A 115,343-nucleotide genomic window follows, 5' to 3' on the forward strand; every position below is an offset into this window, starting at 1 on the left:
GGGCAAAGCACGGCGCGCAGTCCAGCGGGGGCTGGTAGGCAGGGTCGTTCTTGAGCCAGAGCACGGTAGCCCGATCACTCAGCGGCGGCGTGTGCAGCGGGCTGGACGAGCCAAATACCGCCACCTGGGGCACGCCAAACGCTGCGGCCACGTGCATGAGGCCGGAGTCATTGCTGACCATGGCTTTGGCCGAGGCGATCAGTGCAATCGCTTGGTCGAGCGTGGTTTTGCCCGCCAGGTCGCGGCACTGGCCGGGCTGCTTAGCGTTCACCGCGGCGGCAATCTCGGCGCACACCTCGGCGTCTTTGCCCGAACCCAACAGCAGCACGGGCAGCGCCAGTTGGCTCGCCAGCGCGGCAAAATGGGCCGCGGGCCAGCGCTTGGCCGGGCCGTATTCGGCGCCGGGCGCCAGCACATAAAAGCCCTGCGCCTGCAAGCTCTGCGCGGCCAGTGCGGCTGCCGCGGCGCCGGGGGGCAGTTGCAAATGGGGTTGGTCCGCGTCCAGACCGGCATCGCCGCTGAGGGCAGAGTAAAACGCCACCATGGGCGGGCGTTCGCCCTCAGGCGGATTCGGCAGGCGTTGGTTCAGCAAGCCCCAACGGGCCTCACCGGAATAGCCAACGCGTCTAGAGATGCCAGCCCACCAGGGAATCAGGGCGCTTTTGAGGGAATTGGGGCAGACATAGGCTGCATCAAAGCGGCCTCGCAGCGTCTTGGCCATCGCCCGCCGCGCGGCCCATTGCAGACCGCCGTGGGCAAACGGAAATTCAATGACCTCGACCACGTGGGGCATGGCGCGGTACACCGGCGCCACCCAGGGCAAGGCCCCCACGGTGAGCCGCTCACCGCGCGCCGCCAGGCGGCGCATGAGCGGCTCGGTCATCACCGCGTCCCCAATCCATTGGGGCGCGATGACCAGGGACTTAATGTCCACCCGCGAAGTGCTCGCCGTCTTTCAGTTTGTAGACGGTGCCACAGTAGGGGCACTTGGCTTCACCGGTGTGCGCCACGTCCAGGTACACCTTGGGGTGGGTGTTCCAGGTCTTCATGTCGGCCAGGGGGCTGGGGCAAAACACGCCGCCCTGGTGGTTCAGGTCTTTTGCCAGGATTTCGATTGTCATGATGGTTTCCTATTCAGTTGGGGTCAGAGCACATCGCTTACGCGAGTGGTCTGACCCCAAAAATCTCACACCTTCGTGAGCCAGTGGGCGTATTTGGAGTTGCGGCCGTTGACGATGTCAAAGAACGCCGTCTGGATCTTCTCGGTAATGGGACCGCGGCTGCCCGCGCCCAGCTCGATGCGGTCCAACTCGCGGATGGGGGTCACTTCGGCGGCGGTGCCGGTGAAGAAGGCTTCGTCGGAAATGTAGACCTCGTCACGCGTAATGCGCTTTTGCACGATCTCCAGGCCCAGGTCCTTGGCGATGTGAAACACGGTGTTGCGTGTGATGCCGTTCAGGGCACCGGCCGACAGGTCAGGCGTGTAGATCACGCCGTTCTTGATCACAAAGATGTTTTCGCCCGCACCTTCGGACACAAAGCCCGAGCTGTCCAACAGCAGGGCTTCGTCGTAGCCGTCGTCGGTGGCTTCCATGTTGGCCAGGATGGAGTTGGTGTAGTTGCTCACCGCCTTGGCCTGGGTCATGGTGATGTTGACGTGGTGGCGGGTGTAGCTGCTGGTCTTGACGCGGATGCCGCGCTTCATGCCTTCTTCGCCCAGGTAGGCGCCCCAGGGCCATGCGGCCACCATCAGGTGGATGGTGTTGCCCTTGGGCGAGACGCCCAGCTTCTTGTCGCCGATCCAGGTCAGGGGGCGCAGGTAGCCAGATTCGAGCTTGTTCTCGCGAATCACGGCGCACTGGGCCTCGTTCACCTGCTCCTGGGTGAACGGGATCTTCATGCGTAGGATCTTGGCGCTGTTGAACAGGCGCTCGGTGTGCTCCTGCAGGCGGAAGATGGCCGGGCCGTTGACGGTGTTGTAGGCGCGCACGCCCTCAAAAGCGCCGCAGCCATAGTGCAGCGTGTGGCTCAGCACGTGGATCTTGGCGTCGCGCCAGTCCACCATCTGGCCATCCATCCAGATTTTTCCGTCGCGGTCAGACATGGAGGGAGGAAGTGCGCTCATCGTGGGTGTCCTTGTAATGGGGGTCGCAAGATTGCAAACCACCGATTTTACGGGGCCAGCGCGGCGCCTTCCGCCTGCGGCGCGGCATCCTCCACGGCCGGTCGGGTCAGTTCCCAGCTTTGCAGCTTGCCACCCAGAAACACGCACAGCACGCTGGCCTGCGAGCCATCGGTCCAGCGAAAGCGCTCGGGCTGGGTGTCCTGGGGCGACTCCAGTTGGCCCAGCGCGCGTGTCATGGCCACCACATGCAGCAGTGGCAGGCCAGGGCGCAGCTTCGAATGCAGCATGACCGCGCTGGCCACATAACCAATAGGACGGTTGGCCGCGCGCTTGAGCACCTGCAGCATGCGGGTGAAATGCAACAGCTGCCACATGACCAAGGCACCTACCGCCAGCGCCAGACCGGGCCAGCCCCAGGCACGGTAGCCCGCCACGGCCAACGCAATGCAGCCCAGGGGCAGCAAAATGGATTGAAAGTTCATGCGCGGATTTTCGCAGGCCGCGGGCTCAGCGCGGCCGTGACCGACAGACGCTGCAGATCAGAACGTTTCCCAGTCGTCATCGCCACCGGCGGGCGTCGTGGCCTTGGCGAGTTTGGGCGCAGCCACCTGCAAGGCGGGGCGCGGCTTGGGGGCCAGCGCCTTGGGCTTGGCCGCCAGTGCGGGGGCAGCCGTGCGGGGGGCCAAGGCGGGCACCGGGCGCTTCATGGCCGGGGCGATGCGCGGCGGCGCCTTGTGCGGCGCCCTGGAGATAGGCGGCGCCACACGGGGCGCCGCCAGTTGATGGTCCAGTTTGAAGGCGGCCACCACTTGGGCCAGGCGTTGGGCCTGGTCCTTCATGCTGCTGGCGGCTGCCGCAGATTGCTCCACCAGCGCGGCGTTTTGCTGCGTCATCTGGTCCAGCTGGCCCACGGCCACGTTCACTTCGGCAATGCCGTCGGACTGCTCAGACGCGGCAGCCGTGATCTCGCCCATGATGTCGGTCACACGCTGCACCGAGCTCACGATCTCGGTCATGGTCTGGCCGGCCTGGGCCACTAGCGCGGCGCCACCGTCCACCTTCTCGACACTGGTGTTGATCAAAGTCTTGATCTCCTTGGCCGCGTCCGCACTGCGGCCCGCCAGGCTGCGCACTTCGCTGGCCACCACCGCAAAGCCGCGGCCCTGCTCGCCGGCCCGCGCGGCTTCCACCGCCGCATTCAGCGCCAGGATGTTGGTCTGGAAGGCAATGCCATCGATCACGCTAATGATGTCGCTGATCTTGCGGGAGCTGGCGTTGATATCGTCCATGGTGGACACCACCTGGCTGACTACCGCACCACCGCGCTGAGCCACCTGGGCTGCCGACGCGGCCAGCTGGTTGGCCTGGCGCGCTGACTCGGCAGACTGCTTCACCGTGGTGGTGAGCTGCTGCATGCTGGAGGCGGTCTTCTCCAGGTTGGAAGCCGTCTGCTCGGTGCGGTTGGCCAAGTCCTGGTTGCCAGTGGCAATTTCTTCACTGGCAGTGGCAATGCTGTCGGTGCCGCGGCGCACATCGGCCACCAGGTGCACCAGTTGGTCCTGCATGTGGGCCAGGGCGCGCATCATTTCGCCGAACTCGTCGCCGCGATCGACCTGAACCTTCACACTCAAATCGCCAGAAGCAATTTTCTCTGCCACGGCGATCGCGTCTTTCAGGGGTTGGCGAATCTGGCGGATCAGCACCAGGGTGCCCACAACCAGTAGGACCAGCAAGGCTGCCACCAAGCCGCGTGAGATCCAGGCATTGACCACCCGCTCCTCCTGGAAGCCTTCGTTCAAGCTCGCGGTTTTACCTTTTTGCAGCTCACTGAATTCCTGCAAGGACTTCACATACTTGTCGACCGCAGGTTGCAGATTGGTTTTTACCTCCGCTGCCGCCCCGGGTTGGTCGCTGGCGGTTTTGAGATCACGCACCTTGGCCAACGACACCAGCGCCACTTTGCGCTCTTCGCCTATGCGGTCGAACAGGGTCTTCTCAGCGGCATTCAGGCCACTGGCTTCCACCTGCTTCTGAATCTCGGTGATGCGTGCGCTGGCCGTGGGAATTTGGGTTTTGAACAGCTCGTCTACCGCAGGATCGGCGGTGGATGCGGTGGCGACGATGCGGGTGAGCTGGGTTTCCACCTGGCCTGACCACTGCAGGGCCAAATTGATTTTCTCGTTTTGGGCCGCAAAAGCAGCATCGGCACGCGCCTGCAAGGCGGTAGTGCGGCTTGTGGCAAACACCAGCGTGAACACCAGCAAGGCCATAACGAGTGCGACGAAAACCCAGAGCTTTGCGCCCAGGGTCAGGTTATTGGATTTCATGCGAAAGGCCTGGTTGTTGCAGCCTTGCATCTTATCCATGCAGCCGCCGCGTGTGCGAGTAAATCCGCGAACGGCGCCCTCAATGTCGGATCAGCCCAGACCGCGCACCACGTTCATGGCCTCTTCCACCCGGTCCACGGCGTGGATGGTCATGCCTTCGATGGGTTTTTTGGGCGCATTCGCCTTGGGCACCACGGCCACGCTGAAGCCGAGCTTGGCGGCTTCTTTCAGGCGCTCCTGCCCGCGCGGCGCGGGACGCACCTCACCGGCCAACCCTACCTCGCCAAACGCGATGAAGCCTTTGGGCAGCGGTTTGCCACGCAAAGACGAGGTGATGGACAGCATCACCGCCAAGTCAGCCGCAGGCTCGCCAATACGCACGCCGCCCACGGCGTTGATGAACACGTCCTGGTCCATACACGCCACACCCGCGTGGCGATGCAGCACGGCCAGCAGCATGGCCAGACGGTCTTTGTCCAGCCCCACACTGAGACGCCGCGGGCTGGGACCGCCGCTGTCCACCAGCGCCTGGATCTCCACCAACAGCGGGCGCGTGCCCTCCAGCGTCACCATCACGCAGCTGCCGGGCACGGGCTCGGCGTGCTGGCTCAGAAAGATGGCGCTGGGGTTGCTCACGCCCTTCAGGCCTTTCTCGGTCATGGCGAACACGCCAATCTCGTTGACCGCGCCAAAGCGGTTCTTGATGGCGCGCACCAGGCGGAACTGGCTGTGCGTATCTCCCTCAAAGTACAGCACCGTGTCCACCATGTGCTCCAGCACGCGGGGGCCGGCCAAGGCGCCTTCTTTAGTGACGTGGCCGACCAACACGATGGCCGTGCCACTGGCCTTGGCCGCGCGCGTCAGGTGGGCCGCGCATTCGCGCACCTGGGCCACCGAGCCCGGGGCGCTGGTGAGCTGCTCCGAGTAAACGGTCTGGATAGAGTCGATCACCGCCACGTCAGGACGGTGGGCTTCCAGCGTGGCGAGGATTTTTTCGAGCTGGATTTCGGCCAGCACCCGCACCTGACTGTGGTCCAGCCCCAGGCGGCGCGAACGCAATGCCACCTGCGCCCCACTCTCTTCGCCGGTGACATACAGGGTGTTTTTGCCCGAACGCTGCAGCGAATCCAGCGCCTGCAGCAAGAGCGTCGACTTGCCAATGCCGGGATCGCCGCCAATGAGCACCACACCGCCCTCCACCATGCCGCCGCCCAGCACGCGGTCCAGCTCCTCGTGGCCGGTGGGGGTGCGCTCCACGTCAGACGCCTCGATGTCGGACAGCACCGCCACCTCGGCCGTCTTGGCCAGCGAGGCGAAGCGGTTTTTGGCCGGCGCGTCACTCTGCGCCACGGATTCGATCAGCGTGTTCCAGGCATTGCAGTGCGGGCATTTGCCCAGCCATTTGGGGCTGGTGCCGCCGCATTCGTTGCAAGAGAAGACAGTTTTTTCTTTGGCCATGATGCGATATTACTGTATAAACATACAGACATCAATCTCCCGCCTCCCTATCAAATTACTATGCTTTCGATAGCGGCTTGCGCAATATCTACGCGGGCCAGGAGCTGTTTTCATGCCAAAACAGTGGGCTGGAGACTCTGACCGCTAGCGCGGGATGCGCTCTCGCGCCTGGCGCACTTTGTCACCATTGATGGTGAGCCGCACTTTCTCGAAGTTCACCGCGGTCGCAATGGCGTAGGCAGGCTCGGTGGCGGTGTTGTGGCCCACGTATTTGACGATTGGCATGCCGTCCTTGTCGAGAATGGGGATCACCCAGGGCGTATTGGCACGCTCGCCGCGCTGCACCGACACCGCTGTCTCGCCATTGGCCAACTGCATATAGCTGCCCGGCGGGTAAAACCCGACGGCCTGCGCGATGGCGGAGCCCACGCCCACAATTTCACCCTCGGCGCCCATCACCATGGACTTGACCGCCTTGACGGGTGCAAACGACATGCGTGTCTTGCGCGCTGCCATACGGGCCACAAAGCCGTCGGCCAGGTGCAGCAAACGGCGGCTGGCGAAGTTGCGCGCCATGGCCTTGGGCGACTCCGGGGCATGGTGCCAACGCACAATGTCCAGCACGTCGTCGTCATCCACCCCCAGGCTCACCAAAATATCCACGCTGCGCAAGGAATGGTCGGCAATCAGGGTGCGTTGCTCAGCGCTCAATGGTTCGCTCTGGCGTGACAGCGAATCTTGCTCGCGCGCCATGCCAATGTTCATGGTCAGCGCGGCGCGGCGCAACGTCTGGCGCTGCAAGGGGTCTAACCCCAGTTTCTGCCCTGCCAGTTCACAGACCACCGCACACAACAGCGCGTTGGTGGCGCAGTAGCCCAGGCTACCGTCGGCCAGCGCCTGGAACAGGCAAAACAGGCTGTCGTCGGTATCGGCCGTCAACAAAGCCTGGCATTTGCGCTCCAACCCCGCCAGGCGCGGCAGCGGGTTGATCGCCAGTCCGCCTTGGTACAACACGCCGCGCAGCACTTCCTGCAAATCCAGCCAGCCGCCGCTGAGCTGCTGCCCGACCACGTAGTCGCGCTCCAGAATGGTGCTGGGCATGGACGCGGTGGCAATGGTTTGGATGTCCACGCCATCGCGCAGCATCTGGTGCACCATGCGCTCATAGGCCTGCTGCCAGGCCAAGCCCTCGACCGCGGAAGAACAGGCTTCGTGGTCATGCAGCTTGTCGCGGTGCTGTGCAGACAAGATGGGCTGCCCCTTGCGCAGCAACAGCTGGCCGGTGGTGCCACTCCACACATCCACGGGCAGGGGCTTGCCCACCTCCAGCATGGAGATGGGAATAGGAATGGTGTTTTTGTTCAATCGGCCACCACCACCGGCACGCGCAGCGCCAGCCCGCACATCAGCTCGTAGCCCACCGTGCCAGCGCACACCGCCACCTCGTCAATCGGTAGCACCGCACCGTTGGCAGCGCGGCCCCACAGCGTGACCTCGCTGCCCATGTGTGCATCGGGCACGGGGTCCAGGTCCACGGTGACCATGTCCATGCTGACGCGGCCCACGGTACGGGTGCGCACGCCGTCCACCAGCACCGGCGTGCCCGTGGGGCACAGGCGCGGGTAGCCATCCGCATAGCCACAGGCGACCACACCGATGCGCATGGGCTTGTCGGCCACGAATGTAGAGCCATATCCGACGCTAGCCCCCGTATCTATTGCGCGGGTAGCTATTATTTTTGCAGCAAGCGTCATAGTCGGCTGCAGACCCCAATCGGCACTACTGTGCTCCGGATAGTCGGGCGCGCTGCCGTAAACGGCAATGCCGGGGCGCACCCAGTCGGACACCAGGCCGGGGCCGGAGTGGCGCAGCGTGGCTGCGCTGTTGCTGACCGTGCGCTCACCGGGCAGATCGTCCGTGGCGGCCTTGAAGATCGCCATTTGCGCGTCAATGCCCTTGGGGCCGTCGGCGTCGCTGAAGTGGGTCATCAGCGAAATTTCGTCCACCTGCGGCAACGCGTTCAACCGGGTCCACGCCGAGCGCACCTGCTCCGGCTGGAAGCCCAGGCGGTTCATGCCGGAGTTGACCTTGAGGAACACACGGTGCGGCTCGTTGGTCTTGTGGATGGCCAGCATATTGATCTGCTCTTCGCAGTGCACCGTGTGCCACAGGCCCAGGCGCGAGCACAGCTCCAGGTCGCGCTGGTCGAACACACCTTCCAATAAGAGGACGGGGCCGCGCCAGCCCAGGTTGCGCACGCGCTGCGCTTCGTCCAGGTCCAGCAGGGCAATGCCGTCGGCGCCACGCAGGCCGTCAAACGCACGCTCGATGCCGTGGCCGTAGGCATTGGCTTTGACCACTGCCCACACCCGCGCATCGGGCGCGGCGCGGCGCGCCACTTCCAGGTTGTGGCGCAGGGCCTGGGTGTGGATGGTGGCTTGTATGGGACGTGGCATGGCGATGGCGGAGAGAGGAACTGCGAAGATTTTGACATTGGCCGCCGTGCTATAACCGCAGCACGTTTGGAGACCTACAACAATACCTGACGCATTAGCCACGCTAATGTGCCCTATTCCCCACCCATGAAACGCGGTTTTTACACCATCATGTCAGCGCAGTTTTTTAGCTCGCTGGCCGACAATGCTTTGTTTGTGGGTGCCGTGCAGTTGCTACGCAGTGCAGGTGCGCCTGAGTGGCAACAAGCCGCGCTGGTGCCCATGTTTGCGCTGTTTTACGTGGTGTTGGCACCTTTTGTGGGCGCGTTTGCCGACTCCATGCCCAAGGGCAAGGTGATGCTGATCAGCAATGGCATCAAGGTTGTGGGCTGCCTGATGATGCTGTTTGGCACGCACCCGCTGATGTCCTACGCCATCGTGGGCCTGGGCGCCGCGGCCTACTCCCCCGCCAAATACGGAATCCTGACCGAGCTGCTACCGGCCTCCCAATTGGTCAAGGCCAACGGCTGGATCGAGGGGCTAACGATTTCCTCCATCATCCTGGGCGTGCTGCTGGGCGGCCAGCTGGTCAGTCCGGGCATCTCCCACGCTCTGCTGTCCATTGACTTCCCTCTCATTGACACCAGCATTGACACCCCACCCGAGGCGGCTATTGGCATCCTGATCTTTGTCTACCTCGCCGCGGCTTGGTTCAATACCCGCATCCCGCTGACCGGCGCCAGCATGCGCGCCATGCCCAAGAACCTGCTGACACTGCTGCCCGATTTCTGGAAGTGCAATGCCAAGCTGTGGAAAGACCGGCTGGGCCAAATCTCCTTGAGCACCACCACGCTATTCTGGGGTGTGAGCGGCAACCTGCGCTACATCGTGCTGGCCTGGGCCTCGGCCGCATTGGGCTATAGCGTGACGCAGGCCTCTGCCTTGGTGGGCGTGGTGGCCATAGGCACGGCTGCCGGGGCGGTAGCTGCCTCCATGCGCATGCGGCTGGAGCACGCCACCAATGTGATCCCACTGGGCATTGCCATGGGCCTGCTGATTTTGTTCCTGAACTTCATCACCAACGTCTGGGTGGCCGCACCCTTCCTGATTTTGTTGGGTGGGCTGGGTGGCTTTCTGGTGGTGCCCATGAATGCCTTGCTGCAGCACCGCGGCCACAACCTCATGGGCGCAGGCCGCTCCATTGCCGTGCAAAACTTCAACGAGCAGGCCTGCATTCTGGGTCTGGGCGCGTTCTACAGCCTGTCCACCGGCATGGGCCTGTCGGCCTTTGGCGCCATCACCGTGTTTGGCGTGGTGGTGGCGGGCTTCATGTGGTGGATCAAGCGCTGGCACGCGCGCAACTGCCGCGACCATGCAGCGGTGTTGGAGCACCTGCTGGCCATTGCCCGCAACGACAACCTGCACGGCTAGGCGCGCAAACCCTCTGCGGTGCCGCTGCTGAGCTCGGACGACTCGGGCTCGGCGTATTCCACCCGGTCACGCCCCAGTTGCTTGGCCACGTACAGCGCGCGGTCGGCGGCGGCGTAAATGCTGTCCACCGTGCCCTGCTGGTTGCGCAGCAGGCCGCTGACCCCAAAGCTGGCGGTTACCGGCACGCTCAAGTCCTCCATCACCAACGGTTCGGCGCGCACCAGCATGCGCAGCTTTTCGGCCACGGCCAGCGCACCCTCGCGCGAGGTGTCGGGCAAGAGCACGATGAACTCTTCCCCGCCCAGGCGGGCCACCGTGTCAGTGGTGCGAATACCGCTACGCAACAGCGCAGCCACCTGCTTGAGCACGGCATCACCCACCGGGTGGCCATACTGGTCGTTGACCTTCTTGAAAAAGTCCAGGTCCACCATGATGAGCTGCGTATCGCAGGGCGCTCGCGCCGCACGCGCCAACTCCATGTTCGCCATGCGCATGAACTCGCGGCGGTTGTACAGCCCGGTCAGCGTGTCGTGGTCGGCTAGGAAGGCCAATTCCTGCTGCTGCGCCATCAACGCAGTATTGCTGCGACTCAATTCGCGGCGCAACATCACGGCGCGTACGAATTGATTCCACACTATCACCGACGCCAACAACGCCAACATCGGCCCCACATAGGCAATGATGCCCGCGCTGGTGATGTGCGCGGGATCAATGGGTGCACGCAACAGCATGACGGCAAACAGCATGCAGGCGCAGGTATACAGCGGTACTGAGATGCCGGGCCGCATCAGCCCCAGTACCCCGAACATGATGCAAATCATCATGAAACTCGACGGCCCAGCCCCCGCATTGGCCACCAAGTCGGCAATAGAAATCACCGCACCGAAATAGAAATACCCTGCAGCAATGGCAATTTGCAAGACAATGGCGCCCGCCGTAGCGTGCTTGCCGCGCCGCACATAGGCATGGGACAGCAACCCGCTGAAGATAACGAACCCGCAAATGACAACATGAGCCCATTTCACGGTGCTGGCCCATTCCACCATTTCGGGATGCTCCGGCGGGGCGACGTACTGCTGCAGCCCAAACGCCAGGCTCATATGCAATGGAACCATGAGCACTGCCACCCAGCGGTAGTGCCGAAGCGACTCCATGGTTCCTTCCCCCTGCACCAAGTCGTATTTGCGCTTGGTGGCCACAAGCCACTCTACAAGCCGATGAAACCAGGAGGGGTATTTCCACATGTCTCTTCCTTGCGTGGAATCTTCCCAGCAAAGTTCGACACTTACAAGTGTTTTATCTCCTTCCAGAACCTGCTAAGGTGATTTCCTGCCACTTCCACGAAAGACTTTTATGGCCACTGCTTATGATTTTGAAGCTCTGCAAATTTCCGGCAAACCGGTCGCACTGCGCCAGTTTGAAGGCAAACCTTTGCTCATCGTGAACACCGCCAGCGCTTGTGGCTTCACGCCGCAGTTTGTCGGCCTGGAAGAGTTGCACAAAACCTATGGCGACAAGGGACTGGTGGTGCTGGGCTTTCCCTGCAATCAGTTCGGCGCGCAGGACAAGGGCAGCAACGACGAGATTTCCGAGTTCTGCCAGCTCAACTATGGCGTGAGTTTTCCCATGATGGCGAAGATCGACGTGAACGGCGGTGAGGCCCACCCGCTGTACCAATGGCTGGTGAAAGAGGCGCCGGGCTTTCTGGGCACCAAGGCCATCAAGTGGAACTTCACCAAGTTTCTGATCGGCAAGGACGGCCAGGTCCTCAAGCGCTACGCGCCTACGGACACGCCAGCTAGCTTGGCCAAGGATATTGAAGCCGCGCTAGCGGGCTGATCCCATGCGCTGGCTGCCCATCCTCTGGGCCCTGGTCTGCACCAGCGGGGCTGCGTTGGCACAAACCGCGTATCCCATGGTCGACCCCACAAAGGCCCTGCAAGGCACCGCCTTGGTTGCGCAATTGCGCCAGGGTGGCTATGTGCTCTATATGCGCCATGCCATCAGTGGCCCCCCCACCGAGCACTGCAAACCGCAAAGCGGCCTGACGCCTGAGGGAGAAGCACAAGCACGCGCCGTTGGCACAGCGTTGCGTGCGCTGAAAATTCCGGTAGGGGCAGTGTGGAGCTCCCAAACCTGTAGAACCGAGCACACCGCCCAGTTGCTTGAGTTGGGCCCGGTGGCAACCACCCTCGATCTAAACCCGGCTGGCGGAGACATCCAGGCCGAGCGTGACGCAGCACGCACCCGGCGCCTGCTGGCGCTGCCGGCGCCCGGCCAGAACACCGTGCTGGTGGCCCACGTGCAGTCGGCGCAGCAGCCACAGGACCAGATACAACTCGCGTTTGCCGAAATCATTGTGTTCCGTGCCGGCACACCGGGCCGCCCTGATCCTGTGGCCCGCATCACGCTGCTGGACTGGCAAGCCTTGGTTGCAGCGGCTGCGGACTGAGGGTTCATCGGGTTATTTCGCCCAAATACAACAGAAGCTCGCGCCGCGCCGGGCTTGGCCCTCAATTGCCCTTAAAAAGTAAAGGCAATTCGTTACACTGATCCGCTGTGATCTGTGCTAGCGGGCTGTCTCCTTTCGGGCCCCAGCGCAAATTACCTTGTCCCGGGGCCGCCGCACGCCCCACCGTATGGTCCTTGGAAATGTCCGACACAGAGACTCCACGCTCATCTTTCTTGTGGCAAGCCTACACCGTGCTTGCGCCACGGTGGACTGCCTGCAAGGCAGTGGCCACAGGCATGCTGCGCCAGATCTGGCAACTGGCAGCAGCAATGGCGTTGCTTTGCGGCTTGGCCTCAACCAGCGCCTGGGGCCAATCGGTGGCGACCGGCTCCGGTATCTACAACACCAGTGGAGCTGGCGGCTACGCAAGATGTGTGAACTGTCACTCTGGAGCGACCTCCTCGGCGGCGCACTTGCTAGCCTCCAATGCCTACACCTATCTGCACACCGAGCTGTCGCCAGGCGGCAATATGTACATCAACTACGGGGGTACACCGGCCCTGCCCTCACAGTCCGACATCATGTCCCTGGCGTTGTACATCGGCCAGTTCAAGGCCCCCGCGTTCACAGTGGCCAACGGCAATGGCTCTCTCGCCATTGCCGTGCGCTCGGGCGCTGCGGCCACCAAGGACATCTACCCGCTCCTGACTCAAGGGACTGCCGGCGCGGCGCAGGACAGCGGCGGCCTGAACATCACCTCGGCGGCCAGCCATGGCAGTGCATCCATGTCTGCCCCGGTGGGAGCCACCACCACCATGGTCTACAACGCCAACTACACCTCCACGGCAGGGTACACGGGCTCGGACGCCTTCAACGTCGAGGTGCTCAACCCTACGGGCAATGACACGCGAACCATCCAGGTCACGGTGCTGGGCATCACCAGCGCGGCCACGGCCACGGGTTTCAAGGGCCAGGTCTACACTGCGGGCTCGCCGCTCTACCAGATCACATCCAACGACGGCTCGGCTTCCAACTTCACGGCCACCGGCTTGCCCACGGGTCTGTCTGTAGACAGTACCAATGGCAAGATCACCGGCACCGCCACCGCCACGGGCTCCTTCTCGGTCACTATCGGTGCCCAAATCAACGGCTCCATCAACGACGGCACGGTAAGCAAGACGCTGACGATGGACATTGCGGGCATTACCAACAGTGCCACGGCCAACTACACGCAGAACTCCGCGATATCGACCTTCCAGATCACAACCTACCCTGCAAGCCCCAGCGCCTACGGGCTCACAGGCAGCCTGCCTAGCGGGCTGAGCTTCGCCAGCGGCTCGGGCCAGATTAGCGGCACCCCCACCATCGCGGGCAGCTACCCGGTGACGCTGCAGGCCACCACAACGGCTGGTGCCGTAAGTCAGGCGCTGACCATCAATGTGGCCTCGGCTGGAGTACCGGTTATCACGAGCACGCCCTCGCTGGCCACCGCCCCCACGGTGACGGTGGCGGGCACGGTTGGCACGGCCATTGCGGGTTACCAGATCAATGCCACCAACCCGCCCATTACGGCCAGCAGCTACGCCGCAAGCAATCTGCCGCCCGGCCTCGCGGTGAATACCAGCACAGGTGCCATCACAGGTACCCCCACCACCAGTGGCGACTACGCGGTTACGCTAAGTGCAGACAATGCCTCGGGCACCGGGTCACTCAATGTGGTCATGCGCATCCATGCCACCGCAGCACCTGTGATCAACAGTGGTGCTGCAGGCTCCGGCACCGTGGGATCCGCTGGCACGGCTTACACCATCACCACAACGGGCACGAATGGCCCCATCACCAGCTACTCCGTCGTATCCGGCAGCCTGCCGGCCGGCCTAACCCTCAATACCAGCACCGGGGTGGTATCGGGCACGCCCACGACCAGCGGGGTGTCCACGGTGACGCTGGGGGCCGTCAACTCAGGCGGTGTGACTGGCTCCCTGGCGGTTACCTTCACCATCACACCGAATGCCGTGCCCGTGATCAGCAGCCCCAGCAACGGCACCACCACCGCATTGGCGCTGGGCGCGGCGATGAGCCCCATCACGATCACCGCCAGCAACCCGCCGCTGACAGCGTTTGCACTGGCCAGCGGCACGCTGCCCACGGGCGTATCCCTGAACACCGGCACGGGCGTGATATCTGGCACACCCACCGTGCCATCGGCCAGCAGTGCTGTCACGCTGACCGCCACCAATGCGGTGGGTACCAGCGCCGCCGTCACGGTCAATTTCTCGGTAGGCGTACCCACCCCCGCGGCCTGCACGCTCACGACGGCAGCGAACACCGCCGCATCGCTGAACCTCAATGCCTGCATGTTCCCGGCGCTGAGCCCTACGGGGATGTCCGCCTCCATGCAGCCGGCCCATGGCACGCTGACTATCAGCGGCGTTACCGCCACCTATACGCCAGCGGCCAACTTCTTCGGCACTGACTCTTTCTCGGCCATCGCCCATTTCACTGGCGGCGCCACCTCCACCGCTGGCATCGTCACGGTCACCGTAACCGGGCGCCCTGACCCCACGCAAGATAAGGCCGTCGTAGGCACCCTGACTGCGCAGAACGAGGCAGCGCTGCGCTTCTCGCGCACGCAAATCAGTAACTATGGCCGACACATGGAAGGCCTGCGCGGCCGCGGCCCTGGCCTGGGTAGCGGCCAGCCCGCAGCGCGGTTTGGTGAAGCCACGGTGACAGCTCCCTCCGCCGCCAGAACCAGCGCCCAGCTCAACAGCCTGGGCACCAACTCGGCCACCCAGCTGCCGTTGGGCACGGCTCCGGCCTCCCTGCCTGTCGCATCCGCCGTCAATCTAGCGGCGAACGACATGGGCCTGAGCCAGAACCCGCTCTACGGGCTGGTTACGGGGCTGGTGCAAAACCAATCGGTTGATCTGGGTCGGCTGTCCAACAGTCTGGGCGGCAATACCAATACCGGCTCCACCGCCCTGCCCGGCCCCAAGGTCTGGGTAGAGGGGGTTGTTAGCTTTGGCGCGCGTGATGCCAGCGGCGGCCTGAGTGGCTCGGACTTCACCTCCAATGGCGTCAGCATGGGCGTGGACCTGGCCTGGGACGACAAGCTCACGGTGGGCATGGGCGTAGGTTATGCCCAGGACACCACCAACATCGGCACCGATGGCACGCGCAACGAATCACGCGGCTATTCGCTGGCGATCTATGCTAGCCGCCAGGTCGGAACTCGGGGCTTCCTGGAAGGCATGCTGGGCGTGGGCTCGGTGGACTTTGATTCGAAACGCTATGTCTCGGCAGCCAGCGCCTTTGCCAACGCCAACCGCAAGGGCTACCAGTTGTTCGGCTCGGTGGGCGGCGGGCTGGAGTTCCGCGACAAGGCCAACATGATCTCGCCCTACGGTCGGCTGGACTTCTCGATGGACCAGCTCAACGAGGCCACCGAAACCGGCGCAGGTACATTTGCCCTGAACTACTACACCCAGACCAACACCGCCCTGCAGGGCGTGCTGGGGCTGCGCGGCGAGAGTATCCATTCCACACCATTTGGCTGGGCCATCCCCCGCGCTCGCGTGGAGCTGCGTCAGGATCTGCAGAACAAGAGCGAGGCTGCCATTTCCTATGCGGACCAGATCGGTGGCACGCGCTACTCCATCGCCCCCTCCGGCAGCCTGCAAAGCGCCATGGTCTTCGGCATCGGCAGCGAGTTCCTGTTCCGCGATGGCTGGGCATTTGGGGTGGACTACCAGCTGACGCAGGTATCAGCGCAAGAATCTAGCTATGCGCTGCGGCTGAAGTTGGTCAAGGAACTGGGCGCCAAGGGCCTGCCGGACCTGCTCAAAGGTGTGGAGTTGGACTTCAACGACGACAACCAGATCCAAGTGGATGCGGGCTATACCTGGGATGACAACATTACCCGCTCCAAATTGGCCACCGATATCCGCGGGGACGGCATCTACGCCTTCAATGCAGGGCAAACCCGGGCTATTTCCCTCAGCGGCACCAGCCGGCTGCTGCTCACCGGCAGCGTGGGCGGCGAACGCTTCCAGACCTACAACGGCCTCAGCAACATCAGCCTGACCGGCGAGGCGGTGTACCAGTACCGGGCTTCTTCTGAGTTTGATGAGCCCACATTCGGGTTGTTTAGCCGTGTCACGGCGCTCAAACACCAATCCAGCCTGCGCGACGGCTACCGCTATTCGGTGGGCGCATCGGTGATGCAGCCGCTGACCGATCGCATCAACCTCTTTGGTGCGCTGGGCTACAACGGCCGCTATGCCAACAGCACCGTGTTCCAGACCGCGGATACCTCGCTGCGGGTGAACCTGGACTATGCGCTGCGCGGCAGCGCCACCCTGTACATGAGTGCGGAGTACCGGGACGGTGACATTGTGTCAACCGGCCGTTCGTCCCTGGAAAACGTGACCGTGGCCAAGGTTCTGGTCCAGGATGACGCCTATGCGGGAGGACAGTTCTTCAGCTACCGGTTTGGCGGCACCACCGTGCTGACTACGCTGGGCTACAACATCGGCTTGGGCGCACGCGACTCGATCGACATTGCCTGGCGCCGTGTCGAGTCCACCCCCGGCATGCGGCCGGCCTGGGCGACTTCACCGAACAGCTATGTCACCAACCAGGTGTCGGCCAGCTACCTGATGCGGTTCTAAGGAAGCGCCAATCATGAAACTTACGTCCTTCTTCAAATCCTGTGTGGCCCTGACAGTGCTGGCCTTGCTCTCTGCGTGCGGTGGCGGTGGAGGTGGAAGCAGTAGCTCCAGCACGGCGACCACCGAAGGCCCCGCAGGACCCAATAGTTTTCTGCTCTTCCCAAACCCACAAAAGCAGGATGACGCCAGCCTGGAAGTCAACGCTGCGGCCTACGCCAATGGCTACTACCAGGCCATCGACCCTGCCAACGAACGCACCACGCTGGCCGACTTCAAGAGCAAAAATCAGTTCGGCACGGGTGGCAATGAGGTGAGCATCATCATTGGTGACCAGCGCGATCTGGGTTATGGCCGCAAAATGACCGGCCGCCAAAACGCGGATGGCAGCATTGCTTTCGTTGTCGAAAACTACCTGGTGGGTGGCTACGGCGCCTACACGCCGCTGAACGTGGAAGCCGCCGTTCGCAGTGAGGCACGCTGGCACATTGGCACGAACGGGATTGAATTCAGCCCGGGCCCACTGGCAGGGACCAAGTTCGTCAAGTTCTACACCTTCGATCCCGTCACCCAACAGCGGCTGACCGTGGCCAATCTGGATGGCCGCGGAAGCAAGGCCATGCCGACCGTTTGCATCAGTTGCCATGGGGGCCGGGGTGACCCGCTCACGCCCACAGGCCTGTTCCCCAAATTGATGAACTCGGTGTCCGGTGAGCGCGGGGACATTGGCGCACAAACCCATCCGTTTGAGCCGGCCTCCTTTGATTTCTCCACCATCGGCGGCTATACCCGCTCCGTTCTGGAGGCGAATATCAAAGAGCTGAACAAGATGGTGCTGTGCACCTACCCCATCCCTGCCAGTGAAACCGCCGGAACGTTCGACGGATGCAGGCGCGCAGCGACCCAAAACGAGTATCAGGGCACAGCAGCTGCGCACATCAAGCACATGTATGGCGGCAACAACCTGCCCAATGCGTTGAGCGAGACCACCAACACGTACATGCCGGGCGATTGGCAAAGCCTGGGGCGTGGCACGCTGTATTCCACAACAGTTACCGAGTCGTGCCGCGTATGCCACAGCCTGCGGGGTACGGGCAACCAGTCAGACATCGACTTTGAATCGTTCACCAAATTTGATGGTTTTGCAGACCGCATCAAGGCCCATGTCATTGACCGCGGCAACATGCCCCTGGCCAAACTGGTCTACGACAAGTTCTGGACGACCAGTGCTATGAACTCGGAAATGGTGACCTACCTAGCAGGCACGGCGTACAGCGCCGATGCCAGCAAACAGCCCGGCCGCCCCGTGGCCGACCCTGGGCCCGACCGTGTGGTGCAGACGCTCACACCCACCTTGTCTGCGGCTATGAGCTTGTACTCCAGCACCTACGCATGGACCGTGACATCGGTACCGGGCGGACAAACCGCGTTGTTGTCGTCATCGACAGCGAGCAACCCCACACTGACGGTCAGTGCATCGGGGACGTACCAGGTGCAGCTGGTGACGGGCAATGGCAGTACGAGCAGTACGGCAAAGACGCTCACGGTGGTGGTGGATACGGCCCTCGCCTATGACCCGTCGCTGCTACGCTTCTCTGACATCAAAGCCATCCTTCAGACCGGTGGTCAGGTAGCGGGCCAATGCACGCAATGCCACAAGTCTGGCGGCAATGGCACGGTGACACCGCCCATTTGGTACTCGGATATTGATCGCAATGGCGTCAATGGAATTGAAGCGACCAACGACAAGTCCACCGACGACAACCACTGGTTCTACAAAGAACTGCGCGGACGCATCAACTTCACGGACATTGCGGCCAGCCCTTTGCTGCGCAAGCCGTCCGGCAACCACCACAACGGCGGGTTGATCGCCGGGTTCAATGCATCTCTCACGCCTGGCGCTGCAGGCCGGTCTGACTACGACAAGATCCTCGGCTGGATCTTGAACGGTGCACCCGAATAATCAGTAGCTGCGGCGGGGGCCGCTGTACGAATCCTTGGAGAACACAAACGGGGTTTTGCGCCCCACCAGAGTTTCGATCAGGGCTAGCTCCTGGTCGGTGTGGTTCACAAACGGGGCGTTGCGGATGTTCTTGCCAGTGCCGCCGTCCTTCACGATGTAGAGCGGGCGGTCGTGGTGCGAGGCGACTACCTGTTCGCGGCTTTCGGGGTCGTCGTTGGCCTGCACCTCGGTGGAGCCATAGCAGGTGCAGAAGTAGGTCTGCTCCGGGTCGGCCTCGACGTAGAAGCCGGTGCCGCGAATGCCGATGGTGGAGGTGGAGGTGGTGACATGCATGGGGGAATTGCGCGACACCGAGAGCAACTTGCCGGTGACCATGCGCAGGCCGCCGATGATGTAGCCCGCCACCGAGGTGTCTGCTGGCGGTTCGGCCGGAGCCTCAATCACCAGTTTGCTGTCGCCGCGCAAGATCATGGAGTGGGTATTCACCACAAAGATGACTTCGCTGTTCTTGGCAGTTTGCAGGGTATCGCCCGGTTTGATGGGGGTGCTCAGCGTGGCGGGCTTGTCATTCACCTTCACATCGCCCGAGATGCCGTAGATGGACTGGCTCGGGGGCAGCTTGCTGGGCTTGCTGCCAAAGATGCTGAAACCCTGGGCTTGCGCCTGGGTGAATGCGCTGCCGAACACGCCAGCGGCCAGCGCCTGGATCAGCCATTGGCGGCGCGGATCGTCAATCTCATTGGATGAATGCATGGGCTCCCCTCTACACCTGGTAACAACCCCAAGATTATGCGGTGAACAGGCACGTTTACGCCAGCAATGCAGCGTCCAGCACCTCCACCCAATGGCGCACCTTTGTTGCCGTGCCGCTTTGCAGGTGGGTGATGCAACCGATGTTGGCGCTGATGATGACCTCATCACCCTGCGTCTGCAGGTTGTGCAGCTTGCGGTCGCGCAGCGGGTAGGCCAGCTCTGGCTGCAGTACCGAGTAGGTACCGGCAGAACCACAGCACAGGTGGGCCTCGTTGGCGGCCACACGCACGGCAAAGCCCAGCGCGGCCAGGTGCGTCTCGACACCGCCCTTGAGTTGCTGGCCATGCTGCAGCGTGCAGGGCGGGTGGAATACCAGGGCAGGCTGGCGTGCAAGGTCTTTGGCAGCCAGCCGTTCGCGCAAGGCGGGTAGCAAGTCAGGCAGCAGCTCGCTCAGGTCACGCGTGAGTGCGCTGATGCGTGCGGCCTTGGCCGCGTACAGCGGGTCGTCGCGCAGGAGGTGGCCATATTCTTTGACGGTGACCCCGCAGCCCGAGGCGTTCATCACCAGCGCTTCCACCCCTTGCTCCACCAGCGGCCACCAGGCGTCGATGTTGGCGCGCATCTGGGCCATGCCGCCGTCTTGGTCGTTCAGGTGAAACTTCACGGCGCCGCAGCAGCCAGCCTCCGGCGCCAGCAGTACCTGCACACCGGCCGCGTCAAGCACACGCGCCGTGGCGCTGTTGATGTTGGGGGCCATGGCAGGTTGCACGCAGCCGGCCAGCATGAGCATCTGGCGCGCATGGTTGCGCGTGGGCCACGCGCCAGCGTTCTGCGGCGCGGGCACTTTGTTTTTCAGGCCCTGCGGCAGCAGGGGGCGCACCAACTGGCCCAGCTTCATGGCAGGTGCAAAGAGCGGAGAGGTCAGCCCCTCTTTCAGCACCCAGCGCAGTGCGCGTTCGCCCGCGGGGCGCGGCACCTTGGCGTCCACCAGCTTGCGGCCTATGTCCACCAGGTGACCGTAGTCCACGCCGCTGGGGCAGGTGGTCTCGCAGTTGCGGCAGGTCAGGCAACGGTCCAGGTGCAGCTGGGTGGCGCGCGTTGGCGTCTGACCTTCCAGCACCTGCTTCATCAGGTAGATGCGGCCGCGCGGACCATCCAGCTCGTCGCCCAGCAGCTGGTACGTGGGGCAGGTGGCGGTGCAGAAGCCGCAGTGCACACACTTGCGCAAAATGGCCTCAGCGGCCTGGCCGTCTGCAGTGTTTTGGTATTCGGGAGCGAGGTGGGTTTGCATATGCGCGCCGTGGGCCTAGAGGTCGGCGCAGAGGCGCCCCGGGTTGAACAGGCCCAGCGGGTCAAATGCAGCCTTGAGCCTGCGGGTGATGGCATCCTTGGCCGGATCTTTGGTGCCAAATTGGCATCCAGCCCCCGTGGAATCTGCGCGAGCAGCTACAAAAACAGTAGCATTCCCTGAGGCTTGGCGGGCTGCCGCCTGCAACTGGGCTCCCGCCTGCAACGGCGCCCAGAGCCAACGTAGGCCGCCCTGCCACTCCACTAGCTGCGGCCAGGGCAAGTCCAGCACCGGGGCCGTGGGCGCCACCGACAGGCGCCACAGCACCAGGTCGGGCGCAGGGGGCGTGAAGAACGGCAGGCGCTGGTCGCGGCACAGTGCCCAGTCGGCCGCAGCCTGCGCCGTGTCCATGCGCTGGCCTGGCACTTCGGCCAGCATCTTCTGGCTGGCGGCGTCCACCGCGGCCACAGCGCCACGCAGGCGTACAAACAGCAGGTCTTGCCCGCCGCCGGGCGCCGTGTCGTCATGTACCCAGCAACTGGCGTTCAGCGGCAGGGGCTCTCCGCCCCAGCGGTGCAACTGTTCCAGCGCGTTGGCCTGGTCCAGACCAAACACCAGCGTGGCCTCGGCCGGTGCGACCGGCAGCACCTTGAGCGAGACCTCGGTAATCACGCCCAACGTGCCCAGGGCGCCCACCATCAGGCGTGAAACGTCGTAGCCCGCCACATTCTTCATGACCTGGCCGCCGAAGGTGAGGTGCTCACCCTGGCCGTTGATGCATTGCAGGCCCAGCACATAGTCGCGCACGCTGCCCGCACTGGCGCGCGCCGGTCCGGCCAGACCACTGGCTACCAAGCCGCCCACGGTGGCAGGAGACGGCGTGTCGGCTCCGCTGGACCATGCGAAATGCGGGGGTTCAAACGGCAGGCATTGGCCCTTGTCAGCCAACACAGCTTCCAGCTCGGCCAGCGGTGTGCCCGCGGCCACGGTGACCACCAGTTCGCTGGGGGCGTAGTCCAGGATGCCGCGGTGCCCCCGCGTATCCAACAACTGCGCAGGCTGGATGCTGCCGACAAAGTCTTTGCTGCCCCCCCCGCGGATCTGCAGCGGTGTCCGCTCGGCCACGGCCGTGCGCACCTGGTCCAGCAAATGGGTAAGGGCAGGGGTATCGGGCATGGCGCCGATGGTAAAGCGCGGTCCTGCTCCTAGGCGTGAATTTTTTGACACCTGCGCCACCAAAAATTTGGTGGCGCAGAGCCTGGCGGTTAATCCACGAAGAAGTTGACCGGCAGACCGGGCACATCCACCCGCATGGAGAACACGGCACCGGACAACGGCATGGCCGCCAGCTCGGCCGCGCTGCGGCCATGGCGCGCAGTGGTCACATACAGGGTCTTGAGGTCTTCACCCCCAAAGCAGGGCATGGTGGGGCACTGCGCGGGCACGGGGTATTCGGTCAACAGCGTGCCGTCGGGTGCGAACTTGCAGATGCGCCGGCCTTCGAACATGGCCGCGTAGTAGTTGCCCTGCACGTCCACCGCCGCACCATCGGGGCGGCCCGCGTAGCTGGTGGTCTCAAAGGTCCAGTCCGCTGGCTTGGGCGCGCATTGCTGGAAGCTGCGCTGCCCGTCCAGGGTGTTGGTCTGCAGGTCGTAGTCCCAGGCGTGCACCACATGGTTGGGCGTGTCGGACCAGTAAATGGTCTGGTTGTCGGGGCTCCAGGCCAGGCCGTTGCCCGTGAGGGCCCCGGCTGCGTGCTGCACCACCTCGGGCGCGCCACGGCGGCAGTCGATGGAGAACAGCGCCGCCGCGCGGCGGGCCTTGGGCTCGTCAATCGTGCCCACCCAGAAGCGGCCCAGCGCATCGCACTTGCCATCGTTGGCGCGCACCACGGCGGTGTTGTAGGGCAGCGTGACGATGGGCTCCAACGCCCCGCCCCACTCGCGCGCACGGAACACGCCGTGGCGCAGCGCAATGACCAGCCCGCCCGAAGCGGCAGGCGCAATGCAGCCGGGTTCGGTGGGCATGTCCCAGGCCTGCACGGTGCCCATGTAGACATTGGCGCGCAGCAGTTTCTTGCCAGGAATGTCGACCCAGTACAGCTGTTGCTCGGTGGGGTGCCAGAACGGCGACTCGCCGAGTTCGAAAGTATCTTGGCTCAGGGGTTGCCAGCTCACAGGGCACGCTCCACGTCGATGCGCATTTCGCAAGAATACGTTTGGCCCGGCTGCAGCACCACCACGCCCAGATCGCCACCCGCAGTGCCCGTCTGGGCCATCAGGTTCAGCGCGTTGTTCACATGGCTGACCGGCTCCACGGCAATGTTGTCGCGCTGTGGGTTGGTGTAGACCACCAAGTGGCTCAGCGCCGACGACACGCGCACGCGCATCACGCTGTCGCGCAGGGTCAGCACACCGCCCCAGCCATCAAAGCAATGGTCCACCGTGAGCAACTCCAGCGTCTGGTGTAGGCCGGGGTGGGCCACACGGTGGGTGGGCAGTTTGTCAGAGCCCATTTCCCAACGGCCCGTGGCCGAGAACTGCACCTCGGTGCCCGAGCGCTTGGGGAAGTAAGGGTGCCAGCCCAGCCCCACGGGCGCGGCCACAGGCGACTGGTTGGTGATGGAGAGCGTCATTTCCAGCGCTCCCGCCTCCAGCTTGAAGGCCTGGGAACAGTCAAAGTCAAACGGCCAGGACGCGTCGGCCTTGTGTTCAAACGACAGCAAGGCGAACTGCTCCGTGGACTCGAGCACCGCCCAGGGCCGCTGCCAGCCCACACCGTGGATGGTGTGAGGCTCGGGCTCGAAGTTTTTGATCAGGGGGTGACTGGTACCGGCCCATTGCAGCTGGCCATGGCCAATGCGGTTGGAAAACGGCACCAGCGGGTAGCTGGCCGACTGGCGCACGGTCTGCATCTGGTCACCGGGCACCGAGCTCAGCACGGGGTCGGCACCCAGCCACAGCCCGGCAATGCTGCCGCCCAGTTCGGGTTTGATGTCGCACAGCAGGTCGCCGTTGCGCAAAGTGAGTGTGGAATTCATGGCGGCATTGTGCACCGGCAGGTGCAAAAAAAATGGCCCAGCAGGACCGAAATCCTGCTGGGCCGAAGTCTCAAGAAGAATTGAAACTGGCTCGTAACCGAATCCTGAGGATTAGCGGCTGTAAGCGGTCTCGCCGTGGGACGTGATGTCCAGGCCTTCGCGCTCGTCTTCTTCGCTGACACGCAGACCGATGGTCAGGTCAACCAGCTTGAAGGCGATCACAGACACCACACCGGACCACACGATGGTGATCAGCACAGCCTTGGTCTGGATCCACACTTGCGAAGCGATGGAGTAGTCAGCAGCAGTGATGCCAGTCGCTGTCACCCAGTCAGCCACGAAACCGGGGCCACCCAGGGAAGGCGAGTTGAACACGCCAGTCAGCAGCGCACCCAGGATACCGCCCACGCCGTGCACGCCAAACACGTCCAGCGTGTCGTCAGCGCCCAGCAGTTTCTTCAGACCCGTCACACCCCACAGGCAGACGAAGCCAGCCAGCAAACCAATGATCAAGGCACCGCCGATACCGACGTTGCCGGCAGCAGGTGTGATGGCAACCAAACCAGCCACGGCACCGGAGGCAGCGCCGAGCATGGAGGCCTTGCCTTTGTGCAGGGCTTCACCCAGGGACCAGGACAACACGGCAGCAGCGGTAGCGACGAAGGTGTTGATGAAGGCCAGGGCAGCGAAGCCGTTGGCTTCCAAGGCGGAGCCGGCGTTGAAACCGAACCAACCCACCCACAGCAGGGAAGCACCGACCATGGTCAATGTCAGGCTGTGAGGAGCCATGGCTTCCTTGCCGTAACCAATGCGCTTGCCCACCATGAACGCGCCGACCAAGCCAGCCACAGCAGCGTTGATGTGCACCACGGTACCGCCAGCGAAGTCCAGTGCGCCGGATTGCCAGATGTAACCAGCAGTGGCGTTGACCTTGTCCACCACGTCTTTGCTGGTGTAAGCATCAGGGCCAGCCCAGAACCACACCATGTGGGCAATGGGAGCGTAGGAGAAGGTGAACCACAGCACCATGAACAACAGCACAGCGGAGAACTTGATGCGTTCTGCGAAGGCGCCGACGATCAGGCAGCAGGTGATACCGGCGAACGTGGCCTGGAAGGCGGCAAACACGATCTCAGGAATGACCACGCCCTTGCTGAAGGTGGCGGCGTTGGCGAAGGTGCCAGCGGCGTTGTCCCAGATGCCCTTCATGAACAGGCGATCCAGGCCACCAAAGTAGGCGTTGCCTTCCGTGAAGGCCAGGCTGTAACCGTAGATGAACCACAGCACCACGATCAGCGAGAACGTGACCATGACCTGCATCAGCACGGACAGCATGTTCTTGCTGCGCACCAGGCCGCCATAGAACAGGGCCAGGCCAGGAACCGTCATCAAGATCACCAGCAGGGTGGAGACCATCATCCAGGAGGTGTCGCCCTTGTTGGGCACGGGAGCAGGCGCGGCCTCTGCTGCTGCAGGAGCAGCGGCTGCAGCGGCGGGGGCCGCAGCGGCGTCAGCAGGTTTGGCTTCTGCAGCGGGTGCAGCAGCAACGGGTGCGTCGGCGGGTTTGGCGTCTTCGGCCATGGCGAACGACCCAGCTGTCAGCAGGCTCAGGCCCAGGGCCAGGGAAGCAAGCAGTTTTTTCATGTTATTGGCTCTCTTTCGGGTTACAGCGCTTCTTTGCCGGTTTCGCCGGTACGAATGCGCACGACCTGTTCCAGGTTGTAGACAAAAATCTTGCCGTCGCCGATCTTGCCGGTGCGGGCAGCACCTTCGATGGCTTCGATCACACGGTCCACCAAAGCGTCGTCAATCGCCGCTTCAATCTTCACCTTGGGCAAAAAGTCCACGACGTATTCCGCACCGCGGTACAGCTCTGTGTGGCCTTTTTGACGTCCGAAGCCTTTGACTTCAGTGACGGTAATACCTTGCACACCAATGCCAGACAAGGCTTCTCGCACCTCATCGAGCTTGAACGGTTTAATGATGGCCGTTACGAGTTTCATGTGTTCACCTCAGCTTGATAACAGTTGAATACAGACACCGGGTCTGGCTGGTCTGCTTCTCCACGGGTCTGGAGATAACACCCCCAAAGCAGAAGCCATGCCAAGTTAAAAGGCCCTGTACTTCGCAAGGCCACGCCCCAAGCAGCGCGGACTAGAGTAACATTACTGTACATAAATACAGCATGCACTTTAGTGGTGCAATTCGTGTGCATGCACTGCCTTGCGGCGCACCGTTTTGGGAGCATAGGGCTATGAGCTTGTCTTTGGTGCAGAGTCGCGCTCTGCTTGGGCTGGAAGCAGCCAAGGTCACCGTCGAAGTGCATCTGGCCAATGGCCTGCCCAGCTTCAGTTTGGTCGGCCTGGCCGATGTAGAGGTGAAAGAGGCCCGCGAACGGGTGCGCTGCGCCATCCAGAATAGCGGGCTGGAATTCCCCCATAACAAGCGCATCACAGTGAATTTGGCCCCTGCCGACCTGCCGAAGGACTCTGGGCGGCTGGATTTGCCCATCGCGCTTGGCATCTTGGCGGCCAGCGGGCAGATTGATGGCGCGGCCCTGGCGCAGTACGAATTTGCCGGTGAGTTATCCCTGTCCGGAGCCTTGCGCCCCGTGCGTGGCGCCTTGGCCATGGCGCTGGCCCTGCGCACGGCCCAGGTCAGCACCCGTTTGGTGCTTCCGCCTGACAGTGCCGAAGAAGCGGCGCTGGTGCCAGACTCCCATGTGGTGCGGGCCCGGCATTTGCTGGACGTGGTGCGCCACTTTGCCCCACCCGCTGCGCCCGGCACAGCCGAGGTCGCACCCACCCCCGAAGACCCGGACGGCTGGGTACGCGTACTCGGCACCCCACCGGGTTTGCGTCTGCGCGGAGCCGATATGGCCGACGTCAAGGGCCAGGCGGGTGCCAAGCGCGCGCTGGAAATTGCGGCGGCGGGCGGACACTCGCTTTTGTTGGTAGGGCCACCGGGGTCGGGCAAGTCCATGCTGGCGCAGCGCTTTGCCGGCCTGCTGCCCGACATGAGTACCGACGAAGCGCTGCAAAGTGCCGCCATTGGAAGCCTCTGCGGTCGCTTCGATCTGCAGCGCTGGGGGCAACGCCCTACTTGCAGCCCTCACCATTCGGCCAGTGCAGTGGCGTTGGTGGGAGGTGGCTCACCGCCGCGCCCAGGAGAGATCTCTTTGGCCCACCATGGTGTTCTTTTTTTAGATGAATTTCCAGAGTTTGCAAGGGCCGCTTTGGAGGCCCTGCGCGAACCGCTGGAGACCGGCAGCATCACCATCGCCCGCGCCGCGCGCAGGGCAGAGTTCCCCGCCCGCTTTCAACTGGTGGCAGCCATGAACCCCTGCCCTTGCGGCTACCAAGGCTCGCCCACGCACAGCTGCCGCTGCACGCCAGACCAGGTGCACCGCTACCAATCCAAGCTCAGCGGCCCGCTGATGGACCGTATCGACCTCCATATAGAAGTCCCCGCCCTGCCCGCCCACGAACTGCTCAACAGCCCCAGTGGCGAAGCCACCGACAGCATCCGCACCCGCTGCAGCACCGCACGGGCGCTGGCCGTGGATCGCCAGGGTGTGCCCAACCAGGCATTGAGCGGAAAAGACATGGACACCCACACCCAGCTCGATGCCGCCGCCTCCAAATTTCTACAGGCCGCCGCGGCTCAGCTGGGTTGGTCGGCGCGCAGCACCCACCGCACACTGAAGATTGCCCGCACCATTGCCGATCTGGCCGGTGCCAGCCAAACCGGGCTAGCCCATGTGGCCGAGGCCATGCAGTACCGCCGGGTGCTGCGGACTGCTATATGAGTTCACAAAATTTGCTACGCTTTTAATAGCTGCTTGCGCAAATAGCATGCGGACTGGAGCCCTTATTGGCTATCGGTCTGCCAGGGGGACGCCCTGCTGGCGCAAATAGGTTTGCACCTCTTTGCTCACCGGGCCCACCGCGCGGGCCTTGTCGGCCATCTCCCCCGCCGCGGTGGTTTGGCCCAATGCAGCCAGGGACACGGCCGCCCCCAGCAACCAGCGCTGTTCGTTGGGCCGGGACTGCAGGGCCGTGGTGTAGGCCTGCACACTGTCTTGGTGGCGCCCCAGGCGCTGTGCCGCGTTGGCCCGCAGCGCCCACAGCTCGGGTTGGTTCGCCATCAAGGGTTCCAACCGGGTCAGCAAGTCCCACACGGCGCTCGCACGGCCTTCGGCCAGTTCCATACGGGCCAGCTCGCGCAGCATGGACACCAGGGTTTGGCTGTTCGCAGCACTGGCGTTGGTTTGCGCGGCGCGCTCGGCGGCGGCTACTGCGTCTTGCAAGAGCGCAATCGCATTGTCGCGGGCACCGCTGTTCCAGAGTGCCTGCGCCTGCGCCAAGGTTTCGCGCGCGGCCTGCTGCTGGCGCTGGGCCAGGCCCGCCGCATCTGCGGCGGGCGGCGCGGGCATCGGGGTGGCCACCGCAGGGCTGGGCGGCAGCGCGGCAGCGGCTGATTTCTTCGGTGCCTCCGCAACGACCACCGCAGGCGGCGCAGGTGATACCGTCTTGGCATGCGGTGCCGCTACGACCTTGTTCGGCATGGCCCCGCTGGTCACTTCCACAGGTGGAATCGGATTGCTTGACAACGCGGTTTCCATCCGCAAACCAGAGGGCGGCAAGACCATGGCCTGTGGCGATGGAGCTTCCACCACTTCCTCTTGCACCGGTGGCAACGGGGCAGCCACGACCACAGGCGCTGGCGCTACGGCTGGCGGAGCCACAACCACAGCAGGGGGCGAAGGCGGTGCGGGTGCCACCGTCTGCATTTGCTGCCACTGCCACCATCCGGCGCCGGTGGCCACCAGCACCAATAACAACACCCAGCCCCAGTGCACGCGTCGACGCGCGCCTGCCGTGTGCAGAGGCACACTGGCCACACCCTGCAGGCGCAAAGCGTCCACCGTTCCAGGTGCACCCGTCGCATCGGGCGGCGATTGGCGGTGGTCCAGATCCCGGAGCATTTTGTTGATCACACTCATGGGGCCTCCCCTTGTCCCTGGCGCCAGGGTGGCAACACAAGCGATAGCGCCCGGCGCCACCACGGCATACGTGCCACTACGCCGGGGGTGTCGCGTGTGGCCAGACGCACATGGGCGCGGGTGACGCGGTGGGTGTCCTCGCCATAGGCCAGCATCAGGCACTTGTGGGCCAGAATGTTCACCAACCGCGGCACGCCGCCGCTGGCGTGTGCAATGGCGCGCGCTGCCGCTGGCGTGAACAGCGCGGTATCGGTGTTCGCGTTCAAAGCGGCGTGGCGCAGGCGGTGCACCAGGTAGGCTGGCACGCGCTGCTTTTGCATGGGACCCAGGTATTCGCTGAAGGTGATGCGCTGCAGCAGTTGCCGGATTTCCGGGCGCGCCAGCTTGTCGTCCAGGTCCGGTTGGCCCAGTAGCACCAGTTGCAGCAGCTTGCGCTTCTCGGTCTCCAGGTTGGAGAGCAGGCGCAGGCTTTCGACCGTGCGCATGGGGATGGCCTGGGCCTCGTCAATGCACACCACCACGCGCCGCCCCTGCGCCGCGTGCTCCAGCAGGCACTGGTTGAGTGCTGCCATGATCTGGTGGCGTTGCGGCGGGGTGGCAATGGTGAGCCGCAGCTCGCCCACCAAGGCGAGCAACAAATCATCGGGCCCCATATTCGGGTTGGGGATGTAGGCGGTCACGCACTCGCCCTGCAAGGTCTTGAGCAGTTGGCGGCACAGCACGGTCTTGCCGCAACCCAGTTCGCCCACCACCTTCAGAAATCCCTCTCCACTGCGCAGGGCCACCAACAGCATGTTGAGCGAAGCCTGCGCGCCCTCGTGGGCAAAAAAGAAGTCCGTATCCGGCGTGATCGAAAACGGGGCCTCTCGCAGTGAAAAATGCCCCAGGTACATTTACTTAGCCGAACCGCCGTCGATCTGAATCACCCGGGCACGGGCGGCATCCATGTCATCCAAGGATGCGCGGGCGCGGCGGGCCTGGGCTTCCCAGTCAGCAGCGGTGCGAATGATGGTGGGCTTGATCAGCACAATCACTTCCTTCTTGCGACCTTGGCTGGCCCGGTTGCCAAATAGAGCGCCCAAGCCGGGCATGCTGGTGGTGCCGGGAAGGCCCGATGCATTGCGGCTGGACTCCAGCTGCATCAGTCCGCCGATGGCGACGATGGTGCCGTCTTGGATGCGCACCAGCGTGTCGGTTTCGTTGACGCTACTGGAAGCCAGGGGCAGGCGGTAGTTGCCCACACTGCCCAGGTCCACCTGCTTGGTCTTTTCCGTGACCGAGGTTAGCGAGGGATGTACATGCAGGGTGACATTCACGCCATCGTCAATCTGCGGCGTCACGTCCAAAGAGATGCCTGAGAAAAACGGAGTCAACGTGACCGTGGGCATGGTGGTGCTGTTGCTGGTGGTAGTAGAGCTACCGGTACTCGCAGTACCTCCAGTCACCCCGGTCACAAAGAACTCATCCGATCCGACCTTGAGCACCGCCTTTTGGTTGTTCAGCGTGGCCACGCGCGGACTGGAAAGGGTCTGCACATCACCCTGGGTTTCCAGGAAGCCCAGCACTGCGCCAAACTGGCTGGTGGCCAGGGCCAGGCCGAACAAGCCACCGCCTGTGGCCATGGCCGGGAAGGCCACAGCACCATTGATGGTGGTCGTGCCCTGCACAAAAGGGTTGGTGCTGGCGACTCCGCTGCCAATCACGCCCGCGGCGGCCTGGCCATTCACATCGGTACCAAATGCACCCCAGTTCACGCCGCTTTGGTAGCCGTCACGAAGCTCAACCTCCACGACCTTGGCCTCCAGCATGACCTGGCGCTCCACCGAGGCCTGGGTGGCCTTGAGAAACTTGTCAACCTGGCGCAATTCTTCAGGCATGGCACGGACCGCCAATATGCCGGCCTGCGGGCTGGACACCACGCTGCGGCCCTCGCCACTGCCCACCAGGCTTTTGATGGCGCCCGTCATTTCACCCCAAAAGTCGGAGCGCGATGTGGTGGACACCCGGCTGTTCTCTGGCTGAGAAGTAGTGCCCGCCGTGGAATTGGCCCCCGACGTGCTGGTGCCGGTATTGGTACTTTGTAGACCTGCACCCGACGACACACGCAGCTCGCTGCTGCCCGTGCGCTGTGAGGTGGGGTAGTTGATCGTGAACACCCGTGTCTGCAGGGTGGGGGCGTACACCGTGATGCGACGCCCCTCGATCTTGAAATCGTAGCCATACACATCACGAATGGCTTCCAGCGCCTCGGTGACTGTGACGCCACGCAGAGTGACCGACAAGGTGCCCGTCACATCGGGGTGCATCAGCATGCTGTAACGGGTATCGGCGACGATGGCGAGGAAAACCTCGCGCGCCTGCGCGTTGTTCACCAGCAAGTCCAGCCGCGGCTCCGGTGGCAGTGCCACGGCCGGCGGTGCAGGTTCTGCCAACGCATCGCTCACCTTTTGGGGCACGCCTGCAGCTGGCTTGGCCAGCTCGGGCGGCAGCTCCGCACGCACAACCGCACTGACATCGGGTGTGCGCAGGGGACGATCGTTGGCGCAGCCAGACAGCACGCCCACGCTCAACAGCAGGCTCATCCCCGCTGCAGACCCAGTACGGAACGGACGGGCGTTGTTCAGCGATACCTGGGGAAACACATCGGTCATACGGGTAGCTTGGGAGAACATAGGGTGAACCTCACGGTTGAGCGGTGGTGCACGGTGCGGCGACCGGCGAGGTTGAGGGAGCTGCTGACTGGGTTTGTGCGCGCCGGCGAGTTGCCAACTTTTTCTTTGTGGTCTTGCCACGGGGAGGCGTCGCCGCCCGTGCAGGCGCGGCGGGCTTGCAATCCGCCGCAGACACGGTGCGCTGAATGCCCGCAAACCGTGGGATCTTGCGAAGCCCCGTGCCCTCACGGAACCACACCTCCGTCTCGGTAATGCGTTCCAGGCGGGCCTTGCCTACCGTTTGTCCTGGTGCATATAAGCGGGTGCCAACGACCAAATAAGGGTTGCCGTTGCGCACAATCACAGCCATGCCGTCCATGCCCAAAGGGGATGCTGTGGCCGCAGCCACACCCGGAGTTTGCCCCGCCTCCGCGGGGGCGATGGTGGGATCCCGCACATCCTGCGCCGGCACAGGTAACCAGGCCATGCAAGTGCATGCCCCCGCAACCACCAGCCCACGACGCATCCAGCCCATCATGGTTGCACCCCCACTACGTACACCTGCAGGGTCAACTCCGGAGGTTGTTTTTCGCTGCGCAAGCGCAGCATTCCCCACCGGAGGGTGGGCAAAGCATTCTCCAGCGTCTTGACGTACCGCGTGAGCTCAGGGTAGGCGCCCGACACCCGCAACTCCAGCCCCCGTCGGGACACGCCTGCCGGGGTCGCTACAGCACTTGAGGCCGCCGCGCTGGGGGACGAGGCCGCGGCTGTCGGTGCTTCCTGCGCCAAGGTGCTGGTTCCCAACAAGGTAAGGCCTTCTTGGCGACGTAAAAATTGCACCAGCACTTGCTCCAGCGCAGAACCAGTTCCCTGGGCCGGCACCAGGCCAGCAATCTGCTGGTTCACGCCATCAATTTGCGCCAACACAACGCCCAGCTCATCGCGCGTGGCCTTGTTCGCATCTACAGGTTGTGGCGTGTTCTTCAGTTGTTCACGCAAACGAACCAGCTCGGTACCTTGGGCCGCATAACGCTGGGTAATCTGGGTGTGTGCCAACTGGGCTGGTTCCAGCCACAAGACGTAGGCCAGCGCCACACAACAAGCAAGGCAGGACAAAAACAGGAAGACGCGTTCTCGCAAACTCAGGGCATCGATTCGAGCGGCATGTTTGATCCACCACGGCTTCATGGTTGACCTCCCGCGGGCACGATCAGGTGTACCAGGGTAAAAGACCACAGCGCTTGCCCTACAGCGGCGGAGGCACCGGGTGCGACGGCCGACGTCGCAGTGGCGCGCTCCACCTTGACATCACCCAGCGACAAGCCCTGCATCAGGGGACTGCTGGCCAAGCGCACCACCCACTCATTGAGGGCTGAAGGCTCCAGAGTGAACCCCGCCACCTCCAGTCGCGCTGCATCGGCCTTTACATCGGTCACCCACACCACCGCAGGGATGCTGCGGGCCACCAGTTGCAAACGATCCGAGTGGGCCTTGCCTGGCTGCGAGACGCCTTGCTGCAAAGCCTGCAAGGTTTGCTGCTTTTGCAACAGCAACGCCTGTTGTTCTTTCAGCTTTTGAAGCAATGCGGGGTCCACAGGTGCCGCTGCGGTTTGCCCGCGCTGAATGGCCGCTTGCAGCGTCGCAATTTCACGGGCCTGCAAATCCATGGTCTGACTGAACCCTTGGCTGGCGCGCTGTAAGTTCCATACCCATACGCCACAGAGCAGTGCACCTGCCACCACAAACACCCCCAAAGAAATGGCCATGGTGTCGGCGGAGAAATAGCGCTTCTGCGTGAGCAGAATCGGCGTACAAAGATTGATTTGCTGGGGCATGGTTAGCGGCTCTAGAGCTTGCGCCCCTCAGTGCGCAAAAGCGCGCCCAATAACGGCAAACACATAGCCCGGTCTGCCGCATCCTTGGTGTCCAAACCACTGAAGTGGGTCCCCATATCAATGGCGGTCACCGTCTGCCCCATCTCGCGCCCCAGCCACTGGGCCAACTCGGTCGACCGCGCGCCCGCGCTGACCCGCAAACCGCTTAAGGGCAGGCTGGACCAGGAACGATCCCACAGATCCAGAGAGCGCTGTACCTCAACCAAAAACCGCTGTGCGAGCTCATTACCGTCGCCGGACGCCGAGGCACCGCCGCCGGTGTAGTCGCTGCCATGCGAAACGCCACCCACGTTGTACTCAGGGACATACTCACCAACCGGGATGAAGGTCTCGGACACGGCCATACCAGCCTCATCCTTGCTGCCCCAGTCCATCGCCATAAACCCTTCTGGCAACTCTAGCCGCCGGGCATAAAACAGCTCTTCATTGGCGCTGATCGTCAGCAAAGCGTGGTTGGCATCGGCCACCAGCAGAGCTGCATCAGCGCGCTCCAGGCGCCCCTCGTTGCGGGCCAGCAGACTCTGCAAGTTGCGCTGCACGGTTTCCTGGATGTCGATCACAGACACCGTCCAGTGCAGTGCATCACCCAAGTCCAGCACGTCCCGGACGATGGCGGTCTCTGCAGCCACCACAAACAAATGCGGCGTCCCTTTCTGTTGCCCATCACCCACGCGCATAACATCCAGCGTCAGGTCGTCGATATGCACATTCACCATATCGCGAATCTGGTAGCGGGCGGCTGCGCGCAACTCTTCTGGAGCCACCGCGGGAACGTCAATCTGTAGCAATTGGTATTGCGCAGGCCGCAGCATGATGTGCGCAGAGGCGCCTTTGAGCCCCAGCGCTTGCAGGCGGCGAACAAAGTCCTCCCGACTATCGGTACCCTGGCGCTCCACCCCCATCTGGCGAACGTCAAAACCACCATCTGACCGGGGCCGAGCCCGCACAAAGGCCACCTCTCCGTCGGCCCAGGACACGATGAGTTGATCGCCCGCGATGATGCGACGCCAAGGCCAGCGCATGGCTAGCGACGCTCCCGCGGCAACAATCGGGAAGAAATAGGCATTGTTTCAATCATGGATGCGGTGCAGCTCAGATCAATTTGCTCTCATTTTAATAGCTGAATGCGCAATCATGACAGCATTCTTTGGGCCTTGGCCTAGGGTTTGCAAAATTGACAGCAGAGTGTTCAGTAGTTCTCACGGCGGTAGATCAGGGGGCTTCTATAGACCCCAAACGTAGCGCGACCCACGGGGTTCCCCACTGCACCGGTCCAGTTGAACTGCAACCAGGCAGGGATGTTGGCTGTGACATCAATAGATCCCACATTGCCAGCACCCGGTGCGCGCAGCCAAAGATTGAAGTTACCGGCGAATCCGGCAACACCATTGCTATCAGTACCCACAACGCCTGTTTCAAGGTAGCGGCGATTGGCCACAGTGGGTGCCGCGGCACACCCCGCCCCACTGTTATTGCCGGGTTCGATCACACAGGTATTACCCACAATATTAGGGGCCCCCGCTACTGGCGCGAATGCGAGTGTTGCGTTGGTGCAGGAATCCTGGGAATTGAGCACCCAGCCACTCGCCGCACTCACCCAATATTCGGCACGGAACGTCATGGGTAAGTCCAGCCGATCAGAGCCCAGTGCATTCGACAATCGCGCCCGCCCGCTGCGGATCGTCGTTACGCCCTCCAAGGCCGTGGCCGCCGTGCCATCATTGCCGGTTGCGGAGGAGACGTTGTCGGCATCCAGCGCACGCAGTCGAATAGCACCTGGAGCAGTCGTCCTTGTTGCAAAGGTGAAGGCCGGGGCCGCCGCGCTTGCGCCCGCCACAAACGTATTTGCTGCTACTGCCGTAGGTGCCAGAGCTCCTCCCGGCAAGGCATTGGCATCTGAGAACGTCACCGCTTTGGAGAAATTGGGGTTGGTATTGGCGCTGCCGTCGTAGTTGGCCGTAGTAGCGCCTGCACGGTTGCGTGCCACCACCTGCACAGCAAATGGCTGCGCGGAGTACGAATATGCACCTGCGGCGCAGCCTTGGGTCACCACCGTATCAAAGTGGTCTGGCACAAAGCGCCCCACGTTTCCACCGGGGCCCGTAGTCCCTGTTGCGGTCAGCCCGGACGCCAAGTAGCTGCCACTGGTCAGCGCAGCGGTGATGTCTATGGTCCCGACCTCTGTCCAATTCAGGGCGTTCGAAGTTGAGCTGCCGGAATTGAACGCACCAACACTACCGGTGAAGGCTCCATTGACTGCACCAGTGCCCGTAGGCGACACTTTGGCGAAAGCCAGAACCACACTCTCCGCAGCCGTTTCCTTGCCGAAGTTGGGCGTGGTAGCACCCGCACTATTTTTGGCCGACACCGTGGCACTGAAATTGACGCCCGCCCTGATCGGCGCCGCCGTAATGGCACTGAAGGCAAAACTGGCAGGTGCTGCCACAAAGACGTCGGAGCCTGTCATCGTGATCCCCGCAGTCGTGTCCTGCGCTGCCAAAGTGACGCGCCCTACGTCAGCGTACTGCACGGTGGTAGTAGCCACACCACTGGCGTTGAAGGATAAATTGACTGCCTGACCAGTCGCATCGCAAGCCGTCACCGTGGAGTTGGACGTATTCAATGCCTTGCCTCCTACACGAACTGGCAGCGTCCCCGTCGTAGGATTCGTGTAGGCACAGGTAAAGGTCAGGTTGCGGCTAGTGTTCGCATACGCGGAAACGCAAGCCGCGCTGTTATCTGACTTTTTCACCGCCTTCACGGTGACCGACTGGCTCACTTCAGACACATGGTTGGGCACATCAAACAAATACCCCGCCTGCACAAAGTTCAAGTTGGCGTCACAGGTGGAACCCAAGGTGTAGTCCTGTGCCACGCAACTGCTGGCAGCCCCCGAGCTTTCGGTGACCCCCCCAGAATTGAGATTGATATTCAGGCTTTCCACCGTGGAATTGGACAAGCCCAGCACGATGGAAGACTCCCCGCTAAAGGTATAGCTGCCGTTCCCGCTGCCCGAGTTCACCACCGGATTGATGGTGCTCACCCCGGACCAGTTGCCGTGCCCGGTACTGGTGGACATCTGCATGGTGGTACCGGCCAAGCTGATCAATCCATGGCTGGCATCGTGCGCCTCCACCGTAATGTTGGCCACCGCGCCGCCACAGCTCACCTGTTCGCCGGTATGGACGATGTGAAAGTGATCCAGTGTCGTACACAACGGACGGGTCAAAGCCATGTCGGCCGCAGCCTGTGTTGCATTGATATCGATGGCGTAGATGTACACCTCGTCAATGGTTCCGTTGGCCCCGTTGGGGGTACCTGTGCTCGGTGTAATTCCAGACGTGCGGTTGTCACCAATATAGAGCGTGCTAGGCGTGGCAATGGCTCCAGTGGAGGTTGTGCGAAAGGGCGTAGTGCCGGACGTGTTGACCAAAACTCCGTCGAGAATGATTTGTTGCACCGTCTGGTTGGTGCCGGGAGTGAAACTCCAGCTCACGGCAATGTGGTGCCAAGTATTGGCCCCATAGGTATACCCTGTGGTTGTCTCTGCCGTACGCACCGTGCCGCCACTGTCAGTCACCGCAAAACGCAAGGCTCCGTTGGAGCGCTTCATGAGGAAGAAAGGACGGGCAGCTACGGTGGTTGCATCGAACAGCATCGCGTCTGCTGAGTTCCAGGCTGTCGTTGATTTGAACCAAAAACTCACTGACCCGCGATTGGCAGGGACGATCGGAGTGGCTACTGCATCCACGGTTAGATTCAGCGTATTGCCGGTGAAACTCCCCCCTCGGCAGAGTTTGCCCCCGGCAATATTGCTACTGAGCCCCACCTTCGTCGCATGCTGTGAGCTGCCAGAGGTGTCCTTGACCTCTCCGGCCGTACCCAGCCACAGGCCTTCGTCAAACCGGTATTCGGCGCTCTTAGCCGCCAATTGATTGGCAGGGTACCAAAGAATGGCGGTGCCCACTGCCGTGTCAATGAAGTTCTGGTTATAGGCAAACTGGGTGTAATCCGTGGTGCTGAGTTGCACCCCCACCGCAGCGCCCACCCCCGTGGTTGAGCCGGTGGTGTATTGGTAGCGGAAGTTGCCATTCACACCGCTCAGGCTGGCATATAGAGCAATTTGAAAGCTGTAGCGCGTGCTCGCATCGCCATACAAAGCCACGTTATCCCAAGTGATCACGAACCGTTTCTGGCCCAATCCGTCCGTCAGCAACTCCGACTTAACCGCAGCATTGGTGATGCCGCTGGCGCTGCCCGCAATGATGTCGACCCAGTACCCAATCATCAGCTTGGTTGGTACAGCATTCACGCAGCCCGCAAGCGCAGGTCCCGCAGCATTGATCGGCAAGGCCCGCGGCGTGTATTCGCGGTGGAAGCCAGATACGTCAGTACCAAACGCCAAGATGCCGTTGGAATACACCCGTACACTGGAATAGTTGACGCCCCCAAAAGTAAAAGTAAAACCTGAGGGAAAGGCAACGTCTGCCCAGTCATCGTCCCCATTGGGGTAGGAAGTGCACCCAGGTGCTGCGCCGCTGGCATGCCAGGTTAAGCTGGTGGCTGCGCCCGAAGGCGTGTCGTAGGCGAATGTGTCGGAGCGGTAGGCGTAGGTGGCTGCTTGGGCTTCACCGCTGGTCAGTAAAACCAACAGCACACCCAAAATCACTAGCCATCGCATGAAAATCGTGTCTGCTTGTATTCCTTTCTCTTTGGTGCGGACATGCATGTTCATACCTTTACAGCTCAAGACCGGCAGAAACGCTGCGCTCAATGAAACCCACAGCACCTGCGACGCCCCCTGCCGATGCGTTTGCCTTTAACTGGTAGATCGTCTTGCTGCCACCATCAACGTACAGTGCAGAAGTACAAAATATCACAACGTTGAAGCCTTCAATCACCAAATTTTTCGGCGAAACGGGGCATGCAGCATTTGCGACGACGCTACCAACGCCCCACTCTAGGCCCGCACGCGCGGCCCAATATGCCCGCGTCCCTTGCACGTCCTGTACTGAAGTGAGTTGTTGCGTATTGGAAGAACTCAACAAGTACCCTCCGAGTGCTGCCAAGACAACGACTAGGAAAATAGCTGCAATCGCAGCAAATCCGCGGTGAGAGTTGTGAAGCTCATTCATGGCGTGTTACTCACATGGACTTCATTTTGCAAGACTACCGCCTCATCCTTCTCGGTGAGACTCAAATTGATAGCAACCAATGAGTTCCGGTGAAGATCTACAGCACTTGCCGCGAAATTGCACACCGCATTGCGTGCGATAACAGGTCCATTCGAGGGGCAAGCACTCGTAAAATCCACAGCATTGACCGTGCGGTGTAAATTTCCGTCCACACCGCACACGTATGCAACCACTCGCTCTGTGGCGGGAATCACCTGAAAGCGATTGCTCGCGGAAGCAAGTGAGAATTGCTTGGAAGTGATTGGAATCTGAGTTTCAGGGGGGTTGCCTGCCTCTGTTGGCACCGCAGAAACAACGGATGTGTTGTCACTGTTGTATGCGGTCGCTCCGGCTATGCCAAGGTTGTAAACCGCGATGACGTCACCTTGGTTTATGCGCTGTTCCAAAGGCAAAGCCGCATTGCTACCCAACATATTGAAAGTGGTGTCCGCTGACGCGAAGTCCAGATTGTTGCCACCACCTGTGTCTTCAGTCCGGTAACGACCACCTGTTTTAGTGGGGATGAACTCCAAGCATTGATTGTTGGGCGTACGAATACTATTGGGCAATGCGGTACGGATATCTCTGGCCATGCGACGTACTGTCGTATCTGCGACATCTGTCAGCGCCGCACGACGGCCACTTGTAAAGTATGCATCAATGGGTCCGCGCATAAAAACCGCGACCATGCTGCCGATGACACCCATGATGACGATGACCATCACAAGCTCGATCAGCGTAAAGCCTTTATGGGTGCGCGTGAAGCTACGCATGATCAGTTATTTGTCCTGTAGCTCGCTAGAGCGAAGGACTCCGTGCCCTTGGAAACGGTCACAACGACTTTCTTCGCCATAATTCCCAAGGTCACGTTGTCGGCGGTGACCGATATTCGGATGGAATACCCTGCCAAAGCGGCAGGCAATCCAAAGATGGCCTCGGTTTTTCCGTCGTAATCGTCGACGTCGTCCATGGCGTCCCTGGTAGCTTCATTGCCTTGAACGCCATCGGGATCGGTGTAAGCCTTCTGCATAACCTCCTCCATCGTAGAGTCAGCCAGCGCAATGACCTGCTTACGCACGACCGGGTCTGCACTGGACTTCACTACAGTGTTCATCACTGACAAGATACCCGTCAACCCAACCCCAACCACCACGATGAATACGATCAGTTCGATCAACGTGAAGCCGCGAACAACACGCTTATTCATGCACATACCCTGTAACCGCCTCGATTTTGATGCTGTTGCTTGCCCCTACAACCTGGATCGATTGGGCTCCCATCATTACACCGAGTGTTGATATGGGCTGCCCCAAACCATCAAAATTGAATGCGTCCGGAATGCCATTGAAAGTCACACCAGACTTGCTTGCCAACTGCCCTTCCCTTGCCGCCCCGCCTGTACCACTGGGACCTGTCAGGGGCGTATTGCAAACGTTGGTACCTGCCGCAGATGCAATGGCAAGACCCACTGTAGACGCAGTAAAGGTTATACAAACCGTGCGGCGCTGTGCAATCGCTGTTTTTTGTGCGTACCGCAGGTAAGCCATCGTTTGATCATGAAACCCTCGGGAATAAAAATCACCCGTATTGAAGATGCGCGGCCCAGCAAATACGACTAAGACACCCACCAACACGATCACCATAACAAGTTCCACTAACGTGAATCCATGGAGTGGTCTCAGGCCCAGTGCATGCCGGTGCCTAACGGGTTGGTATGGAGCGATCTTCAACTGCATGATGTTGAATGGCCATATGAAAAAACGCGAGGATTCTATTGAATACCTCGCGCTTGACGACAAAAGTGAAAGACACGTGTGCGCCGCTATGCAGCGCGCTCGAACTCAGGCAATGTTCAATTGCCTGCCCCGATGATGTCAAAAGTCACCGCAGTCGCAGGTGCATAGCCTGTAAGCGTCAAGGTACAGTTCTTTGTAACCCCGTTGGAGGCAGCTGCGGCAGCTAATTCACCACCTGCAGTTGCCGCCGCTGCATAACCTGTAGGCCAAGCGCCTCCACTCATGGCCTGCTTGATGGAGTCGCAGGTGTTAACCACTTTGCACTTGGCAGGCGCACTGGCAGCTGTAGAAATTGAGCATCCACCGTAATTGATTGCCGATGCGGATGCTGCAGCACCTGCCACACCCTGCATGGACGCTTGCTGCGCATCACTCTTCAAATCCACAAACTTCGGTAGCGCCACAGCAGCCAACACACCCAAGATCACAATAACCATCACCAACTCAATCAGCGTAAAGCCGCGTTGTACGTGTTTCATGTTGTCCGCCTTTCGTTTGAAAAAACTTCTTGCTCCGTCCTGAAACGGGCTCCAACGTCATCTATAGACACATTCCAAATTAATTCTATTGCAATGAACTATTGTTGTGCATCAAGTTTGGGGGCTAAGTACGTGATCTGCATCACCATTTACCCTTATTTCGTGGTTTTGTTACATCTGCCTTAATCCACCACTTGGCCCATCCACACGTAAGACATTTGCGAAGTGATCTGCAAGGGTCCCGGGGGCTTGCTGACTTGGAACCAGAGGGCTTGTGCTCCCAGGGGTGATTCCAACCTATCTGTTTCCATCGGGTGGTAGCCCACGCATGTACAGTCAGGGTCAAACACCCAACTGCCGCCCGGCAATGCCGCCAGCGCTTCGGCGTCGGCCAACCCTGCGTAATTGGCAGGCAGTGTTGCCAACGCCAAAAACGGATTGCGCTGGGCCAGCGCTGCGGATGGTGCTGCATTGCTGCGATTTCCGGCCACCGCCGCCAAATGTTCGAGAACCAGAGCCGTGCGCAGGGCACCCAAGGTATTCTTTATTTGGGCTAGCTCCGCCTGGCCTCGCACTTCCCGCAGCTGCCACACAAAGACAGTGGCCATCACCAACACCAGCAAAACCAGCACGCCCCACTCTGCCAACCGCCCACCCCACACAGGTGACGGTTGCGCGATGGGCCGCTCCGCAGCCACGACCTACCCGCCGCCCTTGCCCATGGCAGCCTGGCCCATGTTCCACAACGGCAAGAACACACCCAGCGCCAACAGCAGCACCAGCACCCCAATCACCGCCAGCAAAATCGGCTCGATGGAGGCCGATAGGCCCTTGATGCTGTAGTCGGTGTCACGCTCGTACATGGCGGCGATTTCAAACAACAGGTTGTCCAGCTCGCCAGTTTCCTCGCCCACATTGATCATTTGCAACACCACGGGGGTGAACACCCCAGTAGCCGCCGCGCAGCGCGAGATGCTTTCGCCGCGCTCAATGCCATCGCGCATTTGCTCAATACGGCTGCCAATAAAGGCGTTGTCCACCGTTTGTGCCACCACGGTTAGCGCCTGCACCAGCGGCACCCCGCTTTGGCTGGACAGTGCAAAGCTGCGGGCGAAACGCGCCAGCGTGGCTTTCAGGATGATGTCGCCAATGATGGGGAGTTTGAGCTTGCGGGAATCCCAGCGGTAGCGCCCTTCAGGCGTGCGCACATAGGCCCGCACCGCCACAGTCCCCACAAACACCAGCGCCAGCAGCAGGGGCCACCAGGCAATCATCCAGCTCGAGAACGCCAGCAGGCCACGCGTGATCAATGGCAGCTGGGTATTGAACCCCGCAAACACCTTGGCAAAGACAGGAATGACAAAAACGTTCAGGATCACAACGGCGATCGCCATGGCAATCATCACAAAGGTGGGGTAGCGCGTGGCCTGCTTGATACGCTCCCGCACATCGCGTTCAAACTCCATGTGCTCGGTCAGCCGCATAAAGACTTCGGTCAACCGTCCGGTCATCTCCCCCACGCGGATCATGGAAATGTAGAACCCCCCAAACAGTGCGCCGTGCCGCGCCAGCGCCGCCGACAACTCGCGCCCCTGGTCCAAGCTGGCACGTATATCTTTCAGCATGTCCACCATGGCGGGTTTTGTGGCGGAGGCCTCCAGCCCCGCAAAAGCGCGCAAGATGGGCACACCCGCCTTGTTCAGCGTGTACATCTGGCGTGAAAAGATCAACAGGTCTTCAACCACAATGGGTTTGCGGTTCAGTCGCGCCAGAAGGCCCTCAGAGGACTTCTCCACCTTGGCCTCGGCCAAGGCAATGTGCACCGGTGCCACCCCAATCGACAGCAGTTGATCGGCCACACCGCCTTCGGTCAGCGCTTCCAACTGGCCGGTGACCGCCTCACCCCGGTTGTTACGACCGCGCCAGGTATAAACCGCCATCAGGCAGCCTCGGGATCGAGGTCGTCGTCAGCATCAAAGCCAATGCGCAGCGCCTCTGCCAGCGAGGTGCGTCCCTGGCGCACCATCTCCAGCGCATGGTGGGCCATGGTGTGGCCCTTCATGCGCTCACGCGCGGTGCGCATGAAATTCGCGGGATCTGAGTGGGATGCGGCATGGGTCAGCACCGCGTCCATCTCCAGCAGCTCGTACACACCCTGTCGGCCGGCATATCCAGTTCCATTGCAATGCGAGCAGCCCAGGCCCCGCTTGGGCGTCAGGGTAGTGCCAGGCGCCAGCATGGTGTCCAGCCATGACTGCTCTTGCGGTGTGGGGGCATGCGGTGCCGAACATTCGGGGCAGTTCATACGCACCAGACGCTGGGCAATCACCGCCTGCAAAGACGTGGCGACCATAAACGGCGGCACGCCCATGTCCAACAAGCGAAATGGCGTGCTGATGGCATCGCGCGTGTGCAGGGTGGAGAGCACCAAATGCCCGGTGATGGCAGCACGCAGACCAATTTCAGCAGTTTCTGCATCGCGCATTTCGCCCACCAGAATCACGTCCGGGTCCTGGCGCAGGCAAGCGCGCAGCACGCGGGCAAAGGTCAGCTCAATCTTGTCGTTGACCTGCACCTGAGTGATGGCCGGCAGGCGGTATTCCACCGGATCTTCCACGGTGATGACCTTGAGCTCGGCCGCATTGATTTCGGCCAGCGCGGCATACAGCGTGGTGGTCTTGCCGGACCCGGTGGGGCCAGTGACCAGCACCATGCCAGAGCTGCGGGATAGCACCTCGCGAAAGCGCTTGAGCATGTCCGGCGGCATGCCGATGGTGTCCAGCCGCCGCATGCCGGCACCCTGGTTCAATAACCGCATGACCGCGGACTCGCCATAGGTGGTGGGCAACGTGGAGAGCCGCACATCAATGGTGTTGTCTTTCAGGCGCACGCTGAAGCGGCCGTCCTGCGGCAGGCGTTTCTCAGAAATGTCCAACCCGGCCATGAGCTTCAGGCGCTGGGCCAGCGCACCGCCAATGCGTTTGTCGGCCTGCGTTTGGGTTTGCAGCACGCCGTCCACGCGCACGCGGATTTGCAGAAAACCCTCTTGCGGCTCAATGTGCACGTCGGACGCGCCCACCTGCGTGGCATCTTCAAACAGCGACTGCAACAGACGCACCACGGGGGCGCCTTCAATGCCCACGGTAGCGGTCAATTCCCCAAAGTCGACTGCGTCACCCAGGTCTTTTTCCAGGGCGCGGGCTAGGCCGCTGATTTCCTCGGTGCGGCGGTACAGCCGGTCAAAGGCCAGTGCCAGCTGGCTCTCAGGCACTGCGGCAATGCCGATATTGCGCTTGAGCAGGCGGGTCAGTTCGTCGTAGGCAAACAAATCCAGCGGATCGCCCAGCGCCACCAACAGGCTGTCGCCCTTGTCTTCCAGCACCAACGCCTTGAAACGCCGGGCTGCACTCTCCGGCAACAACTTGGTGACTTCGGCCCGAAACGGAAACGTCTTCAGGTTGACAAAGGGGATGCGTAATTGGCGGGCCAAGCCATTGGCCAGCAGCTCTTCGGTGATGACCCCGGTTTCGATCAGCAGGCGCCCCACCTTTTTACCGGTGGTGCGCTGCAGTTCCAGGGTTTGCTGCAGCTGCTCTTGGGAAATCAGGCGCTGCTGCACCAGCACGTCGCCCAGCCGCAGTTTTTCAGGGCGGCCTGGGGGCGGAGACGGGCGAGACCCGTCGGGCGCACCGGGCGCTGCCGTTGCCATGTTCATGCGCTATTCCTTTTGCGGTTTGCAAAAATAATAGCACGCAAGCCCGTTTCAAAGGGGGCAAACCACTCGTAAACCGCTCTTGGTCAGGCGGCGGGCGCGGGTTCATTGGCCGGGCTGATACTGTTGCCCTCCACCTTGACGCGTGCGCCAACCGTAGCGGGACTACTCTGCTCAATAGAGCGCACCGAACCGTCTTCCATGCGGATTTCCACTCGGTAGACCATGTCTTTCTTCATCTTCTTCTCTACGGTGTTGCCGGCCCAGCCGCCACCCAGGACACCGGCGATGGTGGCCAGCGCCTTGCCGTCACCGCCACCAAACTGGTTGCCGACCAACCCGCCCAGCACTGCGCCGGCCACGGCGCCCGCGCCGCTGGGCTTGGCCTCACGCTCCACCGGGGTGACAGACTCGACCGTACCGCACACCGCGCAAATGGCCTTGTGCGGGGTGCTGGAGGCCACGGGCACGCCCGCTCCGGGGGGGGCGGCGTCAATGACTTCCCACGGCTCGCTGGCCGGGGGCTTGGCCGCCACGGTGCTGTGCGCCTTGGCACTGGCGGACTGCGATTTCACTATCTTTTTAGGAGCTACTGGCGCAGGTTTTACGGGGGCCTCCGCCACTATTTCTTCATTTTTAGTCGCCAGCTCGGGCTCCAGCACCGAGGCGACGGTGGCCACAGGTGTCAGCGGAGTCGCCGCGGCTATTTCTTCACCACTTTGGCGATTCACCTGCACCAGCGCGGCCCCCAGGGCCAACGTGGTCGCGCCCAAGGCCGCAATGACAGCCCACAGCATCCGGTGGGCGCCGGGTTGGGGCACTCCGGGAATGGTGACGGTACTCATGGTTTTCCTCCAGCAAAAGGGGCTTGGTGCCCGTTAAGCCAAAGGTACACAGCGTAGACGGTGCCCGCGTGTCTGATTTGTAACGCTGGGTAAAGCCGACACCTGGGCCGGCACCAACTGCTTACAAATTGGGCGCCAGCAGGCGCTGCAGCTCAGCCTGGTTCAGGTTGCGGCGCTGGGCCAGGTCCTGCACCTGGTCGTCGCTGATCTTGCCGACGTTGAAATAGGTCGCGTCCGGGTGCCCGATGTAGAAGCCGCTGACGCTGGCCGCGGGGGTCATGGCCAGGCTTTCGGTCACCGCCATGCCGATTTCTTCGCACTGCAGCAGGTCAAACATGTCTTTCTTGACGCTGTGGTCCGGGCAGGCCGGGTAGCCGGGTGCGGGACGAATGCCCTTGTACTTCTCGGCAATCAAGTCCTCGTTGCTCAGCGCCTCATCGGCCGCGTAGCCCCACAGGTCGGTGCGCACGCGGTGGTGCAACGCCTCGGCAAAGGCTTCGGCCAATCGGTCGGCAATCGACTTGAGCATGATGGCCGAGTAGTCGTCCAGATCATCCAAGAAGTACTTTTCCTTCTTGTCCACCCCAATACCCGCGGTCACCGCGAACAGACCCGCGTAGTCTGCCTTCACACCCTTGGGTGCCACAAAGTCCGCCAAGCAGCGGCTGGGGCGCATCACGCCGTCAATCTCCTGCTTCTCGGTCTGCTGGCGCAGGCCGTACCAGGTCATGGCGACCTCCGACCTTGATTCATCCGTATAGAACTCAATGTCGTCGTCGTTCACCGTGTTGGCCGGGTACAGCGCCACCACCGCGTTGGCAGTGAGCCAGCGGCCTTCGATCAGGCGCTTGAGCATGCGCTGGCCGTCGGCGTAGACGCGCACGGCTTCGGTACCCACCACCTCGTCCTTGAGGATGGCGGGGAAGGGCCCCGCTAGGTCCCAGGTCTGGAAGAAGGGGCCCCAGTCGATGTACTTGGCCAGCTCACCCAGGTCAAAGTTCTTGAAGACGCGGCGGCCAATGAACTTCGGCACCGTGGGCTGGTGGGCGGCCCAGTCAACGGGCGTCTTGTTGGCACGCGCCTTGGCCAGGGGCCACAGCGGAATCTGTTTTTTGTTGGCGTGCTGGTGGCGCACCTTGTCGTAGTCAGAGTTGAGCTCGTCGATGTACTTGGTGGCGCTGTCGCTCAACAGGCTTTGCGCCACACTCACGCTGCGCGAGGCATCGGGCACGTAAACCACCGGCCCCTCATAGTGCGGCGAAATCTTCACCGCCGTGTGCACACGGCTGGTGGTGGCGCCGCCAATGAGCAGCGGTATTTTCTTGATGCGGAAGTAGTCGTCCTTCTGCATCTCGCCAGCCACGTACTGCATCTCTTCCAGGCTGGGCGTGATCAGGCCAGACAGGCCGATGATGTCGGCACCCTCGATCTTGGCGCGCGCCAGAATCTCGTGGCAGGGCACCATCACGCCCATGTTGACCACGTCGAAGTTGTTGCACTGCAAAACCACGGTGACGATGTTCTTGCCAATGTCGTGCACGTCGCCCTTCACGGTGGCGATGACGATCTTGCCCTTGGCCTTGGCTTCACCACCGGCTTCCACCATGGCCAGCTTCTCGGCCTCGATATAAGGCAGCAGGTGCGCCACGGCGCTCTTCATCACGCGTGCGCTCTTCACCACCTGGGGCAGGAACATCTTGCCCTGGCCGAACAGGTCACCCACCACGTTCATGCCGTCCATGAGCGGGCCTTCGATCACATGCAGCGGGCGGCCGCCCTTGGCCAGCACATTTTGGTAGGCCTCTTCGGTGTCCTGGGTGATGAAGTCGGTGATGCCATGCACCAGGGCATGACTCAGGCGCTGGCCCACCGACGCAGGCGCCTCGGGCGTGCCGCGCCACTCCAGCTTCTTGCTTTCGTCCTTGGCGCCGCTCTTGGCCGTCTCGGCAATTTCCACCAGACGCTCGCCCGCGTCGTCGCGTCGGTTCAGCACCACGTCTTCTACACGCTCGCGCAGCACGGGCTCCAGGTCGTCGTACACACCGACCATGCCGGCGTTCACAATGCCCATGTCCATACCCGCCTTGATGGCGTGGTACAGGAACACGGTGTGGATGGCCTCGCGCACCGGGTCGTTCCCGCGGAAGCTGAACGACACGTTGGACACGCCGCCCGAGACTTTGGCACCCGGCAGGTTGTCCTTGATCCAGCGCGTCGCGTTGATAAAGTCCACCGCGTAGTTGTTGTGCTCTTCAATGCCGGTGGCAATGGCGAAGATGTTGGGGTCGAAAATGATGTCTTCCGCCGGGAAGTCGATCTCGTCCACCAGGATGCGGTAGGCGCGTTCGCAAATCTCCACCTTGCGCTCGTAGGTGTCGGCCTGGCCTTTTTCGTCAAAGGCCATGACCACGGCGGCCGCACCATAGCGGCGCAGCAGCTTGGCCTGGTGCTTGAAGGCGTCCACGCCCTCCTTCATGCTGATGGAATTGACCACTGCCTTACCCTGCACGCAGCGCAGGCCGGCCTCGATCACGCTCCACTTGGAGCTGTCGATCATGATGGGTACCCGCGAAATATCGGGCTCAGACGCGATCAGGTTCAGGAAGCGCACCATGGCGGCCTGGCTGTCCAGCATGGCCTCGTCCATGTTGATGTCGATGATCTGCGCACCGTTTTCCACCTGCTGGCGCGCCACGGCCAGCGCTTCTTCGAACTGCCCGTTCAGGATCATGCGGGCAAAGGCCTTGGAGCCGGTGACGTTGGTGCGCTCACCCACGTTGACGAACAGGCTGCTGCTGTCGATCAGGACCGGCTCCAGACCGGAGAGCATCATGGGCGCTACATTTTTGGTAGCTACTGGCGCAGTATTGGCGGTGGCTTGGGGCATAAAAGGCCTCTAATAGTGTGTATGGCGGCCTAGACCGATTCCCAGCGGCCGCTGGCCTGCGAGGCAAACAGCGCGTCGATGATGCGCATGTTCTGAATGGCGTCTTCCACACCGTAGTGCAGCGGCTGCACGCCACGGATGGCCAGCGAAAAGGCATCACCCTCCAGGCTGTACTGGTCGCAGGCGGCGAAGGTTTCGGTGAGGGCGGAGGCACCACCCGGCACCTTGCCATCGTCCACAAAAATGCGTGTCTCTTGGCCCTGGGGCGCGTTGAAGGGGATTTCGATCTCCACCCGTTTCTCGGTGCCAATGGCGTGCACCCGTTGATAAGGCGTGGTTTGCATGGACACGGTGAAGTCCAGGCGACGGCCGTTGCCAAAATCCAATAGGGCACTGAACCCACGGTCCACACCGAAGTCTGGGTCCATATCGGCCAAGGCCATCACACGCACCGGCTCCGCTCCAAACAAAAACCGCCCCGCCACGATCGGGTAGCAGCCGATGTCCATCAAGGCACCACCGCCTTTGCTCGCGTCGTTACGGATGTTGCCCGCGTTGCGGTTGAAGTACGAGAACCACGCCTGCACCGTGCGCAGCTCGCCCAGCGCGCCACTCTGCACCAATTCGCGCGTGCGCAGCCACTGCGGGTGAAAACGCACCATGAAGGCTTCCATGATGTGCACCTTGCCCGCCACCTCACGCAGCTGCGCGGCTTCATTGGCATTCAGCGCAATCGGTTTCTCGCACAGCACATGCTTGCCCGCACGCGCGGCGGCCAGCGTCATGGGCACGTGCAGGTCGTTGGGCAGCGGGTTGTAGATGGCCTCAATGGCAGGGTCGGCCAGCAGCTCTTCGTACGATCCATAGGCTTTGGGAATACCCAATTTATCGGCTGCAGCCCGTGCGCTGGGCAGGTTGCGCGAGGCAATGGCCTGCACATCGCACCATTGGCTACGCATGAGCGCGGGGGTGACCTTCTCCATACCGATCTTGGCAGTGCTGAGCACGCCCCAGGTGACTTTTTTCATCTCAGGCTGCCTCTTTGTAGAAGAAATTGCGTTGCACGCTGCGCGCGGCAATGGGGTTCACCGCATGGGCAATGGCGCCAATGTGGTCGGGTGTGGTGCCGCAGCAGCCACCCACGATGTTGACCAGCCCCTCCTCCGCAAACTCGCGCACCAGGCGGCTGGTTACGTCCGGGGTTTCGTCAAAGCCGGTGTCGCTCATGGGGTTGGGCAGGCCGGCGTTGGGGTAGCAGCTGATGAAGGTATCGGGTGCCACCTTGTTCAGCTCTTGGATATACGGACGCATCAACGCCGCACCCAGCGCGCAGTTCAGGCCAATGGCCAGCGGCTGCGCATGGCGCACGCTGTGCCAGAAGGCGGTAACGGTCTGTCCACTCAAAATGCGGCCCGACGCATCGGTCACCGTGCCGCTGATGATGATGGGCAGGCGCTCGCCGCTGGCTTCGAAGTACTCGTCCACGGCAAACAGCGCGGCCTTGGCGTTGAGCGTGTCGAAGATGGTTTCCACCAAAATCACATCGCTGCCGCCTTCCACCAGCGCTTTGGTCTGGTCGTAGTAGGCGGCGCGCAGTTCTTCAAACGTCACATTGCGCGCGCCGGGATCGTTCACGTCGGGGCTGATGCTGGCCGTCTTGGGCGTGGGGCCCAGGGCGCCAGCGACAAAACGGGGCTTGTCGGGCGTGCTGTACTTGTCGCAGGCGGCGCGGGCCAGCTTGGCGGACACCAGGTTCATCTCGATAGCCAGGTCGGCCATGTCGTAGTCGGCCTGGGCCACGGTGGTGGCGCCAAAGGTGTTGGTTTCGATCAGGTCGGCACCGGCGGCCAGGTAGCGCTCGTGGATATCGCTGATCACATCAGGCCGGGTCAGGCTCAGCAATTCGTTGTTGCCTTTGACGTCTTTGTGGAAGTCCTTGAAACGGTCGCCCTGGCTGCCGGGGCCGGCATAGCCCTCGCCGCGGTACTGCGCCTCGCCCAGCTTGAAGCGCTGGATCATGGTGCCCATGGCGCCGTCCAGAATGGCAATGCGCTTCTCCAGAATGCCTGGCAGGGCTTGTGCGCGGGTGTAGGTGATGGGCTTCATGGATGCGGCTCACTGTGTGGTTTTAAACAAGTGAGCGCAGTTGGGAGTCCCAAGCCTGACCGGAAGCCTGCCTGTCTGTCATGAGGGCAGGCGCCAGCTGCAGCGCCCCTTGGGATTTGCCTATTTTAATTCACAACGCAGCGGCCGTGAAGGCTACATGGTCTTAGGCCTGGCCCAGGTGCTGCGCCAGCAATGCGTCCAGCGGCATGGGGTAGCCCACCGCATAGCCTTGGGCATAGTGCACGCCAAAGCTACGCAGCAGCGCCAGAATGGCCGGACTCTCGACAAACTCGGCCACGGTTTTCTTGTCCATGAGGCAGCCAATCTCGTGGATGGACTTCACCATGGCCAAGCTGATGGGGTCGGTGACAATGTCGCGCACAAACTGGCCGTCGATCTTGAGTTCGTCCACCGGCAGGTTGCGCAAATAGGCAAAAGACGACAGGCCACTGCCAAAGTCGTCCAGTGACAGCTTGCAGCCCAGCTGGCGCAGGGTGTCGATGAAATGCTTCGCCGTGTGCAAGTTGCTGATGGCGGCGGTCTCCGTGATCTCAAAGCACAGCTTGCGGCACGGCAAGGGCGTGTGGGCCAGCGTGTCCAGCACAAAGGCCATGAACACCTCGTCGCCCAGCGACTGACCCGACAGGTTGATCGAGCACTGGTCGATGTGGTCCTGGTGCGCCACCATCCACTGCAGCGCGTGCGTCACCACCCAGCGGTCCACGCGGGCGGCGAGGTGGTAGCGCTCCACCGCAGGCATGAACTGACCTGGCAGCACCAGCGCGCCCGCCTCGTCCCGCAGGCGCAGCAAAAATTCGCAGTGCAGCCCCACCGCGGGGCCGGGGTTGATCGGCACGATGGGCTGGCCGTAGAGCACGAAGCGGTCTTCTTGCAGCGCACGCTCGATGCGGCTGACCCACTCCATCACGCCATAACGCTGCGCCAGCGCCGGGTCATCACTCGCATAGACGTGGATGCGGCCACGGCCTGAATCCTTGGCCACGTAGCAGGCGCTGTCGGCGGCCTGCAAGAGTGCGCCCACGCTTTCGCTCTGCGCATCCAGCACCACCATGCCCACACTCACGCCCACGCCAAAACTCTGGTCGCGCCAGGTAAAGCGGTAGGCCGCCAGGCTCAGCTGCAGGCGCTCTGCCACGCGCAGGGCCTGGGCCACGGTCTGGTGGGTCAGGATGATGCCGAACTCGTCCCCACCTATGCGGCACAGGTGGTCTTCCTCGCGCAGCACCTCCGAGAACAGCTGTGCGGTCTGGCGCAGCAGCTCGTCGCCCGCCGTGTGGCCGCAGGTGTCGTTCACCACCTTGAATTCGTCCAGGTCCAGGTAGCAGACCACGTGGCGCTGGTCCTGGTCGCGTGTGCGGTCAAAGCACTCGGCCAGCGCCTGTTCAAAGGCGCGCCGGTTGCCCAGTCCCGTCAATTCATCGTGTGTGGCCTGAAAGGCCATTTCCTGGCTCAGGCGGCGCTGCTCGGTTACATCGCGGAACACCAGCACCGCGCCCTGCACCTCGCCATCGGCGTCGCGGATGGGCGAGACCGCGGCCTCGACCAGCAAAGTGCCCTCCAGGCGGTGCGCCAGGCTGAGCTGGGGATAGCGGTGGGTTTCCGCCGCCGCGATGGCATCGGCCACCAGATCCGCGCGAGGCGCCGCCGCTTCGGCGGTGCTCAAGTTGAACACCGTCCGGTAAGGGCGCCCCACAGCGCCCGCCAGCGTCCAGCCCGTCAGCGCCTCGGCCACGGGGTTGATGTAGAGCAACTCGCCTTCGGCATTGGTGGTGATCACCGCGTCGCTGATGGAGTGCAGGGTGACCTGCAGGCGTTCTTTCTCTTGGTACAGCGCGTCTTCGGCAAACTTGCGCGCCTGCATGAAGCGCACCCGGTCCAGCGCCACAGCCACGTGGCCGGCCAGCGCTTGCATGAAATCGATCTGCCAATCGGCCGGGGGTCGCACGCCCTCCCCATCGCCAAAGGTACCAATACCCACAGCGCCCAGACGCTCATCTGCCAGCAGCAGCGGCACATTGATGATGGTGCGGTTGTGCAGCTGCGCCACTACCTCTTTGTTGGTGCGCGGGTCAGTCCGTGCGTCGTTGACCACCACCACGTGGTCGGCCGCCAGGATTTCCTCCAGCATGCGGTCGCCCGCAATGGGAATGTCCATGGTCTGTGCCTTGGCATGCAGTTGCCGGTAGTCCGCATCGGACGTGGCCTGGCTGATGACAGACACAAACCCGGGGCGGTCGCCTATCAAAGCCAGCCAGGCGTGGGCGTAGCCCAAAACGTCTTCCACCACAGGCGCCACGGCGGCCAGAATGTCGGGCAGGGTCCAAGCGCGTTCCAGCCGCTTGCACAGCTGCAACAAGGCCTTGGTTTGCAACTGGGTGTCGAGCACGATGGGCTGGTCGATCATGGGTTCAAGTGTAGCGACAGGCTTGCCCGACAATAGGAGAATCACCCTTCCTCCGGCGCCGCGCACCGGCGAAGCCTGGGTTTTGAATGTTTTAGTGCTCTAGCCCCCGTAACCACTGCGCCAATAGCTCCCATTTTGATAGCAGACACATCCTCTTCCAGCACCACCCTGGACGCCTGCAGCGACATTCTGCGCACCGTGTTCGGCTACGACGCCTTCCGCGGCCCGCAGCAGGCCATCGTGGAGCATGTGGCGGATGGCGGCGACGCCTTGGTACTCATGCCCACGGGCGGCGGCAAGAGCCTGTGCTACCAGGTGCCAGCCATTGTCCGCCAGCAGGCCGGACAAGGCGCCACGCTGGTCATCTCGCCGCTGATCGCGCTGATGCACGACCAAGTGGGCGCGCTGCACGAAGCGGGTGTGAGCGCCGCCTTCCTGAACTCCACCCTCAGCAGCGACGAGGCCTACCAGATCGAGCAGCAACTGCTGCGCGGCGAGATCACCCTGCTCTACGCCGCACCGGAGCGGGTCAACAACGCCCGCTTTCTGGCGCTGCTGGATTCATTGTTCGAGCGCGGCAAGCTCAGCCTATTCGCCATTGATGAGGCACATTGCGTAAGCCAGTGGGGCCACGACTTCCGGCCCGACTACCGCAACCTGACGGTGCTGCACGAGCGCTACCCGGGCATTCCCCGCATCGCACTGACTGCCACGGCCGACGACCTGACGCGCGCCGACATCCTGGAACGGCTGCAACTGGAAGACGCGCGCGCGTTTGTGAGCAGCTTTGACCGGCCCAACATTCGCTACACCATCGTCGAAAAGAAAGACTCCACGCTGCAGCTGCTGCGCTTTATCGAGCGTGAGCACGAGGGCGAAGCTGGCATCGTCTACTGCCAGAGCCGCAAAAAAGTGGAAGACATGGCGCAGACACTGGTGGACGCAGGCATCAAGGCCCTGCCCTACCACGCGGGCCTGGACGCCAAAGTGCGCCAAACCCACCAGGACCGGTTTCTGCGCGAAGAAGGCATCGTGATGGTGGCCACCATCGCCTTTGGCATGGGTATCGACAAGCCCGACGTGCGCTTTGTGGCCCACCGCGACATGCCCAAGAACATCGAAGGCTATTACCAGGAAACCGGCCGCGCTGGCCGCGACGGCCTGGCCGCCGACGCCTGGATGGCCTACGGCCTGCAGGACGTGGTGAACCAGCGGCGCATGATTGATGAGAGCCCGGCTGGCGAAGAATTCAAGCAGGTGATGCGCGGCAAGCTCGACGCCCTGCTGGGCCTGGCCGAGGCCACGGACTGCCGCCGGGTGCGGCTGCTGGGCTACTTTGGCGAGGCAAGCCAGCCCTGTGGCAATTGCGACAACTGCCTGAACCCGCCCGCCGTGTGGGACGGCACGGACGCCGCACGCAAGCTGCTGTCCACCATCTACCGTATCCAGCAGATGAGTGGCGTGAGCTTTGGTGCCGGGCACCTGATGGACATCGTGCGCGGCAAAACGACGGAGAAAGTCACGCAGTACGGCCACGCCAGCCTAAGCACCTTTGGCGTGGGGACAGATTTTTCGGAGCTGCAGCTGCGTGGCGTGCTGCGCCAGCTGATTGCCATGGGCGCGGTGGCGGTGCAGGGCGAGTTCAACACCATGCAGCTCACGGCCGAATCGCGGGCGGTGCTCAAAGGCGAGGTGCCCGTGAGTTTGCGGGAATCTGTGTCGGCGCCTGCCGACCGCAAGAGCCGGCGCAATCCGCGCCTGGGTGCCGTGGTCAAGGCGCCGATCAATCTGGACAGCGAAGGCCTGCTGCGCTATTCGGCCCTGAAGGCCTGGCGCGCCGAGGTAGCCAAGGAACACAACCTGCCCGCCTATGTGATTTTTCATGACGCCACGCTGGCGGCGATTGCGCAGCGGGCACCCCAGAGCCTGGAAGACCTGCAGGGCATCAGCGGCATAGGCGCGAAAAAACTGGAAGCCTATGCCAGCGATGTGCTGAGGGTGGTGGCGCTGGAATAAAAAGGCCGGCGCTGGGGCATGCGCCCAAGGCCGGCCCAGCGCAGGGGCTTAGTGGCGGCGGAAGCCGCTTTCGTACGCCATGGCGGCGCCGGACATGGTGTTTTGCAGGCGTTCGATAGCGCGCATGTGGCGGGCCGAGCAGGTTGCGTCGGCGGCCTTGGCGCGGTGGTGCTGCATCAGAGCCTGGAACTTGGTGCGGCAGGCTTCGAGCGCGCCGGCAAAGTTCAGGGCAATGTACGCCGAGTGGTCCGCATGGGTTTGGCGGAATTCGCCAGACCAGTAGTCAAACAGCTGCCACTTGTAAGTACCTTTTTCAGGTACTTGAATCGTATCTCTGTGCATATATACAGTGCAAAAGAAGAGAAATAGATACCGACCACCAGTCAACGTTCCAACGAACTGGGGAAATTCAGTACCCGCCTGTGCCTATTACGCACGAGCGTATGGGGCGGTTGACAGGCGGGACAAAAAATTACGGGGGAGTTACGGCAGAAAGCCCATGCCCCGGTTCTCCCGCACCTCGGGCTTGATGCGGTGCTCAGCCTCCAGCTGCTCCAAGAACTCCTCGGGGCTCAGGCTCGCGTCCAGAATCATGGCCTGGCGCTTGACAGCTGCAAAATCTCCCAGGCACAGCTGGTCCAGCCCGGCCAGGCGGCTGACCATGGCCGGTGTCAGGCGCTGGGCGCCATCAGTGCAGGCTTCCGTCACAAACACGGTCGTCCGCTGTACCGCAGACAAGGGCTTGAACTGGATCTTGAAGGTGAAGCGCCGCAGCGCGGCTTGGTCAATCCGGTCCATGAGGTTGGTGGTGCAGACAAAAATGCCCCGGAACCGCTCCATGCCCTGCAGCATCTCGTTGACCTCCGTCACCTCGTAGCTGCGTTGGGCGCCGCGCCGGTCCTGCAGAAAACTATCTGCTTCGTCCAGCAGCAAGATCGCCCCTTCGGACTCCGCCTCACGAAACATGGCAGCCATGTTGTGCTCGGTTTCTCCGATGTACTTGCTCATCAAGTCGCTGGCCTGGCGCATCATCAGTGGCTTGTTGAGCGCCTGCGCCAAGTGCTCGGCCAGGGCGGTCTTGCCCGTGCCCGGAGGGCCATAGAAACACAGCGTGCCGTGGCCACGGGTGTGCAGCGCCTGCACGATGCGCGGCACCTCAAAGCGCGACTCCACATTCAGGTGGCTGAGCTGGTACTGGCTCAGTGCCGTGGGCACGGCGGCGACGGCGGCAGGGTTGCCTAGCGCCAGGTCGGCATTTTTGAGCTGCCGCTCAATCAGGGCCTCCAGCCCCGCCGAGTCCGCCTCAGCCATTGGTTGCACAGCCCCCGGGCTGCGGGCCAGGCCAGCAAAGCGCACTGCGGTGCGAATTTGCGCTGGGGTCAGTCCCTTGCGGCTGGTGAGCCGGGCCACAAAAGCGTCCGACACCTGCACGCCCTCGAGCGTCTTGCGTACCAAGCCTTCGCGCGCACCGGGCGGCGGCGATTTGAGCTCCAGGTGGTAGGCAAAGCGGCGGCGGAAGGCTGGGTCAATCTGCTCAATGCGGTTGGTCACCCACAGCGTGGGCACCACGTTGGACTCCAATATCTGGTTCACCCAAGCCTTGCCGCTCACGCTGCCACTGGCCGGGGCGGCCGAGGCATCGGCCCGGGCAATCAGGTGGGCAGCCTCGTTGGACAAAGGAGGAAACACATCCTCCACCTCGTCAAACAGCAGCGCCGCCTGGGCGCTGCCTTTGAGGAATACCTGCGCGATCTGGAGCGAGCGGTAACGGTCGCGCCCACTCAGGGAATTGCCATCGCGGTCGGCATATTCCACCTCAAACAGCTCCAGCCCCGCGTGCTGCGCCACCACCTTGGCGAGCTCGGTCTTGCCGGTACCCGGGGGGCCGTAGAGCAACACATTGATGCCCACCTCCCTGCGCGCTACCGCATTGGCCAGCAGGTTGCACATGACCGAGGCGTCTTCGCTGACAAAATCGAAATCCTGCAGGCACAGCGCGCTTTTGGTAGAGAGCCGAGTGAACACCGCCATCAGCTCAGCCTGATCGCGGTAGTGGCGCATCAGTACCGGAGGCAGCTTCTCGCTGACCTTCATCAAGTCCGCCAGGTCGGTGATGTTGTGCTCGGAGATCAGGTTCTCCACCAAGCCGATGCGCTCCAGCCGCGAGCCGACCCGCAGAGCCTCACCCAACTCCTGCGCGCTCACGCCCGCTACTTCAGCAATGGCGGCGTAGGCCTCGGGCGCGTTGTTCACCTTGAATTCGACCAGGATGCTGCGCATGTCCCGCTGGTAGCGCGCCAGCGTGCCGTACAGCAGCAGCGCGCGCTCCGCCTTGTTGAGCTGCAACAGGCCGGCCAGCGCATTGATATTCTTTTCTACCAGCGTGGACTGCTTCTTGAGCGCGTGGCTCAGCCATTCGCCAGTGACAGACAGCAGGCTGATCAGGTCCTTGGGCTGGTCTTTGGCGTATTCGTCCAGAAAGAAAAACACCGTGGCTTCGTCGTAGGGGCCGCACCAGACACCGTAACGGGCCAGGAACTCGCTGGCGTCCAGTGCTTCGTGGCCGCGCCAGAGCTCGTTGCCCTGGCAGCGACGTGCCAGAAACTCACGCAGGCGCCCCAGCACCGACACCGGCCAGACCAGATGGCGCCCGGCCAGACCCACCACGCCATTGAAATCGCGCCGAACATTGAAACTGGCGCCCTGTCGTGCGGCAAGGGTGAGCACAAAGTGTGAGCACATCAAATCCAACACCGGCGCTTCTTGCAGGCCCGGCGAGGGAATGAGATGCCCACCTAGGGGCTGGAACAGCGAACGCTTGGCCATCAACCGCCTCCAGCACAGCGACGTGCTGAAATGACGATAGCGCAGTCCGGGCCAAGATGGAAGCCTTGGGCAGAAATTTCCACACAGCGGCGCTAGGGTCGTCTGCGCCGCGCCTTGTGGGTAAAATTCAGCCTCCCCTAACGAAGAACACAAGGATTGCCCATGTCTGCACCAGACAACCACTCTGACAACCACGCTGCGGATCCCGTGGACGCCGTCGTCCCCATGATGCCCATCGTGCTCCCCCTGGTGGGCGGCGTGCTGATGTTCTTGCTGGCCTTCATCGCCGTGTCCATGGCCTGATAGGTCTTCCGCCCGGTCTGCGCCACGCATTCCGGGCTTGTCGGCCGACAACCTCACCGGTGCGGCCTGTCTTTCGCTAGCCCCTGCCACGCTGCAGGCCTGCTAGGCCTCCTTCCTCTTCGCTGTTGCACTGACTACCTCGCCTGTGAACGGTCGGGCCGACACCATCTTTCACGGTCGGAATAGAGCCCACCACTGCGCGCATACTTTAATGTTATTTATGCATAGTTATTTCAGGTAATCGCTATGTAACTTCGGTACGCGTTCATAGAATTCGGCGTGAGCGCTTCAGATCTCTGGTCTGAAGCACCCTTGTCAGCCGTCTTCTCAAAGTTTGTGGCGCCCTGTTCTCTGCCCTTGGTTTTGAAAAGACGATTTTCAAACTTAGGAGCTTTTCATGAACGCACCCGTGATGCAGGGCCCAGCCCTCAACACCCCCAGCTACGTCAAGAACGCCAAACTCATCGCCTGGGTTGCCGATATGGTGGTCCTGTGCAAACCCAAAGATGTTTACTGGTGCGATGGCTCCGAAGAGGAATACCAGCGCCTGTGCCAGCAGCTGGTGAACGCTGGCACTTTCAAAAAACTCAACCCCATCAAGCGCCCCAACAGCTTTCTGGCTTGCTCTGACCCCAGCGACGTGGCCCGCGTGGAAGACCGCACCTACATCTGCTCAGAGAAGAAAGAAAACGCCGGCCCCACCAACAACTGGATGGCGCCGGCCGAGATGCGCGCTCTGCTGCAAACTGGCAAGGATGGCAACCAAGCCCTGTTCGACGGCTGCATGAAGGGTCGCACCATGTACGTGGTGCCGTTCTCCATGGGCCCGTTGGGCTCGCACATTGCGCACATCGGTATTGAGCTGTCTGACAGCGCCTATGTGGCGGTCAACCAGCGCATCATGACCCGCATGGGCAAGGCCGTGTATGACGTATTGGGTGTGGAGGGTGCATTTGTGCCCTGCGTGCACACCGTGGGCGCGCCGTTGGAAGCGGGCCAGGCCGATGTGAAGTGGCCCTGCAACAAGACCAAGTACATCGTGCATTACCCCGAGACGCGCGAAATTTGGAGCTACGGCTCTGGCTACGGCGGCAACGCGCTCTTGGGCAAGAAGTGTTTTGCGCTGCGCATTGCCTCGAACATGGGCCGCGACCAAGGCTGGCTGGCCGAGCACATGCTCATCTTGGGCGTGACGAATCCCGAAGGCAAGAAATACCACGTGGCAGCGGCTTTCCCCAGCGCCTGCGGCAAGACCAACTTCTCCATGCTGGTGCCTCCCACCGGTTTTGAAGGCTGGAAGGTCACCACCATTGGTGACGACATCGCCTGGATCAAGCCCGGTACTGACGGCAAGCTGTACGCCATCAACCCCGAGGCGGGTTACTTTGGCGTGGCCCCCGGCACCAACTTCCACACCAACCCCAACTGCATGGCCAGCCTGGACAAGAACGTGATCTTCACGAACGTGGCACTGACCGATGACGGCGACGTGTGGTGGGAAGGCATGGAAAAGGACACCGGCGGCCTGCCCGCGCACCTGATCGACTGGCAAGGCAAGGACTGGACGCCTGCCATTGCCAAGGAAACCGGCGCCAAGGCCGCCCACCCCAACGCCCGCTTCACTGTGGCCGCGGGTAACAACCCCGCGCTGGACAGCCAGTGGGACGATGCCAATGGCGTGCCCATCGACGCCTTCATCTTCGGTGGCCGCCGTTCCACCACCGTGCCGCTGGTGACCGAGGCCCGCAGCTGGACCGAAGGCGTGTACATGGCCGCGACCATGGGCTCCGAGACCACCGCTGCGGCCACAGGCCAGGCCGGCATCGTGCGCCGCGACCCGTTTGCCATGCTGCCCTTCATGGGCTACAACATGAGCGACTACTTCCAACACTGGCTCAACATCGGCGCCAAGCTGGCCACGTCAGGTGCCAAGCAACCCAAGATCTTCACGACCAACTGGTTCCGCAAGGGTGAGGATGGCAAGTTCGTCTGGCCCGGTTACGGCGAAAACATGCGCGTGCTGAAGTGGATGATCGACCGCCTGGAAGGCAAGGCCACCGGCACAGAAACGGGCTTTGGTGTGGCGCCGCAGTATTCTGAAATCAACTGGACCGGCCTGGACTTCAGCCAAGCCCAGTTTGACTCTGTGACCAGCCTGAACAAGGCCGACTGGAAAGCTGAATTTGCCTTGCACACCGAGCTGTTCACCCAGCTGGCCTACCATTTGCCGAAGGAACTCGAAGAGACCCAAGCCCAGCTAGAGCAGCGTTTGGCTGCCTGAAGGGCAATACAAGAAAGACGGGCCAGTCGGTACCCCGACCAGGCCCCGAAACGCAAAAAGCCACCGAACCGGTGGCTTTTTTTGTGGGGCGCGGAAGCTTAGGCTTCGTTGCGGCTGCGCATCACAGCGTGTTGCAGCTCGGCCATGATGCGAGGGTCGCGGTGGGCGTATTCCCACATTTTTTCTTCCATGCGGCGTTCTTGTGCTGCACGGACCCAGCCCATGATCACAGCCGAGGCAACAGAAGACATCTTGCGCAGAGGGGGGGCCAGCAAGGCCAAGGCAGCAAAGGCTACGGTCCACAGAGCCACCCAGCCAACCAACAGGTGGCCATCGGCCCAGGTGTCAATCACCTGATCAGCCACCACCAACAGGGCGGACAGCACGGCAGCCAGCAGCATGCCAGCCAGGGTGCGAGAGCCTTCCGTCTTGCCGGAAGCAGACAGCACGGCAGGTGCGGATGCGAAATGGGCAGAAGAGAGTACGGTTGTCATGGTCAGCTCCTTAAAAAGGTTGATGCTCACTGGGCTAAATCTTTAAGATGGTTGAATCATAGGGTTTTCCCTTATGCGACTCAACTTTATGTTGGTGATGTTTAGTATTCACCAAAGTTATGATCAACCATGGCTATCCCACCGCTCAACCTGCGCACCTTTGACCTGAACCTGCTCAAGGTGTTTGACACGGTCATGGCAGAGCGCAGCCTGACCAAGGCCGCGGAGCAGCTGGCGCTGACCCAGCCCGCGGTGAGCAACGCGCTGCGCCGCCTGCGCGATGCACTGGGCGACGAGCTTCTGGTACGCAAGGGCCGCACGCTGGAGCCCACGCCGCGCGGCCAGGAATTGTGGCCTGCCGTGCGCGAAATCCTGCAGCGGCTGCAAACCTCGCTGGCGCCCAGCGTGTTTGAGCCGGCTACGGCTACCACCACCTTTGTGCTGACCATGGCCGACGCCACCGCCGCCGAACTCCTGCCCGACCTGGTGGAGGTGCTGGCGCGCGAGGCGCCCGGCGTGTCGCTGCGGGTGGTGCCGCTGACCACGCGCGACCCGCGCCGTGTGCTCGACGAGGGCGCGGCCGATCTGGCCATTGGTCACTTCCCGGCCGTGCTGACGGACCTGACCGCACGGGCGCAGGCCGGTGCGGCCGAATCGTTCCGCCACCATCGGCTGTTTGTGGGTGACTACGTATGCGTGATGCGCAAGGACCACCCGCTCACCAAGGGCAAGCTCACACTGGACCGGTTTTGCGAAGCCAGCCACATGCTGGTGAGCTTTTCGGGCCGGGCCTTTGGCTTCATTGACGAATCGCTGGGCAGCCTCAAGCGCACGCGCCGCGTGGTGCTGACGGTGAACCAGTTTTTTACCGCCGGGCGCGTGGTGGTGCACTCGGACCTGCTGACCGTGCTGCCGCGCCACTTTGTCAACGTGACGGGCTATGCGGACCAGTTGGTGATCCGTGAATTGCCTTTTACCGTGCCCCCCATCCAGGTGGACGCCCTGTGGCACCAGCGCCTGGACACTGCCGCCCCCCACGCCTGGCTGCGTCAGCAAATCACCCAACTGGGCGATCGCCTGTTTTCCGCATGAAGATCCAACTGCTGTCTGACCTGCACCTGGAGGTGCATCCCCACTGGGTGCCCACCCCCACGCCCGGCGCGGACCTGCTGGTACTGGCGGGCGACGTGGGCTCGTACCAAACCGGCTCGCAGTTAACGGACAACGACTTCGGCCTGACGCGCTTTTCCCCATTGCAGGGCTGGCCCACGCCCGTGGTGTTTGTGCCCGGCAACCATGAATACGACAGCTTTGACTTTGACGCCGCCCACGCCCGCCTGCGCGCCACCTGCGAGCGGCTGGGCATTCTTTGGCTGGAGCGCGAGACCCTGGTGCTGGATGGCGTGCGCCTGGTAGGCACCACGCTGTGGACCGACTTTGACGCGCTGGCCGTGAACGCCCCCGAGGCCCAGCAGCTCAAGGCGCGCGACAAAGCCTTTCGCGCCGCCAACTACTACCTGAAGAAAACCCTGAGCACGCGCAACGGCGAGCCCTGGCTGGCCGAAGGCGTGCGCGCCCAGGCGCTGGTGTGCCAAGCCTGGCTGCGTACCGCGTTGGCTATGCCGTTTGACGGGCCCACCGTGGTTATCACCCACTTTGCGCCCAGCCTGCTGAGCGCCGACCCGCGCTACGGCCTGGTGCCCGGCACCGCTGGCTTTTGCAACGCGCTGGACGAACTGCTGCCCCAGGCCCAGCTCTGGCTGCATGGCCACCTGCATGCGCCCAGCGATTACCGCGTAGGTGGCTGCCGGGTGATGGCCAACCCGCTGGGCTATGCGCGCAAGAACGAACAGGTGGGCTACCAGCCCGAGCTTTTGATTGAAATTGGCCGCCAGCCCTCGTAAGTAGTCCGCTAGCAGCTATCAAATCAGGAGCGCCGAATCTACTGCCACGCGGAGAAAGCTGGCAAAGCGCGGCACGCCCTTGTCCGTCACACCGCGGTAGCGGTAGGTGACCCAGCTGCCCACGGGCGGTGGATCCTGGCGCTGGGCATCGCTAAAGCCTGTGCCCAACTTGAAACGTTGCGCCGGTTGCGCGTCACGGGCGGGTTGCTCCAGCCACAAGGCCCCCAAACGCCCCGCGTGCTTGCCAGTGCCCGCCACATGGCCGACGACGCGCGCCTCCGCGTCGTCAAACGGTTTGAACTTGCGCAGGTCGTCACTGCGCTGGGCGGTGTAGAGGGCGCTGCCACGGTGCAGCACCAGCCCCTCGCCACCCGCACGCACGGTCTCCGCCAGGCGGGTTTGTAGGGACTGCACGGTGGCGGCGGGTGTCTGCTCCACGGCCTGCACCCAGGCCTGGCCCAGTTGCGCCACGCGGGCCCGCAACACCGGCAGGCGCTCGTTGAACGTGCCGGCTTCTGCCGGCAGGTCAAACACCATGAAGCGCAGTGCGCGCCAAGCCGCATCGTCCGGCGTTTGCTGGCGCACTGTGGACACGGCCTGGCTGAACTGGCCGCGCCCGGCCCATAGCTCGCCCTCCATGGCGCTTGCAGGCCAACCGGCGATAAACCAAGCCGGCGCGGCTATCGGATTGCCCGCACGCGTCAGCAAGCGCTGACCGTCCCAGTAGCCGCGCACGCCGTCGTATTTCTCGCTGACCCAAAAGCCCGTCGGATCGCTGCGGCCGTCGTAGGACTTAGCCAGCATCAGCGGCGGAGCCGTCGCAGATGACGCGGGGGCTGCCCACGGCAGGGCCAAGGCGCCCAGGGTGCACACGAAATGGCGACGTGTTGGATTGACCGGTTGCGGCATGCCTGCTCCTTCCTCTATTTTTGTACTGTTTGATGTAGCACAGACCCCTGGCAGAAGGCCGCACTACAGTGGCATTTTTACACTGGGGAGCGGACACATGAAAATCTTATTGGCCGTGGACGGCAGCACGTATAGCAAAAAAATGCTCGCCTACCTCAGCACCCATGAGGCCCTGCTATCGGCGGACCACGACTACACCGTGTTCACCGCGGCGGCGGCCCTTCCCGCACGGGCCCGCGCCATGGTGGACAAGGCCGTAGTGGAGAGCTACTACGCGGAGGAAAGCGAGAAGGTGCTGGCACCGATTGCCAAATTCCTGCTGCGCCACGGCATCGACGCCAAGACCAGCTGGAAGGTGGGCCCTGCGGGCAGCCTGATTGCAAAGACCGCCGACAGCGGCAAGTTTGACCTGCTGGTCATGGGCACCCACGGCCACAGCGCATTGGCCAACCTGGTGATGGGCTCCGTCACCACCCAGGTGTTGGCCCACTGCAAGGTGCCGGTGCTGCTGGTGCGCTAAACGCGCACTGAAGACCTACCAGCGCTGGTGCACCAGCGGTTTGGCGTAGCGCCCGTACACATCGGCCAGCGCCTGCATGGTGGCGTCGCTGATTGGCGGCAGGTCGGCAGCAGCCACGTTGTCAGCCACCTGCGTGGGGTTCTTGCCGCCGGGGATGGTGCAGGTCACGGCCGGGTGCATCTGGATCCAGCGCAGCGCCATTTGCGCCATGCTCTGGCCCGCGGGCACCAGAGGGCGCATGGCTTCCACGGCTTGCAGGCCGACGTTGTAGTCCAGCCCCGAGAAGGTCTCGCCCTTGTCGAAGGCCGCGCCCTCGCGGTTGAAACCACGGTGGTCGTCGGCGCCAAAGGTACTTTGCGCCGTCATCTTGCCACTGAGCAGCCCGCTGGACAGCGGCAGGCGCGCCAGGATGCCCACGCCGCGCTTTTGCGTCTGCTCAAACAGCAGCTCGGCTGGGCGCTGGCGGAACAGGTTGTAAATGATCTGCACGCTTTGCACCCCGGGGTATTCAATGGCCTTGAGCGCCTCTTCCACCTTCTCCACGCTCACGCCGTAGTGGCGCAGCTTGCCAGCTTGCACCAGGTCGTCCAGCACACCGAATACCTCGGGCATGTAGAACACCTCGGTCGGCGGGCAGTGCAGTTGCAGCAGGTCAATGGCTTCGGTGTTCAGGTTTTGCAGGCTGCGTTCGACAAACGCAGTCAGGTTGGCACGCGTGAAGCCTGCCGCCACATGCGGATCGAGCCTGCGGCCAGCCTTGGTGGCCACGTAAAACGGTTCGCTGCGCTCCTTGCGCAGGCGGGCCAGCAGGCGCTCGCTGCGGCCGTCTCCATACACGTCGGCGGTGTCAAAGAAGTTCACGCCCAGGTCCAGCGCGCGGTGCAGCGCGGCCATGGAGTCGCTGTCGTCTACCGCGCCCCAAGTGCCGCCAATGGCCCAGGCGCCGAAGCTCACGGTCGAAATGTTCCAGCCGGTACGGCCAAGGGGTCTGTATTGCATGTGAGATCTCGATCTAAATTGCTATAGTTTCAGGAGCTATCTGCGCAATTACTACGCGGGCTATAGGCCTATTGTGCATGCAAGGTCAACCCAGCTTGAACACCGCCACGATCTGCACCAAGCCGGTGGCCTGGCTTTTCAGAGCGCTGGCAGCGGCAGCCATTTGCTCCACCAGCGCGGCGTTTTGCTGCGTGGTGCGGTCCATCTCGGTCACGGCTTCGCCCACCTGCCGCACGCCGTCGTTCTGTTCTGCGCTGGCGGCACTGATCTCGCCCATGATTTCCGTGGCGCGGCGGATGGCGCTGACCACCTCGGTCATCGTGGCACCGGCCTGGTCCACCAGCGCCGAGCCGGCGTCCACCCGCTCCACACTCGCGTGGATCAGTTGCTTGATTTCCTTAGCCGCCTCGGCACTGCGGCCGGCCAGGGACCGCACCTCGGACGCCACCACCGCAAAACCACGGCCCTGTTCGCCGGCACGCGCGGCTTCCACCGCCGCATTCAGCGCCAGAATATTGGTCTGAAAGGCAATGCCATCGATCACGCTGATGATGTCCGCGATCTTGCGGCTGGACGCATTGATGCCCTTCATGGTCTCCACCACCTGGTGCACCACCTCGCCGCCGCGGGTGGCGACGGCCGATGCCGTCATCGCCAATTGGTTGGCCTGCTGCACATTCCCCGCATTGCGGGTCACCGTGGCGCTTAGGTCCTCCATGGAGGCGGCCGTTTCCTCGAGAATGCTGGCCTGTTGTTCGGTGCGGTGGGACAGGTCGTGGTTGCCGGCCTCAATCTCCCGCGACGCCAACTCCACCTGCGTGGCCGCATCGCGCACCTCGGTCACCAAACGGCTCAGGTTGGTGGACACATCGGACAGTGCGCGCACCGTGCGGCCTGCCACATCATGGGGCTCCACATCGGCACGCAGCGTCAAATTGCCACGTTCCAGCGCGGCCGCAATGGCACCGCCCTGGCGCAGCAGCTGCGTCAGGTAGCGGCTGCAAAGCCAGCTGATGAGTGTGGACAACAACACTGACAGCGACACACAACCCACGATCAACCGCACGTTCAGCGTGGCCAAGGCGTCGCCTTTGTCCAGGGACTGCTGGGCCGCACTTGCCTCACGGCTCAACAGGATCGCGACCTTGTCCGCCGCAACACGGTGCGCATCGTTGAGCATGGACAGCGCATTGCCCGCCGCAGTGGCGTCCCCCGCGGGCACAGCAAACACCTTGTCATAGCTGGCGCGGTAGGTCGCCACGGACTCGGTGATGGCTTGCAGGTCATCCGCCAGCTCGCTCTCCGCAGAATCCGGCGCGGGGGTGCCCACAGCCTGGGTGGCCGAGACGATGGTTTTCTCAAACTCCGCCAACTTGCCGCCCAACCGGGCCTTCATGGAATCCAGGATGGGGGCATCACGTTGCAAGGCTAACGCAGCCACCACCTGGGTGGCGCCCAGCTGCAACTCTTGCAGGGCCGATTCGTAGCGATGCGCCTGGTCGATGTTGACCATGCCCTGGTCGGCCACCTGGTGCAGCTCGCGCGACAGGCCGCTGTTGGCAAACCAGGCAATGCCCGAGATCACCAGCAAACAGATGGTCGCGAACGCAGGCGGCAACCCAATCTTGGCACCCAGCGGCAAACGCAGAAACCAGAGAATGGGCAAACGCATGGTTATTTTTTTCTTGCTTCAAACACGCGCTGCAACACGCAGAACACAAACAGCAGTGCACCAATCACGATGCGCGTCCACCAGGAACTGAGTGACCCATCAAACATGATGAGGGTTTGGATGATCCCCAATGTCAACACACCAAACAGGGTGCCCAACATGTACCCCACACCGCCACTCAGCAAAGTGCCGCCGATGACCACGGCCGCAATCGCATCAAGCTCCAGGCCCACGGCATGCAAGCCATAGCCCGACAGCATGTAGAAGGTGAAAACGACGCCCCCCAAGGCGGCGCAGAACCCGCTCAACGCATACACCGCCACATTGGTTCGTGCCACGGGAAGCCCCATCAGCACCGCCGAGTGCTCTGAACCACCAATGGCATACACGGTGCGGCCAAACTGGGTGCAGTGCGCCAGGAACACAGCCACCGCCAACACCACCAGCGCCAGGATGGCACTGATGGACAGCATGGGGCCGTCCGCCCACAAGTGGATCCGCGTTTGCGCCAGCACCGTATAGGCTGCGTCGGTGATGCTGATCGAATCAATGCTGATCAGGTAGCACAACCCACGCGCCAAGAACATACCCGCCAAAGTGACGATGAAGGGCTGCAGGCGAAAGCGTTGAATGAGCCAGCCCATGAAGGCGCCAAACAGTGCTCCCATGCACAGCACCAGCGGTATGGCCACCGCAAGATGCCAGTGCCAATGCTCCACCAGTTTCGCCAGCACGATAGTGCTGAGTGCCACCACCGAACCCACCGAGAGGTCGATGCCCCCGGACAGAATGACAAAGGTCATGCCCACCGCGACGACCACCAAAAATGCGTTGTCGACCAGCAGGTTCAAAAACACCTGTGCCGAGAAAAATCCGTTGTAGGACAACGAACCAAACGCTGACATCACAGCGAACAGCGACACGGTCGCCGCCAAGGGAATGTATTTAGTCGCCAACTTCATGCTTTGCTCCCTGCGCTTGGGCGCATCACCCATCCGCGCACAGCGCGGCGAAATTCCGCCGACTGCATCAACATGACGACAAACACAACAGCGGCCTTCACCACGAGGTTGATCTCAGGCGGTACGCCGATGGAATAAATCGTGGAGGTCAGTGTCTGAATAATGAGCGCACCAATCAGGCTCCCTGCCAGACTGAAGCGTCCGCCGGTCAACAAGGTGCCGCCCAGCGTGACCGCCAGAATGGCGTCCAATTCCAGCAAGTTGCCCGCGTTATTGCCGTCGGCACTCTTCACGTTGGAGCTGATGATCAGGCCTGCGGCACCGGCCGTAAGTCCGCAAAACGCATACACGCAGATACTGATCAATCGCTCACGCACACCGGCCAGCCGCGCCGCCGCAGGATTGATACCGATGGCCTGGATGAAAAGTCCTAGCGCTGTGCGGGTAACCGCCAAATGCATCACCAGGTACACAAACCCTGCGATGAACAATGCAAACGGCAGACCCCACAGGTAACCGCTGCCAATGAAAAAATAGGGTGCGTAGTACACCGTGACGATTTGTCCGTCCGTCAGGAGCTGGGCCACACCGCGCCCTGCAACCATCAAGATCAGCGTCGCGATGATGGGCTGCAGGCCAATCTTGGCGACCAGCACGCCGTTCCACAGCCCGCAGGCCAGCGCCGTGAGCAGCGCACACCCAATCGCCAACCACATCGGAAAGCGGCTGACATGCTGGGCCACCCCATCGGTGATCACCAGTTTTCCGCCCACCATCAATGCCGCTACCGCAGCACTGATAGCCACCGTGGCGCCCACCGAAATGTCGATGCCGCGCGTGGCGATGACCAAGGTCATGCCCAACGCGACCAGCATCAACGGCGAGGCACGGTTCAAGATGTCGATGACGCTGCCATAGAGGTGCCCGTCACGCCATTGCAACATCCAGAAACCGGGATTGAGGCTGGCATTCACCATCAAAATCAGGGTCAAGGTGACCAGCGGCCACAGCAGGTGGTGCGTCTGCACCCGTTGCACCCAAGAGGACTGATCGACTGTGCTCATGCTTGCCCCGCAATCATGGCGTAGACCGCATGGTCATCGGTTCCACCGGGCAGCTCGCCCACTTTCGCGCGGTCGCGCATCACCACGATGCGATCCGACAGACGCACCACTTCTTCCATTTCCGAAGAGATAAACAACACGGCCATTCCCTCTTTTGCCAACACCAATATTTCGTTCATGATTTCCTGCTTGGCCGCAATGTCGATGCCGCGGGTAGGCTCGTCCAGAATCAACAAGCTGGGCTTGGTCGCCAACCAGCGGCCCAACACTGCCTTTTGCTGGTTGCCCCCCGAAAGTTGTCCAATAGGGGCTTCGATATTGCTGGTCTTGATACCCAAGGTCTTGACGTAGTACTCTGCCATTTCGACTTGCTTGGCCCGCGAAATACAAGGCCACAGCCCTTGTCGTGCCTGCAGCGCGAGCGCAATGTTTTCGCGCACCGAAAGTTCACCAATGATGCCCTCGGCCTTGCGGTCCTCGGGGCACAAACCCAAGCCCAATCGAATCGCCTCCGCTGGCGAATCCATCTTTACCGGGCTATCGTTGATGATCAGCTCCCCGGCGTCGCTTTGGTCCAAACCAAACAACACGCGCGCCAGTTCCGTTCGGCCCGAGCCCAACAAACCGCCCAAACCGACGACCTCCCCGCGATGCAGCGTCAGGTCCAGAGGCTTGACACTGCCCGCACGGGCAAGACCACGTGCTTGCAGCAGCACGGCTTGCTCTTTTTTAACGTCAGCACTTGCACCCGCCACTTGCGCGGGATTGGCAACCATCTCCCGTCCGACCATCGCAGCGATCAGTGCGTTGTGGCCCAGCTCGGCGGCGGGGTACTCGCCCACCAGCTCGCCATTGCGCAGCACGGTAATGCGGTCGCACAAGGCGTAGACCTGGTCCAAAAAGTGGGTGACGAACAAAATCGCCATGCCCTGGTCGCGCAGCTGGCGCAGCACGCCATACAGACGCTCCACCTCTTCGTCGTCCAGGCTCGATGTGGGTTCGTCCAATATCAGTACTTGGGCCGAGATACTCAGGCCACGCGCAATCGCCACCATCTGCTGCACCGCTACGGAGTAGCTGGCGAGCGTCTGCGTGACATCAATGTCCAGGTTCAGGCGCGCCAACAGCGCACGCGCTTCGCGTTGCATGCGTGCCCAGTCGATGGCCCATGCGCCAGCCAGCCCCTTGCGCGGGTAGCGGCCGGCAAAAATATTCTCGGCCACTGACAGATTGGGGCAGAGGTTGACCTCTTGGTACACGGTGCTGATACCCAGGCGCTGGGCGTCCAGCGTGGAGGTGGCGCGGATGGACTTGCCACCCAGGCGCATGTCACCCTGGTCGGCCTGGTACACGCCAGTCAGCACTTTGATCAGGGTGGACTTGCCAGCCCCGTTTTGCCCCATCAGGGCATGCACTTCACCCGCGAAGAGGCGCAGGTTCACGCCGGAGAGCGCGCGCACGGTGCCGAACTGCTTGGCCACGCCAGAGAGCTCCAACACCGGGGTGGCCGCACCTGGGGCCTGTTGTGTGTATGTCATGGTGTCTTGTAAAAAAGGCCCGCAGCCATGGGCCGCGGGCCAAACCTTAGTGACCTAAAAGCGAAACAGGGATCAGTATTGGCGACTTGGGAACTCTTTGGCCGCAGTTTCCATCGGGTACACACCATCTTTGCCAATCAGGCTGCGAGGCACGGTCTTGCCAGCTGCGAGATCTTTGGCGGTCGACATGACCAGAGGTCCGAGCAAGGGGCTGCATTCCACGGTGACATTCAGCTTGCCGGCGATCATGGCTTCGAAAGCGCCCTTCACACCGTCCACCGAGATCACCAGGATGTCTTTGGCAGGCTTGAGACCGGCTTCCTCAATGGCCTGGATCGCACCAATGCCCATATCGTCGTTGTGTGCGTACAGAACATTGATCTTCTTGCCTTCGGCCTTCAGGAAGGCTTCCATGACTTCCTTGCCCTTGGCACGGGTGAAGTCACCGGTTTGCGAGCGGATGATCTTGATACGTGGCTCGGCCTTGATCGCGGCTTCAAAGCCTTTCTTGCGGTCAATCGCTGGCGCAGAGCCCACGGTGCCTTGCAATTCGACGACGTTGATGTCGCCCTTCATGGTCTTGGCTTTCTCTACCAGCCACTGACCGGCCATTTCACCTTCTTTGACAAAGTCAAAGCCAATGTGCGTTGCGTACAAAGAGGTGTCTTTGGAATCCACCGAGCGGTCCATCAAGATCAAAGGAATCTTGGCATCCTTGATTTCCTTCAGCACAGTGTCCCAGCCGGATTCGACCACGGGAGTCAGCGCAATCACATCCACCTTTTGGGCGATGAACGAGCGCAGAGCCTTGATTTGGTTTTCTTGCTTTTGCTGAGCATCGGAGAATTTCAACTCGATGCCAGCAGCAGCGGCAGCAGTTTTCATGGAGTTGGTATTGGCAGTACGCCATTCACTCTCGGCACCAATCTGGCTGAAGCCGACCACAATTTTCTTTTGTGCGAATGCGCTCATGGGGGCGGCCACGGCGAAGGATGCGGCCAGCAGAGTGGCCAGCAGAGTACGGCGATTGTTTGTCATGGGTGTCTCCTCTTTATCTTTCAATGAAACGGGTATCGGGCGTTAGTGAGGCCGCCCGCGTTCAGCCTCTCGCTCCCTCTTCGGTTCAGACAACGATTTCACGTTACCAGTTACGTCAAGAAGTGAGGCGGATGATACGTATCAAAAACACACAGAACTAATAGAGTTTTAGGTATTACTCATACTGATATTCAAATTCAGGAAAACCCTAGGTGCCGCAAAAATCCCTCGTAAATTCGGATTTTTGATTAAATCGGCAGTCATATTTTTTTGTCACGATACATACTCATTTGAATATGTCAGATGCCCATTATTTGATTTTTGTTAATGACCGAAGCGCCTTAGCATCCGACAGTTTTGGAACCCGCGAACAGTCCCGTTCATGCCCTTGAAAGTGCCCATGTCTTCTGCCTCCCACACCATCCACTGGCTGCACCACGCCGGCCAACGCTTGGGCCTGTTGCCCGCCCTGGGTGGCAGCGTGGCCGCCTGGCAGCGCACGGCGGCGCAGGGCGTGGTGAACCTGTGGCGCCCTTGGGATGGCGAGAGCAATGACCTCTACACCACGGCCTCTTTCCCCCTGGTGCCCTGGTCCAACCGCATTGGCCACGGCGGTTTTGCGCACAACGGCATCACCTACCCCATGGCCCCCAACCGCGTGGGCGAGCCCTACCCCATCCACGGTGACGGCTGGCTACAGCCCTGGGAGATTCGCCAGCCCACGGCCAATGCGCTGGAGATGGTGCTGGAGTCCGCCCACTTTGGCGGTGGCCCTTACCACTACCGTGCGCTGCAGCGCTTTGTGCTGCGCGAGGACGGCATGGACCAGCTGCTGGAAGTGACCCACCTAGGCCCGGGTAGCCTGCCCTATGGCTTGGGCCAGCACCCGGCGTTTTTGCGCACGCCAAGTGCACGCCTGCACGCGGCGGTGCAAGGGGTATGGCTCAGCGGGAACGATCCCATGCCCACGGCCCACACCGCCGACTTTCCACCCAGTTGGGACCCGCGCACCGGCATGGCCGTGAGTGGCAGCCTGATCGACAACGCCTACACGGGCTGGAGCGGCCAGGCCCACATCGACTGGCCCGAACACGGCCTGCGCCTGCACATGCGCGAGCCCGCAGTCTTGGCCCGCGGTGTGAACGACGGGTTTTGCCTGCTGTACCGCCCGCCGCATGGATCGCACTTCTGCTTTGAGCCAGTGACCCACCCGATCGACGCTTTCCATGTGGACGGCCAGCCGGGTCTGCAGGTGCTCAGCACCGGGCAAACACTGAGCCAGCGTGTGGAGTGGCGGTTTGAATCGCTGAACTAAACCGTCGAGCTAGATTGCTATGGTTTCAGGAGCTGCCAGCGCATATTACACGCGGGCTAGCGGGCATTTAGACCATCAAAACAGGTGGACAGCACGAGCTCGATGATCTCTTCGTCGGTGTGCAACTCGCTCATCTTGAGGAACTCCAGCACCGGGTCGCAGGCGCGTGCATACAACGTGTAGAGCACGGCAATGGCCGGCAATCTCGGGTTGATCGCGCCCTGTGCCTGCGCCGCTTCGATCCAGCCGCCCAAGCGGTCGCTCACGTCCACCAGGCCATCCATGTACGCGCGATTGCCCATCAGCGTGGCGCGTAATGTGGAGTTTTGGCTAGGCAGCGAAGGCATTTCACCCCCCAGCTTCAGCCCCATGGTCCAGCGCACCACGGTGCGCAGCTTGTCCAGCGGGCTCAGTGCCAGGGGCACCGTGTCCAGAAACGCCTGGGCTTGGCCCATCAGGTGGGCCATGGCCGCCGCGGCCAAATCTTCTTTGCTGGGAAAGTGCTTGTACAGACTGGCCTTGGCAATGCCCACCTGGGCCGCCACCTCGTCCACCGTCATCGCCTCAAAGCCTTTTTCGGCCAGCAGCTGGTTCACCGCGCGGATGATGGCGTCTTCCCGCGCCTGCAGCATCTGCTGTTTGAAAGAAATTTTGACGGGGGCGACGGTGTTCATGGCCCTATTCTATTCACGGCCGTCAAACCGTGGAGAGGTCGGCCAATTTGTGACTGACTAGTTTTTACTGTCCAGCAGGCGGGCTGCGGCCTGCGACAGCGCGCTGGTCAGCCGGTCTATCACCTCGGAATTGAGGTTCCAGCAATGCCAATACAGGTTGACGGGCAGTGTCACCGTGGGCACCAGGTTCACCAGCTGCCCGCTGTCGATGAGGCCGCGCACCAGCAGCTCTGGCACCACGCTGGCGCCCCAGCCGGCCAGCACGGCGCGCACCATGCCCTCGGAGCTGGGCACAAAGCGCTGCCCCACCGACACGCGGCGCAGACTGAGCGCCCGGCCCACAAATTCGGATGGCAAATCGTCCTTGCGGTTGAAGGCCACGAACGGAATGCTGCGAAAGTTGTGCGGCGTCAAGCCCTGCGGGCAGTGGGCCTGCGCGTAGTCCTTGCTCACCACCGCCACGTAGTGCATGGCGCCCAGCGGCAGCACCTTGCAGCCGCGCAGCGCCTGCTTGAGCGTGGTCACGCAGCCCAGCACCTGGCCTTCGCGCAGCCATTCGTGGGTGAAATCCTGGTCATCGGTGATGATTTCGAGTGGCAACCCGGCGTGTACCAATGGGTCCAGCGCCGAGAGCGCCCAGGTGGCAATGCTGTCGGCATTCACCGCGATGGAGATGCGCTCGTCCTCCCCCACAGCGCCGGTGTTGGGCGCCAGCTCTTTCAGGTCGCCCTCCAGGTCGGCGCGCAGCAGGCGCATCTGCATGGCGTGCTTGATCAGCAGGCGCCCGGCGCTGGTGGCCTTGACCGGGCGACTGCGCACCAGCAGCACGGTGCCCACCTGAGCTTCCAGCGCGCGCAGGCGCTGGGAAACGGCGGACTGGGTGATGGACAGGCGTACGGCGGCGCGCTCGAAGCCGCCCTCCTCCACAATGGCGGCCAGGCATTCCAGGGCATCGGTGTCAAAAGTTCGCATGGGCGAGATTATTAGCGCACCTAATGTTTTCGCAAACACTTTCATTTCGCTTTTGCAGGCGCGCCCCTTGCATCACACTGGCACCATGAAAATTATTGTTCTCGGCGCCGGCACCATCGGCATTTGTACTGCCTGGCACTTGCTGGAGCTGGGCCACGAGGTGACCGTGGTGGAGCGCCAGCCCGACGCGGCCATGGAAACCAGCTTCGCCAACGGCGCGCAAATCTCCGTCAGCTATTGCGAACCGTGGGCCAACAAAGAAGCCCCTCTGAAAGCCCTGAAGTGGATGCTGAGCAAGGAAGCACCCCTGCTATTCCGCCCACAAAACCCCTTCGGCCCCGGACTGCACCAGTACACCTGGGGCTTGAAATTCCTGGCCAACTGCAACGATACGGCGTTTGAACGCAATGTGCAGCAACTCGTCGCCCTGGGCGCATACAGCCATGCGGCCCTCAAAGACGTGGTGGCCACCACCGGCATCGAATACAACCGCCTGGAACGCGGCATTGCCCACTACTACTGCGACCAAAAGTCTTTCGATACCGCAGGCGACGCCGCCGCGCTGATGCGCAAATACGGCGTGAACCGCCAGGTCATCAGCAAGGAAGAGCTGCTGAAGATCGAGCCAGCGTTCACTTCGTTTGCCCACAACATCGTGGGCGGCACCATCACCCCCAGCGACGAGTCGGGCGACTGCCGCGTGTTCACCCAGGAATTGGCCAGGTTGTGTGCCGCGCGCGGCGCCGAATTTTTGTACGAACACAGTGTGGAAGGGTTGAATGTCAGCCATGGAACTATCAAATCCATAGCAGTCCGCGCACTGTCCACGGGGGCTAGAGGCCAAAATATTGCCGGATCACTGCACACACTGCAGGCCGACCACATTGTGGTGGCCGCAGGCTCGTACACCGCGCCGCTGTTGCGTACCGTGGGTGTGAACCTGCCCATCTACCCCGGCAAGGGCTACAGCGCCACCTTCAAGATCAAGAAGCCCGAACTGGCACCCCTGGTCTCCACCATCGACGACGCCAAGAAAATCGCCATCAGCCGCCTGGGCGACCAACTGCGTGTGGCAGGCACCATCGAGGTGGGCGGTTTCGATCTGTCACTGGACACTCCAGTCGCCCAGGCCCGCTGCAATATGCTGGCCCGCCGCATCGAGGAAGTGCTGCCCGGCGTCTGCGACACGCGCAGCGAGGCCGAAGGCGGCCAGCCCAACTACTGGACCGGCCTGCGCCCCGCTACCCCCACCAACATTCCCTACATCGGCCAAAGCCCGGTGCGCGGGTTGTGGGTCAACGCTGGGCATGGCACGCTGGGCTGGACGCACGGCGCGGGGTCGGGCAAGGCGATTGCCGAACTGATCCACGGCAAAAAGCCGGAAATGAACTTCAAGTTCTACGGCGCGTAGACATTCGCAGTCGAGACCGTTTCGCGACTTACGCCAGTCCCAGCAGACGCACCGCATTGCCCTTCAGAATGCCGGGCATCACCTCGGGCTTGAAACCGGCTTCCTCGAAGTCTTTCATCCAGCGCTCGGGTGTGATGAGAGGGTAGTCAGAGCCAAACAGCACGCGGTCTTTTAGCAGCGTATTGGCGTACTGCACCAACTGCTTGGGAAAGTACTTGGGGCTCCAGCCTGACAAGTCAATCCAGACATTGGGCTTGTGCGTGGCCACGCTCAATGCTTCGTCCTGCCAGGGGAAGCTGGGGTGGGCCATGACGATCTGCATGTCGGGGAAGCTGATCGCTACATCGTCCAGGTGCATGGGGTTGCTGTATTCCAGGCGCAGGCCACCGCCGCAGCGCATGCCACTGCCAATGCCGCTGTGGCCAGTGTGGAAGATGGCGGGCAGCTTGTGGGCGTTGATCACCTCATAGATCGGCCAGGCCATCTTGTCATAGGGGTGGTAGCCCTGCACGGTCGGGTGGAACTTGAAGCCCTTGACGCCGTGCTCCTTGATCAGGCGCTCGGCCTCACGCGCGCCCATCTTGCCCTTGTGCGGGTCGATGCTGGCGAAGCACATCATCATGTCGCTGTTCTTCTGCGCGGCCTCGGCAATCTCCTCGTTCGGGATGCGGCGGCGCCCCAGCTGTGATTCGCTGTCCACCGTAAACATCACCAAGCCAATCTTGCGCTCGCGGTAGTAGTCGATCGTTTCTTGGATGGTCGGGCGGCGGCTGTTACGAAAGTACTTGTCGGCAGCGCGGTCGTACTCCTCGCCGTAGTTGTCAAAGGGGTTCCAGCAGCTCACTTCTGCGTGGGTGTGGATATCAATGGCGATGAGATTTTGATGGTCCATGACTGTCTCCAGATTGCGGATGCCGCTCCCGGCACCCTAGGGTAAACACCGACGCAAAGCCTGCTGCGTTCGCTTGAATTAGTTATAAATCATAACCATAATAGTTTCCAGAAAGAAACGCAATATGAACCATCCCGATCTCCATTTCGAACGCTACGGCGAGCAACAGGAAGTTGCCATCATCCGCCTGACGCGGCCCGCCAAGCGCAATGCGCTCAACGACGGCCTCATTCTGGCCATTCGCGATCTATTTGAAACCATGCCCGAAGGTGTGCGCGCCGCCGTCCTGGACGGTGGGGGCGAGCATTTTTGTGCCGGCCTGGATTTGAGCGAACTGAAAGAGCGCGACGCCGGCCAGGGCCTGCACCACTCCCGCATGTGGCATGCCGCACTGGAGCGCGTGCAATACGGCCCGGTGCCGGTCATTGCCGCGCTGCACGGTGCCGTGGTCGGAGGCGGCTTGGAATTGGCCAGCGCCTGCCACATCCGTGTGGCTGACGAATCCACGTTCTATGCCTTGCCCGAGGGTTCGCGGGGCATCTTCGTGGGCGGCGGCGGTGCGGTGCGCATTCCGCGCCTGATCGGTGCTGCACGCATGGCAGACATGATGTTTACGGGCCGTGTCTACAACGCGGTGGACGGCGAGAAAGTCGGCTTCGCCCAGTACCTGGTACCGCAAGGCCAAGCCTTTGAGAAAGCGCTGGAACTGGCCGTGCGGGTCGCGCAAAACGCCCCGCTGACCAACTACGCACTGATCCACGCCCTGCCGCGCATTGCCGAACAGCCGACCGACCAGGGCCTTCTTACCGAAGCCATGATGGCCGCCATCGCCCAGAGCGCACCCGAGGCCAAGCAGCGCGTGCGCGCCTTTCTGGACGGCAAGGCCGCCAAAGTTCGCAAGAGCTGACCACCATGCAACAGACACTCCCCTCCAGCCCGCGCTACCGTCCGGTGCGCTTCGGCGTCACCCGCGTCCAGGTGCGCACAGGCGAGCCCGGCACACGTTACCTACAGGCCGAACTGCCGCTGGGGGCTTATGCCCGGCGCCTCAGCGATTTTCTGGTGCATTGGGCCGAAGCAGACCCGCAGCGCAGCTTCATGGCGCGCCGGGCGCCTCTTGCAGACGGTCGCACAGGCGACTGGCAGCACATCAGCTACGCCCAGGCCCTAGCCAGCGCCCGCAGCATCGGCCAGGCCCTGCTGGACCGCAAGCTCACGGCCGAGCGCCCAGTCGTCATCCTGAGCGAAAACACGCTGGAGCACGCCCTGATGGCGCTGGGTTGTATCTACGCCGGCGTGCCCTACTGCCCGGTGTCTCCGGCCTATGCCACGGTCAGCCAGGACTACGACAAGCTGCGCCATGTGCTGGACACGCTGACACCCGGATTGGTGTTTGCCGCCGACGGTGCCCGTTATGGACGCGCCATCATGGCGACGGTGGGCACCGACGTGGAAGTGGTGCTGGCCCAAGGGACTGTGGAAGGGCGGTCCACCACAGCGTTTGATGCGCTGCGCAACAGCATGGCCACCGCTGCCGTAGACGCCGCCATGCATGCCGTGCGGCCCGACACCATTGCCAAGTTTCTGTTCACCTCGGGCTCCACCAAAATGCCCAAGCCAGTGATCAACACGCACCGCATGTGGTGTGCCAATCTGCAGCAAATCACGCTGTCGCTGCCTGTGTTGGCCGAAGCCCCGCCGATCTTCGTGGACTGGCTTCCCTGGAACCACACGTTCGGTGGCAACCACAACGTAGGCCTGACACTGATGCACGGCGGCACGCTCTACATCGACGACGGCAAACCCACCGCAAACCTGATTGGCGAGACCCTGCGCAACCTGCGCGAAATTGCTCCCACGCTGTACTTCAATGTGCCCACCGGGTTCGAGATGATTGCCCAGGCCATGCAAACCGACACGGCACTGCGCAGGAACCTGCTCTCGCGCATACGCATGTTTTTCTACTCCGGTGCTGGGCTGGCGCAACCCGTGTGGGACAGCCTGCACGCCTTGGCAGAAGCGGAGATCGGTGAGCGCATCGTCATGGCCACGGGTTTGGGCATGACCGAATCCGCGCCTTCGGCCATGTTCACCAACAGCCCCGATGTGAAGGCGGGTGACATCGGCGCGCCGGTGCCCGGCATGACGCTCAAGCTGGTGGACGTGGATGGCAAGACCGAGGTGCGCTACAAGGGCCCCAACGTAACGCCCGGCTACTGGCGCTCGGAGCAGGCCACGCACGATGCCTTTGACGAGGAAGGCTACCTCTGCACCGGGGACGCCGTGCGATGGATTGACCCCAACGACCTCCATCGCGGCTTGCATTTTGATGGCCGCATTGCCGAAGACTTCAAGCTCTCCACCGGCACCTTTGTCAGCGTCGGCCCCATGCGTGCCAAGGTCATCGTCACCGGCGCACCCTATGTGCAGGATGTGGTGCTCACGGGCCTGAACATGAAGGAAGTCGGCGCGCTGATCTTTCCCTCGCCGGCCTGCCGCGCGGTCAGCGGCCTGCCGGCGGACGCGCCCTGGGCCGACGTGCTGGCCACCGCACCTGTACGCGACCGTTTCCAGGCCATCCTCAATGAGTTGGCCCGCCAGTCCACCGGCAGTGCCAACCGCATCGCGCGTGCGCTGCTGCAGGCCGAGCCCCCCTCCGCCGACAGGGGCGAGATCACCGACAAAGGCTCGATCAACCAGCGCGCGGTACTCAAACACCGCGATGCACAGGTGCAGGCCCTGCATGACGGCAGCGCGCCAGGCATCCTCCAACCCCAAGACAGAGAAAGCAGCCCATGAAGATAGAAGGACAAGTCGCCTTGGTCACCGGTGGTGCCTCCGGCCTGGGCGAAGCCACGGCGCGTGAATTGGCGCGCCTGGGTGCCAAGGTGGCCGTACTTGACGTGAACGCCGCTTTGGCCGAGAAAGTGGCTGCCGAAATCGGAGGTGTGGCCTGTCCCTGCGACATCACCAATACCGACAGCGTACTGGCCGCACTGGCCCAGGCCGCGGCGGCCCATGGCCCGGCACGCATTCTGATGAACGTCGCGGGCATCGGTTCGGCCAAGCGCATCGTGGGCAGGGACGGCAATCCCGCGCCGCTGGAAGATTTCGTGCGCGTGGTCAACATCAACCTCATCGGCAGCTACAACATCAGTCGCATCTTCGCGGCACAGTGTGTCAAGCTGCCCCCGCTGGAAGACGGCGCGCGCGGCGTGATGATGTTCACGGCCTCCGTTGCGGCTTTCGACGGCCAGGTCGGCCAGCAGGCCTATAGCGCCTCCAAGGGTGGCCTGGTTGGCATGACCCTGCCCATGGCTCGCGACCTGGCCCAGCACGGCATTCGCGTCTGTACCGTGGCGCCAGGCCTCTTTGCCACGCCGCTCATGAAGGAACTGCCCGAGGCCGTGCAGCAGTCGCTGGCTGCCTCCATCCCCTTCCCGCCACGCTTGGGCGACCCCGCAGAGTTCGCCCAACTGGCCTGCCACATCGTCACCAACGGACATCTCAACGGAGAGGTCATCCGTCTCGATGGTGCGCTGCGCATGGCGCCGCGCTGATCCCTGTTCCCGCTCGCGATTAACTACAAGGAGACAAACCGCATGCAACGCCGTCAACTTATCCAAGCCGCCGCCAGTGCCACCGCCCTCGGTGCACTGAGCCCGTTAGCCGCCTTCGCCCAGGCGGTGGACCAGGTCAAGATCTTCTACGGCTTTCCTGCCGGCAGCGCGGGTGACAGCGTGGCGCGTCGCGTCGCCGAGAAGCTCGCCGGCACGCCGTACAGCAGACTAGCCGGTTTCGTGGAAAACAAGCCGGGCGCCGGGGGCCGCATCGCCATCGAGACGCTGAAGAACTCGCCCGCCGACGGCTCGGTCCTGGCCCTGGCGCCGGTATCGGCCCTGGCCGTCTACCCCTACATCTACCCCAACCTGGCCTACAAGCCGGAGGACGTGACCCAGGTGTCCATCGGCGCCATCATGTTCCACGGCCTGGCCGTCGGTCCGGCCGTGCCCGCTGACGTCAAGACGCTGAAGGATTTCATCGCCTGGGCCAAGGCCAACCCCACCCAGGCCAACTACGGCACGCCGGGCGCCGGCTCGATGCCCCACCTGCTGGGTGCGCTGCTGGGCCTGCGCACCGGCATGGAATTCAAGCAAGTGCCCTACCGCGGCACGGTGCCCAGCATCACCGACTTGGTGGGCGGCCAGATCGCCGCGGCGATGAACCCGAGCGGCGACTACCTGCAGCACATCAAGACCGGCAAGGTGCGCGTACTGGCCACCTCTGGCCGCAAGCGCTCACCCTACCTGCCCGATGTTCCCACCTTCACGGAACTGGGCTACCCAGACGTGACCTCGGAAGAATGGTTCGGCTTCTACGCACCCGCCAAGACGCCGGCCGCCACCATCGCTACCGCCAACGCCGCCATCACCGCGGCGCTGAAGGACAAGACGGTGATCGATGCACTCGCCATCGTCGGCCTGGTCGCCCGCGGCAGCACGCCGCAGGAAATGGCCGCAGACCAGAAGGCCGAGTACGAACGCTGGGGCCCCCTGGTCAAGCAAATCGGCTTCACCGCTGAATCCTGATGCAACCGAGGGCCGCAGATTTGCGGCCCTTTATGATCGACCATGGCCACCCGCAAGCCCCCTCCTGACCCCAGTGTCGAACAAGTAGACACCCGCTTCCTGGACAGCCTGGTGGGTTACAACGCCAGGCGCGCAACGCTGGTCATCGTCGACGCCTTTTTGCGCAACATGGCGGTCTATGGTCTGCGGCCCGTCGACTTTTCCGTGCTCTCGCTGATTGGGCACAACCCAGGCATCACGTCGCGCCAGCTGTGCACCACCCTGAACCTCCAGCCGCCCAACCTGGTCGGCATGATCAACCAGTTGCAGACCCGTGAATTGATCCTGCGCCGGCCACATCCGCATGACGGCCGCGCCATGGGCCTGCACCTGACACCCGAGGGGCGCAAGATGATGAAACAGGCCGAAGCCACCGCGTTCGAGCTGGAAGAAGCTGCCACGTCCCGCCTGAGTGCAGCAGAACGCAAGACCCTGATGCAGTTACTGCAAAAAATTTATCTTTGACCCTCAACCTGGTGAGCCCGCACCAAACACTCCTGAAACGCCCGCGTCGCCCGGCTCGGCTGGGGTGACTTGCGCGTGATTGCGAAGAACTGGCAGGCGTAGTGCATCAGATCCGGCCGCACAGCCTGCATGAGGCCGCGGCGCACAAAGCTCTCGGCATAGTGGTCGGGCAGAAAGCCCAGAAACTGGCCCGAGAGGATCAGCGTGGCAATCGACTCTTGGTCAAAACCCGTAGCACGGCGCGGCAGGCGCATGCGCTGGCCCAGTTCCATATTCGGCGAGTGGTAACCCAGCCCGGCAAACTCATATTGGGGCAGCGCCTCCCAACCCAACGCGCTGTGGTCCGCATTCCACAATGCATGCCGCATGCCGCAGTAGAGCAGCATGGCCTCGTCGAACAACAACGTGTAATCCAGCACATCGGAGCTGCGGTGGCCGGGAATGATGCCGACATGGAACTGCCCGTCCAGCACGCCGCGCTCAATCGCGGTGAGCGTGGCCACATGCAGATTCAGCCCCACATCGGGCGCCTCTTGGTGAAAGTGGGCAATGGCTTCGGCAATGTGGCTGGCCGGGTTGCTGGCGGTTTTGTCGAACACCGCCACCTGCAGTTGCCCGCCCATGCGCTGGTGGATTTCGTCCACGCTGCTGCGAAACGCGTCGGTGGCGGCCAGCAGCTGGCTGGTCTGGGCGTAGATCTTTTCACCCTCGGGCGTGAGTGCAAAGCCGGCCCGGCCGCGCCGGCACAGCGTCAAACCCAGTCGGGTTTCCAAATCTTTGATGTGGCGGCTGACCGTGGATGTGCCTATATTGAGTTCCAGCTCGGCCGCAGCCATGCCACCGCAGTCGACCACGGCCTTGAACACGCGCAGGAGGCGCAGGTCCATGTCGCTGATCTGGCCGAGGACGGCCTTGGCTTTCACTTTCATATATTGCGAAGTAAATAGTGATATTTGTGACTTTGTAAGAGTAACAGAGCTACCCACAATGCACCAACACCCCACCCGATTTATCCACCCCACCCACTGGAGTTCCCCATGAAGCTCAACGACACCAGCACCCCCGCCACCGGTGAAGCCGTCACCAGCGCATCCACCTTCCCCATGAGCCGCGAATGGATGGAATCGCACTGGATGGCCTTCACCGGCAACCGCGACTTCAAGGCCAATCCCCGCATGCTGGTCGGCGCCCAGGGCGCCTACTTCACCGACTCCAACGGCAAGAAGATTTTTGACGGCCTCTCGGGCCTGTGGTGCGCGGGCCTGGGCCATGGCCGCCGCGAAATCACCGAGGCGGTGAGCAAGCAGATGGCCACCATGGACTACTCGCCCGCCTTCCAGTTTGGCCATCCGCTGTCGTTTGAGCTGGCCAACAAGATTGTGGAACTGACCCCCGAAGGGCTGGACTATGTGTTCTACACCGGCTCGGGCTCCGAGTCGGCTGACACGGCGCTGAAGATGGCCCGCGCCTACTGGCGCGCCAAGGGCATGGGCAGCAAGACCCGCCTGATCGGCCGCGAGAAGGGTTACCACGGCGTGAACTTCGGCGGCATCTCGGTGGGTGGCCTGCCGGCCAACCGCAAGACCTTTGGCCAAGGCATTGAAGCCGACCACCTGGCCCACACCCAGCTCGCCAGCAACGCCTTCAGCAAAGGCTTGCCCGAAAAAGGCGGCGACATGGCCGACGAGCTGCTGCGCCTGATCGCGCTGCATGACGCGTCCAATATTGCCGCCGTAATCGTCGAGCCCATGTCCGGCTCGGCAGGCATTGTGGTACCGCCCGTGGGCTACCTGCAGCGCCTGCGGGAGATCTGCACGGCCAACAACATCCTGCTGATTTTTGATGAAGTGATCACCGGCTTTGGCCGCTTGGGTGCCTACACCGGTGCGGCCTACTTTGGCGTGGTGCCGGACATCCTGAATGCCGCCAAACAGATCACCAACGGCGCGCAGCCCCTGGGCGTGACCGTGGCCAAGAAAGAGATTTACGACACCTTCATGGCGCAGGGCGGCCCGGACTACATGCTGGAATTCCCCCATGGCTACACCTACTCCGCCCACCCCGTGGCCTGCGCGGCCGGCATTGCGGCGCTGGACCTGCTGGTGAAGGAAAACATGATTGAGCGGGTGAACGCTTTGGCACCCTACTTTGAGAAGGCGGTGCACAGCCTGCGCGGCGCCAAGCACATCACCGACATCCGCAACCTCGGTCTCTCCGCCGGCTTTACCCTGGCTGCCGTGCCCGGCGAGCCTGCCAAACGCCCCTACGAAGTGGCCATGCGCTGCCTGGACAAGGGCTTTTACGTGCGCTACGCCGGTGACTGCATTGCATTGGCTCCTCCGTTCATCACGACCGAGGCGGAGATCGACAGCCTGGTCAATGCGCTGGGCGAGGCCATCAACGAAACCGCCTAAGCACGTCTTTGGCGCCCTCATTTACTATCATTTCAATAGCTGCTAGCGCTTATTTCATAAGGGCTAGCGGCCCATTTTCCTTACAAAGCACCGTATGTCCTCACTCCCCACCGTCGGCCACCTGATCGGCGGCAAACTCATCACCCAGGGCGAACGCGCCCAGGACGTCTTCAACCCCGCCACCGGCCGCGCCGAGAAGCGTGTGCTGCTGGCCCCCAAAGCCACGGTAGAAGACGCCATTGCCAATGCGCAGGCCGCTTTCCCTGCCTGGCGCAACACGCCGCCGCTCAAGCGCGCCCGCGTCATGGGCAACTTGAAAGTGCTGCTGGAAAAGCACGCCGAAGAACTCTGCGCCATGATTACCGCCGAACACGGCAAAGTGCTGAGCGATGCGCTGGGCGAGTTGCAGCGTGGCATCGAGAACGTGGAGTACGCCAGCTACGCCCCCGAGTTGCTCAAGGGCGAGCACAGCAAGAACGTTGGACCGGCCATCGACAGCTGGAGCGAATTCCAAGCGCTGGGCGTGACCGCCGGCATCACCCCCTTCAACTTCCCCGCCATGGTGCCGCTGTGGATGTGGCCCATGGCCGTGGCTTGCGGCAACACCTTCATCCTGAAACCGTCAGAGCGCGACCCCAGCTCCACCCTGCGCATTGCCGAACTGGCACTGGAAGCCGGCCTGCCGCCCGGCGTGCTGAACGTGGTCAACGGGGACAAGGAAGCCGTGGACACGCTGCTGACCGACCCACGCGTGAAGGCCGTGAGCTTTGTGGGCTCCACCCCCATTGCCGAATACATCTACGCCACCGGCTGTGCACACGGCAAGCGCGTGCAGGCCCTGGGCGGTGCCAAGAACCACGCCGTGGTCATGCCCGATGCGGATGTGGCCAACGCAGTCAGCGCCCTTATGGGCGCGGCCTATGGCTCGTGCGGCGAACGCTGCATGGCGATTCCACTGGTCGTGGCTGTGGGCGACGCCACGGCCGACGCGGTGATTGCCGGCCTGAAGGCCGAAATCTCCAAAATGAAGGTCGGCCCCGGCACCGCCCCCGGCATGGACATGGGTCCGCTGGTAACCCGGCCGCACTTCGAGAAGGTAAAGGGCTATGTGGACCAGGGCGTGAAAGAAGGCGCCACGCTGGTGGTGGACGGCCGCGGCCTGACCGTGGCCGGCCACGAAGACGGTTACTACCTTGGCCCCTGCCTGTTTGACAACGTCAAACCTGGCATGGTGATCTACCAGGAAGAAATCTTTGGCCCAGTGCTGGGCGTGGTGCGCGTCAAGACGCTGCAAGAGGCCATGGACATGATCGATGCCCATGAGTATGGCAACGGCACCTGCATCTTCACGCGGGATGGCGAAGCCGCTCGCTACTTCACCGACAACATTTTGGTCGGCATGGTGGGCGTCAACGTACCGCTGCCCGTGCCCGTGGCCTACCACTCGTTTGGCGGCTGGAAGCGTAGCCTGTTTGGCGATCTGCATGCCTACGGCCCGGACGCCGTGCGCTTCTATACCAAGCGCAAGACGATTACGCAGCGCTGGCCTTCGGCTGGCGTGCGCGAAGGCGCGGTGTTCAGCTTCCCTAGCAGCCGCTGATCTTCAGCGCTCCAAACAAAAGGGGCTTGCCGGTTGGCAAGCCCCTTTTCATGTGCAGTACAGGCGAAGCCTCAGCCTTCAGACGCCTTCATGCGACGCCGTGCAATCGTGCCGAACAGGCCCAGCCCCGCCATCAGCATGGCGTACGACTCAGGCTCGGGGACCAGGGTCACGCTCTCCTCCCTGGAGCGGGTAGCAGAACTCAGGGCAAAACCCTTGAACGTCACCAACTCGGTCATGCTAGGTGTCGAATTCTGGGCGTTCAACGTGCCAAAGATGTCGTACACGCCCGCAGCCAAGCCGCTGAAGCTCAGGTTCTGCGTGAACGCACCCACCGCGAGCGGATCGTTGAACAAATGCGCTTGCTTATTGGAAAAAGCAGCAGTCGCGGCCGATGCGGACAGCATGGGCAACGCGAGCGTAGTGGCTAAAACCAGAGATTTGAATTTCATAGAGTCCTCATAAGAATGTGACTGCGATCTAAGTATTAACCCTGTGCTGCGCCGCAACAATAGTTCCATTGGACTAGTCGGGCAAGGTTTTTGGCTTCTGTTGACAATCACTTACATGAAAGCTCTGAAAAACACCCGTTTATCGCTCTTGGACCTGGTGGCCGTGCGCGAAGGCGGTACCGTCGCCGAGGCGCTCCAGATTGCCCTGCGCACCGCCCAACATGCCGAAAAACTAGGTTTCAGCCGCTACTGGCTGGCCGAACACCACAACATGCCGGGCATTGCAAGTTCGGCCACGGCGGTGCTGGTGGGCCACATTGCGGGCGGCACCGAGCGCATCCGCGTGGGGTCCGGCGGCATCATGTTGCCGAACCATGCGCCGCTGGTGGTGGCCGAGGCCTTTGGCACGCTGGCCGAGCTGTACCCGGGCCGCATTGACCTGGGCCTGGGCCGCGCGCCTGGCACCGACCAGGCCACCATGCGCGCCCTACGCCGCAGCAAGGTGGAGAACGAGGAAGACTTTCCCCGCGATGTGGTGGAGCTCCAAACCCTGCTGGGCCCGCTGCAACCCGGCCAAAAGCTGGTGGCCATGCCCGGTGCGGACACCCATGTGCCGATCTGGCTACTCGGCTCCAGCCTGTACTCCGCGCAGCTGGCCGCGCACATGGGCCTGCCCTACGCCTTTGCCTCGCACTTTGCGCCGCGCTTTCTGCACCAGGCGGTGGACCTGTACCGCAGCCTGTTCAAGCCCTCGGCCACATTGGCCAAGCCCTACGTGATGGTGGGGGTGCCGCTGGTGGCTGCGCCCACCGATGAAGAGGCTGAATTGCTGGCCAGCAGCATTTACCAGCGCGTGCTGGGTATCCTGACCGGGCAACGCAAGGCCTTGCCGGCCCCAGTGCCCAACTTTTTGGCCCAGTGCCCGGCCGATGCGCGTGCCGCGATTGCAGACTTTCTGGGCGAGGCCGTGATTGGCGGGCCCGACACAGTGCGCGCCGGGCTGGCCGCCATGGCTGAGGCCACGCAGGCCGACGAGCTGATGCTGGTCTGCGATGTGTATGACCCCGCGCTGCGCCTGCGCTCGCTGGACATCGCGGCGCAGGCCCTGCAAGACGCGCAGGCCACTGCCACATGAGGCGACGGGCCCTGCCTATGGGCGGCGTGCTGGCAGCGGAATAAATTCGGTCTCGCCGGGCACGGTGGGAAAGCGCTGCGCCTCCCAGTCGTCCTGCGCCTGCACGATGCGCTCCTTGCGGCTGGAGACAAAGTTCCACACCATATAGCGATGCCCCAGCGGCGCGCCACCGAGCAGCATCACGCGCGTGGTCTCGCGGGCACACAGCGTGGGCGTGCTGCCCGCCTCCAGCACCAGCATCTGGCCGGGCTCCAGCGGTTCGCCGTCCACCTCCAGCGGGCCGTCCACGCTGTAGATGCCGCGTTCCTGGGCCGCATCGGGAATGGTGATCAGGGCACCGGCTTCCAACTCCAACGCCAAATACAGCGTGGGCGACAAGGTGGCTACTGGCGAGGTGGCACCAAACGCGGTACCGATGAGCACACGCACCATGGCACCCGGCAGTTGCACTTCAGGGATCGCGCTGGCCGGTGTGTGGGCGAATGATGGCGCGTCTTCTTCATGCTCCGCCGGCAACGCCGACCAGAGCTGAAAGCCGTGGCTGCGGCGCGTCATGCTGCGCAGGTCGTCCGGCGTGCGCTCGGAGTGCACGATGCCGCGGCCCGCCGTCATCCAGTTGATGGCGCCGGGCTCGATGCGCTGCACCACACCGGTGGAGTCGCGGTGCATCATGGCGCCCTCCAGCAGATAAGTGACGGTGGCCAGGCCAATGTGGGGATGGGGGCGCACGTCGTGGTTGTCGGTGGGCTGCGCGGTCACCGGGCCGAAGTGGTCAAAGAACACAAAGGGACCAATGGCCTGGCGTTGCATGGCGGGCAGCACCCGTTTCACGGTGAATCCGCCGCCCAGATCGTGGGCGCGTGGAGTGATGCGTTCCGGCATGGTCATCCTTACTGTTGGTGGGATGCAGGCATCCTACCAACCCTGCGGAGCAGGACGCTGTTTTGTCACACTGTGGCTGCTAAAGTGTTTGGTTCAGCTATGGACCAAATCTTCCTACATTCCCTGCGAAAGACGACTGCGCGCTGGCGCGCTGAAGATGCACAGGTGGCAGACGACGCCACTGGCGTCAATCTGTTCCGGCTGCGCATGCTGTGGCCGGTGGCTGCCGCACTCAACGGACTGTTCCTGATCGGATTCCTGTGGCGCCTGCTGGGTGCAGCGCTCCCCCAGGCCGTGGCGGAGTGGAACCTGCGGCTCATCTGGGTGCACACCTTCATTGTGGGTGCCGCACTGGCGCTGGGTTGGGTGGTGCACCGTGCAAGACAAACCCGCCACGCACGCGCAGCCAACTGGCTTGCCACAGGCTGTGCCGTCCTCATCATGCTGGTCGGCATTGTCCTGGTGGCCGTGGACCAGCCCATCACGCCCAACATCACCTCCTACCTCATCGCCTGCCTCTTGGCGGGCGGCGCCGTCTACCTGCGACCTCGCGTGGCAGGGTTGGTGTATGTCCTGTCCTACGTAGTATTTTTCAAGGTCATGGGATGGACCCAGGTTCACCCCGAACTCGTGTTGTCCAATCGCATCAACGGCTTTGCGGCCTGTGTGCTGGGGTGCCTGTGTTCCTGCTTCCTGTGGCGCCAGTTCTGCACCATCACCCTGCAACAACGGCAGCTGGAAAAAGCCAACACCGAACTCAACCAAAAACAGCGCGACCTGGAGCGCCTGACCCGGCAGGACGGCCTGACGGGCCTGTTCAACCGCAACACCTTTGTGGAGCTGAGCCGACGCGAGCTGGACCGCGCCCAGCGCCAGGGCAGCTCCACCACCATCCTGCTGCTGGACCTGGACCACTTCAAACGCATCAACGACACCTGGGGCCACCCCGCGGGCGACGCCGTGCTGCGCCACGTGGCTACGCTGGCCAGCACCACGGTGCGCAGTACCGACCTGGTGGGCCGCCTGGGCGGCGAGGAATTCATCGTGTTGCTGCCCAACACCTCGGCCGAGGCCGGGCGCAAGCTGGCCGAAAAGCTGCGCTACCGCCTGGAAAGCACGCCCGTGCAGTGGGAAAAAACCACCATCGCCGTCACCGCCAGCTTTGGGCTGGCCAACACCACAGTGGAAGAGAAGCGCGACTTCGACACGCTCTACACCGAGGCGGACAAGGCCTTGTATCTGGCCAAGCAACGGGGCAGGAACAGAGTCGTTTAGCCAGGGCGGGGGATAATCGGGGGCTACACCGGATCCTTATGGCACTTATTACCCTTCTCGACGCCCAGCTGGCATTTGGGCACGTCCCGCTTCTCGACCACGCTGACTTTTCCCTCGAAACGCAGGAGCGCGTGGGCCTGATTGGCCGCAACGGCGCGGGCAAATCGTCCATGCTCAAAATCCTGGGCGGCATGGAAAAGCCCGACGACGGCACGCTGCAGGTACAGGGTGGTACCCGCATTTCCTACGTGGCCCAAGAACCCCAGCTGGATGGAGATGCTACGGTTTTCATAGCTGTTCGCGCAGGTTTGGAGCGGGTTATCGGCCTGATTGAAGAGTATTGTTTGGGCCATGGCGATCTGGACGCGATGCAGAGCGAGATCGAAACGCTGGACGGTTGGAACTGGGAGCAGCGCGTGGGCGAGACCCTGCAGCGCCTGCACCTGAACCCCGATGCGATTGTGAGCACGCTGTCCGGCGGCACCAAGAAGCGCGTGGCCCTGGCCCAGGCCCTGGTCGCCCAACCCGACGTGCTGCTGCTCGACGAACCCACCAACCATTTGGACCTGGACTCCATCGAATGGCTGGAAGGCCTGCTGGTGGACTTCAAGGGCTCCATCATCACCATCACCCACGACCGGTCCTTCCTCGACAACGTGGCGACCCGCATCGTCGAGCTGGACCGCGGCAAGCTGATGAGCTACCCCGGCAACTTTGCGGCCTACCTGGTGCAAAAGGAAGAACAGCTGGCGCAAGAGGCGGTGATCAACGCCAAGGCCGACAAACTGCTAGCGCAGGAAGAAGTCTGGATTCGTAAGGGCGTGGAAGCGCGGCGCACGCGCGCCACGGCACGCATCGTGCGCCTGGACGAGCTGCGCAGCAAGCGTGAAGCCCGCCGCGACGTGGTCGGCAGCGTGAACATGGATGTGAACACCGGCGACAAGAGCGGCAAGCTGGTGGCCGAACTCACGCATGTGAGCAAAACCTTCGGCGACCGCAAGATCGTCGACAACTTCACCGCCACCATCCTGCGCGGCGACAAGATCGGCCTGTTGGGCCCGAACGGCGCGGGCAAGACCACGCTGCTCAAACTCATTTTGGGCGACCACAAGGCCGACCCGGCACCCGCCAACTCCCCCAAGCCCGAACCCGGTCACAGCCCCTGGGGCACGGTGCGCCAGGGCGCGAACATCACCGTGGCCTACTTCGACCAGATGCGCAACGCGCTGGACCTGGACGCCACGCTGGAAGACTTCATCAGCCCCGGCAGTGAGTGGATCGAAATCGGCAACCAGAAGAAGCACCGCAAGAGCTACCTGGGCGACTTCCTGTTTTCGCCCGCCCGTGCGACCTCGCCCGTGCGCTCCTTGAGCGGTGGCGAGCGCAACCGCCTGTTGCTGGCGCGCCTGTTCGCCCGCCCCGCCAACGTGCTGGTGCTGGACGAGCCGACCAACGACCTGGACATCGACACGCTGGAACTGCTGGAAGACCTGCTGCAGAACTACGACGGCACGGTGTTCCTGGTCAGCCACGACCGAACCTTCCTGGACAACGTGGTCACCAGCACCATTGCGTATGAGGGTGATGCCAAATGGCGCGAGTACGAAGGCGGCGTGAGCGACTGGCTGATCCAGACCAAACGTGCCAACGCCATCAACGCGGCGCAAGGCAAAACCACGGCCAAGCCCTTTAACTACGAGCGCGAGCAGCTACAAAAACAGGAGCAAGCTAGCGCCCAGGTCAGTGCCCAGACGCCTGTGGCGCCCGCCCCCACCAAGGCCAAGAAGCTCAGCTTCAAGGAACAGCGCGAGCTGGATGCCCTGCCCGAACAAATTGCCGCGCTGGAAGCCGAGCAAAAGGACATCACCGAAGCCCTGGCCGACGGTAGCCTCTACGCCAGCGACAACGCGCGCGCCATCGCCCTGTCGGAGCGCAATGCGCAGATTGACGAAGAACTGATGAACGCGCTGGAGCGCTGGGAAGTACTGGGCAAGGCCTGACGCGCCGGGAAGCCAACTGCCCAGGGGGCAGTGGCTTGGTAACTGGGCGGAAACTTGCAGGGGCGCAATCGCATACGCCCATGCTATGGTTTCGCCATGCATTTGCCTCTGCTCCATGACCGCATCGCGCAGGCAGCTGGCCGCCTGCCTGCCGACCCCGCGTTGCGGGCGCAGTTCATCACCTGCGCACTCAACACCATTGAAACCACAACCGAGCGGCTAAACGACGGCAGCACCTTCGTGTTCACCGGCGACATCCCAGCGCTGTGGCTGCGCGACTCGTCGGCCCAGGTGCGGCACTACCTGCTGCTGGCGGCCGATGTGCCCGAGGTGCAGGTGCTGGTGGCCGGGCTGATTCGCCGGCAGATGGACTGCATCCTGCTCGACCCCTACGCCAATGCCTTCAACAAAGGTCCCACGGGCGGTGGCCACCCGGGTGACCTGACCGAGGCGCACCCCATGGTCTGGGAACGCAAGTACGAGGTCGACTCCCTGTGCTACCCGCTGGACCTGGCGTGGCAGCTCTGGAAGCGCAGTGGGGTGACCGCGGTGTTTGACGACACCTGGCGCAAAGCGGTGCGCACGGTGGCGGCGCTGTTCCGCACCGAGCAGCGGCACTTTGAGGATTCCCCCTACCGGTTTGAGCGCCCCCACGCGGTGCAAACCGACACCTTGCGCAACCGGGGCCGGGGCATGCCCGTGAACTACACCGGCATGACCTGGTCTGGCTTTCGGCCTAGCGACGATGCCTGCGAATTCGGCTACCTGATTCCGGCCAACATGTTTGCCGTGGTGGCGCTGCGGCACAGCGCAGAAATCTTGCGCACGGTGTGCCATGACGTGGCGCTGGCCACCGAACTGGAGGCCCTGGCCGAAGACATCGACCATGGCATCCAGGCCTACGGCACGGTGCTGCACCCGGTGCACGGCAAAATTTACGCATATGAGACCGATGGCTTTGGCAACCACCACCTGATGGACGACGCCAACGTGCCCAGCCTGCTGTCCATTCCCTACCTGGGGTATGCGTCGGCCGATGACCCGGTGGTGCAGGCCACGCGCCGCTTTGTGCTGAGCCGCTACAACCCTTACTTTCAACAGGGCAGCCGGGCCCAGGGCATTGGCAGCCCGCACACGCCACCGGGCTATGTCTGGCCGATTGGCCTGGCCATGCAGGGGCTGACCTCGTCCGACCATCAGGAGCGTCTGGCGCTGATCGCCATGCTGCGCGATTGCGATGCGGGCACAGGCCTGATGCACGAGAGCTTCCACCCCGACCGCCCCGAAGAATTCACGCGCCCCTGGTTCGCCTGGGCCAACACGCTGTTTGCAGAATTGCTGATTGAAACCTATGGGTTGAATGGGCGCAATAGCTAGTACGCAGGCGCCTACACCACCTTGGCCGCGCGCAATGCGGCAATCGCCGCGGCGTCCAGCCCCAGCCCCGCCAACACTTCTTCGGTGTGCTCGCCCAGCGCAGGCGGCGCATGGCGAAGCTGCACTGGCGCGTCACCCAGCCTGAGCGGGCTCGCCACGGTTGCTATGCTTTCAATAGCTGTTCGCGCAATGGATTCGGGGGCTAGAGGCTGTTTTTGCACCAAACCTCGGGCCTGCACCTGGGCGTCGGCAAAGGCTTGGTCCACGGTGTTGATGGGGCCGCAGGGCACGGCCTTGTCCTCCAGCAGCGCAATCCACTCGGCGGTGGTGCGCCAACGCGTGACCTCCCGCAAGATGGGAATCAGCGTGCTGCGGTGGGCTACGCGTTCGGTGTTGGTGCCAAAGCGGGGGTCTTGCGCCCACTCGGGGTGACCGGCCGCCGCGCTGAAGCGGGCGAACTGGCCGTCGTTGCCCACGGCCAGCAGCATGGCGCCGTCCGCCGTGGGAAAGTCCTGGTAGGGCACCAAGCTGGGGTGCGCGTTGCCCATCCGCTGCGGCACCTTGCCGGTGTTCAAAAAGCCCGCCGCCTGGTTGGCCAGGATAGCCATGCCCACATCCAAGAGCGCCATATCGATGTGCTGGCCCGTGCCCGTGCGGTGCCGCATTTCCACCGCGGCCAGAATGGCGCTGGTGGCGTAGATGCCGGTGAACACATCGGTGATGGCCACGCCCGCACGCTGCGGGCCGCCACCGGGCTCGCCATCGGCCCGGCCGGTGATGCTCATCATGCCGCTCATGGCCTGCACCATGAGGTCGTAGCCCGCGCGCTCGGCATACGGCCCGGTCTGGCCAAAACCGGTGATGGAGCAGTAAATGAGGCGCGGGTTCACTTCTTGGAGGCTCGCGTAGTCCAGCCCGTAGTGCGCGAGGCCACCCACCTTGAAGTTCTCCACCAGGATGTCGCTTTGCAGCGCCATCTGGCGGATCAGCGCCTGGCCCTCGGGCTTGGCGATGTCGATGGTGATGGAGCGCTTGTTGCGGTTGCAGGCCGTGAAGTACGTGGCGTGCGCCGTGTCGTGGCCGCGCGCGTCCTGCAAAAACGGGGGGCCCCAGTGGCGCGTGTCATCACCCACCTCGGGGCGTTCCACCTTCACCACGTCAGCACCCAAATCGGCCAGCATTTGCGTGCACCAGGGGCCGGCCAGCACGCGGGACAGGTCCAGCACCTTGAGGTGGCTCAGGGCGCCGGGGATGGGAGTAGGAGTGGATGCAGTGGTGGTCATGGCAGGGAATCCGGGTTGCGGTAGGACACAAAAGCAAAGGCACGGCTGTCGGGCGCCCAGCAAGGTACATTGAGGGTACCCTGCCCGCCGGGCGAGGGAAACCTGTCTGAACCCAAGGACTGCACCAGCTGCTGCGGGTTGGCCCGCATGCGCAACGCGCACACCGCTGCCTATACTGAATGACGCCCTCATTCTGCACCGTGCCCTGCATATTGCAGCAGCGGCACGGCCCCTAGGAGACACCCCTATGCAAGCGTGGATGCACAACGTACCCGAAGCCATCATCCAGTCCAAGGCTGCACTGCGGGCCCAGATTCCCGATCTGGCCGAACGCTTTGCCCGCATCGACCAGTATGTGCGGGCCGAGGTGAGCGCCATCCGCGCCGAGCAGGCAGCCGGCGGCGCGGTGCCCACCCTCCAGTTTGCCGATGTGCAGGCCGGTGCCATCACCAAGTCGCAGCAGGAACAGATCCGTCGGCGTGGCTGTGTGGTGGTGCGCGGGGTGTTTGACCCGCAGCAGATCGTGCAGTGGAACGACGAGATTGGCCGCTATATCGAGGCCGTGGACTACCTGGGGCAAGTGCAAAGCAAGGCCGGGCTGGACAAGTACTTCAGCGCACTGGCCTCGGGCGCACCGCAGATCTTCAGCCTGTACTGGTCCAAGCCGCAGATGCAGGCGCGCCAGCACCCCCATCTGGCCAGCACCCGCGCCTTCCTGAATCGGTTGTGGGACCTGGAAGGCCCACATGGCCCGGTGTTTGACCCCGACCGCGAATGCACCTATGCCGACCGCCTGCGCCGTCGTGCCCCCGGTGCCAGCAGCCTGGGACTGTCACCGCATGCCGATGCCGGCTCGGTGGAGCGCTGGTGTGAGCCGAGTTTTCACGCGGTGTACCGCGAGGTGTTTTTTGGCGACGTGATGGCCTACGACCCGTTCCGGGCCCTGGGACGCGACCAGACACGCGAGATTCCGTCGCCCGCCGTGGCCAGCGTGTTCCGTACCTTCCAGGGTTGGACCGCGCTGAGCCGCCAGGGCCCGGGCGACGGCACGCTCAAGCTGGTGCCGCTGGCGAAAAGCATGGCCTGGATGCTGCTGCGTGCGCTCTTGGACGATGTGCCGCCCGACGACCTGTGCGGCGCCCAACCGGGCCGCGCGTTAAGCGCCAGCGCACAGTGGCATGCCACGCTGCTGGCAGGGGAGGTCTCCATCCCCGTGGTGGAGCCGGGCGATACCGTGTGGTGGCACTCCGACACCATCCACTCGGTGGAAGACCAGCACCGGGGTAGCGGCTACAGCAATGTGATCTACATCGGTGCTGCGCCTTATTGCGCCAAGAACGCAGCCTTTCTGCCCAAGCAGGCCGAGGCATTTTTGCAAGGCCGCAGCAGCCCGGACTTTGCCGCCGAAAACTACGAACTGGGCTTTGCCGGCCGCGCCACCGAGGCCGATCTCAGCGAGCTTGGCAAGCAGCAGATGGGCCTGCTGCCCTGGTAGGGCCTTTAGGTGCTCAATCTCAAAACGCTACAAAATCAGGAGCTGCTTGCGCAGTATCCATGAGGGCTAGAGGCCCAAAGTATTAGTAACTCTGAGCCAGGTGTCGCACCCGCAGGGTCATGGGGTCCAGCGCCTGCGCACCCAACCAGCGCAGCTCGCGCACCTGGCCGGGCAGCAGCGTCAAGGCGTTGTCCTCGAAACGGCCCGCTGCCGGTGTTTCTATCCAGACAAAAAAGCAGGTCTGGGCGCTTTCCAGACGCACGGTGTGGCCGTCCACCAACGTGACCTGGATGGGCGCGGCGTCCATGGGCGTGTCCTTGTACGGGCGCACCAGATGGTCGCGGCAGCCGCTGTGCGTGCCGGCTTCGGTGGCCCAGCGGATCTGCACAAACTCGTCCGCCCCCACCTGCGCGTCCTCCTGCATGGTCAGTGTCTGCGCGGCTTCATGGGTCAGCGCCACGGCGCCACTCCACAGCGTGCGCTCCGTACCCGTGTGCACGTGCACGGCCACCACCTGCACCGGCAAGACCTGGGCCAACGGTTCGTCGCTCACGGCCACCACAGCAAAACGACCTTCGCCGTCTTGCGGCACGGCCACCACACTCACCGGCGCGTAGAAGTTACGGGCCAGGTACTGCAGCACCTTCCAGCGGCCGCCGTACTCGATGCTGGACCATGAGGCCACAGGCCAGGTGTCGTTGAGCTGCCAGTACAACGTGCCCATGCAGCGGGGTTTGATCGAGCGCCAGGAGTCAATGGCCGTCTGCATGGCCAACCCTTGCTGGATTTGCGAGACGTAGGTGAGCTGGTCAAAGTCGCGCGGGAAGCGAAAGTAGCGCGTCAGCGTCTCCACAATGCGCGCATTGCCGCCCTTGTTGCGCTGGTGCACCTCCATCACGCGGGAGGACACATTGCGGTCCACCGGCTCGGTGAAGCTCTCCACGGTATAGGTGGACGGAAAGGATTGAAAGCCGAACTCGCTGGCGAAGCGCGGCTTCACGCTGCGGTAGTGCTCGAACGGTTTGGCCGAGTGCCACACGTCCCAGAAGTGCAGGTCGCCGCGCGTGTCGCAGTGCCAGCCGTCGGCAAAGTCCAACTCGCCTAGCGAGGGCGATGAAGGCCAGAAGCGGCGCGCCGGGTCGTGTTCTTCCACGGCCTCGCCCAGCAGGCGGTTCAGGCGGTCGTAGTTCACCAGGTAGCGGTCGCGGTTGGCCTTGGCGGCCTCGTACCAGCCCAGTGCGCCAATGATTTCATTGTCGCCACACCACAGCGCCACGCTGGCACGGTGCTGCAGGCGGCGCACCTGATACACAGCCTCCTGCTTCACCTCGGCCAGGAAGTCGCGCGTGGACGGGTAGTGCATGCAGGAGAACATGAAGTCCTGCCAGACCAGGAGGCCCAGCTCGTCGCACAGGTCGTAGAAGAACTCGGTCTCGTAGTTGCCGCCGCCCCAGACGCGGACCATGTTCATGTGCGCGTCGCGCGCCGATTCCAGCAACGGGCGCACGGCCGCCTCGGTGATGCGGCCCGGCAGCGCGTCCGCCGGAATCCAATTGGCGCCCTTGGCAAACACGTCGCGGCCGTTGACGCGCAGCTTCATGGTGGTGCCCACGGCGTCGGGCTCGTTCACCAGTTCCACGGTGCGCAGGCCGATGCGGCGTGTGTGCACCACGCCATCCAGCACTACCTCCAGCGGGTACAGCGGCTGTTCGCCCTGGCCGGCGGGCCACCACAGGCGGGGCGCACTGACTACAAAGGTTTCACGGTGCTGTGTCTGGCCGGGCGCCAGCGTGACCTGGGTCACGCGTTCTTCACCGTTGAAGCGCATGGTCAGCTGTGCCACACCGGCCTGGGCCACTCGGGTGTCCACCTCGACCATCACCTCCACGCCCTGGGCGCCATGCGTCTGGTGCACGGCGATGTGGTCCACCTGCGCCACGGGCACGCACTGCAACTGCACCTCGCCATACAAGCCCAGCGGCATGAGGCACAGGTTCCAGTCCCAGCCCGCAGCGCACTGGGTCTTGCGCAGCAGGTTGATGGGCGCATGGCGGTCGCCCTGAAAGTCCCAGGGCAGCGGGAAGCGGTGTTCGTCGTGGCGCTTGTTGGCCTCGGCAAAGGCGTCGTGCAGCACGATCTGCAGCGCGTTGGTCCCACTTCGCAGGGAGGCCGTCACGTCCAGGCGGTGGCGGCGGAACTGGTTTTCCAGATCGGCCACTTTCTCGCCGTTGATCCAGACGCTGGCCAGACAGTCCACCTGGTCCAGTGTCAGCACCCAGCGGCCTGCTGCATCGGCGGGCAGCTCAAAGCTGCGGCGCAGCGTCCAGTCCCGATGGGCCACCCACTGCACCACATGCTCGTTGGCGCCAAAGTAGGGGTCGGGAATGGCGCCATGCGCCAGGAGTGCCGAGTGCACGTCACCGGGGATGGATATCTCGCAAGCATGGCCGCCTTCGGCGTCTTGCAGTTGCCAGGGGCCAGCCAGGTCCAGGATATGTACGGCGCAGGGCAGCGGGGGGCCCGCCGAGGGTGGGGCAGAGCGTGTCATGGTGTGTTTTCCTGAGGCTGGATAGTCCGAATGGCTATTAAACAATAACGTTTTCGTAATCCAGAACAAGATGGTTACGAGGGTAATCCAGCATTGGCATGCCTCGGAAATGCTCGGAATATGCAGATTAATATTCCATTCATGAATCCACGGATCACATTTTGATTCCACTTACACGATAACGTTTTCGGAACTTCCTTTTCTTTTTTTATATGGTTTCGCTCAAACGCCGCCCCACCCTCAAAAGCCTTGCACTGGGTTTGGGTCTCTCCGTCTCCACCGTGTCCAAAGCGCTGAAAGGCGCTCCCGATGTCGGCGCCCAGACCATAGAAGCCGTGCGCCAGGCCGCCAGCGCAGCCGGTTACGAGCCCGACTTGCGTGGCGTGAAACTGCGCACTGGCCGCACCTTTTTGCTGTACTACCAAAAGGCCGTGGCACCGATGCAGGATGTGCCCGACGCCATCGTGGCGGCACAGATTGAAACCATTGCCAGTTGCCTGGCAAGCACGCCCTACCAGTTGCAAATCGTCCCCTGGAACACCGCCACGGAAGACCCGTTGCCCGCCATCCGCCGCATCGTCGAAGGGCGGCTGGCCGATGGCATCGTGCTGGACACCACACAGCCGCAGGACCCGCGTGTGCGCTACCTGCTGGAGCACAACTTCCCGTTTGTCACCTTTGGCCGCACTGAGCTGGTGTCCGAACACCCCTATGTAGATGCCGACAACGAACAGGCCGCCTTTCTGGCCACGCAGTACCTGATAGGGCGTGGCCATCGGCGGATCGCGCTGATCAGCCCGCCGCTGGTCTATACCTACGCACTGCAACGCCGGCGCGGCTACTGGGCCGCGTTGCAACAGGCCGGGCTGCCGGCCGACCCCGCCCTGCTGTGCGAAGGCGGACAAGACGCCCGACTGGCGCGCACCACGGCCCGGCAACTAGCCAGCGCGCCAGACGCTCCCACCGGCTTTGTCTGCGCCAACGAGGTGGCCACGCTGGGGGTGATGGCCGGCCTGCGCGATGCGGGCCACACACCGGGCCGAGACGTGGAGCTGGTGTCCCGGGACGGTGCCTATATCAGTGACTACCTGTTCCCTCCACTGCCCACGCTGTTTCTGGACATCCGCACCGTCGCCAGCACGCTGTGCGACTTCTTGCTGCGCCGTATTCAAGGCGAAGCACCAGCCGCCTTGCAACGTGTTTTGCCCTGTGAACTGCGTTACGTGGAGTTACCAGGACTAGGGGTTAGTTCGGGTGAACAGCCCTATGGGAAGGTGCTTAAATTCAGCTCGACCGCGGAACCGGTTCCAAATTCTGCAGCCCCAGGGGGAAAACTCCCGCTCAGCAACGATTCCGCGCACTAACCGGAGCCCATTCCATGTCCACCCCCCAAACCAGCATCGCCCCCAACGCACCAGCGTTGGCCGCGCAAGTTGCCCCCCCCTCTGCATCCCTCATGTCCCGCCCCGAGTTCGTCTGGGGCGTTGCCACCGCGTCCTACCAGATCGAAGGCGCCATTGCCGAAGACGGCCGCCTGCCCAGCATCTGGGACACCTTCTCCGCCACTCCCGGCAAGGTGCTGCACGGCGACACTGGTGACGGCGCCTGCGACCATTACCACCGCTGGAGCGAGGATGTGGACCTGATCGAGTCCCTCGGTGTGGATGCCTACCGCCTGTCCATCGCGTGGCCCCGCGTCATGCATGCCGACGGCACACCCAACCGCAAGGGCCTGGACTTTTACAAGAAGCTGCTACAGCGCTTGGCCGATAAGGGCATCCAGAGTTTTGTGACGCTGTACCACTGGGACCTGCCGCAGCACCTGGAAGACCGCGGTGGCTGGTTGAACCGCGACACAGCCTACCGCTTTGCCGAGTACGCCGACCTGGTCAGCCGCGAACTCAAGGGATTGGTGACCGGCTGGGCCACGCTCAACGAACCCTGGTGCTCCGCCTACCTGGGCTACGGCAACGGCCACCACGCGCCCGGCCTGTCCAATGGCCGCTATGCCACCCAGGCCTTGCACCACTTGCTGCTGGCCCATGGTCTGGCCCTACCCCTCCTGCAAGCCAACGACCCCACCGCCAAGCGCGGCATCGTGGCCAATGTGGGCCGTGGCACCACCGACAGCAGCAAGGAAGCCGACATCACGGCCGCCCGCCGCTACGAAGTGCAGCACAACGACTGGATCTTGCAGCCGCTGCTCAAAGGCAGCTACCCCGAAGAGCTGTTCAAGTTGTGGCCCGGCACCGAGCCGCTGGTGCTGGACGGTGACATGGAGATCATCAGCCGCCCGCTGGACTTCCTGGGCATCAACTACTACTTCCGCTGCAACCTGCACAGCGACGGTGGAACCGGTTTTGTCGACGTTCCACTCGAAGGCGTGGAACGCACCCAGATGGGCTGGGAGGTCTACCCCCAAGGCCTGGAAGACCTGCTGCGCCGCTTCAAAGACCAATACGACCGCCTGCCCCCCATCTACATCACCGAAAACGGCATGGCATCAAGCGACGAAGTCATCAACGGCGAAGTGGTGGACGAGCAGCGCATGCGTTTCATGAAGTCGCACTTTGCTGCGGTGAGCCGTGCGATGGATGCGGGCGTGGACGTGCGCGGCTACTTTGCCTGGTCCCTGATGGACAACTTCGAGTGGGCCTTCGGCTATGAGCGCCGATTTGGCATCACCCATGTGGATTACCAGACCCAAGTCCGGACGCTCAAGCACAGCGGCCAGGCTTTCAAAGCGTTCCTGGCCCTCCGTCGAGGGTCTTGATCCGGACCAGCTGATCAATGGCGTTCATCTGACCGAGTTTTAACGGGCATCTTGCCCAACTACAGAGGAGACAAAAATGAGTATTTGGAAAACACGTGCCGTAGTCGCTTGCATTGCCACCATGGGTTTGATGGGTGCGGCCCACGCGCAAAAAGCGGAAGTAATTCATTGGTGGACTTCGGGCGGTGAAGCTGCCGCGATCAAGGAATTCGCGGCGGCCTACACCAAGGCAGGCGGCACTTGGGTGGATACCCCCATTGCCGGCGGCGGCGGTGCTGCGGCCCGTACCGTGATCATCAACCGCACCATCGGTGGCGATCCCCCCATGACAGCCCAGTTCAACTACGGCAAGCAATACGAAGAAATCATCAAGGAAGGTCTGCTGAACAACCTCGATGACGTCGCGGCCAAGGGCAACTGGGACAAGATCCTGCCCGAAAAAATCAAGAGCCAAGTGAAGGTGAACGGCCACTACTACGCAGTACCCGTGAACCTGCACAACGAAAACTGGATTTGGTACAACAAGGCCGTGCTGGCCAAAGCTGGCGTGACCAAAGACCCAGCCAATCTGGACGAACTCTTTGCGGCCTTGGACAAGGTCAAGGCCACGGGCGTGACGCCGCTGGCACTGGGCGGCCAAGGCTGGCAAGAAAACATCGCCTTCCGCTCCATCCTGATCGCCACCGGCGGCAAGGACCTGTACCTGAAGACACTTAAAGACAAGGACGTGTCCGGCCCTGGCTTCAAGAAGGCGGTGGAAAACTTCAAGAAACTCAAGTCTTACATCGATCCAGGTTCTCCTGGCCGCGACTGGAACCTGGCCACGGGCATGGTCATCGACGGCAAGGCCGGTTTTCAGCTCATGGGAGACTGGGCCAAGGGCGAGTTCATCAATGCCAACAAGACGGCCGGCAAGGAATTCGGTTGCTTCATGGCGGGTGGTGCCAACAGCCCCTACTCCATTGGTGGTGATGTGTTCGTGTTCCCCAAGAACAAGGACCCCAGTAGCGCAGCAACCCAGAAAAAGCTCGCTGAGATGATGATTTCTCCTGCGATTCAAGTGGCGTTCAACAACAAGAAGGGCTCCATCCCCATCCGTACCGACGTTGACCTGAGCGGTGTGGACATCTGCGCCGCAGGTGGTGTGAAGGCCGTGAAAGAAAACCGTCTGGTCGAAGGTATTGACGACTTGCTGTCGCCTGACGTCAAGGGTGCATTTGAAGATGCCATCAGCAAGTTCTGGAACTCCAACCAGTCGGCTGACGACGCAGTCAAGGCAGTTGCATCTGCTCTGAAGCTGTAAGGTGCCTGTGATCGGGGCGCTGCACCCTCGCGTGCAATGGCCCCGGTCTTTTCCTTTGATTGACTTGAGATCTACACCATGGCACGAAGTTCACGGCCACGCCGCTTCCATCTGGCACTCAATGCTGCCTTGCTGCCGCTGGCCATTACCACCCTGTTGGCCTACATAGGCTCAGTGCTGTGGAGTATCCGGATTTCGTTTTCCACCTCCCGCATGCTGCCCAAGGACGACTGGGCCGGCTTCGCGCAATTCGAACGGCTATTCAATACCGACCGCTGGATGGTGTCCCTGCAACACATGGGCATTCTTGCGGTGGTCTATATCGGCGGCGTCATCGTGCTGGGAACGCTGATGGCCATTTTCATTGACCAGCGCGTCAAGGCCGAAAGCTGGTTCCGCACCATTTTTCTATACCCCTTTGCCATGAGCTTTGTGGTCACCGGCTTGATCTGGCAATGGCTGTTCAACCCTGGCTTGGGCTTGCAGCATGCCTTTCGTGAGTTGGGATGGGAGTCTTTCACCTTTGACTGGACCACCCGGCAAGACCTGGTGATCTACGCGGTCGGCATCGCCATGGTCTGGCAAGGCTCTGGCACCACCATGGCCATCATCCTGGCCGCGCTGCGCGGCGTAGACGAAGAACAATGGAAAGCCGCCCAACTCGAAGGCGTGTCCAAGCCCCGCTATTACTTCAGCATCGTGCTGCCACAAATTGGCCCCGCCTTTGCTACCTCTTTTGTGCTGCTGGCCGTTGCACTGGTTCGAACCTTCGACATCGTGGCCATCATGACCCATGGCGGCCCGGGTGACGCCAGCGAGGTACCCGCCAAGTTCATCATCGACCACTTGTTTGAGCGCAACAACATCGCGCTGGCGTCGGCCGCCTCGGTCGTCATGCTGATCACGGTGTTCACCGTTCTGACACCAATGCTGTACTGGCGCTCCAAAGTCCAGGCCCGCCTGAACGCCGGCCACTGAAAGACACACGCCATGAATGCCCCAGTTTCCCTCCCCCCCAAAACGCCGCGACCCCGCCGCAGCGCCTTCACGCCTGCCCGCTTGGGGGTGTACGCCTTCCTCGTCAGCGTCTCCGCATTTTTTCTGCTGCCCCTGTATGTGATGGTCATCACGTCCCTCAAAACGGGACCCGAAGTCCGCGAGGCCATTCTGTTTGCATGGCCCCGCACCCCCCAGTTCGGCAACTGGTTAGAAGCCTGGTCCACCGCCTGTATTTCTGTGGCCTGCGAAGGTATCCAGGGCGGCTTCTGGAACTCGGTGCGCCTGGTGTTGCCAGCCACAGCCTTGTCCGTGTTTCTGGGTGCCCTCAATGGCTATGCCCTGAGCTTCTGGCGTTCCAAATGGGGGGACCTGCTGTTTGCCATCCTGATGCTGGGCGCGTTTGTGCCTTTCCAGGTCATGATCTATCCGCTGGTGTCCTGGTTCCGCATGGGCGGCTTCTACAACACCTACTGGGCCATCCTGCTGGTGCACTGCATCTTCGGCATGCCCGTGCTCACGCTGCTGTTCCGCAACTACTACGTCTCCGTTCCCCAAGAACTGTTCAAGGCCGCCCGCATTGATGGTGGTGGTTTCTGGCGCATCTTCCTGCAACTGATGCTGCCCATGGCCACACCCATGCTCATCGTCGCCACCATCCTGCAGGTCACCGGTATCTGGAACGACTACCTGTTCGGCCTGATCTTCGCGGGCAAGGACAACTACCCGATGACGGTGCAGCTCAACAACCTGGTGAACACGACGTTCGGCGAGCGCCGCTACCACATCGACATGGCCGCCACCATCCTGACTTCGCTGGTGCCCCTGGCCATCTACTTCTTCTCTGGCCGCTGGTTCGTCCGTGGCATTGCCGCCGGTGCCGTCAAGGGCTGACCTTCTCTTCCATCCCATCAAAATAAAGAACCCATCATGGCCAGCGTCCATATCAAAGATCTCGATATCGTCTTGGGGGGCAACAGCATCCTCAAATCCATGAACCTGGAAGTCAAGGAAGGTGAATTCCTCGTGCTACTCGGTCCCTCGGGCTGCGGCAAGTCCACGCTGCTGCACTCGATTGCCGGCTTCTACGACGTCAATGATGGCCAGATCATCATTGGCGGCAAGGACGTTACCTGGGCCGACCCCAAGGACCGCGGTATCGGCATGGTGTTTCAGTCGTATGCGCTTTACCCCACTATGAACGTGGAGCGCAATATGTCCTTTGGTCTGCGTGTGGCCGGTGTGCCCAAAGCCGAGATTGAAAAACGCGTGAACAAGGCGGCCGACATGCTACAGCTCAAGGAGTTGCTCAAGCGCCGACCCTCACAGCTCTCGGGCGGCCAGCGCCAGCGCGTGGCCATTGGCCGCGCACTGGTGCGCGATACCGAGGTGTTCCTGTTCGACGAACCGCTGTCGAACCTGGACGCCAAGTTGCGGGCCGAACTGCGCCGCGAACTCAAGGAGCTGCACCAGAACCTGAGCGCAACGATGATCTATGTGACCCACGACCAGGTCGAAGCCATGACACTGGCCGATCGCATTGCGGTCATGCGCAACGGGAAAATCCAGCAGATCGACACTCCGGCCATGGTCTATGGTCAACCCACCAACGTGTTTGTCGCGGGCTTCCTGGGTTCGCCCAGCATGAACTTCATCAAGGGCACGCTGGACACTTCGGGTGGACGCAGCACCGTGCGCGCCGGCGAATTTGCGCTCGATGTCACGACCTACCCTTTCCGGGCAGTCACGCAGAGCCAGGATGTGATCCTCGGCATACGCCCCGAGCACATTCAGATCGCAGCCAGCGAAAGCAGCGGCGCCATTGCGGGCAAAATCAAACTCATTGAACCCATGGGCGCCCACCAGATTCTCTGGGTGGATTGCCAGGGTCAGACCCTGAGCATCCACACCGAAAGCGCCACCCAGTACCAGCCCGGCACCACACTCGGCTTGTCCGTGGACTGCAGCCGCGCGTCCATCTTCCAGGGGGACGGCGAACAACGCATTTAAAGGAACACTTCGCGCACGATGGCCACGATCAAAGATGTTGCCCGACTGGCACAAGTCGGCGTAGGCACGGCGTCCCGGGCCATCTCGGGCCGCGGGGGCGTCTCACCAGATGCACTGGCCCGCGTGCAGCAGGCTATCCAGCAGCTGGATTTCCGCCCCTCCAACGTGGCGCGTGCGCTGTCGCTCAAGAGCCTGGGCATGCTGGGCGTCTATGTTCCGCTGTTCGAAGGTTCCTTTTACTCTCCCATCCTGCAGGCCATCGACCGCGAACTGCGCGCCGTGGACCGACACATGGTCGCGGCCAACGCCTGCGGCCACGGTAGCGAGCGGCAGAAGGCGCTGCAGGGCGTGGACTTCCTCATGCAACGCCAGTGCGACGGCGTCTTCATCCTCAGCAACGACCTGCTCGAGACCGACCTGGCCGACCTGTACCGCCGCTACCCGCGCCTGGTGCTGCTCAACCGCCACAGCCCGGTACTGGGAGAGCACGCTTTCAGCGCAGACCACGAGCACGCCGGACGCCTGGCCGCCATGGCCCTGCTCTCGCACGGTCACCGCGAGATTGCCGTCATTCAGGGCCACCGCGACGCTCCGGACAACCACGACCGCATGCGCGGCTTCCACGCCGAACTCGGCCGCCACGGCGTACAGGTCAAACCCCAGCACCATGTGGACGGTACCTTCAGCTTTGTCTCAGGCTACGCGGGTGCAGAACAGCTGCTCTCGCAACACGACCAGAGCTACACCGCCGTCTTCTGCGCCAACGACGTCATGGCCATGGCGGCCGTCACCCGCTTCATCCAGGCGGGTCGCCGCGTGCCGCAGGATGTCTCCATCGTCGGCTACGACGACACCGACATCGCGGCCTACACCGCACCGCCACTGACCACCGTACGCATTCCCATGGACAAGGTCACCACCAACGCCTGCCGCTACCTGCTCAATATGTGCTACGCGCTCAACCTGCCTGTGGAGCGTAACTTTGCCCCCCACATCGTCTGGCGCGGCTCGGTTGGCCAGGGCCCGCATCGCCCGCTGGATGCGGCCCTGTAATCCATCCCTTCCAACTCCCATGCCATTTCCTGCCCACTTCCACTTCGGCGCCTCCACCTCGGCCTACCAGATTGAAGGCGCCGTCAACGAAGACGGCCGCAAGCCCAGCATCTGGGACGAGTTCGCCCACAAGAGCGGACGCATCAAGGACAACAGCACGGGTGATGTGGCCTGCGACCATTACCACCGCTGGCGCGAAGACGTGGACCTGATCCGCTCGCTGGGCCACAACGCCTACCGCTTCTCCATTGCCTGGCCGCGCGTGATTCCCAACGGCCGTGGCGCGGTAAACGCCAAGGGCCTGGATTTTTACGACCAGCTGGTGGACCGCTTGCTGGAAAACGGCATTGCGCCCTATGCCACGCTGTACCACTGGGACCTGCCCATGGGCTTGCACACGCAGGGTGGGTGGCTGAACCGCGAAACCTGCCACGCCTTTGCCGACTACGCCGCCGTGGTGGCGCAGCGCTTGGGCGACCGCGTCTATGGGTACGCCACCTTCAACGAGCCCCGCTGCTCGGCCACCGTGGGCTACCTGGAAGGCCGCCACGCACCAGGCGAGATGGACCAGGCCAAGGCCCTACAAGTGGCTCACCACCTCATGCTCGCCCACGGGCTGGGCATGCAGGCACTGCGCGTCAACACCAGTAAAGCCCGTCTAGGTGTGGTGCTGGACGTGAAGCCCTACCACGCGGCTGACAACTCGGCCGCCTCGCGCCAGGCCGCGTACAACGCCTACGGCGTGTTCAACCGCTGGTTCATGGACCCCATGTTTCTGGGCCACTACCCGCAAGACATCTGGGAGGGTTACGGCGCGGCTGTGCCCACCGTCCAAGCGGGCGACCTGGCCACCATCTGCCAGCCCATCGACAGCCTGGGCATCAACTACTACTCGCGTGGCCATGTGGCGCACAGCGCCGCCAAAGCCTTCCCCCATGCGGCCGAGGTGCGCTGCGCGACGTCTTCGTTCTCAGACATGGGCTGGGAGATCTGGCCCGATGGCCTGCGTGAAATGCTGGTACGCATCCACCAGGACTACCGCGTGCCCGATATCTATATCGCCGAAAACGGCGCCGCCATGGACGATGTGCTGGAGGATGGCCAGGTGCACGACCCTGTGCGCCGCAACTACCTGGAATCCCACATTGCCGCCGTGGCGCAGGCCCGCGATAGCGGTGTGCCCGTCAGCGCCTACCTGGCGTGGTCACTGCTGGACAACTACGAGTGGGGCCACGGCTACACGCGCCGCTTCGGCATCTGCTATGTGGACTACCCCACCCAACAGCGCATTCCCAAAGACAGCGCGCTGTGGCTGCGCGACTTCATCGCCAGCCAGGGCGCCCAACCCTATACACGCTGAGCTGCCCTGACGCCCTCCCCATTAACCAATGGGAATGGCGTAGTGCATCAGCGAGGTGTCCAACGTAGGGTGGTAGCGTGAGTCATACACCTCCAGATCCACGCCACCTGCATGCCAGGTGCCAGAGTTCAGCAACCAACTGGAATAGATGTAGTTGACCGTGTTGTCTATTCCGTTTGCTGGCCCCTGGTGGCAGAACCTGGCGTAGCGTGCACCGGGCACGTCCAGAGCCAGCATGCCAACAGGCAGTTCGGCACGATGGCTAACTTCAATCGCCGCAAAATATTGCAACTGGTCCGACGATTCCCGCACCGGGCTGACGACGCCATAGCACACGCCGGGCACGGCATGCGGCACTTCAGCCAACCTGGCCAAAAAGCTTGCCCAGAGTGGCGGCAGCTTTTTGGCCAGGTTGTTCTTCTCGGAATCGAGGCCATAGAAAAGCGTGCGCACACCCACCAGCTGCATGGCGCGCTGTTCATAGACTTCTGGAACCAGGGACACATTGCGGTGGATGTGGCGCAGGTAGTCCACATCCAGCTCCACTTTCTTTACGAACAAGGACCGGTTTCCAAAAACACGGTACTGACCCGGCGTAAGGCGGAAACACAACTTGAAGGCGCGAGTAAAGCTCTCCTGTGTTTCATACCCAGCGGCCAAAGCGATATCCAGAATGGGCAGCTTGGTAGCCAATAATTGGTCTAGCGCCTTGGCAAAGCGACGTGACCGTATGTAGGTCTTCAGCGTCTCGTTGGTCAAGGCCCTGAAGACCCGCTGAAAGTGCCACTGGCTCAAGCCCGCAGCTTTGGCCACATCAGACAGCTCAATCTCCGTGTCCAGATGGGCTTCCACATAGTCAATGCCTTGCTGAACGCGTTTGAGGTAGTGCACGGTTGGGATGTCCTTCAAGTCGCGGCAAAGAAGCCTGTCATCGCCACCAGCTTCCCATCGCCGTTGTACTGGCCGTAGCTCGTGCCTTCGCCTATCACCTGGCCCTCGCCGTCCAGCATGTTCCACGTGGCCAGGCTTTGCTGATGGTGGGCATCAAAGGTCTTGGTCTGAAAGTGGCCGCCAGGCACTTGCTGATGAAACGCCTGCATGTACGAGGTCAATTCCTGCCAGCCGTGGGTGGCCGCATTGGGGTCGTTGTACACGCAGTGCGGATCCAGGCTTTGCGCAAACAATGCCTGCTTTTCTGCATCGGTTGCAGCTCTCCAGGAGGCCACATAGGTTTCCCAAGTCAAGTTCAAAGGGTGATTCATCGCAACTCCAAAGGGGTAAAGAGAACCCGATTGTTCGTTGCGAAAAAGCGTCCCTTTGATATTTTGTGCTTTTGATTACAGCCCCATTCAATTGGCAAAAGCCGCAATGCCTGTCTGCGCACGGCCCAGGATGAGCGCATGGATATCGTGCGTGCCCTCGTAGGTATTCACCACCTCCAGGTTCACCAGGTGGCGGGCCACGCCAAACTCGTCGCTGATGCCATTGCCGCCCATCATGTCGCGCGCCAGACGCGCAATGTCCAGGGCTTTGCCACAGCTGTTGCGCTTGAGGATGGAGGTGATCTCTACCGACGCTGTGCCCTCGTCTTTCATGCGGCCCAGGCGCAGGCAGCCTTGCAGGCCCAGCGCAATTTCGGTTTGCATATCGGCCAGCTTTTTCTGGATCAACTGGTTGGCCGCCAGCGGGCGGCCAAACTGCTTGCGGTCCAGCGTGTACTGGCGCGCGCGCAGCCAGCAGTCTTCGGCCGCGCCCAGCGCCCCCCAGGCGATGCCGTAACGCGCGCTGTTCAAGCAGGTGAACGGGCCTTTGAGACCCTGCACCTCAGGGAAAGCGTTTTCCTCAGGGCAAAACACGCCGTCCATCACGATCTCGCCGGTGATGCTGGCGCGCAGGCCAACCTTGCCGTGGATGGCGGGGGCGCTCAGCCCGGCCATGCCTTTTTCCAGCACAAAACCGCGGATGGGACCGACCTTGCCGCCTTCGCTCACCTCTTTGGCCCACACCACAAATACATCCGCAATCGGGCTGTTGCTGATCCACATCTTGCTGCCGCTCAGCTTGTAGCCACCGGCCACCTTGTGGGCACGCGTGGCCATGCTGCCGGGGTCCGAGCCATGGTCGGGCTCCGTCAGGCCGAAGCAGCCAATGAATTCGCCCGTGGCCAGCTTGGGCAGGTACTTTTGTTTTTGTGCCTCGGTGCCAAATTCAAAAATGGGCACCATCACCAGGCTGCTCTGCACGCTCATCATGCTGCGGTAGCCGCTGTCCACCCGCTCCACCTCCCGCGCAATCAAGCCATAGGCCACGTAGTTCAGACCGGGGCCGCCGTACTGCTCAGGAATCGTCGGACCCAGCAAACCGAGAGCGCCCATCTCGCGAAAGATGGCTGGGTCAGTGCTGCCATCGCGAAAGGCTTGCGTCACGCGCGGTAGCAGCTTGTCCTGGCAATAGGCTGCCGCCGCATCCCGCACCATGCGCTCGTCGTCGCTGAGCTGGCTGTCCAGCAAAAAGGGATCTTGCCAGTTAAAAGCGGCGTGCGGCATGAGGAAGCTCCAGGCAATGGTTGGGGTGACTATGGTAGCCCGTGGGCTCGGTTCACACAATCAAGGCTTTTGCACCAAGGTATGCGTTTTGCGCATTTTTAACTCCATGATCTTCGCTATGTTGGCCCACAGTTGCGGCAGGCTATCTTGCGATTCATGCATGCCTATGCCATAGTTGGTTTTTTTGTTTCGAGGCTTCATGCCATGGGCAACACCACAGCAACCACCGCTCCCGGCACACGGCCGCCGGTCACCATATTCGGGCCCGACTTCCCCTTCGCGTTTGACGACTGGATTGCCCATCCCGCGGGTCTGGGCCAGCTGCCCGCCGCGCGCATGGGTGAAGAGGTGGCCATTGTGGGTGCGGGCATGGCCGGCATGGTGGCGGCCTATGAGCTCATGAAGCTGGGGCTCAAGCCCGTCGTCTACGAAGCCTCGAAGATGGGCGGCCGCCTGCGCTCGCAAATCTTTGAAGGCACGCAAGCCACCGTTGCAGAACTCGGCGGCATGCGCTTCCCGGTGTCGGGCACGGCGTTCTACCACTACGTCAACCAACTGGGCCTGCAGACACGCCCCTTCCCCAACCCGCTGACAGCCGCCTCGGGCAGCACGGTGATTGACCTGGAAGGCGAGACCCATTACGCGCAATCACTGGCCGACCTGCCGGCCGTGTTCCGCGAAGTGGCTGAGGCCTGGGCCCAGGCACTGGAAGACGATGCCCGCTTTTCAGACATGCAGCACGCCATCCGCACGCGCGACGTGCCCACCCTCAAGCGCCTGTGGAACACGCTGGTGCCGCTGTGGGACGACCGCACGTTTTACGACTTCATTGCCAGCTCCAAGGCGTTTTCCAAGCTGTCGTTCCGGCACCGCGAGATCTTTGGCCAGGTGGGCTTTGGCACGGGGGGTTGGGACTCGGACTTTCCCAACTCCATGCTCGAAATCTTGCGTGTGGTGCTGACCAACTGTGACGATGAACAACGCCTTATCGTCGGCGGTGCCGACCAGGTGCCGCACGGCCTGTGGCGCCATGCACCCACGCAGATCACCCACTGGCCCGTCGGCACCACGCTGCAAAGCCTGCACGCTGGAGCCACGCGCGCGGGCGTGGCCGCCATTGCCCGCGCCACCGATGGCCGCCTGGCCGTAACCGACTGCTGGGGCGACACACGCCACTACAGCGCCGTGCTCACCACCTGCCAAAGCTGGCTATTGACCACACAAATTGCGGTGGAAGAGTCCCTGTTCTCACAAAAGATGTGGATGGCGCTAGACCGCACGCGCTACATGCAGTCCAGCAAAACCTTTGTGATGGTGGACCGCCCATTCTGGAAAGACAAAGACCCCGAGACCGGTCGCGATGTGATGAGCATGACGCTGACCGACCGGCTCACACGCGGCACCTATCTGTTTGACAACGGTCCAGGCCAGCCCGCCGTCATCTGCCTGTCGTACGCCTGGATGGGCGACGCGCTCAAGATGCTCCCGCAGTCGCCCGAGAAGCGCGTGAAGCTGGCGCTGCAGGCTCTCAAGAAGATCTACCCCAAGGTGGACATTGCGAGCCACATCATTGGCGACCCCATCTGCGTATCGTGGGAGGCGGACCCGTATTTTCTGGGGGCCTTCAAGGGCGCACTGCCCGGCCACTACCGTTACAACCAGCGCATGTATGCGCACTTCATGCAGGAGGCGTTTCCCTCCGAACAGAAAGGCCTGTTCATTGCCGGGGACGATGTGTCATGGACACCGGCCTGGGTAGAGGGTGCGGTACAGACCTCGCTGAATGCGGTGTGGGGCATCGTTCACCACCTGGGTGGCCAGACGCATGCGAGCAACCCCGGCCCCGGTGATGTGTTCGCCACGCTGGGCCCGATGGCCCTGCCAGATTGAACGCCATGCGCACGCCCCTGACCCTGGCCCTGCTGCAGTGCGCTCCCGCACCGCTGGACGTGGTGGGAAACCTGCAACGGCTAGAACACGCCGCACAACACGCCGCGGCAGCCGGGGCGCAAGTGCTGGTATGCCCCGAAATGTTTGTCAGCGGCTACGCCATTGGGGCTGCGGCCGTGCAGCAGCTGGCCCAGCCGGCCGATGGCGCCTGGGCCCAGGCCGTGGCTGCCATTGCGCAACGCCACGGTATTGCAGTGGTCTATGGCTACCCGGAGCGCGACGCCAGCGGCACAGTCTTCAACGCTGCGCAATGGATCAATGCGCAAGGCCAGCGCTGCCTGAACTACCGCAAGACCTATCTGTTTGGCGACCTGGACCGCCAACAGTTTGCGGCCGGTATGCCTAGCGCCGTTACTTTCAGGCTGCAGGGTTGGACGATTGGCTTGCTGATTTGCTACGACGTGGAGTTTCCCGAAGCCACGCGCCGCCTGGCGCTGGCGGGGGCCGACCTCATCGTGGTGCCTACGGCCAATATGCCGGCCTACGACTTTGTGGCCCAGACTCTGGTGCCCGTGCGCGCGTATGAGAACCAGCTGTATGTGGCCTACGCCAACTACGTGGGTGCCGAGGGCGATGTGCACTACGGCGGGCTAAGCCTGCTGGCGGCCCCGGATGGTCAGGCCGTGGCACAGGCCGACCGCAGTGCCACCCTGCTGCTCGCCACACTGGACGATGCACGCCTGACTGCGGCCCGCGCGGCAAACCGCCATGTGCGGGACGCCGCCACGGTGCCACCCCGCACACCCTGACACCCATCCATGCGCCGCAAAATCCCCGCCACCCAGGCCTTGCTGTGCTTTGATGCCGCGGCCCGCCACGAGAGCTTTACGCGCGCCGCGCAAGAGCTGGCGCTGACGCAAAGCGCTGTCTCGCGCCAGATCACGACCCTGGAAGAACTGGTGGGCACACCGCTGTTTCGTCGCACGCGCCACGGCGTTGCGCTGACCGCGGCCGGCGCCCGCTACGCCCAGCAGGTGGCGCTGCGCCTGCGCGGCCTGGAGCAGGACACGCTGGACCTGATGTCCACCCAAGGTCGCGGCGGCACAGTGCAGCTGGCCAGCGTGCCCACCTTTGCCGCGCGCTGGCTCATTCCGCGCCTGCAGGCCTTTCAGGCGCTGCACCCCGACACCACGGTGCATATTGAAACCCGCACCCGGCCTTTCCTGTTTGCCGACACGCCATTTGACGCCGCCATCTTCGCGGGTACCGAGGCCCAGGTGCAGCACTGGGCAGGCACGCGCGGCGTGCCACTGATGGCGGAAGAAGTGGTGGCCGTGTGCAGCCCTACGCTGCTGGCAGGTCGCAAAAGCCTGAGTGCCAAGACCCTTGCCACCCTGCCCCTGCTGCAGCAAAGCACCCGGCCCGACAGCTGGCAAGCCTGGTTTGCCGCGCAGGGCGTGGAGGCACCGCTGGCCTTGTCCGGTCCGCGCTACGAGCAGTTTTCCATGACGACGGCCGCCGCCGCCCAGGGCATGGGTGTGGCACTGGTGCCACGCCTGTTGATAGAAGCCGAGTTGGCCCGCGGCGAGCTGGTGCTGGCCCACCCAGCGCCACTGCCCGGCGCACGTCACTATTACCTGGTGCTGCCCGAAGGTGCCGACGACAAGCCCGCTGTGCAGAGCTTCAGCACCTGGCTGCAGCAAGCCAGCCAGGGCTAGCCAGGGCTCAGGGCTGGCGCACGATCACCGGCTGGATCTGGAACAGCTGCTCGGCATTCGCATCCACCGTCACCTTGACCCAATGCAGGCTGGGGCTGCCAAAGGTTTGCAAACGTGTCAGGTTGGGCAAGAGCTTGGTGGGGGAATACAGCGGCTTGTCCACCTTGTAGAAATGGGTGTCGCCATGCACCAGCAGCACCTGGCCCGCAAAGCCTTCGGTCTGCTTGACGATCTGGGCCATAAAGTTGCGGTAGCCGCTGTACTGGGGCAGCTGGCTTTCATCCACGTCTTCGGTCTCGGGCAGGTCAAACCCGGGGTCAGCCTGGATGACCAGCACCACGCCCAACGCGCCCTTGGCCTTGGCCTGCTCAAAGGTTTGTTGCAGCCACAGCACGTTGGCGTTGTCGCGCTCCAGGTACTCGGCATTGGCAGCATCACACTGGGCGGCGTTGCGCGCGCTCTTGCTCAGGCATTCTTTCTCGCTCAGGATCACGTTGTTGTTGCTGCCCGGCACGTTCAGGCCTGCAAACACCACAGGGCCCCGGCTGAAGCGGGTGTTTTCCACATACTTCTCACCCAACCTGCCCTGGTGTTCCAGTGGCATGGTGGTTTGGCCCAGGCTGGCGGCGCTGGGGAACAGGACCCGGCGCAAGTGGCCCAAGCGCTCCAGCGCGTCATAGCCCCCGTTGTTGCTGCGGTGGCAGTCGGTCCATTCGTTGTCACCGGGCACATAGACCACGGGCTTTTTCATGCTGCCAAACATGGCCAGTGCGTCGGTGTAGATGTCGTCGGTGCATTTGGAGCTGCCATCCTTGATGTCACCGTCGTAGATGGAGAACGCCACGTCGGATGCATTGATGCTGGCCAGCACAGCTGGCAACTTGGCATCGTCACCCGCCTTTTTGTAGGGCATGTCGCCCCACAAGCCAAAGGTGTAGCTGGAGCGGCCGGCACCCGGCGCGGTGGCGCAGGCCGTGAGGCTGAGGGCAATGGCCAGGGTGGTGAGCGAGCGGAGCAGCATGTGGACGTCCTAGTGGGTCAAAAGGACGCACTGTGGTCGCGCTGCATGACAAAGGTGTGACAACGGCATGTCAATGCCAAGTGCCCGGATGTTGGCATTTGGCAAATTTCGCACACCCGTGCTAATATTCGCCGCATGGACGCCAAGACCCATAAAAGTGAACTGACCCGTGCCGCCATCGTGGATGCGGCGCTGCACCTCGCTGCGGACGAAGGCCTGGAGGCCATCAACCTGCAAGTGGTGGCAGACCGCACGGGCCTGTCCAAGAGCGGCGTGTTCTCCCGCGTGGGTTCGCGCGAGGCACTGCAGAAGGCTGTTATCGAGGAGTACGGCCGTCGCTTCCTAGCCGATGTGTTTGTACCCGCCATGCAAGCCCCCAAGGGCCTGCCGCGGCTGGACGGCATTGTCCAGC

Annotated in this window: 96 protein-coding genes, 1 pseudogene and 1 riboswitch (2 of these 98 cut by a window edge); of the genes and pseudogenes, 38 read left to right on the forward strand and 59 right to left on the reverse strand. The window is 62.5% G+C overall.

Going from position 1 to position 115,343, the window contains the following annotated elements; translation table 11 throughout:
- The 8 genes from waaF to alr all read right to left on the reverse strand — a co-directional run.
- Nucleotides 1–934, reverse strand: partial view of a lipopolysaccharide heptosyltransferase II gene (waaF, locus tag J2X15_RS11035; protein WP_310342674.1) — the 5' portion only. Its footprint begins 71 nt before the window's first position; the window shows 934 of its 1,005 coding nt (coding positions 1–934); the start codon lies at nt 932–934; its stop codon lies beyond the left edge, outside the window.
- Complete coding sequence (locus J2X15_RS11040; protein WP_310342675.1) at nt 924–1,121, reverse strand: zinc-finger domain-containing protein; 198 nt, start codon at nt 1,119–1,121, stop codon at nt 924–926. The genes waaF and J2X15_RS11040 overlap by 11 nt, the downstream gene beginning before the upstream one ends.
- Nucleotides 1,122–1,186: 65 nt before the next feature.
- The gene (locus tag J2X15_RS11045; RefSeq protein WP_310342677.1) at nt 1,187–2,125 is read right to left on the reverse strand and encodes a branched-chain amino acid transaminase; all 939 of its coding nucleotides are present in this window, start codon (nt 2,123–2,125) and stop codon (nt 1,187–1,189) included.
- Between the two features lie 47 nt (nt 2,126–2,172).
- A complete protein-coding gene (locus J2X15_RS11050; protein WP_310342679.1) occupies nt 2,173–2,607 on the reverse strand; it encodes a glycerate kinase in 435 nt (144 codons plus the stop codon).
- A 57-nt stretch (nt 2,608–2,664) separates the two neighbouring features.
- Nucleotides 2,665–4,452, reverse strand: coding sequence for a methyl-accepting chemotaxis protein (locus tag J2X15_RS11055; RefSeq protein ID WP_310342683.1), 1,788 nt, complete (start codon nt 4,450–4,452; stop codon nt 2,665–2,667).
- Nucleotides 4,453–4,542: 90 nt separating this feature from the next.
- A complete protein-coding gene (gene radA, locus J2X15_RS11060; protein ID WP_310342686.1) occupies nt 4,543–5,910 on the reverse strand; it encodes a DNA repair protein RadA in 1,368 nt (455 codons plus the stop codon).
- A 144-nt stretch (nt 5,911–6,054) separates the two neighbouring features.
- On the reverse strand, nt 6,055–7,275 hold the full coding sequence (locus tag J2X15_RS11065; RefSeq protein WP_310342689.1) for an HD-GYP domain-containing protein: 1,221 nt from the start codon (nt 7,273–7,275) through the stop codon (nt 6,055–6,057).
- On the reverse strand, nt 7,272–8,366 hold the full coding sequence (gene alr / locus J2X15_RS11070; RefSeq protein ID WP_310342691.1) for an alanine racemase: 1,095 nt from the start codon (nt 8,364–8,366) through the stop codon (nt 7,272–7,274). Before alr ends, J2X15_RS11065 begins: the two co-directional genes overlap by 4 nt.
- A 126-nt stretch (nt 8,367–8,492) precedes the next feature.
- On the opposite strand from alr, the gene lplT reads away from it, so the two are divergent.
- Nucleotides 8,493–9,776 (forward strand): lysophospholipid transporter LplT, encoded by a 1,284-nt coding sequence (lplT, locus tag J2X15_RS11075; RefSeq protein ID WP_310342694.1) that lies wholly within the window; start codon nt 8,493–8,495, stop codon nt 9,774–9,776.
- Here lplT and J2X15_RS11080 read toward each other — a convergent pair.
- Complete coding sequence (locus tag J2X15_RS11080; RefSeq protein ID WP_310342696.1) at nt 9,773–10,975, reverse strand: GGDEF domain-containing protein; 1,203 nt, start codon at nt 10,973–10,975, stop codon at nt 9,773–9,775. The genes lplT and J2X15_RS11080 overlap by 4 nt on opposite strands.
- A 154-nt stretch (nt 10,976–11,129) precedes the next feature.
- Here J2X15_RS11080 and J2X15_RS11085 point away from each other — a divergent pair, with 154 nt between their 5' ends.
- The 4 genes from J2X15_RS11085 to J2X15_RS11100 all read left to right on the forward strand — a co-directional run bounded on the left by J2X15_RS11085 (nt 11,130) and on the right by J2X15_RS11100 (nt 18,861).
- Complete coding sequence (locus J2X15_RS11085; RefSeq protein ID WP_310342697.1) at nt 11,130–11,615, forward strand: glutathione peroxidase; 486 nt, start codon at nt 11,130–11,132, stop codon at nt 11,613–11,615.
- 4 nt (nt 11,616–11,619) lie between these two features.
- Nucleotides 11,620–12,228: a histidine phosphatase family protein gene (locus tag J2X15_RS11090; protein WP_310342698.1), complete on the forward strand. Its 609-nt coding sequence runs from the start codon at nt 11,620–11,622 to the stop codon at nt 12,226–12,228.
- Between the two features lie 296 nt (nt 12,229–12,524).
- On the forward strand, nt 12,525–16,901 hold the full coding sequence (locus J2X15_RS11095) for an autotransporter domain-containing protein (RefSeq protein WP_310342699.1): 4,377 nt from the start codon (nt 12,525–12,527) through the stop codon (nt 16,899–16,901).
- Nucleotides 16,902–16,914: 13 nt separating this feature from the next.
- The gene (locus J2X15_RS11100; protein WP_310342700.1) at nt 16,915–18,861 is read left to right on the forward strand and encodes a hypothetical protein; all 1,947 of its coding nucleotides are present in this window, start codon (nt 16,915–16,917) and stop codon (nt 18,859–18,861) included.
- Here J2X15_RS11100 and J2X15_RS11105 read toward each other — a convergent pair whose 3' ends face one another.
- The 7 genes from J2X15_RS11105 to glnK form a co-directional block, all read right to left on the reverse strand.
- Nucleotides 18,862–19,614 carry a FecR family protein gene (locus tag J2X15_RS11105; RefSeq protein WP_310342702.1) on the reverse strand — a complete coding sequence of 251 codons (753 nt, stop codon included), beginning with the start codon at nt 19,612–19,614 and terminating at the stop codon, nt 18,862–18,864. It lies immediately after the preceding gene.
- Between the two features lie 55 nt (nt 19,615–19,669).
- Nucleotides 19,670–20,905, reverse strand: coding sequence for a glycolate oxidase subunit GlcF (gene glcF / locus J2X15_RS11110; protein WP_310342705.1), 1,236 nt, complete (start codon nt 20,903–20,905; stop codon nt 19,670–19,672).
- 15 nt (nt 20,906–20,920) lie between these two features.
- Entirely contained in the window at nt 20,921–22,078 is a 1,158-nt protein-coding gene (glcE, locus tag J2X15_RS11115) for a glycolate oxidase subunit GlcE (RefSeq protein ID WP_310342707.1), read from the reverse strand.
- 89 nt (nt 22,079–22,167) lie between these two features.
- Entirely contained in the window at nt 22,168–23,079 is a 912-nt protein-coding gene (locus J2X15_RS11120; RefSeq protein ID WP_310342708.1) for an SMP-30/gluconolactonase/LRE family protein, read from the reverse strand.
- Nucleotides 23,076–23,942 (reverse strand): aldose 1-epimerase, encoded by an 867-nt coding sequence (locus J2X15_RS11125; RefSeq protein WP_310342710.1) that lies wholly within the window; start codon nt 23,940–23,942, stop codon nt 23,076–23,078. Before J2X15_RS11125 ends, J2X15_RS11120 begins: the two co-directional genes overlap by 4 nt.
- A gap of 111 nt (nt 23,943–24,053) precedes the next feature.
- On the reverse strand, nt 24,054–25,586 hold the full coding sequence (locus J2X15_RS11130) for an ammonium transporter (RefSeq protein ID WP_310342712.1): 1,533 nt from the start codon (nt 25,584–25,586) through the stop codon (nt 24,054–24,056).
- Between the two features lie 20 nt (nt 25,587–25,606).
- Nucleotides 25,607–25,945 carry a P-II family nitrogen regulator gene (gene glnK / locus J2X15_RS11135; protein WP_094476942.1) on the reverse strand — a complete coding sequence of 113 codons (339 nt, stop codon included), beginning with the start codon at nt 25,943–25,945 and terminating at the stop codon, nt 25,607–25,609.
- A gap of 251 nt (nt 25,946–26,196) precedes the next feature.
- Between glnK and J2X15_RS11140 the strand changes: the two genes are divergently transcribed.
- Nucleotides 26,197–27,750, forward strand: coding sequence for a YifB family Mg chelatase-like AAA ATPase (locus tag J2X15_RS11140; protein WP_310342718.1), 1,554 nt, complete (start codon nt 26,197–26,199; stop codon nt 27,748–27,750).
- Nucleotides 27,751–27,819: 69 nt separating this feature from the next.
- Here J2X15_RS11140 and J2X15_RS11145 read toward each other — a convergent pair whose 3' ends face one another.
- The 21 genes from J2X15_RS11145 to J2X15_RS11245 all read right to left on the reverse strand — a co-directional run bounded on the left by J2X15_RS11145 (nt 27,820) and on the right by J2X15_RS11245 (nt 52,917).
- The gene (locus J2X15_RS11145) at nt 27,820–28,947 is read right to left on the reverse strand and encodes a tetratricopeptide repeat protein (protein ID WP_310342719.1); all 1,128 of its coding nucleotides are present in this window, start codon (nt 28,945–28,947) and stop codon (nt 27,820–27,822) included.
- Nucleotides 28,944–29,840 (reverse strand): ExeA family protein, encoded by an 897-nt coding sequence (locus tag J2X15_RS11150; protein WP_310342721.1) that lies wholly within the window; start codon nt 29,838–29,840, stop codon nt 28,944–28,946. Before J2X15_RS11150 ends, J2X15_RS11145 begins: the two co-directional genes overlap by 4 nt.
- Nucleotides 29,841–31,619, reverse strand: coding sequence for a secretin N-terminal domain-containing protein (locus J2X15_RS11155; RefSeq protein WP_310342722.1), 1,779 nt, complete (start codon nt 31,617–31,619; stop codon nt 29,841–29,843).
- Nucleotides 31,620–31,629: 10 nt separating this feature from the next.
- Nucleotides 31,630–32,085, reverse strand: a complete 456-nt coding sequence (locus J2X15_RS11160) for a hypothetical protein (protein ID WP_310342724.1) — start codon at nt 32,083–32,085, stop codon at nt 31,630–31,632.
- Between the two features lie 47 nt (nt 32,086–32,132).
- Nucleotides 32,133–32,786 (reverse strand): hypothetical protein, encoded by a 654-nt coding sequence (locus J2X15_RS11165; protein WP_310342727.1) that lies wholly within the window; start codon nt 32,784–32,786, stop codon nt 32,133–32,135.
- Complete coding sequence (locus tag J2X15_RS11170; RefSeq protein ID WP_310342730.1) at nt 32,783–33,433, reverse strand: PilN domain-containing protein; 651 nt, start codon at nt 33,431–33,433, stop codon at nt 32,783–32,785. Before J2X15_RS11170 ends, J2X15_RS11165 begins: the two co-directional genes overlap by 4 nt.
- An 11-nt stretch (nt 33,434–33,444) precedes the next feature.
- Nucleotides 33,445–34,515, reverse strand: coding sequence for a hypothetical protein (locus J2X15_RS11175; protein WP_310342733.1), 1,071 nt, complete (start codon nt 34,513–34,515; stop codon nt 33,445–33,447).
- 167 nt (nt 34,516–34,682) lie between these two features.
- Entirely contained in the window at nt 34,683–38,267 is a 3,585-nt protein-coding gene (locus J2X15_RS11180; RefSeq protein ID WP_310342736.1) for a DUF6701 domain-containing protein, read from the reverse strand.
- Nucleotides 38,233–38,628: a hypothetical protein gene (locus tag J2X15_RS11185; protein WP_310342739.1), complete on the reverse strand. Its 396-nt coding sequence runs from the start codon at nt 38,626–38,628 to the stop codon at nt 38,233–38,235. The genes J2X15_RS11180 and J2X15_RS11185 overlap by 35 nt, the downstream gene beginning before the upstream one ends.
- A complete protein-coding gene (locus tag J2X15_RS11190) occupies nt 38,625–39,440 on the reverse strand; it encodes a prepilin-type N-terminal cleavage/methylation domain-containing protein (protein WP_310342741.1) in 816 nt (271 codons plus the stop codon). The genes J2X15_RS11185 and J2X15_RS11190 overlap by 4 nt, the downstream gene beginning before the upstream one ends.
- A gap of 2 nt (nt 39,441–39,442) precedes the next feature.
- On the reverse strand, nt 39,443–39,874 hold the full coding sequence (locus J2X15_RS11195) for a prepilin-type N-terminal cleavage/methylation domain-containing protein (RefSeq protein WP_310342744.1): 432 nt from the start codon (nt 39,872–39,874) through the stop codon (nt 39,443–39,445).
- A complete protein-coding gene (locus J2X15_RS11200) occupies nt 39,867–40,403 on the reverse strand; it encodes a prepilin-type N-terminal cleavage/methylation domain-containing protein (RefSeq protein WP_310342746.1) in 537 nt (178 codons plus the stop codon). Before J2X15_RS11200 ends, J2X15_RS11195 begins: the two co-directional genes overlap by 8 nt.
- A gap of 116 nt (nt 40,404–40,519) precedes the next feature.
- On the reverse strand, nt 40,520–40,942 hold the full coding sequence (locus J2X15_RS11205) for a type II secretion system protein (protein ID WP_310342749.1): 423 nt from the start codon (nt 40,940–40,942) through the stop codon (nt 40,520–40,522).
- 182 nt (nt 40,943–41,124) lie between these two features.
- A complete protein-coding gene (locus J2X15_RS11210) occupies nt 41,125–41,550 on the reverse strand; it encodes a hypothetical protein (protein WP_310342750.1) in 426 nt (141 codons plus the stop codon).
- A gap of 93 nt (nt 41,551–41,643) precedes the next feature.
- Nucleotides 41,644–42,882 carry a type II secretion system F family protein gene (locus J2X15_RS11215; RefSeq protein ID WP_310342752.1) on the reverse strand — a complete coding sequence of 413 codons (1,239 nt, stop codon included), beginning with the start codon at nt 42,880–42,882 and terminating at the stop codon, nt 41,644–41,646.
- Complete coding sequence (locus J2X15_RS11220; protein ID WP_310343055.1) at nt 42,882–44,651, reverse strand: GspE/PulE family protein; 1,770 nt, start codon at nt 44,649–44,651, stop codon at nt 42,882–42,884. The genes J2X15_RS11215 and J2X15_RS11220 overlap by 1 nt, the downstream gene beginning before the upstream one ends.
- Nucleotides 44,652–44,740: 89 nt before the next feature.
- Nucleotides 44,741–45,499, reverse strand: a complete 759-nt coding sequence (locus tag J2X15_RS11225) for an outer membrane lipoprotein (RefSeq protein WP_310342755.1) — start codon at nt 45,497–45,499, stop codon at nt 44,741–44,743.
- 121 nt (nt 45,500–45,620) lie between these two features.
- Entirely contained in the window at nt 45,621–48,386 is a 2,766-nt protein-coding gene (gene metH / locus J2X15_RS11230) for a methionine synthase (RefSeq protein ID WP_310342757.1), read from the reverse strand.
- A gap of 29 nt (nt 48,387–48,415) precedes the next feature.
- On the reverse strand, nt 48,416–49,414 hold the full coding sequence (locus tag J2X15_RS11235) for a Gfo/Idh/MocA family protein (RefSeq protein ID WP_310342759.1): 999 nt from the start codon (nt 49,412–49,414) through the stop codon (nt 48,416–48,418).
- A gap of 1 nt (nt 49,415) precedes the next feature.
- The gene (locus tag J2X15_RS11240; RefSeq protein ID WP_310342762.1) at nt 49,416–50,492 is read right to left on the reverse strand and encodes a homocysteine S-methyltransferase family protein; all 1,077 of its coding nucleotides are present in this window, start codon (nt 50,490–50,492) and stop codon (nt 49,416–49,418) included.
- A 25-nt stretch (nt 50,493–50,517) separates the two neighbouring features.
- Nucleotides 50,518–50,609, reverse strand: a riboswitch (S-adenosyl-L-homocysteine riboswitch).
- Between the two features lie 46 nt (nt 50,610–50,655).
- Nucleotides 50,656–52,917, reverse strand: coding sequence for an EAL domain-containing protein (locus J2X15_RS11245; RefSeq protein ID WP_310342763.1), 2,262 nt, complete (start codon nt 52,915–52,917; stop codon nt 50,656–50,658).
- 135 nt (nt 52,918–53,052) lie between these two features.
- Between J2X15_RS11245 and recQ the strand changes: the two genes are divergently transcribed.
- The gene (gene recQ / locus J2X15_RS11250; RefSeq protein WP_409034279.1) at nt 53,053–54,933 is read left to right on the forward strand and encodes a DNA helicase RecQ; all 1,881 of its coding nucleotides are present in this window, start codon (nt 53,053–53,055) and stop codon (nt 54,931–54,933) included.
- A 48-nt stretch (nt 54,934–54,981) separates the two neighbouring features.
- Here recQ and J2X15_RS11255 read toward each other — a convergent pair whose 3' ends face one another.
- Both J2X15_RS11255 and J2X15_RS11260 read right to left on the reverse strand, forming a co-directional pair.
- Nucleotides 54,982–55,275 carry a hypothetical protein gene (locus J2X15_RS11255; RefSeq protein WP_310342766.1) on the reverse strand — a complete coding sequence of 98 codons (294 nt, stop codon included), beginning with the start codon at nt 55,273–55,275 and terminating at the stop codon, nt 54,982–54,984.
- A 141-nt stretch (nt 55,276–55,416) separates the two neighbouring features.
- Nucleotides 55,417–57,759, reverse strand: coding sequence for an AAA family ATPase (locus J2X15_RS11260; protein WP_310342769.1), 2,343 nt, complete (start codon nt 57,757–57,759; stop codon nt 55,417–55,419).
- Nucleotides 57,760–57,921: 162 nt separating this feature from the next.
- Between J2X15_RS11260 and J2X15_RS11265 the strand changes: the two genes are divergently transcribed.
- The gene (locus tag J2X15_RS11265) at nt 57,922–58,062 is read left to right on the forward strand and encodes a hypothetical protein (protein WP_310342771.1); all 141 of its coding nucleotides are present in this window, start codon (nt 57,922–57,924) and stop codon (nt 58,060–58,062) included.
- Nucleotides 58,063–58,459: 397 nt separating this feature from the next.
- The gene (locus J2X15_RS11270) at nt 58,460–60,343 is read left to right on the forward strand and encodes a phosphoenolpyruvate carboxykinase (GTP) (protein WP_310342774.1); all 1,884 of its coding nucleotides are present in this window, start codon (nt 58,460–58,462) and stop codon (nt 60,341–60,343) included.
- A gap of 98 nt (nt 60,344–60,441) precedes the next feature.
- Here J2X15_RS11270 and J2X15_RS11275 read toward each other — a convergent pair whose 3' ends face one another.
- On the reverse strand, nt 60,442–60,837 hold the full coding sequence (locus J2X15_RS11275; RefSeq protein ID WP_310342777.1) for a hypothetical protein: 396 nt from the start codon (nt 60,835–60,837) through the stop codon (nt 60,442–60,444).
- Nucleotides 60,838–60,966: 129 nt separating this feature from the next.
- Between J2X15_RS11275 and J2X15_RS11280 the strand changes: the two genes are divergently transcribed.
- Nucleotides 60,967–61,929 (forward strand): LysR family transcriptional regulator, encoded by a 963-nt coding sequence (locus J2X15_RS11280; protein ID WP_409034280.1) that lies wholly within the window; start codon nt 60,967–60,969, stop codon nt 61,927–61,929.
- Complete coding sequence (locus J2X15_RS11285) at nt 61,926–62,741, forward strand: metallophosphoesterase (RefSeq protein WP_310342779.1); 816 nt, start codon at nt 61,926–61,928, stop codon at nt 62,739–62,741. Before J2X15_RS11280 ends, J2X15_RS11285 begins: the two co-directional genes overlap by 4 nt.
- 18 nt (nt 62,742–62,759) lie before the next feature.
- On the opposite strand, the gene J2X15_RS11290 is transcribed toward J2X15_RS11285, so the two are convergent.
- Nucleotides 62,760–63,650 (reverse strand): DNA ligase, encoded by an 891-nt coding sequence (locus J2X15_RS11290; protein WP_310342780.1) that lies wholly within the window; start codon nt 63,648–63,650, stop codon nt 62,760–62,762.
- A gap of 97 nt (nt 63,651–63,747) precedes the next feature.
- Between J2X15_RS11290 and J2X15_RS11295 the strand changes: the two genes are divergently transcribed.
- The gene (locus J2X15_RS11295) at nt 63,748–64,170 is read left to right on the forward strand and encodes a universal stress protein (RefSeq protein ID WP_310342783.1); all 423 of its coding nucleotides are present in this window, start codon (nt 63,748–63,750) and stop codon (nt 64,168–64,170) included.
- A gap of 15 nt (nt 64,171–64,185) precedes the next feature.
- On the opposite strand, the gene J2X15_RS11300 is transcribed toward J2X15_RS11295, so the two are convergent.
- From J2X15_RS11300 to J2X15_RS11325, 6 genes are all read right to left on the reverse strand, one after another.
- The gene (locus tag J2X15_RS11300; RefSeq protein WP_310342786.1) at nt 64,186–65,169 is read right to left on the reverse strand and encodes an aldo/keto reductase; all 984 of its coding nucleotides are present in this window, start codon (nt 65,167–65,169) and stop codon (nt 64,186–64,188) included.
- An 85-nt stretch (nt 65,170–65,254) separates the two neighbouring features.
- The gene (locus tag J2X15_RS11305) at nt 65,255–66,841 is read right to left on the reverse strand and encodes a methyl-accepting chemotaxis protein (protein ID WP_310342787.1); all 1,587 of its coding nucleotides are present in this window, start codon (nt 66,839–66,841) and stop codon (nt 65,255–65,257) included.
- A 2-nt stretch (nt 66,842–66,843) separates the two neighbouring features.
- The gene (gene yjfF, locus J2X15_RS11310) at nt 66,844–67,803 is read right to left on the reverse strand and encodes a galactofuranose ABC transporter, permease protein YjfF (protein WP_310342789.1); all 960 of its coding nucleotides are present in this window, start codon (nt 67,801–67,803) and stop codon (nt 66,844–66,846) included.
- Entirely contained in the window at nt 67,800–68,867 is a 1,068-nt protein-coding gene (locus J2X15_RS11315) for an ABC transporter permease (RefSeq protein WP_310342791.1), read from the reverse strand. Before J2X15_RS11315 ends, yjfF begins: the two co-directional genes overlap by 4 nt.
- On the reverse strand, nt 68,864–70,405 hold the full coding sequence (locus J2X15_RS11320; protein ID WP_310342793.1) for a sugar ABC transporter ATP-binding protein: 1,542 nt from the start codon (nt 70,403–70,405) through the stop codon (nt 68,864–68,866). The genes J2X15_RS11315 and J2X15_RS11320 overlap by 4 nt, the downstream gene beginning before the upstream one ends.
- Nucleotides 70,406–70,477: 72 nt before the next feature.
- Nucleotides 70,478–71,443 carry an ABC transporter substrate-binding protein gene (locus J2X15_RS11325; RefSeq protein ID WP_310342795.1) on the reverse strand — a complete coding sequence of 322 codons (966 nt, stop codon included), beginning with the start codon at nt 71,441–71,443 and terminating at the stop codon, nt 70,478–70,480.
- 400 nt (nt 71,444–71,843) lie between these two features.
- On the opposite strand from J2X15_RS11325, the gene J2X15_RS11330 reads away from it, so the two are divergent.
- The gene (locus J2X15_RS11330; protein ID WP_310342797.1) at nt 71,844–72,758 is read left to right on the forward strand and encodes an aldose 1-epimerase; all 915 of its coding nucleotides are present in this window, start codon (nt 71,844–71,846) and stop codon (nt 72,756–72,758) included.
- A gap of 56 nt (nt 72,759–72,814) precedes the next feature.
- On the opposite strand, the gene J2X15_RS11335 is transcribed toward J2X15_RS11330, so the two are convergent.
- Nucleotides 72,815–73,432: a TetR/AcrR family transcriptional regulator gene (locus tag J2X15_RS11335; protein WP_310342799.1), complete on the reverse strand. Its 618-nt coding sequence runs from the start codon at nt 73,430–73,432 to the stop codon at nt 72,815–72,817.
- A 57-nt stretch (nt 73,433–73,489) separates the two neighbouring features.
- Complete coding sequence (locus tag J2X15_RS11340; RefSeq protein ID WP_310342802.1) at nt 73,490–74,404, reverse strand: LysR family transcriptional regulator ArgP; 915 nt, start codon at nt 74,402–74,404, stop codon at nt 73,490–73,492.
- An 85-nt stretch (nt 74,405–74,489) separates the two neighbouring features.
- Between J2X15_RS11340 and J2X15_RS11345 the strand changes: the two genes are divergently transcribed.
- Nucleotides 74,490–75,815 carry a D-amino acid dehydrogenase gene (locus J2X15_RS11345; protein WP_310342805.1) on the forward strand — a complete coding sequence of 442 codons (1,326 nt, stop codon included), beginning with the start codon at nt 74,490–74,492 and terminating at the stop codon, nt 75,813–75,815.
- A 28-nt stretch (nt 75,816–75,843) separates the two neighbouring features.
- On the opposite strand, the gene J2X15_RS11350 is transcribed toward J2X15_RS11345, so the two are convergent.
- On the reverse strand, nt 75,844–76,707 hold the full coding sequence (locus tag J2X15_RS11350; RefSeq protein ID WP_310342807.1) for an amidohydrolase family protein: 864 nt from the start codon (nt 76,705–76,707) through the stop codon (nt 75,844–75,846).
- A gap of 124 nt (nt 76,708–76,831) precedes the next feature.
- Between J2X15_RS11350 and J2X15_RS11355 the strand changes: the two genes are divergently transcribed.
- The 5 genes from J2X15_RS11355 to J2X15_RS11375 are packed head-to-tail and all read left to right on the forward strand — an operon-like array spanning nt 76,832 to nt 81,800.
- Entirely contained in the window at nt 76,832–77,614 is a 783-nt protein-coding gene (locus J2X15_RS11355; RefSeq protein WP_310342809.1) for a crotonase/enoyl-CoA hydratase family protein, read from the forward strand.
- Between the two features lie 5 nt (nt 77,615–77,619).
- Nucleotides 77,620–79,506: a feruloyl-CoA synthase gene (locus tag J2X15_RS11360; RefSeq protein ID WP_310342812.1), complete on the forward strand. Its 1,887-nt coding sequence runs from the start codon at nt 77,620–77,622 to the stop codon at nt 79,504–79,506.
- Nucleotides 79,503–80,267, forward strand: coding sequence for an SDR family NAD(P)-dependent oxidoreductase (locus J2X15_RS11365; protein ID WP_310342814.1), 765 nt, complete (start codon nt 79,503–79,505; stop codon nt 80,265–80,267). The genes J2X15_RS11360 and J2X15_RS11365 overlap by 4 nt, the downstream gene beginning before the upstream one ends.
- 42 nt (nt 80,268–80,309) lie before the next feature.
- On the forward strand, nt 80,310–81,296 hold the full coding sequence (locus tag J2X15_RS11370; protein WP_310342816.1) for a tripartite tricarboxylate transporter substrate-binding protein: 987 nt from the start codon (nt 80,310–80,312) through the stop codon (nt 81,294–81,296).
- A 42-nt stretch (nt 81,297–81,338) separates the two neighbouring features.
- Nucleotides 81,339–81,800 (forward strand): MarR family winged helix-turn-helix transcriptional regulator, encoded by a 462-nt coding sequence (locus J2X15_RS11375; protein ID WP_310342818.1) that lies wholly within the window; start codon nt 81,339–81,341, stop codon nt 81,798–81,800.
- Here J2X15_RS11375 and J2X15_RS11380 read toward each other — a convergent pair.
- Entirely contained in the window at nt 81,791–82,729 is a 939-nt protein-coding gene (locus tag J2X15_RS11380; RefSeq protein ID WP_310342820.1) for a LysR family transcriptional regulator, read from the reverse strand. The genes J2X15_RS11375 and J2X15_RS11380 overlap by 10 nt on opposite strands.
- 108 nt (nt 82,730–82,837) lie before the next feature.
- Here J2X15_RS11380 and aptA point away from each other — a divergent pair, with 108 nt between their 5' ends.
- A complete protein-coding gene (gene aptA, locus J2X15_RS11385) occupies nt 82,838–84,214 on the forward strand; it encodes an omega-aminotransferase AptA (protein WP_409034281.1) in 1,377 nt (458 codons plus the stop codon).
- A 94-nt stretch (nt 84,215–84,308) separates the two neighbouring features.
- Nucleotides 84,309–85,814 (forward strand): CoA-acylating methylmalonate-semialdehyde dehydrogenase, encoded by a 1,506-nt coding sequence (locus tag J2X15_RS11390; RefSeq protein ID WP_310342822.1) that lies wholly within the window; start codon nt 84,309–84,311, stop codon nt 85,812–85,814.
- Nucleotides 85,815–85,885: 71 nt separating this feature from the next.
- Here the strand turns inward: J2X15_RS11390 and J2X15_RS21250 are convergent.
- Nucleotides 85,886–85,990, reverse strand: a pseudogene (locus J2X15_RS21250) (PEP-CTERM sorting domain-containing protein); the annotation flags it as partial.
- A gap of 391 nt (nt 85,991–86,381) precedes the next feature.
- Here J2X15_RS21250 and J2X15_RS11400 point away from each other — a divergent pair.
- On the forward strand, nt 86,382–87,401 hold the full coding sequence (locus J2X15_RS11400) for an LLM class flavin-dependent oxidoreductase (protein WP_310342827.1): 1,020 nt from the start codon (nt 86,382–86,384) through the stop codon (nt 87,399–87,401).
- 15 nt (nt 87,402–87,416) lie between these two features.
- Here J2X15_RS11400 and J2X15_RS11405 read toward each other — a convergent pair whose 3' ends face one another.
- The gene (locus tag J2X15_RS11405) at nt 87,417–88,289 is read right to left on the reverse strand and encodes a pirin family protein (protein ID WP_310342829.1); all 873 of its coding nucleotides are present in this window, start codon (nt 88,287–88,289) and stop codon (nt 87,417–87,419) included.
- Between the two features lie 93 nt (nt 88,290–88,382).
- On the opposite strand from J2X15_RS11405, the gene J2X15_RS11410 reads away from it, so the two are divergent.
- From J2X15_RS11410 to J2X15_RS11420, 3 genes are all read left to right on the forward strand, one after another.
- Nucleotides 88,383–89,558 carry a GGDEF domain-containing protein gene (locus J2X15_RS11410; protein ID WP_310342831.1) on the forward strand — a complete coding sequence of 392 codons (1,176 nt, stop codon included), beginning with the start codon at nt 88,383–88,385 and terminating at the stop codon, nt 89,556–89,558.
- Between the two features lie 38 nt (nt 89,559–89,596).
- On the forward strand, nt 89,597–91,558 hold the full coding sequence (locus tag J2X15_RS11415; RefSeq protein WP_310342833.1) for an ATP-binding cassette domain-containing protein: 1,962 nt from the start codon (nt 89,597–89,599) through the stop codon (nt 91,556–91,558).
- A gap of 96 nt (nt 91,559–91,654) precedes the next feature.
- Nucleotides 91,655–92,935 carry a glycoside hydrolase family 125 protein gene (locus tag J2X15_RS11420; RefSeq protein WP_310342835.1) on the forward strand — a complete coding sequence of 427 codons (1,281 nt, stop codon included), beginning with the start codon at nt 91,655–91,657 and terminating at the stop codon, nt 92,933–92,935.
- Nucleotides 92,936–92,946: 11 nt separating this feature from the next.
- On the opposite strand, the gene J2X15_RS11425 is transcribed toward J2X15_RS11420, so the two are convergent.
- Nucleotides 92,947–94,218 carry a CaiB/BaiF CoA transferase family protein gene (locus J2X15_RS11425; RefSeq protein WP_310342837.1) on the reverse strand — a complete coding sequence of 424 codons (1,272 nt, stop codon included), beginning with the start codon at nt 94,216–94,218 and terminating at the stop codon, nt 92,947–92,949.
- A 247-nt stretch (nt 94,219–94,465) separates the two neighbouring features.
- On the opposite strand from J2X15_RS11425, the gene J2X15_RS11430 reads away from it, so the two are divergent.
- Nucleotides 94,466–95,713, forward strand: coding sequence for a YbiU family protein (locus J2X15_RS11430; protein WP_310342840.1), 1,248 nt, complete (start codon nt 94,466–94,468; stop codon nt 95,711–95,713).
- A gap of 82 nt (nt 95,714–95,795) precedes the next feature.
- Here the strand turns inward: J2X15_RS11430 and J2X15_RS11435 are convergent, their stop codons facing one another.
- Nucleotides 95,796–98,261, reverse strand: a complete 2,466-nt coding sequence (locus J2X15_RS11435) for a beta-mannosidase (RefSeq protein WP_310342842.1) — start codon at nt 98,259–98,261, stop codon at nt 95,796–95,798.
- A 212-nt stretch (nt 98,262–98,473) separates the two neighbouring features.
- On the opposite strand from J2X15_RS11435, the gene J2X15_RS11440 reads away from it, so the two are divergent.
- From J2X15_RS11440 to J2X15_RS11475, 8 genes are all read left to right on the forward strand, one after another.
- Nucleotides 98,474–99,625 carry a LacI family DNA-binding transcriptional regulator gene (locus J2X15_RS11440; RefSeq protein ID WP_310342845.1) on the forward strand — a complete coding sequence of 384 codons (1,152 nt, stop codon included), beginning with the start codon at nt 98,474–98,476 and terminating at the stop codon, nt 99,623–99,625.
- Between the two features lie 14 nt (nt 99,626–99,639).
- Nucleotides 99,640–101,034, forward strand: coding sequence for a GH1 family beta-glucosidase (locus J2X15_RS11445; RefSeq protein WP_310342848.1), 1,395 nt, complete (start codon nt 99,640–99,642; stop codon nt 101,032–101,034).
- A gap of 76 nt (nt 101,035–101,110) precedes the next feature.
- Nucleotides 101,111–102,337, forward strand: a complete 1,227-nt coding sequence (locus J2X15_RS11450) for an ABC transporter substrate-binding protein (protein ID WP_310342850.1) — start codon at nt 101,111–101,113, stop codon at nt 102,335–102,337.
- Between the two features lie 78 nt (nt 102,338–102,415).
- Nucleotides 102,416–103,315 (forward strand): carbohydrate ABC transporter permease, encoded by a 900-nt coding sequence (locus J2X15_RS11455; RefSeq protein WP_310342851.1) that lies wholly within the window; start codon nt 102,416–102,418, stop codon nt 103,313–103,315.
- A gap of 12 nt (nt 103,316–103,327) precedes the next feature.
- A complete protein-coding gene (locus J2X15_RS11460; RefSeq protein ID WP_310342854.1) occupies nt 103,328–104,227 on the forward strand; it encodes a carbohydrate ABC transporter permease in 900 nt (299 codons plus the stop codon).
- Between the two features lie 36 nt (nt 104,228–104,263).
- Nucleotides 104,264–105,343 carry an ABC transporter ATP-binding protein gene (locus J2X15_RS11465; protein ID WP_310342855.1) on the forward strand — a complete coding sequence of 360 codons (1,080 nt, stop codon included), beginning with the start codon at nt 104,264–104,266 and terminating at the stop codon, nt 105,341–105,343.
- 18 nt (nt 105,344–105,361) lie between these two features.
- Entirely contained in the window at nt 105,362–106,396 is a 1,035-nt protein-coding gene (locus tag J2X15_RS11470; RefSeq protein ID WP_310342858.1) for a LacI family DNA-binding transcriptional regulator, read from the forward strand.
- Between the two features lie 19 nt (nt 106,397–106,415).
- Nucleotides 106,416–107,756, forward strand: coding sequence for a GH1 family beta-glucosidase (locus J2X15_RS11475; protein ID WP_310342860.1), 1,341 nt, complete (start codon nt 106,416–106,418; stop codon nt 107,754–107,756).
- A gap of 21 nt (nt 107,757–107,777) precedes the next feature.
- On the opposite strand, the gene J2X15_RS11480 is transcribed toward J2X15_RS11475, so the two are convergent.
- From J2X15_RS11480 to J2X15_RS11490, 3 genes are all read right to left on the reverse strand, one after another.
- Nucleotides 107,778–108,647: a helix-turn-helix domain-containing protein gene (locus J2X15_RS11480; protein WP_310342863.1), complete on the reverse strand. Its 870-nt coding sequence runs from the start codon at nt 108,645–108,647 to the stop codon at nt 107,778–107,780.
- Between the two features lie 14 nt (nt 108,648–108,661).
- Nucleotides 108,662–109,018, reverse strand: a complete 357-nt coding sequence (locus tag J2X15_RS11485; protein WP_310342865.1) for a nuclear transport factor 2 family protein — start codon at nt 109,016–109,018, stop codon at nt 108,662–108,664.
- A gap of 87 nt (nt 109,019–109,105) precedes the next feature.
- A complete protein-coding gene (locus tag J2X15_RS11490; RefSeq protein WP_310342868.1) occupies nt 109,106–110,302 on the reverse strand; it encodes an acyl-CoA dehydrogenase in 1,197 nt (398 codons plus the stop codon).
- Nucleotides 110,303–110,506: 204 nt separating this feature from the next.
- Here J2X15_RS11490 and J2X15_RS11495 point away from each other — a divergent pair, with 204 nt between their 5' ends.
- The 3 genes from J2X15_RS11495 to J2X15_RS11505 are packed head-to-tail and all read left to right on the forward strand — an operon-like array spanning nt 110,507 to nt 113,910.
- Entirely contained in the window at nt 110,507–112,192 is a 1,686-nt protein-coding gene (locus J2X15_RS11495; protein WP_310342870.1) for a flavin monoamine oxidase family protein, read from the forward strand.
- Between the two features lie 5 nt (nt 112,193–112,197).
- Nucleotides 112,198–113,001 (forward strand): carbon-nitrogen hydrolase family protein, encoded by an 804-nt coding sequence (locus J2X15_RS11500; RefSeq protein ID WP_310342871.1) that lies wholly within the window; start codon nt 112,198–112,200, stop codon nt 112,999–113,001.
- A 9-nt stretch (nt 113,002–113,010) separates the two neighbouring features.
- Nucleotides 113,011–113,910 carry a LysR substrate-binding domain-containing protein gene (locus J2X15_RS11505; protein WP_310342872.1) on the forward strand — a complete coding sequence of 300 codons (900 nt, stop codon included), beginning with the start codon at nt 113,011–113,013 and terminating at the stop codon, nt 113,908–113,910.
- A 7-nt stretch (nt 113,911–113,917) separates the two neighbouring features.
- On the opposite strand, the gene J2X15_RS11510 is transcribed toward J2X15_RS11505, so the two are convergent.
- Entirely contained in the window at nt 113,918–114,931 is a 1,014-nt protein-coding gene (locus J2X15_RS11510; protein ID WP_310342874.1) for a hypothetical protein, read from the reverse strand.
- A gap of 135 nt (nt 114,932–115,066) precedes the next feature.
- Here J2X15_RS11510 and J2X15_RS11515 point away from each other — a divergent pair, with 135 nt between their 5' ends.
- A protein-coding gene (locus J2X15_RS11515) for a TetR/AcrR family transcriptional regulator (RefSeq protein WP_310342876.1) crosses the window boundary here: on the forward strand, nt 115,067–115,343 show its 5' end (the start). The gene runs 326 nt beyond the window's last position; 277 of the gene's 603 nt are visible here — the first part of the coding sequence; its start codon is at nt 115,067–115,069; the stop codon falls past the right edge of the window.

Origin of the sequence: Rhodoferax saidenbachensis (assembly GCF_031457975.1) — a bacterium.
Classification (GTDB): Bacteria; Pseudomonadota; Gammaproteobacteria; order Burkholderiales; family Burkholderiaceae_C; genus Allorhodoferax; species Allorhodoferax saidenbachensis_A.

Excerpts from the sequence above, each read along its gene's own strand:
- J2X15_RS11170 (WP_310342730.1), bottom strand. The coding sequence starts at position 33,433 with ATGCCCCAGCAAATCAATCTTTGTACGCCGATTCTGCTCACGCAGAAG.
- J2X15_RS11360 (WP_310342812.1), top strand. The coding sequence starts at position 77,620 with ATGCAACAGACACTCCCCTCCAGCCCGCGCTACCGTCCGGTGCGCTTC.
- J2X15_RS11440 (WP_310342845.1), top strand. The coding sequence starts at position 98,474 with ATGGTTTCGCTCAAACGCCGCCCCACCCTCAAAAGCCTTGCACTGGGT.
- J2X15_RS11430 (WP_310342840.1), top strand. The coding sequence starts at position 94,466 with ATGCAAGCGTGGATGCACAACGTACCCGAAGCCATCATCCAGTCCAAG.
- J2X15_RS11465 (WP_310342855.1), top strand. The coding sequence starts at position 104,264 with ATGGCCAGCGTCCATATCAAAGATCTCGATATCGTCTTGGGGGGCAAC.
- J2X15_RS11095 (WP_310342699.1), top strand. The coding sequence starts at position 12,525 with ATGCTGCGCCAGATCTGGCAACTGGCAGCAGCAATGGCGTTGCTTTGC.
- J2X15_RS11305 (WP_310342787.1), bottom strand. The coding sequence starts at position 66,841 with ATGCGTTTGCCCATTCTCTGGTTTCTGCGTTTGCCGCTGGGTGCCAAG.
- J2X15_RS11485 (WP_310342865.1), bottom strand. The coding sequence starts at position 109,018 with ATGAATCACCCTTTGAACTTGACTTGGGAAACCTATGTGGCCTCCTGG.
- J2X15_RS11055 (WP_310342683.1), bottom strand. The coding sequence starts at position 4,452 with ATGAAATCCAATAACCTGACCCTGGGCGCAAAGCTCTGGGTTTTCGTC.
- J2X15_RS11445 (WP_310342848.1), top strand. The coding sequence starts at position 99,640 with ATGTCCACCCCCCAAACCAGCATCGCCCCCAACGCACCAGCGTTGGCC.
- J2X15_RS11125 (WP_310342710.1), bottom strand. The coding sequence starts at position 23,942 with ATGAATTCCACACTCACTTTGCGCAACGGCGACCTGCTGTGCGACATC.
- J2X15_RS11160 (WP_310342724.1), bottom strand. The coding sequence starts at position 32,085 with ATGGCCTGGTTACCTGTGCCGGCGCAGGATGTGCGGGATCCCACCATC.
- J2X15_RS11175 (WP_310342733.1), bottom strand. The coding sequence starts at position 34,515 with ATGCGCTGGCCTTGGCGTCGCATCATCGCGGGCGATCAACTCATCGTG.
- J2X15_RS11155 (WP_310342722.1), bottom strand. The coding sequence starts at position 31,619 with ATGTTCTCCCAAGCTACCCGTATGACCGATGTGTTTCCCCAGGTATCG.
- J2X15_RS11325 (WP_310342795.1), bottom strand. The coding sequence starts at position 71,443 with ATGACAAACAATCGCCGTACTCTGCTGGCCACTCTGCTGGCCGCATCC.
- J2X15_RS11475 (WP_310342860.1), top strand. The coding sequence starts at position 106,416 with ATGCCATTTCCTGCCCACTTCCACTTCGGCGCCTCCACCTCGGCCTAC.
- J2X15_RS11270 (WP_310342774.1), top strand. The coding sequence starts at position 58,460 with ATGAACGCACCCGTGATGCAGGGCCCAGCCCTCAACACCCCCAGCTAC.
- J2X15_RS11265 (WP_310342771.1), top strand. The coding sequence starts at position 57,922 with ATGTCTGCACCAGACAACCACTCTGACAACCACGCTGCGGATCCCGTG.
- J2X15_RS11415 (WP_310342833.1), top strand. The coding sequence starts at position 89,597 with ATGGCACTTATTACCCTTCTCGACGCCCAGCTGGCATTTGGGCACGTC.
- J2X15_RS11390 (WP_310342822.1), top strand. The coding sequence starts at position 84,309 with ATGTCCTCACTCCCCACCGTCGGCCACCTGATCGGCGGCAAACTCATC.
- J2X15_RS11245 (WP_310342763.1), bottom strand. The coding sequence starts at position 52,917 with ATGATCGACCAGCCCATCGTGCTCGACACCCAGTTGCAAACCAAGGCC.
- J2X15_RS11460 (WP_310342854.1), top strand. The coding sequence starts at position 103,328 with ATGAATGCCCCAGTTTCCCTCCCCCCCAAAACGCCGCGACCCCGCCGC.
- J2X15_RS11435 (WP_310342842.1), bottom strand. The coding sequence starts at position 98,261 with ATGACACGCTCTGCCCCACCCTCGGCGGGCCCCCCGCTGCCCTGCGCC.
- J2X15_RS11410 (WP_310342831.1), top strand. The coding sequence starts at position 88,383 with ATGGACCAAATCTTCCTACATTCCCTGCGAAAGACGACTGCGCGCTGG.
- J2X15_RS11285 (WP_310342779.1), top strand. The coding sequence starts at position 61,926 with ATGAAGATCCAACTGCTGTCTGACCTGCACCTGGAGGTGCATCCCCAC.
- radA (WP_310342686.1), bottom strand. The coding sequence starts at position 5,910 with ATGGCCAAAGAAAAAACTGTCTTCTCTTGCAACGAATGCGGCGGCACC.
- J2X15_RS11165 (WP_310342727.1), bottom strand. The coding sequence starts at position 32,786 with ATGAAGCCGTGGTGGATCAAACATGCCGCTCGAATCGATGCCCTGAGT.
- J2X15_RS11400 (WP_310342827.1), top strand. The coding sequence starts at position 86,382 with ATGAAAGCTCTGAAAAACACCCGTTTATCGCTCTTGGACCTGGTGGCC.
- J2X15_RS11040 (WP_310342675.1), bottom strand. The coding sequence starts at position 1,121 with ATGACAATCGAAATCCTGGCAAAAGACCTGAACCACCAGGGCGGCGTG.
- J2X15_RS11500 (WP_310342871.1), top strand. The coding sequence starts at position 112,198 with ATGCGCACGCCCCTGACCCTGGCCCTGCTGCAGTGCGCTCCCGCACCG.
- J2X15_RS11215 (WP_310342752.1), bottom strand. The coding sequence starts at position 42,882 with ATGGCGGTTTATACCTGGCGCGGTCGTAACAACCGGGGTGAGGCGGTC.
- J2X15_RS11050 (WP_310342679.1), bottom strand. The coding sequence starts at position 2,607 with ATGAACTTTCAATCCATTTTGCTGCCCCTGGGCTGCATTGCGTTGGCC.
- J2X15_RS11105 (WP_310342702.1), bottom strand. The coding sequence starts at position 19,614 with ATGCATTCATCCAATGAGATTGACGATCCGCGCCGCCAATGGCTGATC.
- J2X15_RS11045 (WP_310342677.1), bottom strand. The coding sequence starts at position 2,125 with ATGAGCGCACTTCCTCCCTCCATGTCTGACCGCGACGGAAAAATCTGG.
- J2X15_RS11185 (WP_310342739.1), bottom strand. The coding sequence starts at position 38,628 with ATGAATGAGCTTCACAACTCTCACCGCGGATTTGCTGCGATTGCAGCT.
- J2X15_RS11150 (WP_310342721.1), bottom strand. The coding sequence starts at position 29,840 with ATGTACCTGGGGCATTTTTCACTGCGAGAGGCCCCGTTTTCGATCACG.
- J2X15_RS11365 (WP_310342814.1), top strand. The coding sequence starts at position 79,503 with ATGAAGATAGAAGGACAAGTCGCCTTGGTCACCGGTGGTGCCTCCGGC.
- J2X15_RS11455 (WP_310342851.1), top strand. The coding sequence starts at position 102,416 with ATGGCACGAAGTTCACGGCCACGCCGCTTCCATCTGGCACTCAATGCT.
- glcE (WP_310342707.1), bottom strand. The coding sequence starts at position 22,078 with ATGCCCGATACCCCTGCCCTTACCCATTTGCTGGACCAGGTGCGCACG.
- J2X15_RS11200 (WP_310342746.1), bottom strand. The coding sequence starts at position 40,403 with ATGCAGTTGAAGATCGCTCCATACCAACCCGTTAGGCACCGGCATGCA.
- J2X15_RS11275 (WP_310342777.1), bottom strand. The coding sequence starts at position 60,837 with ATGACAACCGTACTCTCTTCTGCCCATTTCGCATCCGCACCTGCCGTG.
- J2X15_RS11295 (WP_310342783.1), top strand. The coding sequence starts at position 63,748 with ATGAAAATCTTATTGGCCGTGGACGGCAGCACGTATAGCAAAAAAATG.
- J2X15_RS11090 (WP_310342698.1), top strand. The coding sequence starts at position 11,620 with ATGCGCTGGCTGCCCATCCTCTGGGCCCTGGTCTGCACCAGCGGGGCT.
- glcF (WP_310342705.1), bottom strand. The coding sequence starts at position 20,905 with ATGCAAACCCACCTCGCTCCCGAATACCAAAACACTGCAGACGGCCAG.
- J2X15_RS11405 (WP_310342829.1), bottom strand. The coding sequence starts at position 88,289 with ATGACCATGCCGGAACGCATCACTCCACGCGCCCACGATCTGGGCGGC.
- J2X15_RS11425 (WP_310342837.1), bottom strand. The coding sequence starts at position 94,218 with ATGACCACCACTGCATCCACTCCTACTCCCATCCCCGGCGCCCTGAGC.
- J2X15_RS11130 (WP_310342712.1), bottom strand. The coding sequence starts at position 25,586 with ATGAAAAAACTGCTTGCTTCCCTGGCCCTGGGCCTGAGCCTGCTGACA.
- J2X15_RS11420 (WP_310342835.1), top strand. The coding sequence starts at position 91,655 with ATGCATTTGCCTCTGCTCCATGACCGCATCGCGCAGGCAGCTGGCCGC.
- yjfF (WP_310342789.1), bottom strand. The coding sequence starts at position 67,803 with ATGAAGTTGGCGACTAAATACATTCCCTTGGCGGCGACCGTGTCGCTG.
- J2X15_RS11140 (WP_310342718.1), top strand. The coding sequence starts at position 26,197 with ATGAGCTTGTCTTTGGTGCAGAGTCGCGCTCTGCTTGGGCTGGAAGCA.
- metH (WP_310342757.1), bottom strand. The coding sequence starts at position 48,386 with ATGCCCCAAGCCACCGCCAATACTGCGCCAGTAGCTACCAAAAATGTA.
- J2X15_RS11210 (WP_310342750.1), bottom strand. The coding sequence starts at position 41,550 with ATGGCCACTGTCTTTGTGTGGCAGCTGCGGGAAGTGCGAGGCCAGGCG.
- glnK (WP_094476942.1), bottom strand. The coding sequence starts at position 25,945 with ATGAAACTCGTAACGGCCATCATTAAACCGTTCAAGCTCGATGAGGTG.
- J2X15_RS11340 (WP_310342802.1), bottom strand. The coding sequence starts at position 74,404 with ATGCGAACTTTTGACACCGATGCCCTGGAATGCCTGGCCGCCATTGTG.
- alr (WP_310342691.1), bottom strand. The coding sequence starts at position 8,366 with ATGCCACGTCCCATACAAGCCACCATCCACACCCAGGCCCTGCGCCAC.
- J2X15_RS11380 (WP_310342820.1), bottom strand. The coding sequence starts at position 82,729 with ATGAAAGTGAAAGCCAAGGCCGTCCTCGGCCAGATCAGCGACATGGAC.
- J2X15_RS11490 (WP_310342868.1), bottom strand. The coding sequence starts at position 110,302 with ATGCCGCACGCCGCTTTTAACTGGCAAGATCCCTTTTTGCTGGACAGC.
- J2X15_RS11320 (WP_310342793.1), bottom strand. The coding sequence starts at position 70,405 with ATGACATACACACAACAGGCCCCAGGTGCGGCCACCCCGGTGTTGGAG.
- J2X15_RS11450 (WP_310342850.1), top strand. The coding sequence starts at position 101,111 with ATGAGTATTTGGAAAACACGTGCCGTAGTCGCTTGCATTGCCACCATG.
- J2X15_RS11345 (WP_310342805.1), top strand. The coding sequence starts at position 74,490 with ATGAAAATTATTGTTCTCGGCGCCGGCACCATCGGCATTTGTACTGCC.
- J2X15_RS11370 (WP_310342816.1), top strand. The coding sequence starts at position 80,310 with ATGCAACGCCGTCAACTTATCCAAGCCGCCGCCAGTGCCACCGCCCTC.
- J2X15_RS11280 (WP_409034280.1), top strand. The coding sequence starts at position 60,967 with ATGGCTATCCCACCGCTCAACCTGCGCACCTTTGACCTGAACCTGCTC.
- J2X15_RS11235 (WP_310342759.1), bottom strand. The coding sequence starts at position 49,414 with ATGAAAAAAGTCACCTGGGGCGTGCTCAGCACTGCCAAGATCGGTATG.
- J2X15_RS11375 (WP_310342818.1), top strand. The coding sequence starts at position 81,339 with ATGGCCACCCGCAAGCCCCCTCCTGACCCCAGTGTCGAACAAGTAGAC.
- J2X15_RS11085 (WP_310342697.1), top strand. The coding sequence starts at position 11,130 with ATGGCCACTGCTTATGATTTTGAAGCTCTGCAAATTTCCGGCAAACCG.
- J2X15_RS11290 (WP_310342780.1), bottom strand. The coding sequence starts at position 63,650 with ATGCCGCAACCGGTCAATCCAACACGTCGCCATTTCGTGTGCACCCTG.
- J2X15_RS11220 (WP_310343055.1), bottom strand. The coding sequence starts at position 44,651 with ATGGCAACGGCAGCGCCCGGTGCGCCCGACGGGTCTCGCCCGTCTCCG.
- J2X15_RS11190 (WP_310342741.1), bottom strand. The coding sequence starts at position 39,440 with ATGCGTAGCTTCACGCGCACCCATAAAGGCTTTACGCTGATCGAGCTT.
- lplT (WP_310342694.1), top strand. The coding sequence starts at position 8,493 with ATGAAACGCGGTTTTTACACCATCATGTCAGCGCAGTTTTTTAGCTCG.
- J2X15_RS11330 (WP_310342797.1), top strand. The coding sequence starts at position 71,844 with ATGTCTTCTGCCTCCCACACCATCCACTGGCTGCACCACGCCGGCCAA.
- J2X15_RS11470 (WP_310342858.1), top strand. The coding sequence starts at position 105,362 with ATGGCCACGATCAAAGATGTTGCCCGACTGGCACAAGTCGGCGTAGGC.
- J2X15_RS11510 (WP_310342874.1), bottom strand. The coding sequence starts at position 114,931 with ATGCTGCTCCGCTCGCTCACCACCCTGGCCATTGCCCTCAGCCTCACG.
- J2X15_RS11100 (WP_310342700.1), top strand. The coding sequence starts at position 16,915 with ATGAAACTTACGTCCTTCTTCAAATCCTGTGTGGCCCTGACAGTGCTG.
- aptA (WP_409034281.1), top strand. The coding sequence starts at position 82,838 with ATGAAGCTCAACGACACCAGCACCCCCGCCACCGGTGAAGCCGTCACC.
- J2X15_RS11195 (WP_310342744.1), bottom strand. The coding sequence starts at position 39,874 with ATGAATAAGCGTGTTGTTCGCGGCTTCACGTTGATCGAACTGATCGTA.
- J2X15_RS11315 (WP_310342791.1), bottom strand. The coding sequence starts at position 68,867 with ATGAGCACAGTCGATCAGTCCTCTTGGGTGCAACGGGTGCAGACGCAC.
- J2X15_RS11205 (WP_310342749.1), bottom strand. The coding sequence starts at position 40,942 with ATGAAACACGTACAACGCGGCTTTACGCTGATTGAGTTGGTGATGGTT.
- J2X15_RS11495 (WP_310342870.1), top strand. The coding sequence starts at position 110,507 with ATGGGCAACACCACAGCAACCACCGCTCCCGGCACACGGCCGCCGGTC.
- J2X15_RS11260 (WP_310342769.1), bottom strand. The coding sequence starts at position 57,759 with ATGGCCAAGCGTTCGCTGTTCCAGCCCCTAGGTGGGCATCTCATTCCC.
- J2X15_RS11335 (WP_310342799.1), bottom strand. The coding sequence starts at position 73,432 with ATGAACACCGTCGCCCCCGTCAAAATTTCTTTCAAACAGCAGATGCTG.
- J2X15_RS11505 (WP_310342872.1), top strand. The coding sequence starts at position 113,011 with ATGCGCCGCAAAATCCCCGCCACCCAGGCCTTGCTGTGCTTTGATGCC.
- J2X15_RS11300 (WP_310342786.1), bottom strand. The coding sequence starts at position 65,169 with ATGCAATACAGACCCCTTGGCCGTACCGGCTGGAACATTTCGACCGTG.
- J2X15_RS11240 (WP_310342762.1), bottom strand. The coding sequence starts at position 50,492 with ATGAAGCCCATCACCTACACCCGCGCACAAGCCCTGCCAGGCATTCTG.
- J2X15_RS11255 (WP_310342766.1), bottom strand. The coding sequence starts at position 55,275 with ATGCACAGAGATACGATTCAAGTACCTGAAAAAGGTACTTACAAGTGG.
- J2X15_RS11350 (WP_310342807.1), bottom strand. The coding sequence starts at position 76,707 with ATGGACCATCAAAATCTCATCGCCATTGATATCCACACCCACGCAGAA.
- J2X15_RS11355 (WP_310342809.1), top strand. The coding sequence starts at position 76,832 with ATGAACCATCCCGATCTCCATTTCGAACGCTACGGCGAGCAACAGGAA.
- J2X15_RS11225 (WP_310342755.1), bottom strand. The coding sequence starts at position 45,499 with ATGAGTACCGTCACCATTCCCGGAGTGCCCCAACCCGGCGCCCACCGG.
- J2X15_RS11145 (WP_310342719.1), bottom strand. The coding sequence starts at position 28,947 with ATGAGTGTGATCAACAAAATGCTCCGGGATCTGGACCACCGCCAATCG.